Origin of the sequence: Mycobacterium sp. 94-17 (assembly GCF_035617725.1) — a bacterium.
GTDB lineage: Bacteria > Actinomycetota > Actinomycetes > Mycobacteriales > Mycobacteriaceae > Mycobacterium.
On sequence record NZ_JAPIYN010000001.1, the window covers coordinates 1 to 114,014 of the forward strand.

General features: G+C 68.4%; 104 protein-coding genes and 2 tRNA genes (1 of these 106 running past the window's edge). 62 read left to right on the forward strand and 44 right to left on the reverse strand.

The features are described 5' to 3' along the window. From OQ789_RS00005 to OQ789_RS00015, 3 genes are all read right to left on the reverse strand, one after another. Positions 1–4,517: non-ribosomal peptide synthetase (locus OQ789_RS00005; RefSeq protein ID WP_324682545.1), on the reverse strand; the 4,517-nt coding region annotated here is incomplete at its 3' end. Positions 4,518–4,535: 18 nt separating this feature from the next. Further along, positions 4,536–10,805: a sulfolipid-1 biosynthesis phthioceranic/hydroxyphthioceranic acid synthase gene (pks2, locus tag OQ789_RS00010; protein ID WP_324682546.1), complete on the reverse strand. Its 6,270-nt coding sequence runs from the start codon at positions 10,803–10,805 to the stop codon at positions 4,536–4,538. 1,269 nt (positions 10,806–12,074) lie between these two features. After that, positions 12,075–12,836, reverse strand: a complete 762-nt coding sequence (locus tag OQ789_RS00015; protein ID WP_324682547.1) for an Rv3717 family N-acetylmuramoyl-L-alanine amidase — start codon at positions 12,834–12,836, stop codon at positions 12,075–12,077. Positions 12,837–12,934: 98 nt separating this feature from the next. On the opposite strand from OQ789_RS00015, the gene OQ789_RS00020 reads away from it, so the two are divergent. Continuing rightward, entirely contained in the window at positions 12,935–13,300 is a 366-nt protein-coding gene (locus OQ789_RS00020) for a YbaB/EbfC family nucleoid-associated protein (protein ID WP_324682548.1), read from the forward strand. 14 nt (positions 13,301–13,314) lie between these two features. After that, positions 13,315–13,926, forward strand: coding sequence for a recombination mediator RecR (recR, locus tag OQ789_RS00025; protein ID WP_324682549.1), 612 nt, complete (start codon positions 13,315–13,317; stop codon positions 13,924–13,926). A 16-nt stretch (positions 13,927–13,942) separates the two neighbouring features. Here the strand turns inward: recR and OQ789_RS00030 are convergent, their stop codons facing one another. Together OQ789_RS00030 and OQ789_RS00035 are read right to left on the reverse strand one after the other, a co-directional pair. Next, the gene (locus tag OQ789_RS00030) at positions 13,943–14,647 is read right to left on the reverse strand and encodes a glutamine amidotransferase (RefSeq protein WP_324683314.1); all 705 of its coding nucleotides are present in this window, start codon (positions 14,645–14,647) and stop codon (positions 13,943–13,945) included. A 4-nt stretch (positions 14,648–14,651) separates the two neighbouring features. After that, positions 14,652–15,884 carry a Mur ligase family protein gene (locus OQ789_RS00035; protein ID WP_324682551.1) on the reverse strand — a complete coding sequence of 411 codons (1,233 nt, stop codon included), beginning with the start codon at positions 15,882–15,884 and terminating at the stop codon, positions 14,652–14,654. A gap of 75 nt (positions 15,885–15,959) precedes the next feature. Between OQ789_RS00035 and OQ789_RS00040 the strand changes: the two genes are divergently transcribed. Next, positions 15,960–16,952, forward strand: coding sequence for a DEDDh family exonuclease (locus tag OQ789_RS00040; RefSeq protein ID WP_324682553.1), 993 nt, complete (start codon positions 15,960–15,962; stop codon positions 16,950–16,952). Here the strand turns inward: OQ789_RS00040 and leuA are convergent, their stop codons facing one another. Continuing rightward, complete coding sequence (leuA, locus tag OQ789_RS00045; RefSeq protein WP_324683316.1) at positions 16,953–18,812, reverse strand: 2-isopropylmalate synthase; 1,860 nt, start codon at positions 18,810–18,812, stop codon at positions 16,953–16,955. Positions 18,813–19,090: 278 nt separating this feature from the next. Between leuA and OQ789_RS00050 the strand changes: the two genes are divergently transcribed. From OQ789_RS00050 to OQ789_RS00060, 3 genes are all read left to right on the forward strand, one after another. Continuing rightward, positions 19,091–20,356 (forward strand): aspartate kinase, encoded by a 1,266-nt coding sequence (locus tag OQ789_RS00050; protein ID WP_324682554.1) that lies wholly within the window; start codon positions 19,091–19,093, stop codon positions 20,354–20,356. Then, a complete protein-coding gene (locus OQ789_RS00055; RefSeq protein WP_324682556.1) occupies positions 20,357–21,403 on the forward strand; it encodes an aspartate-semialdehyde dehydrogenase in 1,047 nt (348 codons plus the stop codon). A 64-nt stretch (positions 21,404–21,467) separates the two neighbouring features. Further along, positions 21,468–22,568 (forward strand): DUF4185 domain-containing protein, encoded by a 1,101-nt coding sequence (locus OQ789_RS00060; RefSeq protein WP_324683318.1) that lies wholly within the window; start codon positions 21,468–21,470, stop codon positions 22,566–22,568. Positions 22,569–22,607: 39 nt separating this feature from the next. On the opposite strand, the gene OQ789_RS00065 is transcribed toward OQ789_RS00060, so the two are convergent. Further along, entirely contained in the window at positions 22,608–25,283 is a 2,676-nt protein-coding gene (locus OQ789_RS00065) for an ATP-binding protein (RefSeq protein ID WP_420716012.1), read from the reverse strand. Positions 25,284–25,509: 226 nt separating this feature from the next. Between OQ789_RS00065 and OQ789_RS00070 the strand changes: the two genes are divergently transcribed. From OQ789_RS00070 to egtE, 9 genes are all read left to right on the forward strand, one after another. Further along, positions 25,510–25,980, forward strand: coding sequence for a hypothetical protein (locus OQ789_RS00070; RefSeq protein WP_420716013.1), 471 nt, complete (start codon positions 25,510–25,512; stop codon positions 25,978–25,980). A 152-nt stretch (positions 25,981–26,132) separates the two neighbouring features. Beyond that, entirely contained in the window at positions 26,133–26,663 is a 531-nt protein-coding gene (locus tag OQ789_RS00075; protein ID WP_324682559.1) for a hypothetical protein, read from the forward strand. A 241-nt stretch (positions 26,664–26,904) separates the two neighbouring features. After that, complete coding sequence (locus OQ789_RS00080) at positions 26,905–28,353, forward strand: catalase (protein ID WP_324682561.1); 1,449 nt, start codon at positions 26,905–26,907, stop codon at positions 28,351–28,353. 38 nt (positions 28,354–28,391) lie between these two features. Beyond that, entirely contained in the window at positions 28,392–29,051 is a 660-nt protein-coding gene (locus tag OQ789_RS00085; RefSeq protein WP_420716023.1) for a sensor domain-containing protein, read from the forward strand. A gap of 180 nt (positions 29,052–29,231) precedes the next feature. Continuing rightward, the gene (gene egtA / locus OQ789_RS00090) at positions 29,232–30,554 is read left to right on the forward strand and encodes an ergothioneine biosynthesis glutamate--cysteine ligase EgtA (RefSeq protein WP_324682565.1); all 1,323 of its coding nucleotides are present in this window, start codon (positions 29,232–29,234) and stop codon (positions 30,552–30,554) included. After that, positions 30,551–31,861 carry an ergothioneine biosynthesis protein EgtB gene (egtB, locus tag OQ789_RS00095; RefSeq protein ID WP_324682566.1) on the forward strand — a complete coding sequence of 437 codons (1,311 nt, stop codon included), beginning with the start codon at positions 30,551–30,553 and terminating at the stop codon, positions 31,859–31,861. Before egtA ends, egtB begins: the two co-directional genes overlap by 4 nt. Continuing rightward, a complete protein-coding gene (gene egtC, locus OQ789_RS00100) occupies positions 31,861–32,562 on the forward strand; it encodes an ergothioneine biosynthesis protein EgtC (protein WP_324682568.1) in 702 nt (233 codons plus the stop codon). The genes egtB and egtC overlap by 1 nt, the downstream gene beginning before the upstream one ends. Further along, positions 32,562–33,527 carry an L-histidine N(alpha)-methyltransferase gene (gene egtD, locus OQ789_RS00105; protein ID WP_324682569.1) on the forward strand — a complete coding sequence of 322 codons (966 nt, stop codon included), beginning with the start codon at positions 32,562–32,564 and terminating at the stop codon, positions 33,525–33,527. The genes egtC and egtD overlap by 1 nt, the downstream gene beginning before the upstream one ends. Positions 33,528–33,571: 44 nt before the next feature. After that, a complete protein-coding gene (gene egtE / locus OQ789_RS00110; protein WP_324683320.1) occupies positions 33,572–34,672 on the forward strand; it encodes an ergothioneine biosynthesis PLP-dependent enzyme EgtE in 1,101 nt (366 codons plus the stop codon). Here egtE and OQ789_RS00115 read toward each other — a convergent pair. Together OQ789_RS00115 and OQ789_RS00120 are read right to left on the reverse strand one after the other, a co-directional pair. Beyond that, positions 34,669–35,349, reverse strand: a complete 681-nt coding sequence (locus tag OQ789_RS00115; RefSeq protein ID WP_324682571.1) for a class I SAM-dependent methyltransferase — start codon at positions 35,347–35,349, stop codon at positions 34,669–34,671. The genes egtE and OQ789_RS00115 overlap by 4 nt on opposite strands. 9 nt (positions 35,350–35,358) lie before the next feature. After that, the gene (locus OQ789_RS00120; RefSeq protein ID WP_324682573.1) at positions 35,359–36,831 is read right to left on the reverse strand and encodes a glutamate--cysteine ligase; all 1,473 of its coding nucleotides are present in this window, start codon (positions 36,829–36,831) and stop codon (positions 35,359–35,361) included. An 89-nt stretch (positions 36,832–36,920) separates the two neighbouring features. On the opposite strand from OQ789_RS00120, the gene glpK reads away from it, so the two are divergent. Further along, positions 36,921–38,456: a glycerol kinase GlpK gene (gene glpK, locus OQ789_RS00125; protein ID WP_324682574.1), complete on the forward strand. Its 1,536-nt coding sequence runs from the start codon at positions 36,921–36,923 to the stop codon at positions 38,454–38,456. Between the two features lie 21 nt (positions 38,457–38,477). Here glpK and OQ789_RS00130 read toward each other — a convergent pair whose 3' ends face one another. After that, complete coding sequence (locus OQ789_RS00130) at positions 38,478–39,209, reverse strand: PadR family transcriptional regulator (RefSeq protein WP_324682575.1); 732 nt, start codon at positions 39,207–39,209, stop codon at positions 38,478–38,480. Positions 39,210–39,407: 198 nt separating this feature from the next. On the opposite strand from OQ789_RS00130, the gene OQ789_RS00135 reads away from it, so the two are divergent. Further along, the gene (locus OQ789_RS00135; protein WP_324682577.1) at positions 39,408–39,797 is read left to right on the forward strand and encodes a hypothetical protein; all 390 of its coding nucleotides are present in this window, start codon (positions 39,408–39,410) and stop codon (positions 39,795–39,797) included. On the opposite strand, the gene OQ789_RS00140 is transcribed toward OQ789_RS00135, so the two are convergent. Then, positions 39,794–40,726, reverse strand: coding sequence for an RDD family protein (locus OQ789_RS00140; RefSeq protein WP_324682578.1), 933 nt, complete (start codon positions 40,724–40,726; stop codon positions 39,794–39,796). The two genes, OQ789_RS00135 and OQ789_RS00140, sit on opposite strands and share 4 nt — an antisense overlap. Before the next feature lie 78 nt (positions 40,727–40,804). Between OQ789_RS00140 and OQ789_RS00145 the strand changes: the two genes are divergently transcribed. After that, positions 40,805–41,797 carry a stage II sporulation protein M gene (locus OQ789_RS00145; RefSeq protein WP_324682580.1) on the forward strand — a complete coding sequence of 331 codons (993 nt, stop codon included), beginning with the start codon at positions 40,805–40,807 and terminating at the stop codon, positions 41,795–41,797. A gap of 133 nt (positions 41,798–41,930) precedes the next feature. Here OQ789_RS00145 and OQ789_RS00150 read toward each other — a convergent pair whose 3' ends face one another. Genes OQ789_RS00150 through OQ789_RS00170 form a run of 5 tightly spaced genes read right to left on the reverse strand, consistent with a single transcriptional unit; the run spans position 41,931 to position 47,429 of the window. Then, positions 41,931–43,253, reverse strand: coding sequence for a DUF58 domain-containing protein (locus OQ789_RS00150; protein WP_324682581.1), 1,323 nt, complete (start codon positions 43,251–43,253; stop codon positions 41,931–41,933). Continuing rightward, positions 43,253–44,248 carry a MoxR family ATPase gene (locus OQ789_RS00155; protein ID WP_324682582.1) on the reverse strand — a complete coding sequence of 332 codons (996 nt, stop codon included), beginning with the start codon at positions 44,246–44,248 and terminating at the stop codon, positions 43,253–43,255. Before OQ789_RS00155 ends, OQ789_RS00150 begins: the two co-directional genes overlap by 1 nt. After that, on the reverse strand, positions 44,245–45,384 hold the full coding sequence (locus OQ789_RS00160; RefSeq protein WP_324682584.1) for a DUF4350 domain-containing protein: 1,140 nt from the start codon (positions 45,382–45,384) through the stop codon (positions 44,245–44,247). Before OQ789_RS00160 ends, OQ789_RS00155 begins: the two co-directional genes overlap by 4 nt. Next, a complete protein-coding gene (locus tag OQ789_RS00165; protein ID WP_324682585.1) occupies positions 45,384–46,037 on the reverse strand; it encodes a DUF4129 domain-containing protein in 654 nt (217 codons plus the stop codon). Before OQ789_RS00165 ends, OQ789_RS00160 begins: the two co-directional genes overlap by 1 nt. A 24-nt stretch (positions 46,038–46,061) precedes the next feature. Next, positions 46,062–47,429: a hypothetical protein gene (locus OQ789_RS00170; RefSeq protein ID WP_324682586.1), complete on the reverse strand. Its 1,368-nt coding sequence runs from the start codon at positions 47,427–47,429 to the stop codon at positions 46,062–46,064. Here OQ789_RS00170 and OQ789_RS00175 point away from each other — a divergent pair. The 6 genes from OQ789_RS00175 to OQ789_RS00200 all read left to right on the forward strand — a co-directional run bounded on the left by OQ789_RS00175 (position 47,428) and on the right by OQ789_RS00200 (position 51,180). After that, positions 47,428–47,892 (forward strand): GatB/YqeY domain-containing protein, encoded by a 465-nt coding sequence (locus tag OQ789_RS00175; protein ID WP_324682587.1) that lies wholly within the window; start codon positions 47,428–47,430, stop codon positions 47,890–47,892. The two genes, OQ789_RS00170 and OQ789_RS00175, sit on opposite strands and share 2 nt — an antisense overlap. A gap of 204 nt (positions 47,893–48,096) precedes the next feature. Then, positions 48,097–49,083, forward strand: a complete 987-nt coding sequence (locus OQ789_RS00180) for an LLM class F420-dependent oxidoreductase (RefSeq protein ID WP_324682588.1) — start codon at positions 48,097–48,099, stop codon at positions 49,081–49,083. Between the two features lie 58 nt (positions 49,084–49,141). Then, the gene (locus OQ789_RS00185) at positions 49,142–49,525 is read left to right on the forward strand and encodes a malate dehydrogenase (protein WP_324682590.1); all 384 of its coding nucleotides are present in this window, start codon (positions 49,142–49,144) and stop codon (positions 49,523–49,525) included. Positions 49,526–49,587: 62 nt separating this feature from the next. Then, positions 49,588–50,142 (forward strand): type 1 glutamine amidotransferase domain-containing protein, encoded by a 555-nt coding sequence (locus tag OQ789_RS00190; protein ID WP_324682591.1) that lies wholly within the window; start codon positions 49,588–49,590, stop codon positions 50,140–50,142. A gap of 106 nt (positions 50,143–50,248) precedes the next feature. Beyond that, positions 50,249–50,938 (forward strand): HemK2/MTQ2 family protein methyltransferase, encoded by a 690-nt coding sequence (locus OQ789_RS00195; protein ID WP_324682592.1) that lies wholly within the window; start codon positions 50,249–50,251, stop codon positions 50,936–50,938. After that, complete coding sequence (locus OQ789_RS00200) at positions 50,935–51,180, forward strand: CDGSH iron-sulfur domain-containing protein (RefSeq protein WP_324682594.1); 246 nt, start codon at positions 50,935–50,937, stop codon at positions 51,178–51,180. Before OQ789_RS00195 ends, OQ789_RS00200 begins: the two co-directional genes overlap by 4 nt. Here OQ789_RS00200 and OQ789_RS00205 read toward each other — a convergent pair. The 6 genes from OQ789_RS00205 to OQ789_RS00230 form a co-directional block, all read right to left on the reverse strand. Next, entirely contained in the window at positions 51,116–52,147 is a 1,032-nt protein-coding gene (locus OQ789_RS00205; RefSeq protein ID WP_324682596.1) for an iron-containing redox enzyme family protein, read from the reverse strand. The genes OQ789_RS00200 and OQ789_RS00205 overlap by 65 nt on opposite strands. Positions 52,148–52,228: 81 nt before the next feature. Further along, complete coding sequence (locus tag OQ789_RS00210) at positions 52,229–54,445, reverse strand: SpoIIE family protein phosphatase (RefSeq protein WP_324682598.1); 2,217 nt, start codon at positions 54,443–54,445, stop codon at positions 52,229–52,231. Beyond that, complete coding sequence (locus OQ789_RS00215; RefSeq protein ID WP_324682600.1) at positions 54,442–55,068, reverse strand: SpoIIE family protein phosphatase; 627 nt, start codon at positions 55,066–55,068, stop codon at positions 54,442–54,444. The genes OQ789_RS00210 and OQ789_RS00215 overlap by 4 nt, the downstream gene beginning before the upstream one ends. Then, complete coding sequence (locus OQ789_RS00220) at positions 55,061–55,471, reverse strand: anti-sigma regulatory factor (RefSeq protein WP_324682601.1); 411 nt, start codon at positions 55,469–55,471, stop codon at positions 55,061–55,063. The genes OQ789_RS00215 and OQ789_RS00220 overlap by 8 nt, the downstream gene beginning before the upstream one ends. Then, positions 55,461–55,850 carry an STAS domain-containing protein gene (locus OQ789_RS00225; protein WP_324682603.1) on the reverse strand — a complete coding sequence of 130 codons (390 nt, stop codon included), beginning with the start codon at positions 55,848–55,850 and terminating at the stop codon, positions 55,461–55,463. The genes OQ789_RS00220 and OQ789_RS00225 overlap by 11 nt, the downstream gene beginning before the upstream one ends. A gap of 22 nt (positions 55,851–55,872) precedes the next feature. Continuing rightward, entirely contained in the window at positions 55,873–56,775 is a 903-nt protein-coding gene (locus OQ789_RS00230) for an STAS domain-containing protein (RefSeq protein WP_324682605.1), read from the reverse strand. Positions 56,776–56,935: 160 nt separating this feature from the next. On the opposite strand from OQ789_RS00230, the gene OQ789_RS00235 reads away from it, so the two are divergent. Together OQ789_RS00235 and OQ789_RS00240 are read left to right on the forward strand one after the other, a co-directional pair. Further along, positions 56,936–57,304, forward strand: a complete 369-nt coding sequence (locus OQ789_RS00235) for an STAS domain-containing protein (RefSeq protein WP_324682607.1) — start codon at positions 56,936–56,938, stop codon at positions 57,302–57,304. Positions 57,305–57,562: 258 nt separating this feature from the next. Then, a complete protein-coding gene (locus OQ789_RS00240; protein ID WP_324682608.1) occupies positions 57,563–58,063 on the forward strand; it encodes a DUF6328 family protein in 501 nt (166 codons plus the stop codon). A 6-nt stretch (positions 58,064–58,069) separates the two neighbouring features. On the opposite strand, the gene OQ789_RS00245 is transcribed toward OQ789_RS00240, so the two are convergent. Next, entirely contained in the window at positions 58,070–58,759 is a 690-nt protein-coding gene (locus OQ789_RS00245; protein ID WP_324682609.1) for an HAD family hydrolase, read from the reverse strand. Positions 58,760–58,993: 234 nt separating this feature from the next. On the opposite strand from OQ789_RS00245, the gene OQ789_RS00250 reads away from it, so the two are divergent. The 3 genes from OQ789_RS00250 (at position 58,994) to OQ789_RS00260 (ending at position 60,569) form a co-directional block, all read left to right on the forward strand. Beyond that, positions 58,994–59,308, forward strand: coding sequence for a hypothetical protein (locus tag OQ789_RS00250; protein WP_324682610.1), 315 nt, complete (start codon positions 58,994–58,996; stop codon positions 59,306–59,308). A 197-nt stretch (positions 59,309–59,505) separates the two neighbouring features. Continuing rightward, positions 59,506–59,811 (forward strand): DUF4193 domain-containing protein, encoded by a 306-nt coding sequence (locus OQ789_RS00255; RefSeq protein ID WP_324682612.1) that lies wholly within the window; start codon positions 59,506–59,508, stop codon positions 59,809–59,811. 110 nt (positions 59,812–59,921) lie between these two features. After that, positions 59,922–60,569: a restriction endonuclease gene (locus tag OQ789_RS00260; RefSeq protein WP_324683321.1), complete on the forward strand. Its 648-nt coding sequence runs from the start codon at positions 59,922–59,924 to the stop codon at positions 60,567–60,569. A gap of 325 nt (positions 60,570–60,894) precedes the next feature. Here OQ789_RS00260 and OQ789_RS00265 read toward each other — a convergent pair whose 3' ends face one another. The 5 genes from OQ789_RS00265 to ponA2 all read right to left on the reverse strand — a co-directional run bounded on the left by OQ789_RS00265 (position 60,895) and on the right by ponA2 (position 66,153). Further along, positions 60,895–61,128, reverse strand: a complete 234-nt coding sequence (locus OQ789_RS00265) for a hypothetical protein (protein WP_324682613.1) — start codon at positions 61,126–61,128, stop codon at positions 60,895–60,897. Between the two features lie 271 nt (positions 61,129–61,399). Further along, a tRNA-Pro gene (locus OQ789_RS00270) sits at positions 61,400–61,473 on the reverse strand. Positions 61,474–61,534: 61 nt separating this feature from the next. Then, a complete protein-coding gene (locus OQ789_RS00275; protein WP_324682614.1) occupies positions 61,535–62,650 on the reverse strand; it encodes a PLP-dependent cysteine synthase family protein in 1,116 nt (371 codons plus the stop codon). Continuing rightward, on the reverse strand, positions 62,647–63,666 hold the full coding sequence (locus OQ789_RS00280) for a metallophosphoesterase (protein ID WP_324682616.1): 1,020 nt from the start codon (positions 63,664–63,666) through the stop codon (positions 62,647–62,649). The genes OQ789_RS00275 and OQ789_RS00280 overlap by 4 nt, the downstream gene beginning before the upstream one ends. 54 nt (positions 63,667–63,720) lie before the next feature. Then, entirely contained in the window at positions 63,721–66,153 is a 2,433-nt protein-coding gene (ponA2, locus tag OQ789_RS00285) for a transglycosylase/D,D-transpeptidase PonA2 (protein ID WP_324682618.1), read from the reverse strand. A gap of 362 nt (positions 66,154–66,515) precedes the next feature. Between ponA2 and OQ789_RS00290 the strand changes: the two genes are divergently transcribed. After that, positions 66,516–66,866, forward strand: a complete 351-nt coding sequence (locus tag OQ789_RS00290) for a WhiB family transcriptional regulator (protein ID WP_007772220.1) — start codon at positions 66,516–66,518, stop codon at positions 66,864–66,866. Positions 66,867–67,021: 155 nt separating this feature from the next. Here the strand turns inward: OQ789_RS00290 and OQ789_RS00295 are convergent, their stop codons facing one another. Together OQ789_RS00295 and OQ789_RS00300 are read right to left on the reverse strand one after the other, a co-directional pair. Beyond that, positions 67,022–68,179, reverse strand: a complete 1,158-nt coding sequence (locus OQ789_RS00295; protein ID WP_324682623.1) for an ArsA family ATPase — start codon at positions 68,177–68,179, stop codon at positions 67,022–67,024. Further along, entirely contained in the window at positions 68,176–69,198 is a 1,023-nt protein-coding gene (locus OQ789_RS00300) for an ArsA family ATPase (RefSeq protein ID WP_324682625.1), read from the reverse strand. Before OQ789_RS00300 ends, OQ789_RS00295 begins: the two co-directional genes overlap by 4 nt. Positions 69,199–69,230: 32 nt before the next feature. Here OQ789_RS00300 and OQ789_RS00305 point away from each other — a divergent pair, with 32 nt between their 5' ends. Genes OQ789_RS00305 through OQ789_RS00315 form a run of 3 tightly spaced genes read left to right on the forward strand, consistent with a single transcriptional unit; the run spans position 69,231 to position 70,668 of the window. Next, positions 69,231–69,392, forward strand: a complete 162-nt coding sequence (locus tag OQ789_RS00305) for a DUF4177 domain-containing protein (protein ID WP_007772224.1) — start codon at positions 69,231–69,233, stop codon at positions 69,390–69,392. A 14-nt stretch (positions 69,393–69,406) separates the two neighbouring features. Beyond that, the gene (locus tag OQ789_RS00310) at positions 69,407–69,862 is read left to right on the forward strand and encodes a RidA family protein (RefSeq protein ID WP_324682628.1); all 456 of its coding nucleotides are present in this window, start codon (positions 69,407–69,409) and stop codon (positions 69,860–69,862) included. Positions 69,863–69,867: 5 nt separating this feature from the next. Beyond that, on the forward strand, positions 69,868–70,668 hold the full coding sequence (locus tag OQ789_RS00315) for an MBL fold metallo-hydrolase (protein ID WP_420716014.1): 801 nt from the start codon (positions 69,868–69,870) through the stop codon (positions 70,666–70,668). A gap of 231 nt (positions 70,669–70,899) precedes the next feature. Here the strand turns inward: OQ789_RS00315 and crp are convergent, their stop codons facing one another. Both crp and OQ789_RS00325 read right to left on the reverse strand, forming a co-directional pair. Continuing rightward, positions 70,900–71,574: a cAMP-activated global transcriptional regulator CRP gene (gene crp, locus OQ789_RS00320; protein WP_036465140.1), complete on the reverse strand. Its 675-nt coding sequence runs from the start codon at positions 71,572–71,574 to the stop codon at positions 70,900–70,902. A gap of 106 nt (positions 71,575–71,680) precedes the next feature. Then, a complete protein-coding gene (locus OQ789_RS00325; protein ID WP_324682630.1) occupies positions 71,681–72,061 on the reverse strand; it encodes a hypothetical protein in 381 nt (126 codons plus the stop codon). A gap of 189 nt (positions 72,062–72,250) precedes the next feature. Between OQ789_RS00325 and nth the strand changes: the two genes are divergently transcribed. From nth to marP, 4 genes are read left to right on the forward strand one after another with little or no spacing between them, the layout of a single operon-like run. Beyond that, complete coding sequence (nth, locus tag OQ789_RS00330) at positions 72,251–72,931, forward strand: endonuclease III (RefSeq protein WP_324683324.1); 681 nt, start codon at positions 72,251–72,253, stop codon at positions 72,929–72,931. Between the two features lie 32 nt (positions 72,932–72,963). Next, positions 72,964–73,614 (forward strand): TlpA disulfide reductase family protein, encoded by a 651-nt coding sequence (locus OQ789_RS00335; protein WP_324682632.1) that lies wholly within the window; start codon positions 72,964–72,966, stop codon positions 73,612–73,614. A gap of 28 nt (positions 73,615–73,642) precedes the next feature. Further along, complete coding sequence (locus tag OQ789_RS00340; protein ID WP_324682633.1) at positions 73,643–74,461, forward strand: CoA pyrophosphatase; 819 nt, start codon at positions 73,643–73,645, stop codon at positions 74,459–74,461. 11 nt (positions 74,462–74,472) lie between these two features. After that, the gene (gene marP, locus OQ789_RS00345) at positions 74,473–75,666 is read left to right on the forward strand and encodes an acid resistance serine protease MarP (RefSeq protein ID WP_324683325.1); all 1,194 of its coding nucleotides are present in this window, start codon (positions 74,473–74,475) and stop codon (positions 75,664–75,666) included. A gap of 10 nt (positions 75,667–75,676) precedes the next feature. On the opposite strand, the gene OQ789_RS00350 is transcribed toward marP, so the two are convergent. Together OQ789_RS00350 and OQ789_RS00355 are read right to left on the reverse strand one after the other, a co-directional pair. Then, positions 75,677–76,636, reverse strand: a complete 960-nt coding sequence (locus OQ789_RS00350) for an alpha/beta hydrolase (protein ID WP_324682635.1) — start codon at positions 76,634–76,636, stop codon at positions 75,677–75,679. Beyond that, a complete protein-coding gene (locus OQ789_RS00355; protein ID WP_324682636.1) occupies positions 76,637–77,176 on the reverse strand; it encodes a phage holin family protein in 540 nt (179 codons plus the stop codon). It abuts the gene before it with no gap. A gap of 187 nt (positions 77,177–77,363) precedes the next feature. On the opposite strand from OQ789_RS00355, the gene OQ789_RS00360 reads away from it, so the two are divergent. Continuing rightward, positions 77,364–78,062, forward strand: a complete 699-nt coding sequence (locus tag OQ789_RS00360) for a serine protease (protein WP_324682638.1) — start codon at positions 77,364–77,366, stop codon at positions 78,060–78,062. Positions 78,063–78,064: 2 nt separating this feature from the next. Here the strand turns inward: OQ789_RS00360 and acs are convergent, their stop codons facing one another. After that, the gene (gene acs / locus OQ789_RS00365) at positions 78,065–80,026 is read right to left on the reverse strand and encodes an acetate--CoA ligase (RefSeq protein WP_324682640.1); all 1,962 of its coding nucleotides are present in this window, start codon (positions 80,024–80,026) and stop codon (positions 78,065–78,067) included. A 170-nt stretch (positions 80,027–80,196) separates the two neighbouring features. Between acs and OQ789_RS00370 the strand changes: the two genes are divergently transcribed. From OQ789_RS00370 to OQ789_RS00390, 5 genes are read left to right on the forward strand one after another with little or no spacing between them, the layout of a single operon-like run. Then, a complete protein-coding gene (locus OQ789_RS00370) occupies positions 80,197–81,825 on the forward strand; it encodes an ABC transporter substrate-binding protein (RefSeq protein ID WP_324683326.1) in 1,629 nt (542 codons plus the stop codon). Positions 81,826–81,828: 3 nt separating this feature from the next. Further along, on the forward strand, positions 81,829–82,755 hold the full coding sequence (locus OQ789_RS00375; protein WP_324682642.1) for an ABC transporter permease: 927 nt from the start codon (positions 81,829–81,831) through the stop codon (positions 82,753–82,755). Then, positions 82,748–83,611: an ABC transporter permease gene (locus OQ789_RS00380; protein WP_324682644.1), complete on the forward strand. Its 864-nt coding sequence runs from the start codon at positions 82,748–82,750 to the stop codon at positions 83,609–83,611. Before OQ789_RS00375 ends, OQ789_RS00380 begins: the two co-directional genes overlap by 8 nt. Continuing rightward, a complete protein-coding gene (locus tag OQ789_RS00385; protein ID WP_324682646.1) occupies positions 83,608–85,197 on the forward strand; it encodes an ABC transporter ATP-binding protein in 1,590 nt (529 codons plus the stop codon). Before OQ789_RS00380 ends, OQ789_RS00385 begins: the two co-directional genes overlap by 4 nt. Before the next feature lie 26 nt (positions 85,198–85,223). Then, on the forward strand, positions 85,224–85,982 hold the full coding sequence (locus OQ789_RS00390; RefSeq protein WP_324682648.1) for an oxidoreductase: 759 nt from the start codon (positions 85,224–85,226) through the stop codon (positions 85,980–85,982). A gap of 483 nt (positions 85,983–86,465) precedes the next feature. On the opposite strand, the gene OQ789_RS00395 is transcribed toward OQ789_RS00390, so the two are convergent. Then, positions 86,466–87,323: an HAD-IB family hydrolase gene (locus OQ789_RS00395; protein ID WP_324682650.1), complete on the reverse strand. Its 858-nt coding sequence runs from the start codon at positions 87,321–87,323 to the stop codon at positions 86,466–86,468. Between the two features lie 437 nt (positions 87,324–87,760). Here OQ789_RS00395 and ssd point away from each other — a divergent pair, with 437 nt between their 5' ends. The 7 genes from ssd to OQ789_RS00430 all read left to right on the forward strand — a co-directional run bounded on the left by ssd (position 87,761) and on the right by OQ789_RS00430 (position 92,412). Beyond that, positions 87,761–88,876, forward strand: coding sequence for a septum site-determining protein Ssd (gene ssd, locus OQ789_RS00400; protein ID WP_324682652.1), 1,116 nt, complete (start codon positions 87,761–87,763; stop codon positions 88,874–88,876). Continuing rightward, positions 88,873–90,036, forward strand: coding sequence for a TadA family conjugal transfer-associated ATPase (locus OQ789_RS00405; protein ID WP_324682654.1), 1,164 nt, complete (start codon positions 88,873–88,875; stop codon positions 90,034–90,036). The genes ssd and OQ789_RS00405 overlap by 4 nt, the downstream gene beginning before the upstream one ends. Then, positions 90,033–90,830: a type II secretion system F family protein gene (locus OQ789_RS00410; protein WP_324682656.1), complete on the forward strand. Its 798-nt coding sequence runs from the start codon at positions 90,033–90,035 to the stop codon at positions 90,828–90,830. Before OQ789_RS00405 ends, OQ789_RS00410 begins: the two co-directional genes overlap by 4 nt. 100 nt (positions 90,831–90,930) lie before the next feature. Continuing rightward, on the forward strand, positions 90,931–91,533 hold the full coding sequence (locus OQ789_RS00415; RefSeq protein ID WP_324682658.1) for a type II secretion system F family protein: 603 nt from the start codon (positions 90,931–90,933) through the stop codon (positions 91,531–91,533). Positions 91,534–91,551: 18 nt separating this feature from the next. Continuing rightward, positions 91,552–91,752, forward strand: coding sequence for a DUF4244 domain-containing protein (locus OQ789_RS00420; RefSeq protein WP_324682660.1), 201 nt, complete (start codon positions 91,552–91,554; stop codon positions 91,750–91,752). Between the two features lie 23 nt (positions 91,753–91,775). Further along, positions 91,776–92,078: a TadE family type IV pilus minor pilin gene (locus OQ789_RS00425; RefSeq protein ID WP_324682662.1), complete on the forward strand. Its 303-nt coding sequence runs from the start codon at positions 91,776–91,778 to the stop codon at positions 92,076–92,078. A 16-nt stretch (positions 92,079–92,094) separates the two neighbouring features. Further along, positions 92,095–92,412: an Rv3654c family TadE-like protein gene (locus OQ789_RS00430; protein ID WP_324682664.1), complete on the forward strand. Its 318-nt coding sequence runs from the start codon at positions 92,095–92,097 to the stop codon at positions 92,410–92,412. Here OQ789_RS00430 and OQ789_RS00435 read toward each other — a convergent pair. Further along, positions 92,409–93,443, reverse strand: a complete 1,035-nt coding sequence (locus OQ789_RS00435) for a PAS domain-containing protein (RefSeq protein WP_324682666.1) — start codon at positions 93,441–93,443, stop codon at positions 92,409–92,411. The two genes, OQ789_RS00430 and OQ789_RS00435, sit on opposite strands and share 4 nt — an antisense overlap. A gap of 102 nt (positions 93,444–93,545) precedes the next feature. Then, positions 93,546–95,885 carry a DEAD/DEAH box helicase gene (locus OQ789_RS00440; protein ID WP_324682667.1) on the reverse strand — a complete coding sequence of 780 codons (2,340 nt, stop codon included), beginning with the start codon at positions 95,883–95,885 and terminating at the stop codon, positions 93,546–93,548. A gap of 283 nt (positions 95,886–96,168) precedes the next feature. Here OQ789_RS00440 and cspA point away from each other — a divergent pair, with 283 nt between their 5' ends. The 4 genes from cspA (at position 96,169) to topA (ending at position 100,187) form a co-directional block, all read left to right on the forward strand. Continuing rightward, a complete protein-coding gene (gene cspA, locus OQ789_RS00445) occupies positions 96,169–96,372 on the forward strand; it encodes a cold shock protein CspA (RefSeq protein WP_007772268.1) in 204 nt (67 codons plus the stop codon). Between the two features lie 179 nt (positions 96,373–96,551). Next, positions 96,552–97,151, forward strand: a complete 600-nt coding sequence (locus tag OQ789_RS00450; protein WP_324682670.1) for a hypothetical protein — start codon at positions 96,552–96,554, stop codon at positions 97,149–97,151. A gap of 7 nt (positions 97,152–97,158) precedes the next feature. Further along, entirely contained in the window at positions 97,159–97,383 is a 225-nt protein-coding gene (locus OQ789_RS00455) for a hypothetical protein (protein WP_324682671.1), read from the forward strand. Next, positions 97,365–100,187 (forward strand): type I DNA topoisomerase, encoded by a 2,823-nt coding sequence (gene topA / locus OQ789_RS00460; RefSeq protein ID WP_324682672.1) that lies wholly within the window; start codon positions 97,365–97,367, stop codon positions 100,185–100,187. The genes OQ789_RS00455 and topA overlap by 19 nt, the downstream gene beginning before the upstream one ends. Before the next feature lie 6 nt (positions 100,188–100,193). Here the strand turns inward: topA and OQ789_RS00465 are convergent, their stop codons facing one another. Beyond that, a complete protein-coding gene (locus tag OQ789_RS00465) occupies positions 100,194–101,879 on the reverse strand; it encodes an adenylate/guanylate cyclase domain-containing protein (protein ID WP_324683327.1) in 1,686 nt (561 codons plus the stop codon). A 97-nt stretch (positions 101,880–101,976) separates the two neighbouring features. Between OQ789_RS00465 and OQ789_RS00470 the strand changes: the two genes are divergently transcribed. The 3 genes from OQ789_RS00470 to OQ789_RS00480 all read left to right on the forward strand — a co-directional run bounded on the left by OQ789_RS00470 (position 101,977) and on the right by OQ789_RS00480 (position 104,226). Continuing rightward, positions 101,977–103,185 (forward strand): DNA polymerase III subunit delta', encoded by a 1,209-nt coding sequence (locus tag OQ789_RS00470; RefSeq protein WP_324682673.1) that lies wholly within the window; start codon positions 101,977–101,979, stop codon positions 103,183–103,185. A 59-nt stretch (positions 103,186–103,244) separates the two neighbouring features. After that, positions 103,245–103,320 (forward strand) — tRNA-Thr (locus tag OQ789_RS00475). A gap of 186 nt (positions 103,321–103,506) precedes the next feature. Continuing rightward, positions 103,507–104,226, forward strand: a complete 720-nt coding sequence (locus OQ789_RS00480) for an aspartyl/asparaginyl beta-hydroxylase domain-containing protein (protein ID WP_324682674.1) — start codon at positions 103,507–103,509, stop codon at positions 104,224–104,226. An 11-nt stretch (positions 104,227–104,237) separates the two neighbouring features. Here the strand turns inward: OQ789_RS00480 and OQ789_RS00485 are convergent, their stop codons facing one another. After that, positions 104,238–106,061, reverse strand: a complete 1,824-nt coding sequence (locus tag OQ789_RS00485; RefSeq protein WP_324682676.1) for a hypothetical protein — start codon at positions 106,059–106,061, stop codon at positions 104,238–104,240. Here OQ789_RS00485 and OQ789_RS00490 point away from each other — a divergent pair. Further along, positions 106,027–106,971: an NAD-dependent epimerase/dehydratase family protein gene (locus OQ789_RS00490; RefSeq protein ID WP_324682678.1), complete on the forward strand. Its 945-nt coding sequence runs from the start codon at positions 106,027–106,029 to the stop codon at positions 106,969–106,971. The genes OQ789_RS00485 and OQ789_RS00490 overlap by 35 nt on opposite strands. Here OQ789_RS00490 and OQ789_RS00495 read toward each other — a convergent pair. Genes OQ789_RS00495 through OQ789_RS00505 form a run of 3 tightly spaced genes read right to left on the reverse strand, consistent with a single transcriptional unit; the run spans position 106,968 to position 109,327 of the window. Continuing rightward, complete coding sequence (locus OQ789_RS00495; RefSeq protein ID WP_324682680.1) at positions 106,968–107,309, reverse strand: DUF2304 domain-containing protein; 342 nt, start codon at positions 107,307–107,309, stop codon at positions 106,968–106,970. The genes OQ789_RS00490 and OQ789_RS00495 overlap by 4 nt on opposite strands. A gap of 13 nt (positions 107,310–107,322) precedes the next feature. Further along, positions 107,323–108,024 (reverse strand): glycosyltransferase family 2 protein, encoded by a 702-nt coding sequence (locus OQ789_RS00500; RefSeq protein WP_324682681.1) that lies wholly within the window; start codon positions 108,022–108,024, stop codon positions 107,323–107,325. A 34-nt stretch (positions 108,025–108,058) separates the two neighbouring features. After that, positions 108,059–109,327 carry a hypothetical protein gene (locus OQ789_RS00505; RefSeq protein WP_324682682.1) on the reverse strand — a complete coding sequence of 423 codons (1,269 nt, stop codon included), beginning with the start codon at positions 109,325–109,327 and terminating at the stop codon, positions 108,059–108,061. A 128-nt stretch (positions 109,328–109,455) separates the two neighbouring features. On the opposite strand from OQ789_RS00505, the gene OQ789_RS00510 reads away from it, so the two are divergent. Continuing rightward, entirely contained in the window at positions 109,456–110,523 is a 1,068-nt protein-coding gene (locus OQ789_RS00510) for a DUF475 domain-containing protein (RefSeq protein WP_324682684.1), read from the forward strand. Between the two features lie 25 nt (positions 110,524–110,548). Here the strand turns inward: OQ789_RS00510 and OQ789_RS00515 are convergent, their stop codons facing one another. Then, complete coding sequence (locus OQ789_RS00515) at positions 110,549–111,037, reverse strand: inorganic diphosphatase (protein WP_324682686.1); 489 nt, start codon at positions 111,035–111,037, stop codon at positions 110,549–110,551. 139 nt (positions 111,038–111,176) lie between these two features. On the opposite strand from OQ789_RS00515, the gene dacB reads away from it, so the two are divergent. The 3 genes in view from dacB to tilS are tightly spaced (each overlapping or abutting the next) and all read left to right on the forward strand, a layout consistent with a single transcriptional unit that may run on beyond the window. Next, on the forward strand, positions 111,177–112,562 hold the full coding sequence (gene dacB, locus OQ789_RS00520) for a D-alanyl-D-alanine carboxypeptidase/D-alanyl-D-alanine-endopeptidase (RefSeq protein WP_324683328.1): 1,386 nt from the start codon (positions 111,177–111,179) through the stop codon (positions 112,560–112,562). Continuing rightward, positions 112,559–113,632, forward strand: a complete 1,074-nt coding sequence (locus tag OQ789_RS00525; protein ID WP_324682688.1) for a zinc-dependent metalloprotease — start codon at positions 112,559–112,561, stop codon at positions 113,630–113,632. Before dacB ends, OQ789_RS00525 begins: the two co-directional genes overlap by 4 nt. Continuing rightward, on the forward strand, positions 113,611–114,014 hold the 5' portion of the coding sequence (gene tilS, locus OQ789_RS00530; RefSeq protein WP_324682690.1) for a tRNA lysidine(34) synthetase TilS. It continues 571 nt past the right edge of the window; the window shows 404 of its 975 coding nt (coding positions 1–404); its start codon is at positions 113,611–113,613; its stop codon lies beyond the right edge, outside the window. Before OQ789_RS00525 ends, tilS begins: the two co-directional genes overlap by 22 nt.

The window sequence follows — 114,014 nt, forward strand, 5'->3', positions numbered from 1 at the left end:
ACCGCCCGGCTCAACACCGCCCGATTACCGAACTCATCCAACCGAGCGTGCTCGGCCTCTTGGAGCAGATCGATCGATGACACCCGTTGGGTGGGGTCGACGGCCATAGCCACCAACGCCTGCTGCCAGCGGCAGATCAGCGTGTGGATGGCTGCTGGATCAAAGACGTCGGTGCGAAACTCCGCCGTGCCGTGAATCCCGGCGGGCTCACCAGCGTCGGTCCAGCGCTCGGACAGCGAAAACGCCAAATCCATACGCGCGGTGCGTGTCTCTATCGGCAGTTGGGTGACTTCCAGATCACCCGATGCCAGTGCGGCGGCGGGATCAAAGTCCTGCCCGCCGAAGTTCTGCCACGCCAACACAACCTGAACCAGCGGGTGATGGGCCAGGGACCGGGCGGGGTTGAGCCGATCCACCAACACCTCGAACGGCACGTCTTGGTGTTCGTAGGCAGCCAGGCTGCGCTGGCGCACCTGCGCCAGCAGCTCGGCAACGGTCGGATCCCCGCTCAGATCAACACGCAGCACCAAGGTGTTGACGAAAAAACCGACCAGCTCATCGAGCGCCGGGTCACCACGCCCGGCGATCGGGAACCCCACCGCCACGTCGGAACTCGTGCTGAGCTTGGACAGCAACACCGCCAGGGCAGCCTGGACCACCATGAACCTCGTCGCATTGTGCTCAGCGGCGACCTGGCGCACCCGCGCCTGCAGCTGTGCGGACCACTCCACGGCCGCAGTGGCACCAAGCTGATCCGCCACCAATGGATAGGGGCGATCGGTGGGCAACTGCAGACGCTCGGGCATGTCGGCCAGGGTGTCTTCCCAATAGGCCAGTTGTGCGCCGATACGACTGCCCGGATCCTGCAGATCACCGAACTGTTCGCGCTGCCACAGCGTGTAGTCGACATATTGCGCCGCCAGCGGCGCCCAGGCGGGGGTCTGCCCGGTACGCCGGCTGGCGTACGCCGTCGCCAGGTCGCGGGTCAGCGGGGCCATCGACCAGCCATCCGTGGCGATATGGTGGATCGCGGCCACCAGCACGTGACCGTCCTCGGCAAGGCGGAAAAGCATTGCCCGCAATGGAATTTCCGTTGCCAGATCAAAGGTGTAACGCGCGGTTTCCTCAATGGCCTGATGCAGCCGGTCCGCGGGCCAGGCGGTGGCATCAATGACCTGCCAACCGAAATCAGCTTCGTCGGCTGGAGTGACCACCTGCTGCGGGAGGCCGTCAGGGGCGACAATCAGCGTGCGCAGGCTTTCGTGGCGGCCCACCACATCGGCTAGTGCCGCACCCAGCGCGTCGGCATTTAGTTGCCCGGTCAGGTGCAACGCCACCGCCATGTTGTAGACCGGGGACGGTCCCTGCAACTGGTCGACGAACCACAATCGGGATTGGGCGAACGACAGTGGAATCACGGCGGGCCGCTCCCCCACAACCAACGACTCCGGCCCACTCCCATCCCCGATTCGGGGAGCCAGCCGCGCGATCGTGGGCGCCTCGAACACGGTGCGCACCCCAAGGTGGGCGTCCAAACCGGTATTGATCGCGGCGATCAGGCGCATCGCCGAAATGCTGTCGCCGCCAAGGTCGAAGAAGGAGTCGTCGATGCCGACGCGGTCGATGCCGAGGACTTGGGCGTAGATGCCGGCCAGGATTTCTTCGAGGGCGGTGGCGGGGGCCCGATAATGGTCGGTGTCGCGATACTCGGGGGCGGGTAAGGCGCGCGTGTCGAGTTTGCCGTTGACCGTGAGTGGCAGTGTGTCGAGGACCACGATTGCCGCCGGAACCATGTAGGCGGGGAGACGCTCGGCCAGGGCGGTACGCAGCTGACCGGGGTCGGCGGCCCCGGTGATGTAGCCAACGAGGCGCTTGTCTCCGGGGCGGTCCTCGCGGGCGATAACGGCGGCTCGCTGCACGCCATCGAGCGCGGCGAGGGAGGTGCACACGTCGCCGAGTTCGATGCGGAAACCACGGATTTTGACTTGTTCATCGGCGCGCCCGAGATAGTGCAGCTGTCCGTCACGGCCCCACCGCACCAGATCGCCGGTGCGGTACATCCGCGTCCCGGCTGGCCCGAACGGACAGGCGACAAATCGCGACGCGCTCAATCCGGCCGACCGCCAATATCCAACGGCCACACCGCGGCCGGCGATGTACAACTCGCCGACTACCCCGACGGGCACCGGGCGCAACCACCCGTCGACGACGAACAACGCCGCACCCGACACGGGTGTGCCGATCGGCGGCGCACCCGATCCGGTTGTCAGCGGCGCGCTCCTGGACGCGCACACTGTGGTTTCGGTCGGGCCGTAGCCGTTGATCATGACCCGCCCCGGCGCCCACCGATCCACCATCTCGGCCGGGCAGGCCTCGCCGGCCACCAGTAGCGCCGCCGATCCCAAATCCTCGGGCGCCAGCGTCGCCAGCGCCGACGGCGTTTGGCTCAACACGCCGACCTGTTCTCCGACAAGCAAAGAATGGAAGTCCTCCGGTGATCCCGCCACCGACTCGGACACCACCACCAGCCGCCCCCCGAATAACAGCGCACTCCAGATCTCTTCAACGGAGGCGTCGAAGGCCAACGAATGCCACTGCGCCCAGACTTGTTCCGGCAGGCGCGAGTTCAGCGACTGCAGCAGCTGTGTCACGTTGTGATGAGTGACCGCGACACCCTTCGGGACACCGGTGGTGCCCGAGGTGTAGATGAGATAGGCGATGTCGTCGGGGGCCGGCACCTGTACTGGGGCGCTGGGCTGCGTGTCGATGCGGGGATCCTCGATATCGATGATCAGCCGATCACAACCGTCCAGCCGACCGGCCAGACCCGCGGTTGTGAGGACGGCGACCGGCGCCGCGTCGGCGACTATGAACTGGATCCGTGCCGGCGGCAGCGCCGGATCTAGCGGCACATAGGCCGCCCCCGTTTTGAGCACCGCCAGAATCGCGGCGATCGCCTCGGCAGAGCGCGACAACAGCACCAGCACGAGTTGTCCCGGTCCCACACCGTGGCCGTCCAACAGGTGTGCCAACCGATTAGCGGACTCATCAAGCTCCAGGTAGGTCGTGCACCGGCCGCCGCAGCAGATTGCCACCGCCTCCGGGGTGCGCGCCACCTGCGTGGCGAACAGCGCAGGAATCGACACCGGCGCGGGTGCGCGTCGGGCCAGGACAGCTCGGTTGCCCCAGTCGTCCAAGCGCGCGTGTTCATTGGCACCAAGGGCGTCGATCGACGAGAGTCGCCGCCCAGGATCGGCGGTCATCGCCACCAACACCCGCGTCAGTTGTCCCGCCAAATCGGCGACGTCAAAATTCCAAAATGGCTGGCCTGCGCCCTCTGTGCCGAACAGCATCTGGTCACCGAAACCGGAGAAGAACAACCCGAAGCCGACGAGGCCAGAATTCGTATATGACGCCGATGCCGTGATGCCACCGAAGTCCAGGGTGAACGCAGACGGAAGAAAGTTGACACTCATCCTTTGGGCGTGCTGCTGCGTGGAGCGGAAACGTGCATTCCGCTCCAGGGATTGAACCGGAAATCTCTGGTGTTGCAACGCTTCCCGTATCCGAGCATCGACATGCTGGCAGAAATCGGCGATTGTCGAGTCAGGTAGAACTTTCATCACCAGCGGAACGACGCCGGCGACCATCCCTGGAAATGTTTTGGACTGCAGACTGACTCGCCTGTTCACCGGGAAGTCGAGCACCACCTCGGCGCCCGCGCCAGACCAACCTCGCAGCAACAATGCGCACGCCGCAGTGATGACTGAGGACTGAGGCATGTTCCAGAGATCGGACAACTCTTGAACTCGACGAAGGACCGCAGGGTCCAGTCGAACCGGCGCAGCAGCTCGATCCGAACCACCCTGGCATGCAGCTTGGGGAACGCCGTGATCGGATCCGGATTCCGATGGCAGGTTCTCAGCCCAATAGGCGTGATCTTCTGAATAGTCGCTCGACGCTTCGTATTCCGACTCGCTGCGGATCAGGTTCTCGAGCGAGCCGAAGAAGGCGGGTGGCATGGGCGCGCCTGAGACGATCGCAGAGTAAATCGTTGCAATATGGTGGCCGACCAGGGCGATACCGGATGCGTCGATGACTATGTGGTGACAGCAGGTGAACCAGTAGAATTCATCGGGTCCCGTCTGAAATAACGCGAACTTGAACAGTGGACCAGTGAACGGCATGGGCATGCGTTGGATCGACGATGCTATGTCATGGGCTTCCTGCACCGCATTGACCGAGCCGGTCAGATCGTAGAACGCAAGCTTGACATCCGGATGATCGATCACCCGCTGGAAAACCCGGCCGTTTTGCTCAAAGAAAGCGGCCCTGACCGGTTCGGCCTCTAGCATGACTCGACGGATCGCCCACTCGAGAGGATTACGTTCTACCGGGCCTTCGATTCTCACAAAGAGGCCAAGCTGCCACTCCGTACCAACCCGACCCGTTTCCTGTGCAAGCCAAATGTCCAGCTGTCCTCGCGTCAGCGGAAGTGCCTGGACATCAAGCTCCATTCGAAACCGCCCTCGATGTCAAGCAGCTTCCGCGGGCGCCAGCTTTTCGCAAAGCAGCCCCGCCAAACCGCGGATGGTGATGGTGGTCATGTCGGTGGACGAGATGCGTATCCCCGTTTCAGTCTCGATGCGGGTGCGTAGTTCGAGGACGCCTAGTGAGTCGACGCCGTAACCGGAGAGCGGCCGGTCGGGGTCGACGCTGCGACGCAGGATCAAGCTGACCTGATCGGCTACCAGGCGACGCAGCCGGGTGGGCCACTCGTCTAGGGGCAGCTCTTCGAGCTCGGCGCGTAATTTGCTTGTACCCGTGGGAGATTGGGTGGTAGATCGGAACGCCTCAGCGAAGGGGCTGTGCTGGGCGAAGGCCGTCAGCCATGGCGCGCCCATGATCGGTGCATAGCCGGTATAGGCGCGGTCGTGGCGCAGCAGCGCGTCGAACGCGTAGGCGCCTTCGTCAGGACCGATCGAAAGGTCGGCGCCCGCTGCGAAGGCGGTGGCGCGCCCGACCTCGGCCCAGGCGCCCCATGCGATCGCGGTGGCGGGCAGGCCCTGCGCCCGGCGCCACCGGATGAAGGCATCCAGCCAGCTGTTGGCCGCGGCGTAGGCACCCTGGCCCGGCGACCCCACCAGCGCGGCCGCCGAGGAGAACAAGCAGAACCAGTCCAACGGCTGCTCGGCGGTGGCCATGTGCAAGTTCCACGCACCGTAAACCTTTGGTGCCCAGTCACGCTCGATGAGATCATCAGTGATATTGGTCAGGGTGGCGTCCTCGACTATTGCCGCGAGGTGCAGCGCGCCGCGCACTGCAAGCCCGGTGGAGGTAGCTGTGGCGACCAATCGCTGCGCCGTCGCAGCTTCGGCGATGTCACCACACTCCACCACGACGTCGGCACCGATCGTGCGGATTCTCTCGATGGTCTGCAGCGCCGCGGGAGTTGGCTGCGAGCGCGAGGACAGCACGATACGTCCGCAGCCGCCCGCTGCCATCTTCTCGGCCAAAAGCAGTCCTAGGCCACCCAGCCCGCCGGTGATGATGTATGCGCCGTCGCGGCGGAAGACCCGCGCCTGTGCGGGCGGGATTATCACGCGGCTGTGCCCTGTCCGCGGGATGTCGAGCACGAGTTTGCCGGTGTGCTGGGCGCCGCTCATCATTCGGATCGCGGTGGCCGCGTCGGCCAGCGGGTGGTGGGTGCATTCCGGCGGTGGCAGTACGCGGTCCGCGACGAGCAGGTACACCGTAGCCAGCAGGTGCCGAACGGTTTCCGGGTCGCTGACGGTCAGCAATGCCAAGTCCACGCTGTAGAACGCGAGGTTGCGCCGGAACGGGAAGAGTCGCAACCGGGTATCGCCGTAGATGTCGCGCTTGCCGATCTCGATGAATCGGCCTCCGACGGCCAGTAGCTCGACACCGGCGCGCTGGGCGGCGCCGGTAACCGAGTTGAGGACAATGTCAACGCCGTAGCCGTCGGTGTCGTGGCGGATCAGCTCGGCGAACTCGGTGCTGCGTGAGTCGTAAACGTGCTCGATGCCCATGTCACGCAGCAGTTCTCGACGCTGCTCGCTGCCGGCGGTGGCGAAGATCTCGGCGCCCGCGGCGCGTGCGATGGCGATTGCCGCCTGTCCCACACCCCCGGTCCCGGAATGGATCAATACCTTGTCGCCCGCCTTGATCCGGGCGAGATTCCGCAGGCCGTACCACGCGGTGATGTGCGGGGTGGGCATCGCTGCCGCCTGGGCGTCTGGCAATCCCGGTGGCAGTGCGACAGCCAGGTTGGCCGCACAGGTGACGTAGGTGGCCCAACAGCTCGTTGCAGATAGACCGCCGACACGGTCCCCGACTCGATGATCGGTGACGTCGCGACCCACCGCGGTCACCACGCCTGCGAAATCGGTGCCGGCCTGTTGCGGCCGCCCGTCGAAGCTGGGATAGCGACCGAACGCGACGAGCACATCGGCGAAGTTGATGGCAGATGCGGTTACTGCAACCTCGATTTGTCCCGGTCCGGGTGCAACTCGTTCGCGCGCAACCAATTCCATCGATTCCAGGTCGCCGGGCGTGCGGATGTTCAGGCTCATCCCGTCGCGCTCATGGTCCACTAGGGTGGTGCGTCGCTCCTCGGGGCGCAACGCGGTGGGGCACAGCCGCGCTGCGTACCACTGTCCATTTCGCCAGGCGGTCTCGTCCTCCTCCGAGCCGCCGAGCAATTGCCGCGCAAGCTGCTCGGTGTCGGTGTCGTCGCCCACGTCGATCTGGGTGGCCCGTAGGTGCGGTTGCTCGGTTCCGATGACCCGCATCAGACCCCGCAACCCCGCCTGCTCCAGATTCGGCCGGTCCCCGGCCAGCACCGTCTGGGCGTTGCGGGTCATGACATGGACACGGGGCGGCTCGCCGGGTAGTTCTGAGAATTCGCGGGCGATACGCACCAGGTGCCGCACATAGTCTCGGCCCGCCCGCGGGGACTGGTCCTCAGCGTCGCCGGATGGCGGTCCCGCGAGGATCACCACACCGCTGAGACCACCTGCGCGCAGCTGACCATCAAGCCGCTCGCCGATCGAGGGCTCCTCGACGTTGAGCGGCCAGTACATGCTGGTGCATTGCGCACCATGGCTTTTCAGCGCTTCGGTCAACGTGGCGGCCAGCACGTCGGCACCGCTGGTGGTGCTGATCAACAGCCAACGTCCGGCGTCGACGAGTCCAAGCTCGGGTAGTTCACGCTGCCGCCATTCGATGGTCAGCAGCCGCTCGCCCAATATCCGATCTTGGTGGGCGTTCGTCGAGACGCCGGCACCCAAGCGCAGGCCCTGAACGCTGAGCAGGACGGTCCCGTGCTCATCGAGCACCTCGAGGTCGGCCTCCACCCCGGACCGATCGGCTGTGATAACCCGCGTGTAGCAGTAGCGCGCGTTGCGGGCGGCGGCGTACGAGCGGAGTCGACGGATGCCCGACGGCAACCCCAGCGCATCGTCGTCGAGCGCCTGAACCTCCGGATGTGCCGCGACGGACTGAAAACAGGCGTCCAGCAGCGCCGGGTGCACGCCGTAAGCATCTTGCTGTGAGCGGATTTGGCGGGGGACCGCGACTTCGGCCAGCACGCTTGCCCGCTCACCGGTGTGCACCGCGACCAGACCGCTGAAAGCCGCGCCGTACTGAACACCCCGCCGGCCCATGAGCTCGCGGAATTCCGCGCCGTCCTGACCTCGTGGATGTGCGGCAAGTAGTGCGGACGTGTCGCGCGCTGGTGGCTGCGCATCGTTTGCGGCACGCAGGACCGCGCGGGCTTGGCGCACTTGCTCGCCGCCCTGACTGGTTTCCACGGTGAAGTCGACGACGCCCGGCGACGACAATGACGCCGAGGCGACGATCGCGGTCTGTTCATCGAGCAGCAGCGCCTGCTCGAAGCGGATGTCACGGACCTCACACGCCTCGCCCAACGCGGCACGCGCGGCCGCCAGCGCCATCTCGCAATATCCCGCGCCCGGAAGTACGGCCACGTTGCGGATCTGGTGATCGCCGAGCCAGGGCTGGGCGGCGGTGCCGATGTCGGCCTGCCACACGTGGCGTTCGGGTTCCTCCCGCAAGTGCACGTGCTGGCCCAGCAGTGGATGCACCGAAACGGTGCAACCACCATGTTGTGGGGAGTCGTGACCGTCGCGGTCCAACCACATGCGACGGTGGGTCCAGGTTGGCAGCGGTGCGTCCACCAGCCGCCCAGTCGGGCAGAGCGCCGAGAAATCGAGAGCGGCGCCCGCACTGTGCAGATCGGCCACGAAGCCCCGCAGCCCGTGCGGCAGTTCCTGTTCGCGGCGCATCGCGGCCAAAGCTGCCACCGGCATGTCGAGGTTGCCGGCGTTCTGCTCGACGGCGTGGGTGAGCAGCGGGTGTGGCGCCAGCTCGGCAAAGACCCGATAGCCGTCCTCCAGCGCGGCCCGCACCGCCGGAGCGAACCGCACCATGTTGCGCAGATTGTCCACCCAATACCCGGCATCGCATACCGGCTCCTCGTGGGGGTCGTACAGGGTCGCCGAATAGAAGGGGACGTCAGGCGTCATCGGATGCAGCTGTGAAAGAGCGTCGGTCAGCTCGTCGAGGATCGGATCGACTTGGGGCGAATGCGAGGCGACGTCAACGGCGATCTCGCGGGCCATCACATCACGCTGCTCCCAGGCCGCGACCAGCTCGCGAACCGTCCGGGTGGCGCCGCCGATCACCGTGGACTGCGGCGCGGCCACCACGGCCACCACGACATCGTTGACGCCGCGGGCCCTGAGCTCCGAAAGTACTTGCTGGGCAGTTAATTCCACTGATGCCATCGCACCGGCGCCGGCGATTTTCGACATCAGCCGCGAGCGTCGGCAGATGACACGCACCCCGTCGTCCAGCGACAGCGCCCCCGCGACGACAGCGGCCGCGATCTCGCCCAGGGAATGCCCGATCACCGCGCCCGGGCGCACCCCGTATGACTTCATCGTGGCGGCCAACGCGACCTGCATGGTGAACAGCGTCGGCTGGACCCGGTCGATCCCGGTCACTAGCTGCGGCGCGGTCATCGCCTCGGTCACCGAGAATCCAGACTCGCGGGCGATCAGCGGCTCAGCCGCCGCGACGGTGGACGCGAACACCGGTTCGGCCCCCAGCAGCTGCGCTCCCATCCGATCCCACTGCGAACCCTGCCCGGAGAATACCCATACCGGACCTCGGTCGTCTCGTCCGACGGCTGCCGCATACGGAGTATCGCCGTCAGCGACCTCGCCTAACGCCTCGGTGAGTTCAAGCCGGCTGCTCGCAACGACGGCGAGTCGAACCGGGCGATGCGCACGCCGGCGCGCCAGAGTGTAGGCCAGATCCGGCAACGCCACGTCGTCATGTGCTTGCACCCAGTCAGCCAGCCGGGCGGCGGTGTGGCGCAACTCGTCGGCAGAGGTGGACGACAGCGCAAACAGCAGTGGCGGCGGCGACGCTGAAGTGCTCCCGGGCGCGGAGAATTCCGTCTTCTCCTCCGGTGCTTCTTCGACGATGGCATGGACGTTGGTGCCCGACAGTCCATACGACGAAACCGCCGCCCGCCGGGGAGCGCGACCGTTGCTTGGCCACGGTGTCAGATGTTGTGGCACAAAGAGTTTGGTGTCGATACGGGCCATCTCATCGGGCAGGCGGGTGAAGTGCAGATTCTGCGGAACCATGCCGTGCTGGAGTGCCAGAATCGTCTTCATCAGCCCCAGTGCTCCCGATGCCGACTGGGCATGCCCGAAATTGGTCTTCAGCGTGGCTAGCGCGCAGGGTTCCTCGACGCCGTAAACCTTTGCGAGGCTCGCGTATTCGATCGGGTCGCCCACGGGAGTGCCGGGGCCGTGCGCCTCGACCATGCCGACGCTGCCGGCGTCGATCCCCGCGGCGTCTAACGCCGCTCGGTACACCGCGGTCTGCGCCGTCACCGAGGGCGTCGCGATGTTCACGGTATGGCCGTCTTGGTTGGCGGACGTGCCGCGAATCACGGCCAGAACCCGATCACCGTCGCGCAGCGCGGCGGGCAAACGTTTGAGTAACACCACGACGCAGCCTTCGGAGGACACGAACCCGTCCGCCGCGACGTCGAACGCGTGGCATCGCCCGGTGGCAGAGAGCATGCCCTCCGCCGACCCCGCGACAAACTTCCGCGGGTCGAGCATCACGGAGGCGCCACCCGCCAGGGCAAGGTCGCTTTCACCATCTATGAGGCTGCGACACGCCAAGTGCACTGCGGTCAGACCAGACGAACACGCGGTGTCCACCGTCACCGCGGGACCGTGGACGCCCAGGGTATACGCGATCCGCCCGGACGCCAGGCTGAAGCTGTTGCCGGTGAAGCCGTACGGCCCCTCGACGGCGTGCGCGTCGGCGGCAAGCAGTTGATAGTCGCCGTGCGTCAAGCCGACGAACACCCCGGTTAGCGAGTCGGTCATGGTCTCCCGGGTCAGACCCGCATGCTCCATGGCCTCCCACGAGGTTTCCAGCAGTAGCCGGTGCTGCGGGTCGATCGCGATGGCCTCACGCTCGTTGATGCCAAAGAATTCGGCATCGAAGCCTGTGACGTCATCGAGGAAGGCGCCCCATTTGGACACCGACCGCCCCGGTACCCCCGGCTGGGGGTCGTAGTACTCGTCGGCGTCCCACCGGTCGGGTGGAACCTCGGTGACCAGGTTGTCGCCGCGCACCAGGGTCTCCCACAAGCGCTCGGGAGAATCGATGCCACCGGGAAGTCGACAGGCCATGCCAATGACAGCAATGGAGGTGTGCCCGGCTTTTTCCACGGCTGCTCACCGCCTTCTCATCCGGTACTGGAGTACGGGTTTTTGAATTCGATTCGCTGGTTGGAACCGTCTGGCGGAGCAAACACCCCTGCGGGGAACGTCGCGAGAGCCGAAATTTCGGGTGTTGGATGTCGTGATGACGCCGAATCGAATTGGCCGATCGCGGAACGGATAGCGGCGATCCAACGACGGACGAACCCGTACATCTAATATGTCGCCGGTTGCGTGGCGGCGGTATAAGAACCGGCGGAATTCATCACGCCAGGTACGCGGAAGTGCGAATTTGAGCAGCGGGGGAGCGAATGGGATCGGCACGGTTTGGATCGATGATGCTGGTTCGGGCGCTTCCCGAACGGAATGCCGCCGGACCATCAGGCCGCATGAAGCCAGCTCGACGGTCCGGTAATCAATCGTCTTTCGGGAACGCTGTCCGTCCATCTCGAATCGATAAAGCGTGTGTGGTTCGGCCATGGGCAGAGATTTGCTGAATGCCGGACGAAGCAAACCAAGGTGGACTATTACCTCGGTTCTTGTGAATAGGCCATGCTGCCACTGCATACCGGTCAGACCTGTTTTCTGTGCAAACCTCATATCCGATTTTTGTTGTGCCAGGGGAAGCGCCCGATCGTCAGCTTTCGGCCGACTGTCTCCGCTTAAAAGGCTCGTGTGCCAGACGCCCAGACCGGCACCCACATATCAGCCCAATTTGGTCCGATTTAGTCAAAAAACGCGGTGTCAGCCGGTTCTCCGGGAAGCCGCGACCGGTGGGCCGCAACGTCGGAGGAGATGGGTCGCAGGCCATGTCGCCTATGGGTGTGGACCGGGACAACGAGCCTGCCGTTGCTCTTGTCGGCGAATGAATGCTCATCGGTTGCTCCATACGCACTGGTCGACATAAGTGCAACAAACCTTAGTTGACGCCAGCGGTGTCGCTCTGGGGTTTGGGCAAACTTCTTGATGTTAGCTATGGGTGAGCGCCAAATTTTCGTTTCGGCGGCACTCGCCCGCTCGGCAGCCCGGCCATCTCGCTGCGCTTGACGCTACGGGCGAATGGTGGAGCGGGAATCAGGTGTTTCCCTATGCTTTGGCGCGTACCGGGTACCGCCGGCGCTGAAGGCGCAGCACAACCTTGCGGAAGCGCGGGTCATACATCGCGCCGACGAACGACCTCAGCGTTTCCCGGCGCGGGGCAAACGTTGACATGGTGCACGTCCGATCTGGCCGCGCGCATGCGATCCGCTCGCAGGGGAGAGCGGAACAACTACCCGCTCAGCGCGCCTGACCCTGCGAGGCGAGGAAGCCCGCGACCCCGCGGACCAGTGCGTCGGCGTATTTCTGCCGGCCCTCGGCCGACTCCATCAGCGCGGAGTCCGCGGGGTTCTTCATGTTGCCGCATTCGACCAGGATCGACGGGTACTGGGCCAGGTTGAGGCCGGTCAGGTCCGAACGACCGTAAAGGCCGTTCTGGCCGATGTAGTTGGCCGGCGGGATCCCTGACGCCTGCATCTGGTCCCGCATGATCCGCGCGTACTGCACCGACGGACCCGCCTGCACCTGGTTGAGCGGCGGGGCCGAGTAGTTGACGTGGAATCCCCGGCCCGACGGCGGGCCGCCGTCGGCGTGGATGGACAGGACCGCGTTCGGGCGCAGCGCGTTTGCGGCGTTGGCGCGTTCGTCGACGCACGGCCCCAGGCCGGTGTCGTTGCCGCGGGACAGCGCGGTCCGCACCCCCAGGGCGCTGAGCTCGGCGCGCACGCGCAGCGCGGTGTCCCAGGTGAAGGTGTGTTCCATATAGCCGGTGTTGGTCGCTGTCCCGCTGGTCTGACAGTCCTTGGTGCCGCCACGGCCGGTGGTCACCTGGCGGTTGATGGAGGCGTCGTTGGAGCCGTTGTGGCCCGGATCGATGAAAACCACCATGCCGGCGATGTTGGAAGGGGCGGCCACGGCATTCGGGATGATGATGGCCGACGCAGCAACAATCATGCAGATGATCGTCCTGAAGCCGACACGCCTGCTCAGTCGTAGGTCCACGGCGCAAAGCTAACGCCGCGCGGTCTACGCTTGAGGTTTCGAATCGCCGGAGACTCACGAGCGAAACCAAGTCGAGACCAAGGTGCGAAGGGATCGTCATGCAACCCGGAGGCGACATGTCGGCGCTGCTGGCCCAGGCGCAGCAGATGCAGCAGAGGCTCATGGAAGCTCAGCAACAACTGGCGAACGCTGAGGTGCATGGTCGGGCCGGTGGCGGGTTGGTCGAGGTCGTCGTCAAGGGCAGCGGCGAGGTGGTCGCGGTGAAGATCGACCCGTCCGTCGTCGACCCTTCGGACGTCGAGACCCTGCAGGACCTGATCGTCGGCGCCATGGTCGACGCTTCCAAGCAGGTCACCCGCATGGCCCAGGAACGGCTGGGGTCGCTGGCCGGCGGCTTCGGCGCGCCGCCGGGGCAACCGCCCGCGCCGCCGGGGCAGCCGCCCGCGCCGGCTCCGGGGCTTTAGACTCCGCGACCGACATGTTCGAAGGACCCGTCCAGGATCTGATCGACGAGCTCGGCAAGCTGCCGGGCATCGGACCCAAGAGCGCCCAGCGCATCGCCTTCCACCTGCTGTCGGTGGAACCGCCGGATATCGACCGGCTGACAGCGGTGCTGGCGACGGTCCGCGACGGGGTGCGCTTCTGTGCGGTCTGCGGCAACGTGTCCGACAACGAGCGCTGCCGGATCTGCTCGGATCCCCGTCGCGACGGCTCGCAGGTGTGTGTGGTCGAGGAGCCCAAGGACATCCAGGCCGTCGAGCGCACCCGCGAATTCCGCGGTCGCTATCACGTGCTGGGCGGCGCGCTGGATCCGCTGTCCGGGATCGGTCCCGAGCAGCTGCGGATTCGTGAGCTGCTGAGCCGGATCGGGGAGCGAGTCGACGACGTCGACATCACCGAGGTGATCATCGCCACCGACCCGAACACCGAGGGCGAGGCGACGGCCACCTACCTGGTGCGGATGCTGCGCGACATCCCCGGCCTGACCGTGACCCGGATCGCGTCGGGGCTGCCGATGGGTGGCGACCTGGAGTTCGCCGACGAACTGACGCTCGGTCGCGCGCTGGCCGGCCGCCGGGCCATGGTCTGAGGCGCGGCGGCCTGCCCTAACGCGCCGCCAGCCGTTCGCGGCGCAGCAAGTCCACTTCCGGCATCGGCAGCGGCGCTAGCTCGCCGACCACCGCGCCCAGCAGCAGGTCGGCCAGTTGCGGGTTGCGGGCCAGGCACGGCCCGTGCATGTAGGTCGCGATCACGCTGCCCTGCACCGCGCCGTCGACGCCGTCTCCGGAGGGGTCGCGCCGGTTGCCCGCGCCCTTGACCACCGCGCCCAGCGGCGACGCCGCCGGCCCCAGCACGGTGCCGCCGCGGTGGTTCTCGAAACCGGTGAGCCGGTCGGTCAAGCCCGCCGGCAGGGGCTTGGTCACCAGCTCGCCGATGGTGCGCGCCTCCTGCGGCGACGTCGTCGCATCCAGCATGCCCACGCCGTCGACGCGTTCCCCGGCCGACGTCTCATACCAGTGCCCCAGCACCTGAACGGCCGCGCAGATCGCCAGCACCGGCGCGCCCCGCTCCGCGGCGCGCTGCAGGCCCGGGTGTTTGATCAGGTGCCGGGTGGCCAGGCGCTGCGCGTAGTCCTCGGCCCCGCCCAGCGTGTAGAGGTCCAACGACTCGGGCACCGGGTCGGCCAGCGTGATCTCGACGATCTCGGCGGGGATGCCGCGCAGCCGGAGTCGCTGCCGCAGCACCAGGGCATTGCCGCCGTCGCCGTAGGTTCCCATCACGTCGGGCAGCACCAACCCGATCCGCACCACCGAGTCAGCCATGGTGGCGCGCCAATCGCCGATTCAACTGCAGGAACGCGGTGTAGTTGGCGACGACCTCCACCCGCCCGGGCGGGCATGACTCGATCGCCGCGACGGTGTCGTGCACCAGGGTGTGCTCGACGCCCGCGTACCCGAGCCGCACCGCCAGGTCCGTGCCGCGTTCGCCGGCAGCGACCACCCGGGTCTGCTCGAAATGCTCGAACCGCACGTCCCACAGCCACGACAGGTCTTCCCCGTCGGGCACCTGCCCGTTGACGGAGATGACCACCCCGGCGGCCTGCTTGTCGACCATCGACAGCGCCTCCTGCCAGCCGGCCGGATTCTTGGCCAGCAGCATGCGCACCTCGTGCGCGCCGACGCGGACGGTCCGGTAGCGCCCCGCGACCTCGTCGACCGCCGAGACGGCCGCCACCGCCGCCGCCGGATCCGCACCCAACGCGACCGCGGCGGCGACGGCCTGGGCGGCGTTGCCGCGGTTGACCGCGCCGGGCAGCGCCAGCCGCATCGGCAGTGTCAGCCCGTCGGGCCCGTAGAGGGTGTCGTCGTCGAACCACCATTGCGGGCTGGGCCGTTTGAAGTCCGCACCCGTGGAATACCAGTGGCCGCGGTCGCGGACGATGACCTCGCCGCTGCGCGGGCAGCTGACCGAGTCGTTCGACCACGAACCGCCGGCGGCCACCCACACCACATTGAGGCTGTCGTAGGCCGCCGAGGTCATCAGCACGTCGTCGCAGTTGGCCACGACGACCGCGCCGGGGTGCCGGGCCAGGCCCGCGCGCAGGGTCCGCTCGATGACGTTGATCTCGCCGACCCGGTCCAGCTGGTCGCGCGACAGGTTCAGCAGCACGACGACGCTGGGCTCGACGGCGTCGGAAACGTGCGGGACGTGCATTTCGTCGACTTCGAGGGCCGACAGCGGCGCATCGCGCTTGCCGGCCAGCGCCGCGACCAGGCCGGCGTCCATGTTGGCGCCCTCGGCGTTGGTGGCCACCGCGCCCAGCGTCGCCAGCGCGGCCGCCGTCATCCTCGTGGTGGTGGACTTGCCGTTGGTGCCGGTGACGATGACGGTGCGCCGGCCGGCGCCGAGTTGCCGGAGAACCGAGGGGTCCAGCGTCATCGCGATCAGGCCGCCGATCATCGCCCCGGCCCCGCGTCCGGTCACCCGCGACGCCCAGCGCGCGCTCGCTCCCGCGGCGAGGGCCAGACGTGCACGGGTGGTAACCATCCGGGAAGTTTAAATGTGCGCCGACACGGCGCGCAGCGAGCGGGCGATGTCGGTCCGCCGTGCCATCCTCGGGTCATGAGCGGGGTGTGCTGGGGCCGGCCTGCCAGTGAGCCGGACGCGGGCTGGGCCGTCGTCGACGTCGAGACCTCGGGCTTCAGGCCGGGTCAGGCGCGGATCATCAGCGTTGCGGCGCTAGGTCTGGACGCCGGCGGCAACGTCGAACACTCGATGGTGAGCCTGCTCAACCCGGGTGTGGACCCGGGTCCCACCCACGTGCACGGCCTGACACCCGCGATGCTCGAAGACCAGCCCCAGTTCGCCGATATCGTCGGCGACGTGGCCGAGGTGCTGCGCGGCCGCACCTTGGTGGCCCACAACGTCGCGTTCGACTACGCGTTTCTTGCCGCGGAGGCCGAACTGGCCGAGACCGAACTACCCGTCGACAGCGTCATGTGCACCGTCGAGCTGGCCCGGCGGCTGGACCTCGGCATCGACAATCTGCGGTTGGAGACGCTCGCCGCGCACTGGGGGGTCACCCAGGAGCGGCCGCACGATGCCTTCGACGACGCGATGGTGCTGACCGGCGTGCTGGCTTCGGCGCTCGAGCTGGCCCGCGAACGCGACATCTGGTTGCCGATACATCCGGTGACGCGGCGCCGCTGGCCGAACGGCCGGATCACCCATGACGAACTGCGACCGCTGAAGGTGCTGGCGTCCCGGATGCCCTGCCCCTACCTCAACCCCGGCCCCTACGTGGGCGGCCGACCGCTCGTACAGGGCATGCGGGTGGCCCTGGCGGCCGAAGTCGGCCGCACCCACGAGGAACTCGTGGAGCGGATCTTGCACGCCGGCCTGGCCTACACCGACGTCGTCGACCGCGACACCTCGCTGGTGGTGTGCAACGATCCCGCGGCCGAGCAGGGCAAGGGCTATCACGCCCGGCAACTGGGGGTGCCGGTGATCTCCGACGCGCAGTTCATGGACTCCGTCGGCGCGGTCATCGGCGGAACCAGCATGGACGAATTCACCGACGCCGGCATGCTGGACCAGCAGCTGGCGCTGTTCTGATCAGCCGCGCGCGGCCCGGTTGATCGCCGAGACGACGGCGCGCAGCGACGCCGTGGTGATGGACGGCGCGATGCCCACACCCCACACCGTCTTTCCCGCTACCGGGTCTGATGGGTGCCGACCCGCTTCGCCCGGCTGCACCGCGCTCGCGATCGACACCGACGCCTCGACATACGCGGCGGCCTGTGCGTCCTCGCCGCCGCTCATCGCGTGCTCGGAGTAGTCCAGCACGGCCACGTCGAATCCGACTTTGCCCAGCGCGTCGACGAACGCGGCCAGCGGCCCGTTGCCCTCCCCGCTGATCTCGGTCTCCACCCCGTTGATCTTGACTGTGGCGGTGATGCGGGTAACGCCGTTGTCTTCTTCGGATGCGTCGACACGCTGCTTCACCCGCTCCAGCGGCAGCACGGGGGCCAGGTACTCGTCGGCGAAGGCGTCCCACATCTCCTTCGGGCTGACCTCGCCGCCCTCCCCCTCACTGATCTTCTGCACCGCCTGGGAGAACTCGATCTGCAGCCGCCGCGGCAGGGCCAGGCCGTGGTCGGCCTTCATGATGTAGGCCACCCCGCCCTTGCCGGACTGAGAGTTGACCCGGATCACCGCCTCGTACGTGCGGCCGACGTCCTTGGGGTCGATCGGCAGATACGGCACCTGCCAGAGCATGTCCTCGACGTCGGAGTCCGCGGCGTCCGCGTCGACCTTCATCTGGTCCAGGCCCTTGTTGATGGCGTCCTGGTGGCTGCCGGAGAACGCGGTGTACACCAGGTCGCCGCCGTAGGGATGGCGTTCGTGCACCGGCAGCTGGTTGCAGTACTCGACCGTGCGCCGGATCTCGTCGATGTTGGAGAAGTCGATCTGCGGGTCCACACCGCGGGAGAACAGGTTCAGCCCCAGCGTCACGAGGCAGACGTTGCCGGTGCGCTCGCCGTTGCCGAACAGGCAGCCCTCGATGCGGTCGGCGCCGGCCTGATAGCCCAATTCCGCTGCGGCGACGGCGGTTCCGCGGTCGTTGTGCGGATGCAGGCTCAAGATGACCGAGTCGCGACGGGCCAGGTTGCGGCTCATCCATTCGATCGAGTCGGCGTACACGTTGGGCGTGGCCATCTCCACGGTGGCCGGCAGGTTGAAGATGATCGGCGAGTCGGGCGATGGCTTGATCACATTGCCGACCGCGTCGCACACGTCACGCGCGTACTCCAGCTCGGTGCCGGTGTAGGACTCGGGGGAGTACTCGAACCGCCACCGGGTGCCCGGGTATTTGGCGGCCTCCTCGACGCACTTGCGCGCGCCGTCGGTGGCGATCGCCTGCACCGCGGCCCGGTCGGCCCGAAACACCACGCGGCGCTGCAGGATTGACGTCGAGTTGTAGAAGTGCACGATGGCCTGCGGTGCACCGTCGCACGCCTCGAAGGTGCGCTCGATCAGTTCGGGCCGGCACTGGGTCAGCACCTGGATGGTGACGTCGTCGGGAATCGCTCCCTCGGTGATGATCTCGCGGACGAAGTCGAAGTCGGTCTGGCTGGCCGACGGGAAGCCCACTTCGATTTCCTTGTAGCCCATGCGAACCAGCAGATCGAACATGCGGCGCTTACGCGCCGGGCTCATCGGGTCGATCAGTGCCTGGTTGCCGTCGCGCAGGTCCACCGCGCACCACAGCGGTGCCGTGTCGATGACGCGGTCGGGCCAACTGCGGTCGGACAGCCGGATGGGCTCGACCTCGTCGGCGAAGGGGCGGTAGCGGTTGACCGGCATCGACGAGCCCCGCTGCGGGTTCCATGCGGGCTGCCCGGGCGCCTTGGGGCCTGCCGGCTGGACGATGGTTCGGGTCGAGCTGAATGCGTCGGGATGAGAAGTCACGATATTGCTCCGGGGTTTCAGAAGGGAACTTCAGACCGGCGCATCGCGAACACCCGCGACGGGAAGCCGGTCTGGATCAGACCCCGTCGCGGCGTCCGAGGAGGAGCACCCGCTGCACGTCGGCAACTTTACCGCTTTTGGCGCCCCGGCAAAAACCGCGGCGAATGCGCAGGCCGGGGAGGGTGGTATCGCGACGTAAATCACCGTGCGGCGGCACGTATTCTGTTGTGGACTTAAACCCCAAATGCGAAATGCCCACAGGCCGGAGAGGCGGGAATAGCGTGGCGCTCGTCGTGCAGAAGTACGGCGGATCCTCAGTGGCGGACGCCGACCGGATCCGGCGGGTGGCCGAGCGCATCGTCGCTACCAAGAAGCAGGGCCACGACGTCGTGGTCGTCGTCTCCGCGATGGGTGACACCACCGACGACCTGATGGATCTGGCCCAGCAGGTGTGTCCGACGCCGCCGCCGCGCGAGCTCGACATGCTGCTGACCGCGGGTGAGCGCATCTCCAATGCCCTGGTCGCAATGGCGATCGAATCGCTGGGTGCGCAGGCGCGCTCGTTCACCGGGTCGCAGGCCGGGGTGATCACCACCGGCACGCACGGCAACGCCAAGATCATCGAGGTCACGCCCGGCCGGCTGCAGGCCGCCCTCGACGAGGGGCGGGTGGTGCTGGTGGCCGGATTCCAGGGTGTCAGCCAGGACACCCGTGATGTGACAACGCTGGGCCGAGGCGGCTCTGACACCACGGCGGTGGCCCTGGCCGCGGCGCTGAGCGCCGACGTCTGCGAGATCTACACCGATGTCGACGGCATCTTCAGCGCCGACCCCAGGATCGTGCACGACGCCCGCAAGCTGGACACGGTCACCTTCGAAGAGATGCTCGAGATGGCGGCTTGCGGCGCCAAGGTTCTGATGCTGCGCTGCGTGGAATATGCGCGCCGCTACAACATTCCGGTGCACGTCCGGTCCTCGTATTCGGAAAACCCGGGCACCGTCGTCGTCGGATCGATCAAGGACATAGCCATGGAAGACCCCATCCTGACCGGAGTCGCGCACGACCGCAGCGAGGCCAAGGTGACCGTCGTCGCCATCCCCGACATCCCCGGATACGCCGCCCGCGTCTTCCGGGCGCTGGCCGATGCCGACGTGAACATCGACATGGTGTTGCAGAACGTCTCCAAGATCGAGGACGGCAAGACCGACATCACCTTCACCTGCTCCCGCGACAGCGGGCCCACCGCGGTCGCCAAGCTGGACGCGCTCAAGGGCGAGATCGGGTTCAGCCAGCTGCTCTACGACGACCACGTCGGCAAGGTGTCGCTGGTCGGGGCGGGCATGCGCAGCCATCCGGGCGTCACCGCCACCTTCTGTGAGGCACTGGCCGAGGTGGGCGTGAACATCGAGCTGATCTCCACCTCCGAGATTCGCATCTCGGTGCTGTGCCGCGACACCGAGCTGGACAAGGCCGTCGTGGCGTTGCACGAGGCGTTCGGGCTCGGCGGCGAGGAGACGGCCACGGTGTATGCCGGGACGGGTAGATAGATGGTCGCCATTGGAGTGGTAGGCGCCACCGGCCAGGTCGGCCAGGTGATGCGCAGGTTGCTCGACGAGCGGGACTTCCCCGCTCGCGATGGTGGGGGGTCGGTGCGGTTCTTCGCGTCGGCGCGCTCACAGGGCCGCAAGCTGGAATTCCGCGGGCAGGAGATCGAGGTCGAAGACGCCGCGACGGCCGATCCGAGCGGCCTGGACATCGCGTTGTTCTCCGCCGGCAAGGCGATGTCGCTGGTGCAGGCGCCGCGGTTCGCGGCGGCCGGGGTTACGGTGATCGACAACTCGTCGGCCTGGCGCAAGGACCCGGAAGTTCCGCTGGTGGTGTCGGAGGTCAACTTCGCCCGGGACGCGGGCAACCGGCCGAAGGGCATCATCGCCAACCCGAACTGCACCACGATGGCCGCGATGCCGGTGCTCAAGGTGTTGCACGACGAAGCCCGGCTGGTCCGCCTGGTGGTGTCCAGCTATCAGGCGGTATCCGGCAGCGGGATCGCCGGCGTCGAGGAGCTGGCCACGCAGGCGCGCGCGGTCATCGACGACGCCGAGCAGCTGGTGCAGGACGGTGGCGCGGTGGGATTCCCGGCGCCCAAGACCTACGTGGCGCCGATCGCCTTCAACGTGGTGCCGCTGGCCGGGTCGCTGGTGGACGACGACTCGGGTGAGACCGACGAGGACCAGAAGCTGCGCCACGAGAGCCGCAAGATTCTCGGCATCCCGGACCTGGCCGTCAGCGGCACCTGCGTGCGCGTGCCGGTGTTCACCGGGCACTCGCTGTCGATCAACGCCGAATTCGCGGAACCGCTGTCACCCGGGCGGGCCCGCGAGCTGCTCGAGGCGGCGCCGGGCGTCAAGGTGGTCGACGTGCCCACGCCGCTGGCGGCTGCCGGCGTCGACGAGTCCCTGGTCGGCCGGATCCGGCACGACCCCGGGGTGGCTGACGGCCGCGGCCTGGCGTTGTTCGTCTCCGGTGACAACCTGCGCAAGGGGGCGGCGCTGAACACCATCCAGATCGCCGAGCTGCTGGCCGCCCAGCGGTGACATGCGGGTGAGCACCACCCGCATCCGCTTGGCCACGCGGTGCTCACTGTTCGCCGTGTCGGCGATGTGTTTGGTTGTGCCGCAATGGGTTTGGAGTTCCGCGCACGCCGACCCGGCAGCGCCGGCGCCCGAGCCGGTGCTGGGGCCGCTGGCGCCCGGTCAGGTGGTGCGCATCGGTCCCACCGCCGGAACCGGCACTGCGACCGGGGATTACGGCATCGGCGCGACGGACCTGTGTGAGTTCGTCGAGTTTCCCGCCGAACTGCTCCAGGTGTGCGGCGACAGCTTCGCCGGTCAGGGCGTCGGGTTCGGTGGGTGGTACGCACCCGTCGCGTTGCGTGTCGACACTTCGTCCGTCGACGACCCCGGCGGGGTGCGCTACCTCGGGGTGACCGGTATCAGCAATCCGCTGCTGGCCGACGCCGCCCCGCCGGGAGCCTCGCAGCTGCCCGCCGGGGTGGTGCAGATCAACCGCCGCAACTACCTGATGGTGACGACGACGAGAAACCTCGAGCCGCAAACCTCCCGGCTGGTGGCCGCCGAACCGGCGCGCGCGGGCTGGCAGACGATCCCGGGGTCCAAGCGGCCCGCGTCCTACCAGGGCGGCTCGCAGACGCAGATCAGCGGCTACTACGACCCGATTCCCACTCCGGATTCGCCCGGCGGCTGGGTCTACATCGTCGCCGACAGCTTCACCCGCAGGGATCCGGTGCTGCTGTATCGGGCCACGCCGCAGACGTTCACCGACCGGTCCCGCTGGCTGGGTTGGGCGGCGGGCCCGGGCGGGGGCTGGGGTAAGCCGCCGACGCCGCTGTGGCCGGACGCGGTGGGCGAGATGTGCATCCGGCAGATCGACGGCAAGGCGGTGCTGTCCTACTTCAACGCCGTCACCGGCAACATGGAGGTTCGGGTGGCCAACGACCCGACGTCGCTGGGCGACGCCCCGGTCACCACGGTGGTGCAGCACGACGAGTGGCCGGAGCCGGCCGAGAGCCTGCCGCCGCCGTACGACAACCGGCTGGCCCAACCGTATGGCGGTTACATCTCTCCCGGCTCGACGCTCGACGAACTGCGAATCTTCGTCAGCCAGTGGGACACCCGGGCCCGGGTGGCCGCGCCGTACCGGGTGATTCAGTTCGCCGTCAACCCATTGCGGCCCGAATAGCGAACCTAGTATTGGCTTTTCGAGACTTTCGTAAGTCGTCTAGTTCGAGGCAGTGCTCAGTTTTGCCTGGACCCGGTCGATTTGGTCATATGCATAGGCCACCATGTCGGCGGTGGTCATGGTCTCGCCCGTGCGGGCGAGCGACTCATAGGTTTGGGCGCCCAGGACATCGCGCAGGTGCGAGATCGTCGGGTTGAGCTGCGGGTAGCTTACGCGGGTAAATGAACTCGCGGCGAAACCGCTGATGATCGCGGCCGGTTCGTGGTGTGCGAGCCGGTCCAGTAGGAAGGCGAGTATCGCCAGCGGGTTCTTGATCAGCGCCGTGTTGCCGGTGTCGTAATAGCGGCCTATCAACGCCATCAGAGTCTCGAAACACTCGATGGGATCGCGCTGGTTAGCCGCAACGAGAGAAATCGTCGACCCTGACGCCGATTCCATCTGCCGGTTGCCGCTCTCCTGAGAGATCATCAGAGATCGGCGTAGGGCGTCATGAGCCGCCCTTGGGTCGGCATCGTAATAGGCGAGGCCGTACGCCAGCATCGCGAAGGACGCCACGAAAGGATTGCAGGCGGCGTCTGCAGCGGCCAGCACGCCCTGCGCTGCCGCCCTGGCTTCATCGCCTTGACCCAAGAAGTAGAACGCCATGACCAGAGATCCGCGGGTCACCGTTTGGGGACCCGCCCCGTGTTCAATCGCACTGCGGCACAACTGCGCCCATCGCTCGCTTAGACCGGCATGGCTGTACACAATTCCGGTCGAGATCTGCAATTCGTAGGGGACCTCGTCGAAATCGTCGCTGTTTGCCAACTGGCGACTGGCATCGAGATAAGCGACGGCGTCGTCCGACCGCCCCGTCGCATGGCACTGCGCGGCGACGACGTAGAGCTGCGCGAGCCGCCGATGCTTCAACCTTCGTGCAGATTCGATGATCTCCTCGGCCCACCCAGCGGGCTCGTACTGCTCGGTCAGCAAGCCGAGCACTGTCGCATAGAAGGCGACCGCCGTAGCGCTATCGAGATCGCCTTGGTCGGCAGCCCAGCGGAATGCCGTTCGCAGGTTGGCCAGTTCGATGGTGAACCAGTCGTAGGCCTCACGCTGTCGGGGACTGTCCCACAGCGCCATGATGTCGGCTTCGCGCCCGGCGAAGTATCGCGAGTGGGTGGCCCGAATCTCGGCTGCGTCGCCACGGGCGACGAGTTGTTCCTCGGCGAACTGCCGGATGGTCTCCAGCATCGAATACCGGGTGCGCCCCGCTGACCGATCGGCGTTCAGCAGCGATTTGCGCACCAACGCGTCGAGCAGGTCGAGGACGGCAAGGTCGTCTGCTTCGTCGAATCCTGCCACCGCGCAAGCGCTTTGCAGGTCGAATCCACCGGCGAACACCGAACAGTGTTCCAGCAGCGCCTTTTCCGCGTTGTCGAGAAGCTCGAATGACCAGGCGACGGCGTGGCGCAGGGTGTGGTGCCGTTCCAGCGCCCGTCGCGAACCCACGAGCAGACGGAACCGCTGGTCGAGGCGATCCCGTACCTCGCCGGCGGTCATCGACGCCATGCGGGAGGCCGCCAACTCGATGGCCAAGGGAATCCCGTCGAGACGGCGGCAGATCTCCACCACCGCGGCCGCCTCGTCGGGCGTGGCCGCGGAGAACTGCGAGGCCTCGCCTCGTGCGCGTTCGACGAACAGGGCCACCGCCGCAGAGTCGGCGCCTGCGCCGACGTCCAGCGAGGGCACCAGCCAGGCCTGCTCATCGGCGACCCTCAGTCCCTCGCGGCTGGTTGCCAAGATCCGCACGGTCGCCGATTGCGTCAAAATCGCCTCGACGAGATCGGCCGCGGCCTCGCGCACGTGTTCGCAGTTGTCGATCACCAACAACCGGATCGTGCCTTCCATCGCGGCAGCCACCGACTCGCTGATGCTCTTGCCGGGTTGCTGGGTAATGCCCAGCACCGCCGCGACCGCATCGGGAACCGCCGCCGGATCGGTGACCGCGGCCAACTCGAAAACCCATATCCCGTCCGGAAATTCGTCGACGAGGCGCCTCGCGGCCTCCAACGCCAGCCGGCTTTTGCCGACTCCTCCGACACCGGTCAATGTCACAACCCGGTGCGCTCTGACCGTCGCCTGCACCTCGTCAAGCTCGGACTCGCGTCCGATGAAGCTGCTGGTCGCCAACCGCAGATTCCCTGGACTGGAATCCAGCGTCCGCAGCGGCGGAAAGTCTGTCCGCAGGCCGGGTGCCTGCATCTGAAAGATCCCGACCGGCATCGGTACGTCCCGCAACCGTCGCGGACCCAGGTCGACGAGGTCGACTCCGCTGAGCAGGCCGGCCGTCGATTCGGCCACCAGGATCTGCCCGCCGTGCCCGGCCGCCATCACCCGCGCGGCACGGTTGAGCACTGCACCGAAGTAATCACTCGCCCGGCGCTCGGCTTCGCCCGTCGCCACACCCATTCGCACCGGAAGCGCCAGCGCCAGTTGCGCGGCCACCGCCGCATCCACCGCGGCCTTCGGCGAGCCGAATGCCGCGCACACACCGTCACCGGTGTGCTTGAAAAGGAATCCGCCGTGCGCCGCGATCGCTGTACGCAACACCTCGTCATGGGCAACCAGCGCGGCCCGCATCGCGTCCGCGTCGGCTTCCCACCGACGGGTCGACCCCTCGACGTCGGTGAACAGGAACGTCACGACCCCGGAAGGCGGTCCCTCTGCGGACACTCGCACAGAATGGCACACCGGACACGCGACCACCCAGCAAACCACGGCCGACTTTCGAGACTCTCGACGCTGCCACGGTGCGGGTAAAAGGCGTTCGGGCCGAGGGGCCGCGCGACCACGGCCCTCAGCGTGACCTTTTCACCCGCTGAGCGGGGCTTTTGGTTCACAGCTGCTACATAAGTGGCGCATAGCCGCCACTACTGTTAACGGCTTCATCATTTGTCTCATGAGTGAAACATCTGAAACCCCCACTGTGCGGCACTCCACCGCAACTGCACCGGCCGCCGCGCAAGCGGTAGCGGCCTACCGGGCCCCGCGGGTCTTCCAACTCGCCGCGTGGGTCGCCATCGTCGCCGGGATCGTGTTCATCATCGCGGTCATCTTCTTCACCGGCTTCATCCTCGGCCACCGCGGCGGCCATCACGGCCACCACCACAAGCACCACCACGCGATGGTTCACCACCACGGTCCCGGCGGTCCGGGCAACTTCGGCGGACCGGGCGGACCGGGCGGACCGGGCGGACCGGGTGGACCCGGTGGCCCGAACGGTCCGGGAGCCACCACAGCTCCGCCGGCGTCGGGCGTGCGGCCCAGCGGCATGGCCCCCGGCCAGCTTCCGCCGTCGGTCTTCCACTCCGCGGCCACCGCGCACGGCGCGCCTGGACAGGTCCCGAGCATCATCGTGCTGACCAACTGACACCGTCATCCACCAGTGGCCCGGCACTCCACCCGAGTGCCGGGCCACCTGTCGTTTGTGGTCACCGGCGCCTAACCACCGCATCTCGATTCACCAAACTTTTGTGGCCGGGGCCTGTTAGGGGCCCGCGATGCGGGGCAGTATGGCAAGGCATGAGCGAGACACCCGAACCACCAGTTGAGCCCACCCACGAGCCGGCACCGGCCACGGCAGTCGCCGCGCCGCCACCACCCCCGCACGAAGTGAGGCCGCCGCGGCTCTACACGGCGGCGGCCTGGGTGGTGATCGTCGCGGGCATCGTCTTCATCCTCTCGTCGGTGTTCTTCGTGGGTGCCTTCATCTGGAAGCAACAGCACCCCTGGCACCATCACCACGGCATGTTCCACCCCGGCGGCCCAGGACCGGGCAATGGACCGTGGGGAGGCCCGGGGGGTCCCGGGCCGGGTAACGGTCCTGGACAGTACGGCGGTCCCGGCGGCTACGGACCGTGGTATGGCGGCCCCGGCGGTCCGGGACCCGACAACGGACCGTGGGGATACGGGCCCGGCGGTCCGGGACTGATCGTGCCGATGCCCCCCGGCGGTCCGGGCGGTCCCGGTGGACCGGTCGCGGGCCCGGGCGTCAGCGGCCCCGGACAGCCGCCGGTCAGCCCGGCCCCCGGCCCACCCGCGCCGCGCCCCTGACGGGGATCGTTTGAGCTCTTAAGTCACGCCCGGAGTGGGTACTAACCCGTAGTGGGTAGCCGATCGTAGGCCGCCTGCACTTCTTGACGAGATCAAGACGAGGGGAATACTCGATTACAGGCCGCAAGATCCGGGGCGCGCACTGCGATACCGAGAACGCTTCATGCGCAAGCGGTTTCGCTATCGCGGTGTGCGCCATCGGCTACCGTGGCCCGCAGTCCGGTGACGAGGAGAGTGCCTGATGACGGATCGTTTCACCACGACAGACGCCGGTATCGCTGCGCCGAGCGACGATGAGTCGCTGACGATCGGTCCCGACGGCCCGATTCTGCTGCAGGACCACTACCTGATCGAGCAGATGGCGCAGTTCAACCGGGAACGCATCCCGGAGCGCCAGCCGCACGCCAAAGGCGGTGGCGCACATGGTCATTTCGAAGTGACCAACGATGTCAGCAAGTACACCAGGGCCGCGGTGTTCCAGCCCGGCACCAAAACGGAGATGCTGGCCAGGTTCTCCACCGTTGCGGGCGAACGCGGCAGCCCGGACACCTGGCGCGACCCGCGGGGCTTCGCGCTGAAGTTCTATACCGGCGAAGGCAATTTCGACCTCGTCGGCAACAACACCCCGGTCTTCTTCATGCGTGACCCGCTGAAGTTTCAGCATTTCATCCGGTCCCAGAAGCGCTTGCAGGCAAGCAACGTGCGCGACCACAACATGCAGTGGGATTTCTGGAGCCTGTCCCCGGAATCTGCGCACCAGGTGACCTGGTTGATGGGCGACCGGGGAATCCCGAAGTCCTGGCGGAACATGAACGGCTACAGCAGCCACACCTACAGCTGGATCAACGCCGGCGGCGAGATCTTCTGGGTGAAATACCACTTCATCACCGATCAGGGCATCGAGTTCTTGACCCAGGAGGACGGCGACCGGTTGGCCGGCGAGGACGGCGACTATCACCAGCGCGACCTGTTCGAGTCGATCGAAGGCGGGGATTACCCGAGCTGGACGCTGAAGATGCAGATCATGCCGTACCAGGAGGCCAAGAATTACCGGTTCAACCCGTTCGATCTGACCAAGGTGTGGCCGCACAGCGACTACCCGTTGATCGACGTCGGCACGATGACGCTGAACCGCAACGTCACCGATTACCACACCGAGATCGAGCAGGCGGCCTTCGAGCCGAACAACACCGTGCCCGGAACCGGGTTGAGCCCGGACAAGATGCTGCAGGCGCGCGGCTTCTCCTACTCCGACGCGCATCGCGCCCGGCTGGGGGCCAACTACCGGCAGATCCCGGTCAACACCCCGCGGGTCGAGGTGAACAGCTACTCCAAAGACGGCGCCATGCGGATGACGAACGTTTCGGACCCCGTGTACGCGCCCAACTCCTACGGCGGGCCGCACGCCGACCCGGCGCGCGCCGCCGAGATTCGTTGGCACGCCGACGGCGACATGGTCCGTTCGGCGTACACGCTGCACGCGGAGGACGACGACTGGGGGCAGGCCGGCACCATGGTCCGCGAAGTCCTCGATGATGAAGCCAGGGAACGCTTGGCGCACAACATCATTGGCCATGTATCCCAGGGCGTCAAGGAGCCGGTGCTGTCGCGGGTGTTCGAGTATTGGCGCAACGTCGATCCCGATCTCGGCAAGAAGGTCGAGGAAGGCGTCCGGGGCAACGGGGGCTGACCGCGCGCCGGTGCGCCTGGCATGATCGCTGCATGACCATGCGGGGTGCCCAACTGCGGGGGGCCGTGCTGGCCATCGGCCTGACTCTGGCGGGGGCGGCGGCCATATGTCCGGTCGCGACCGCGCACCCGTCGGAGCCGGGCGTGGTGAACTACGCCGTCCTGGGCAAGGGGTCGGTCGGCAACATCGTCGGCGGGCCCATGGGGTTTGAGTCGGTGTTCACCCAGCCCGGGCAGGGTGACTGGGTGGACATCCCGGAGTGCAACAACTGGGCCGACATCGGTTTGCCCGAGGTGTACAACGATCCCGACCTGGCGTCGTTCAACGGCGCCCTGACCCAGACGTCGGCTACCGACCAGACGCATCTGGTCAAACAGGCCGTCGGGGTGTTCGCCACCAACGACGCCGCGGGCCGGGCCTTCCATCGGGTGGTGGATCGAACGGTGGGGTGTTCGGGACAGAGCACCGCGATCCATTTGGACAACGGCAGCACGCAGGTGTGGTCGTTCGACGGCGGCCCGGCCGGTCCGGCCGACGAGAACTGGACCAAGCAGGAGGCGGGCACCGATCGCCGGTGCTTCAATCAGACCAGGCTGCGCGAAAACGTGTTGCTGCAGGCGAAAGTGTGCCAGTCCGGCAACGCCGGGCCCGCGGTGAACGTGCTGGCAGGGGCGATGCAGAACGCCCTGGGTCAATAGTCGGGCGATTGGGTATCCGTCTCCCCCGGGTGTCCGGGACCGCTCAGAAGGGAATATGTCGGGGGCGTCTGATAGATGAAGCACTAGACGAAGAAGTGCCGGTTACCGTCCGATTGGCTGCGCAAAGAAGCGGTCCGCAGGTGCATTCTCAGGCTTGTCCGGGCCCGAAGGGATCGTGATATGACGTTCGCGCCGATCACCGCCGCGGCTTCGCAGCCGGGCACGCCGGTGGCCGGTGTCGATCCCGCTGCCGAACTGAACATCACGGAGCTGGCAGACTCCGTTGCCGTCGCGCACTACGTCGCCGAGGGATGTCTGGTGGACGGGCCGCTGGGCCGCGTCGGCCTCGAGTTGGAGGCCCACTGCCACGACCCGGCCAATCCGCACCGCCGCCCGAGCTGGGGTGAGATCGGCGCCGTCCTCGGCGCGCTGCCCGCGCTGCCGGGTGGCAGCCGGATCACCGTGGAACCGGGTGGCGCCGTCGAACTGTCCGGGCCGCCCGCCGACGGCGTCGTGGCCGCGATCGACGCCATGCGCCTCGATCAGGCTGTGCTCCAGCCGGCGTTTGCCGAGGCCGGGCTGGGCCTGGTCTTTCTCGGTGCCGACCCGCTGCGCCCGCCCCAGCGCATCAACCCCGGCGCCCGGTACCGCGCCATGGAACGGTTCTTCGCGACCAGCCAGTCCGGGGAAGCGGGAGCGGCGATGATGACGTCCACCGCGTCGATTCAGGTCAACCTGGATGCCGGGCCGCGGGACGGCTGGGCGGCGCGGGTGCGTCTGGCACATGCCTTGGGGCCCACCATGATTGCGATCACCGCCAACTCGCCCATGCTGGACGGCGACTTCACCGGGTGGGTGTCGAGCCGGCAGCGGGTGTGGGGCCGGATGGACTCGGCGCGCTGCGGACCCATCCTGGGGGCCAGCGGCGACGACCCGGGCACCGACTGGGCGCGCTACGCGCTGAAGGCCCCGGTGATGCTGGTGCACAACCCCGACGCCGAGGCCGTCACACGGTGGGTGCCGTTTGCCGACTGGGTCGACGGCCGGGTGCTGCTCGGCGATCGCCGCCCGAGCGTCGCCGACCTGGAGTACCACCTGACCACGCTGTTCCCCCCGGTGCGGCCCCGGCAGTGGCTGGAGATCCGCTATCTGGACAGCGTGCCGGAGGCGTTGTGGCCCGCCGTGGCGTTCACCCTGGCCGTCCTGCTTGATGACCAGGCAGCGGCCGACGTCGCGGCCGCGGCGGTCGCGCCGGTGGCGACCGCGTGGGACACGGCGGCCCGGGTGGGGCTGCGGGACCGGCGGTTGTACGCGGCGGCCAACGAGTGTGTGGCCGTCGCGGCCGAGAACGCACCTGCCGAGCTCGGCGATTCGATGGCCCGGTTGGTCCGCATGGTCGAGCAGGGCCGCTGTCCCGGCGACGATTTCGCCGATCAGGTGATCGAGCACGGCCTGCTGGCCGCGGTCTCGGAGGCGGCGCGGTGCTCCCAGGGCCCGTCGTGACGTCGCGGCAGGGCATCGCCGACGATCTGGCGCGGACGCGCGCACGGACCCTGCGGCTGGTCGAGTTCGACGACGCCGAGCTCTATCGGCAGTACGACCCGTTGATGAGCCCGTTGGTGTGGGACCTGGCGCACATCGGCCAGCAGGAGGAGTTCTGGCTGCTGCGGGGTGGTGATCCCGCGCGCCCGGGCATGCTGGCGCCCGCCGTCGAGGGGCTCTACGACGCCTTCGTGCATTCCCGCGCCAGCCGGGTCGACCTGCCGCTGCTGTCGCCGGACCACGCGCGGGCCTATTGCCGGACCGTGCGCTCCGCGGTGCTCGATGCCCTCGACGCGCTGCCCAACGATCCCGCCGGTGACCAGGCGGCCTTCGCGTACGCGATGGTGGTCAGCCACGAAAACCAGCACGACGAAACCATGCTGCAGGCATTGAATCTGCGCAGCGGCGCACCGCTGCTGCGGGACGCGTCGCCGCTGCCGGCCGGCCGAGACGGGCTGGCCGGCACGTCGGTGCTGGTGCCCGGCGGGGAGTTCGTCCTCGGCGTGGACGCCGCCGGTGAACCGCACTCGTTGGACAACGAACGTCCCGCGCACGTCGTCGACCTGCCCGCGTTCCGGATCGGGCGGGTCCCCGTCACCAACGGCGAATGGCGCCGATTCGTCGAGGACGGCGGCTACGATCAGCCGCGCTGGTGGTCGGAACGCGGCTGGCAGCACCGCCAGGTCGCGGGGCTGACCGCGCCGCAGTTCTGGAGTTCCGACGCCACGACCCGCACCCGGTTCGGCCACGTCGAGGACATCCCGGCCCTCGAGCCCGTGCAACACATCAGCTATTTCGAGGCCGAGGCGTACGCGGCCTGGGCCGGTGCCCGGCTGCCCACCGAGATGGAGTGGGAGAAGGCCTGCAGCTGGGATCCGTCGACCAGCACCCGGCGCCGTTACCCCTGGGGAGGGGACAACCCGAGCGCGGCGCTGGCCAATCTGGGCGGCACGGCGTTGCGCCCCGCGCCGGTCGGGGCCTATCCGGCCGGCGCGTCGGCCTGCGGCGCCGAGCAGATGCTCGGCGAGGTCTGGGAGTGGACCGCCTCGCCGCTGCGGCCCTGGCCGGGCTTCACCCCGATGCTCTACGAGCGGTATTCGCAGCCCTTCTTCGAGGGCGATTACCGGGTGCTGCGCGGCGGCTCGTGGGCCGTGGAGCCGGGCATCATCCGGCCGAGCTTCCGCAACTGGGATCATCCCTACCGTCGCCAGATCTTCTCCGGCGTCCGGTTGGCCTGGGACGTCGGCGACGTCGGGGGTCCCGCCTGATGTGCCGGCACCTGGGGTGGCTGGGGACCGGCGTCACGGTTTCCTCGCTGGTGCTCGATCCGCCGTTCGGCCTGCGCGTGCAGTCCTACGCGCCGCGCCGCCAGAAGCACTGTCTACTCAACGCCGACGGTTGGGGCGTCGGGTTTTTCGACGCCGACGGTGTGCCGCGTCGCTGGCGAAGCCCGGCGCCGCTGTGGGGCGACGTGTCGTTCGAGTCCGTCGCCCCCGCGCTGCGCGGCCACTGTGTGGTGGCCGCGGTGCGCTCGGCGACGGTCGGCATGCCGATCGAGACCAGCGCGACCGCGCCGTTCACCGATGGGCGGTGGCTGGTGTCGCACAACGGAATCGTCGACCGGGCGGTGTTGCCGGCGACATCGCGGGCCGAATCGGTCTGTGACAGCGCGATACTCGCGGCCACCCTTTTCGAGCGGGGCCTGGACTCGCTGGGAGACACCATCACCGAGATCGGCGCTTTGGACCCACGCGCGCGACTGAATATATTGGCCGCCGACGGATCCCGCATGCTGGCGACGGCCTGGGGCGACACGCTGTCCATCCTGCGCCGCCCGGACGGTGTGGTCCTGGCCAGCGAGCCCTATGACAACGACTCCGACTGGGAGGACGTGCCGGACCGCCATCTTGTCGAAGTCACTGGCAACGGCGTCACGCTGACGCCGCTGGATCGGTCGAGAGGATCTTGATGACGCTGTCGCTGTCGAACCACCTGGCCGCCGACTCGGCGTACCACGCGCTGTGCCGCGATGTGCTGGACGGCCTGCGGAAGACGCCGAAGACATTGCCGCCCAAGTGGTTTTACGATTCCGTGGGCAGTGATCTGTTCGACCAGATCACCCGGTTGCCGGAGTACTACCCGACGCGTGCCGAAGCCGAGATCTTGCGCGCCCGCGCGGCCGAAGTCGCATCGGCCAGCGCGGCCGACACCCTGGTGGAGTTGGGCAGCGGGACCTCGGAGAAGACCCGGCTGTTGCTCGACGCCCTGCGCGACCGGGGTTCGCTGCGCAGGTTCGTCCCGTTCGACGTCGACGCCGGCATCCTGTCGACGGCCGCGACGGCCATTCAGCGGGAGTACGCGGGAATCGAGATCAAGGCCGTCTGCGGCGATTTCGAGGAGCACCTGACGGAGATCCCGGAGGGCGGCCGACGGCTGTTCGTGTTCTTGGGCTCGACGATCGGCAACCTCACGCCCGGTCCCCGCGCGGCATTCCTGGCCGCGCTGTCGGCGCAGATGCGGCCGGGCGACAGCCTGCTGCTGGGCACGGACCTGGTCAAGGACACCGAGCGGCTGGTGCGTGCCTATGACGACGCCGCCGGGGTGACGGCGGCGTTCAACCGCAATGTGCTCGCGGTGGTGAACCGGGAGCTCGAGGCCGATTTCGACGTCGATGCCTACCGGCACGTGGCGCGCTGGAATGCGGCGGAAGAGCGCATCGAGATGTGGCTGCGGTCCGAACGTCGCCAGCGGGTGTGGGTCGGCGCGCTCGAACTGACCGTCGATTTCGACGCCGGCGAGGAGATGCTGACCGAGGTGTCGTGTAAGTTCCACGCCGACAAGGTGACTGGCGAATTACTCGCCGCGGGATTGCGTCGCACCCGGTGGTGGGCCGACGCGGCGGGTGACTTCGGGTTGTCGTTGGCCGTGAAGTGACCGGCGACGCGCTGGCCGGCCGATGGCGCGCGGCGCGCCCGCCGATGGCCGGGCTGCACCTGGACAACGCGGCGTGTTCGCGGCAGAGCCTCGCGGTGATCGAGGCGACCGCGCAGCACGCCCGCAATGAGTCCGAGGTTGGCGGCTACGTGGCGGCGGAGGCGGCCACGGCGCTGCTCGACGCCGGCCGGATCGCGTTCGCCGCGCTGACCGGAATGACCGACGCGCGAGTGGTTTTCACCACCGGTTCGCTGCACGCCCTGGACCTGCTGCTGGGCAGCTGGCCGGCGCAGCGCAGAAAGCTGGCCTGCCTGCCCGGCGAGTACGGGCCCAACCTGGCCGTGATGGCCGCGCATGGGTTCGAGCGGCAGCTGCTGCCCACCCTGGACGACGGCCGCCTCGCCATCGACGACGCGGCGCTGGCTTTGCAGACCGATCCACCGGATCTGGTGCACCTGACCGCGGTGGCCAGCCATTGCGGTGTGGTGCAACCAGTTCCGATGATCGCCCAGCTCTGCCGGGAGTTGGGGCTGCCGCTTGTCGTCGACGCGGCCCAGGCGCTGGGCCAGGTGGACTGCGCGGTGGGCGCCGATGTGACCTATTCCTCGTCGCGCAAGTGGATCGCCGGGCCGCGCGGTGTCGGGATCCTGGGCGTGCGCCGGGAGCTGATGGAAACCCTGCGCCCGCGGCTGGCCGCGCCGGACTGGGCCAGGAAGGATGGCGGTCCGACGGTGGCCGAGCAGCTGGAATTCGGTGAAGCCAACGTCGCTGCACGCGTGGGGTTTTCGCTAGCGCTGGGCGAGCACCTGGCCTACGGGCCGCAGACCGTGTACGCGCGTCTGGCCGAACTGGGCGCCGCGAGTCGTGCGGTGCTGGCCGACGTGGCCGGCTGGGCGGTGGTCGAGGAGGCCGAAGAGCCCAGTGCCATCACCACTTTGGCGCCGACCGAGGGCGCCGACCCGCAGGCGGTGCGGGCCTGGCTGCTGTCCGAGCGGCGGATCCTGACCACGTTCGCCGGTGTGCAGCGGGCGCCTCTGGAACTGACGGCACCGGTGCTGCGGATCTCGCCGCACCTGGACACCACGGCGGACGACCTGGAGACCTTCGCCGAGGCGCTCATCGCCGCGGGCGCGGCGACAGGCTAACCGGCTTTGCGCGCCGTCAACAGGTAGGCCGGCATCTTCATCCGGCCCTTTTCGTCGCGCTCGTGTTGGGGGAATTCGAATGGCGCATCGGGGATTCCGACGGCATTCGAGAGGATGAAGGAGGGGCGGATCTCGTCGACCTCCCAGTACTTGCTCACCGCGTCGCGCAGCTCGTCCTCGTCGACCTCGTTCGGCTTCGGCTGCATCTCGGCCGGGAAGGCGCCCTTGGCGAACACCAGGATGAATAGTCCGGCGCCCGGCGCGGCCGCGCGGTGTATCGAGCTCAGGTAGCCTTCGCGGCCCTCGACGGGAAGCGAGTGGAACAGCGTGCTGTCGACGACGGTGGAGAACCGTCCGTCGTAACCGGTGAACGACGTGATGTCGGCCTGCACGAAAGTGGCGGTGGTCAGGCCGCGCTCGGCCGCCGCTTCGGTGGCCGCGGCGACCGCGGTGGGCGTGAGGTCGACACCGACCACGGTGTAACCCTGGTCGGCCAGGGCCAGCGACAGCTCGGCGAACCCGCAGCCGGCGTCCAGCACGTCGCTGCGGAACCGGCCGGCCTCGAGCAGCGCCGCCAGTTCGGGTTGCGGCTCACCGATGTTCCACGGTGGCGGCCCCTCGAAGTGCGCCTGCTCGCGGTAGGCGCTGTCCCAGTCCATCACGTGATCGGACGACATGGGTCCAAGCTACTCCCAGGTGTGCACCGGCTCGTTGGCGTGCATGTGCAGGCAGTACCGGCGCAGCATCTCGGCCAGCGCGGCGGGCCTGCTCATGCCGCCGTCCTGCAGTGCCCGCACGGTGGACACCTGCCAGCTGGCGCCGTTGCGGCCGGCCCGGGCCCGGGCCTCGATGACCCCGAGGAACCGGTCGCGCACCTCGGCATCGACGCCCCAGCACCGCAAGCCGTCGTGGGCGATCGGTAGCAGCGTGTCCAGCACCAGCTCGCGGGCGCCCACCTCGCCCACCCCGGGCCAGTGCTGCCGGGCGTCGATGCCGTAGCGGGCCGCGGCCAAGAAGTTCACTTCTGCCACAGCGAAATCCATGCTGTTCGACAAGGGGTGGTCGGCTTCGGACAGGCCGCGCAGCACGCCGTAGAAGAAGGCCGAATTCGCCAGCATGTCGATGACGGTCGGCCCGGCGGGCAGTACCCGGTTCTCCAGCCGCAGATGGGGCGTGCCGTCGACCACGTCGTACACCGGGCGGTTCCACCGGTACACGGTGCCGTTGTGCAGGCGCAGCTCGTGGAGCTGCGGGATGCGTCCGGCGGCGAGTTCGGCGACCGGGTCCTCGTCGGACACCTCGGGCAGCAGGGAGCCGAAGTAGCGGATGTTCTCCTGGTAGAGGTCGAGGACGGAGTTGATCCACTGCTCACCGAACCACACCCGCGGGCGCACCCCCTGAGTCTTCAGCTCCTCGGGTCTGGTGTCGGTGGACTGGGTGAACAATTCGATCCGGGTCTCGGCCCACAGCAGGTGCCCGAAGAAGAACGGCGAGTTGGCCCCCAGCGCCAGCTGCGGGCCGGCCAACAGCTGCGCCGCGTTCCAGTTGGCGGCGAACGCCTCCGGCGCCAACTGCAGATGCAATTGCATGCTGGTGCATGCGGATTCGGGTGCGATCGTGGCGGTGTGCCAACTCAGCGGCTCGGGGCCGGAGATGTCGATCGGGATATCTTCGCCGCGGGCGGTGAAGATCGAGTCGTTGAGGGCGGCGTAGCGCGTCGACTCACTCATCCAGCCGTGGTCGAGGTGCTCAGGCATCAGCGTGGGCAGGATGCCGATCATGACGATGTGGGCGCCGCCCGCGGCGCCGGCCTTGTTCTCGGCGTCGTTCAGGCTGGCCCGCACCTCGGCCTCGAGATCCAACCCGGTGTGTCCGGGCAGGGCGTGCGGCGGAACGTTGAATTCGATGTTGTAGGCGCCCAATTCGGTCTGATACGCCGGATCGCCGATGGCGTCGAGCACGTGGCGATTGGACATGGCCGGCTGGTAGTCGGCGTCGACGAGGTTACACTCGATCTCCATGCCGGTCAGCGGCTGCCCGGCATCGAAGCATGACTGGGCCAGCATCGTCTCGAAGGCGTCCAGGCACAGCTGTACCTTGCGCCGGTATTCCCGTCTATGAGCGCTGTCGTACGTGGTGCGCTTGACCTCTTCGCCCACAACGCAGATGCAACAGGGTTACCGTCCGTAACGCAAGCTCCCGGCGGGTAGACCATGATGGACTTTTGACGTAAACGTGGTTCGAGCGCATGGGTGGAGGAGATCAGTTGGCCGAGTTCGTCGCCGCCATCGACCAGGGGACCACCAGCACCCGCTGCATGATCTTCGATCACGACGGCGCCGAAGTGGCCCGTCATCAACTCGAGCACGAACAGATCCTGCCGCGCGCCGGTTGGGTAGAGCACGACCCGGTCGAGATCTGGGAGCGCACCTCCTCGGTGCTGACGTCGGTGTTGAACCGCGCCAACCTGACCACGAAAAACATTGCTGCGCTGGGCATTACCAACCAGCGCGAAACGACGATGGTGTGGAACCGCAGGACTGGGCGGCCCTATTGCAACGCGATCGTCTGGCAGGACACCCGCACCGACCGGATCGCGTCGGCGCTGGAACGCGACGGTCGCGGTGACCTGATCCGCCGCAAGTCCGGGCTGCCGCCGGCCACCTACTTTTCCGGCGCCAAGCTGCAATGGATCCTCGAGAACGTCGACGGGGTGCGCGCGGCCGCCGAGAGCGGTGACGCGCTGTTCGGCACCTGTGACACCTGGGTGTTGTGGAACCTGACCGGGGGCCCGCGGGGTGGCGTCCACGTCACCGACGTGACCAACGCCAGCCGGACCATGCTGATGAACCTCGAGACCCTGGACTGGGACGACGAGCTGTTGTCGTTGTTCTGCATTCCCCGTGCGATGTTGCCGTCGATCGGCCCGTCGTCGTCACCCCGGCCCTACGGCGTGACGACGGAGACGGGCCCGGCCGGGGGCGAGATACGGGTCACCGCGATGCTCGGTGATCAGCATGCGGCGATGGTGGGTCAGGTCTGTCTGTCCGAGGGGGAGGCCAAAAACACCTACGGCACCGGCAATTTCCTGTTGCTCAACACCGGCGAGACGATCGTGCGGTCCGACAACGGGTTACTGACCACCGTCTGCTATCAGTTCGGCGACGCCAATCCCGTGTACGCGCTGGAGGGCTCGATCGCGGTGACCGGTGCGGCTGTGCAGTGGCTGCGCGACCAACTGGGCATCATCAGCGGTGCCTCGCAAAGCGAATCGCTGGCACGCCAGGTCGACGACAACGGCGGAGTCTATTTCGTTCCCGCGTTTTCCGGGTTGTTCGCGCCCTACTGGCGATCCGATGCGCGCGGCGCGATCGTGGGGCTGTCGCGCTTCAATACGAACGCGCACCTGGCACGCGCAACGCTGGAGGCCATCTGCTATCAGAGCCGCGACGTGGTGGATGCCATGGCGGCGGATTCCGGTGTGCGCCTTGATCGTTTGAAGGTCGACGGGGGTATCACCGGTAACGAGCTGTGCATGCAGATCCAGGCCGATGTGCTGGGTGTGGACGTGGTGCGGCCGGTGGTCGCCGAGACGACCGCGCTCGGCGCCGCTTACGCGGCGGGTCTGGCGGTGGGATTCTGGTCCGATCCGGCCGACCTGCGCGCCAACTGGCAAGAGGACAAGCGGTGGACGCCGGGATGGGACGACGAGCAGCGCGCCGCGGGGTACGCGGGCTGGCGAAAGGCGGTGCAGCGGACCCTGGATTGGGTCTCGATAACCTGATCCAGGGTCCGCCGCAGGCGCTCAGTCCTCGCCGAGGATGCCGTAGATTTCACGCCGCGCATTGTTGAGGATGTCGACGATGCGCTGCTGCTGGTCGGCGGAAGCGGTGTGCGCGGACTGCGCGACCGCGCCGAACAATTGGCCTACGGCAGCACGCAGGCTCATCTGACCCGGGTCGGCGCCTTCGGTGATCTCGTCCCATGGCGGGGTCTCGACCTTTTCGGCCGCGGCACGGCCCTGCTCGGTCAGCTCGAAAAGCTTCTTGCTGCCTTCGGTTTCGCTCGCGGTGATCAGGCCTTCGTCATCGAGCAGCTGCAGCGTCGGGTAAACGGAACCGGGGCTGGGCTTCCAGAGCCCGTTGCTGCGTTCGGCGATCTGCTGGATCATCTCGTAGCCGTGCATCGGCCGCTCGGCGAGCAGCGTCAGGATGGCCGCCCGCACGTCACCGCGCTTGCCGCGACCGGACCCGCCACGGCGTCCGCCGCGCCGGCCGCCGAAGCCGAATCCGGGACCGAAGCCCGGTCCGAAGCCCGGTCCGAAGCCGGGACCGAAGCCGGGCCCGAAGCCGGGACCGAAGCCGAGCGGGCCGTCGTGGCCGCCGGCGTGATCACGCAGATGTTCGCGGAAGTCGCGTCGGGCCTGGCGCCGTGCCTCGTGCAGCGCGCGCCGGTCAACGGGGCCGGAACCGAAGCCAAAGCCGAAGCCGGGCCGACCGGCGAATGGTCCCTGGGGGGGAGTGAATGGGTTGGTCATGTTTGTTGTCCTTCGTTCTGTTTGTGGGTTGCGCACTGGTCGTGCGCTTCGTTGCATCACGATATATCGAAAAATAACGCGATGCAACGCGATATTCGCATTTACTCGCGCGGAAGCCTCTGAGCTGGGGAAACCGGCTGACGGTGCCCGGGCGGCGGCGCGGTTTGCATTCCCGGCCGACGGGTAGGCACTACCGAGATGGACGCTGACAACAACCTGAGGGTCGGCGGTGCAGGCGCAGGTGCGGCCGCATCCGGGCGGCCCGCCGGGGGCCTGCGCCGCGACTCCCGGCCGTGGATCAACTGGGGACTGGCGCTGTCGACGGTGCCCGGCGCGGCCCTCGTGATGCTCTTCGCGCTCGGCGCTGTCATGAGTACCGACGGCTGCAGCGACCGTTCCTGCCCTAACCTGGGCCACGGCGGCATCGATTTCGGCGTCGCTTTCTACGGTGCGCCCGCGGTCGCGCTCGTCGTCATCGTCGTCTCGTTCTTCACCGCCAAACGCCGGCGCGGTATCGCGGTTCCGCTATGCGGATGGGCCCTGCTGATTGCCGATGTGGCGCTCATGGCCGCGAGCGTGGCCGGCTAACGCGGCAGTGAGAAACCCCCGGGCGCACCGGCGTCTGCCGACCCCGACAGGCCGGGTCGTTCGGGCCATTCGACGGCTTGAGGTGGCGGCTGCGGTGCCGCACCCCACGGCGGTCCGGCCCAGCCCCCGGGGCCCTGGTATGCGCCGCCGGACGGCGTCCCCGTCGGCGGTTGTCCGGGCGGGGGCATCGCCGGCCGCATCCGGGCCAGCTCCCGACGATGCCGCTCGGCCAGGACGGCGGCGAGTACCAGTTCCGGGGGTGCGCCCGGCGGTGGTGGCGGCGCGATGTGGGCCACCACGTCACCGGCGATCCGGTATGCCATCTGCAGGCGCAGCTGACGGTCGAGTTGCGTTGCCCTGGAAAGGAATTGACGCGCAACCTCGGCCTGGCCGGCGGACAGGCCGGACAGCTGGAGCGACGCCGCCCACCACGCCAATGACGGCGGCATCATCGGCGGGGGCCCTGGTCGGGGTCCGCGTTCGTTGATCACCACCGTGCCGGCGAAGACATCGCCGATCCGTTTGGCCTTGGGTGACAAGATGCTGCAGATAACGGCCGGGCTCCCGAACAGCATCCAGATCTCCACCAACGCCGCCAGCGAGCGAAACAACGCCTGACGGAAGCGTTCTGGGCCACCGTCGTCGGAAACGACGCGCAGGCCCATCGCGATCTTGCCCACTGATCGTCCCCGCGTTGCCGTTTCGAGTATCAACGGATAGCCGACGATCACCAGCACGGTGAAGATCAGCAGGACCGCGTTCGACAGCGCGGTGTCGAACTGGGACAGGGTGGCGGCCCACAGCATCAGGCCGAGCACGTAGCCGATCACCATGACCGTGATGTCGATCAGCGCGCCCAACGTCCGCACCGGCAACTGGGCGATCTGCACATCGAGCACCACGGCGTCCCCGGTCACCACCTCCGACATAACTTCGAACGGTACCCGCTGGGGTGCGGATGGCCGGGCGCACGCTGACCGGCCGGCGGTGCGATTAGGCTGCCGGGGGTGGATGTCGACGCATTCGTGCTGGCCCATAGCCCTACCTGGGACCGCCTCGACCGATTGATCGGCCGGCGCCGGTCGCTGTCCGGTGCGGAGATCGACGAACTCGTCGAGCTCTATCAACGGGTCTCCACTCACCTGTCGATGCTGCGCTCGGCGTCGTCGGACACGGTGTTGATCGGCCGGCTCTCGAGCCTGGTCGCGCGCGCGCGGTCGGCGGTGACCGGTGCCCATGCGCCGCTGAGCGGCGCCTTCACCAGATTCTGGACGGTGTCTTTCCCGGTGGTCGCCTACCGCACCTGGCGGTGGTGGCTTGCCACGGCCGCGGCGTTCTTCGCGGTAGTGGTCATCGTCGCACTGTGGGTCGCCGGCAGCCCGGACGTGCAGTCTGCCATCGGAACACCCAGTGAAATCCAGGAATTGGTCAATCACGACGTCGAGGGCTACTACAGCGAACATCCCGCCGCCGCGTTCGCGTTGCAGATCTGGGTGAACAACTCCTGGGTCTCCGCGCAATGCATCGCGCTGTCGGTGCTGCTGGGGCTGCCAATCCCGTTGGTGCTGCTGCAGAATGCCGCCAACCTGGGCGTCATCGCCGGCCTGATGTTCCCGGCGGGTAAGGGCGCGCTGCTGCTCGGTCTGTTAGTCCCGCACGGGCTGCTGGAGCTCACTGCCGTATTCCTCTCGGGCGCAACGGGAATGCGGCTGGGGTGGTCGGTGATCTCACCCGGGGACCGGCCGCGGGGTCAGGTGCTGGCCGAACAGGGCCGGGCCGTCGTCTCGGTGGCGGTGGGCCTGGTTGGGGTGCTGCTGGTTTCCGGGTTGATCGAAGCGTTGGTGACGCCGTCCGGACTGCCCACGTTCGTGCGCGCCGGCATCGGCGTCGTCGTCGAGGTGGCCTTCTTGTCCTACATCGTCTACTTCGGCCGCCGCGCTGTGAAGGCCGGGGAAAGCGGCGACATGGACGAGGCGCCGGACTTCGTTCCGACTCGCTGAGCGGCGAGAGCGCCGGGCTCGAGGTGATGGCCCGACTCCTCCTCACGCCGCTGCGCGGCGTGCATCGTCGCCGCGCTAAACCCGATGGCCCGACTCCTCCTCACGCCGCTGCGCGGCGTGCATCGTCGCCGCGCTAAAGCCGTCCGGTCGCCTTCATCGCCAGGTAGTGGTCGGCGAGGGCGGGCGCCAATTCGGCCGGCGGGGCGTCGACCACATCCACCCCGCTGCCCCGCAGCCGGGTCGCGATCGCCGCACGGTCGTGGCGGGACCGTTCGGCGGCCGCCGCGTCGTACACCGCGGCGGCATCCGATCGCCCCGCGGCCATCTGGTCGACCCGGGGGTCGGTGACCGCGGCCACCAGCAAGTGATGTCTGGCCGACAGTTGGGGCAACACGGGCAGCAGTCCCTCGTCGAGGGCGGCCGCGTTGAGGTCGGTCAGCAGCACCACCAGGGACCGCCGTCGGGTGCGCAATGCGACCGCGGAAACCATTGCCCGCCAGTCGGATTCGACAAGAGTCGGCTGGAGTGGAGCCATCGCGTCGACCAGCTGGGCGAGCAGTTCGGTGCGCGAGGCACCGAACACGCCGGCACGGGTGACCTGGTCGTGAGCGAGGAAGTCGATGTGGTCCCCGGCTCGCGACGCCAGCGCCGCCAGCAGCAGTGCTGCGTCCATCGACCAGTCCAGCCGCGGCCAGCCCGCCGGATCGGACGCGGTCGGGTCGACGCCGACCCGGCCCGCGGCCGTGCGGCTCGTGTCGAGCACGATCACCACCCGCCGGTCGCGCTCGGGCCGCCAGGTGCGCACCACAACGTCGTTGCGTCGCGCGGTGGCGCGCCAGTCGATCGAGCGGACGTCGTCGCCGACGACATACTCACGCAACGAGTCGAATTCGGTCCCCTGACCTCGTACCAGCGTGGGCAGCAGCCCGTCGATCTCGCGCAGCTTGGCGAGCCTTGAGGGCAGGTGCTTGCGGGCCAGAAACGGGGGCAGCACCCGCAGCTGCCCGGGCACCGGCCGCGACCCCTGCCGGCCCGCCAGCCCCAGCGGGCCGATCGACCGGGCGGTCACCACCGTCGCCCGCTGGTCGCCGCGGCGAACCGGCTCTAGCCGGGTCTGGACCTGCTGGTGCTGACCGGCGGGGATGTCGACGGGATGGGTTCGTGGCTGCGCCCGGGCACTGGGCGGCCAGGCGTCGCGGATCTGGCCGCGGAACCGGCGCGGGCCGTCGTTGTGGATCGAGAGCCCGCACTCCACCTGCTCCCCGAGCCGGGCGGAGCGATCCGGGCTGCGCACGTAGCGCAGTTTGCCGGTGCCGGCCGCCAGTGCGACGTCGAGCGCCACCACGACGGCCAGCGCTATCAGCAGGACCACGAAAGTCTGTGCCGGCCAATCGGACAGCGCGATGGGCAGGACGCAGAGCAATGCGACCAGTCCAGTGCGTCCGGTCAGGACCACTAGCGGGGCACCGGGACCGAGGCCAGGATGCCGTCGAGCACACCGTCGGGTGTGGCACCTTCGAGTTCGGCCTCGGGCCGCAACATCACCCGGTGCCGCAGCGTCGGGCGGGCCATGGCCTTCACGTCATCGGGAGTGACGTAGTTGCGTCCGGACAGCCAGGACCAGGAGCGCGCCGTGGCAAGCAGGGCGGTGGCCCCGCGGGGTGACACGCCCAGTTGCAGCGCGGGGGAGGAGCGGGTGGCCCCGGCGATGTCGACGATGTAGCCCAGCACCTCGTCGGCAACCAGCACGTTGCGCACGGCGTCGCGACCGGCCGCAAGGTCGGCCGCCCCGGCCACCGGCCTGATAGCGGACAGATCGCGCGGGTCGAAGCCGTGCGCGTGCCGCTGCAGGATGGCGATTTCGGCGTCGCGGGGCGGCAGGGTCACGTTCAGTTTCAGCAGGAAGCGGTCCAGCTGGGCCTCGGGCAACTGGTAGGTGCCCTCGTATTCGACCGGGTTCTGGGTCGCGGCGACGATGAACGGGTCGGGCAGCGGCTGGGGTGTCCCTTCGACGCTGACCTGACGCTCTTCCATCGCCTCGAGCAGCGCGGCCTGGGTCTTGGGCGGGGTGCGGTTGATCTCGTCGGCGAGCAGCAGGTTGGTGAACACCGGGCCGGGCCGGAACACGAACGCCGCGGTCCGCGCGTCGTACACCAGCGAACCCGTCACGTCGCCGGGCATCAGGTCGGGGGTGAACTGCACCCGCTTGAACTCCAGCTGCAGCGCCGCGGACAGCGCCCGAACCAGCAGCGTCTTGGCCACTCCCGGAACGCCTTCCAGCAGCACGTGGCCGCGGCACAGCAGCGCGATCACCAGGCCGCTGACCACGCCCTCCTGTCCGACGACGGCCTTGGCCAGCTCGCCGCGCAGCGCCAGCAGCGCCTCGCGCGCCGATTCGGCGGTGGGAGATTGGGCTGCTGCCGGTGGCGACGATGGGGTGGGTTGTGTCACGGGTGTGCGACCTGCCTTTCGATGTCGTCGAGCGCACGGGCGAGTTGTAACAGGTCGTCGTCGGTCGACGGGGGCGGACCGAACAGATGGTAGGAGACGAACGCCGGGTCGGATCCGGTGCGCTGGGCCGCGGTGGTCACCACCGCCCCTGGCGAGGCGCCCGCGCCCAGACCGAGGCGCGGCAGCAGCCGCGCCACGGTCGCGGCGCGCAGGGCGGCGGCGGCGCGATCGCGGGCCCGTCGGGACCGATACAGCCGGCCGCGCCCCTCCACGGTTTCCGACGCGCGCACCACCACCGGCAGCTCTTCGGCCACCAGCGGCCCGGGCCGGCGGCCCCGCCACACGGCGACCAGCAGCACCACCAGCGCCAGCTGTGCCACGATCCAGATCACATTGGGCGGCATCAGCTGCAAAAGCGTTGTCTTGGAATCCGATTCATCCTCGGCGCGGTGGGGCGCGTACCAGATGAGCCGGGGCCGGTCCCCCGCGAGGTTCATCGCCAGGGCGGCGTTGCCCGCTTCCAGCAGGCCGGCGTTGGTCATGAAGTCGGTGTTGCCGACGGCCGTCACGGTGCGTCCGCCGTCGCGGAATCGGATCAACGCGCCGTCATAGCAGCGGGACATCGTGCGGCCGTCGTCGGATTCGAAGGTGCTGCTGGGTCCGAACCGGACCGACCCGGAACGAACCGCTTCGCGCAGTGTGCAATTGGGGTCGAGGTCGAAACCGTTGGCACTGGAGGCCCGCACGCCGGGCAGCAGTTGCTCGCGGGCCCGGGTGGTGGGATCCACCAGCAGCAGGTCCGAATGGACGTTGCCCAGCCGCTCCAGCAGCGTGTCGTCGAGGTACTGGCTCTGCGCCACCAGGAGTAGCGCGTCCGGGCGTGCCGCATGTTCGACGTCGGCGATGTTGTCTGCCACGATGACGTCGACTCCCGAGCCGCGCAGCAGCTCTACCAGCGCGTGCGCGCCGTCGGAACTGGTCGACGCCGCGTCCATGCGGTCGCCGGGCCGGGGTGCGGTCAAATACGCGTCGACGCCGGCGACGACGGCCAGCACCAGCAGCGTGACGAGCACCCACCCCCAGGAGCGTCGGCGCCGTGGCGTGGTTGCGGGACCGGCGCCTGTGACCGTCACCATCACCGCACCTCGACCCACGAGTCGGGTGCTTTCGCCCGGCCAGGCTCTGGCGCAGGGCCCTGCCAGCGCAACCGCAGGTGGTCGTCCAGCTCGGCGATCATCTGATAGGAGTCCCGGGTTCCGGGTTGCTCGCCGTAGGTGACATCATTGAAAGCTGTTGCTGCTCTAGATAATTCGTTGTCCAGGTGGGGTAGTGCTGCGCCGGCGTCGCGGGTCAGCTCGTTGGCCGTCCGGCCGGGAACCGGTGTCAGCACCCCGGTTTCCTCGAGCTGGCGGGCCACGGCGCGCAGCCGATGGCGAATCGCCGCGGCCCAGTCGCCGGAGGCCGCACAGTCTTCTGCGGTCGCGCGATGCTGGGCGGCCGTCAGCGGTGCAGCTTCGAACAACGAGTAGTCACCGCCCCGGCGGGTGCGCACGGTGCGCCGGAGAATATAGATGCCGACGACCACCGCGACGGCGAGCAGGATGAAAAGCACTGTCGCGGTGAGCCATCCACCCGGCAGCACGGAGATGCCCTGCAGCAGCCGGTAGATCCGATCGGAGACCCAGTTGACGATGTTTTCCCGCGCGCTGCCCTTGGCGTAGATCGGTTTGTTGAGCTCGTCCTGAGCGGCGCGATGCGCGGCATCGCGGTCGATGTCGATGGAAGGCATGCGCAGTTGGTCCTCGCCCGGCCCTTACAGGGGCCGCGTCAGCCAGAGGTTGTCGGTGGACGCGGCCGCGTAGGGCCCCTGGGCGGCTCCGCTCTGCAGCACCAGGTCGAATGCCTCCGCGCGCATCCGGCGGTCGGTGTAGAGCAGCACGATGACGCCCGCGTTGAACGGCGCGGTGATGATCTCGCCGAGCGCCGCCCCCACCGACAGCACCGCCGTGCTGACCAGGAACGCCGTCGTTGACGACGCGCTCTGAACGACCTGGCCGACGATGCTGAACGGCACCGCGATGGCGTTGGCGACGACGGAGGTCACCAGAAACGCGAGCAACCGGATGCCCAGCACCCGCCAGAAGCCGTTGCGCACCAGCCTGAACGATCGGGTGATCGCCTCCATGACCGGCAGCCGCTCCAGAACGATCAGCACCGGGGCGAACAGCACCGCCGTGTACAAGAAGACCAGCGCCGCGAGGACGACCAGCACCAGCGGGATGCCCAGCACCACGGCCGCCGCGGCGCTGCCGATCGCCCCCAACACCCCGAAGGCCACCGCGACCAACCCGGCCATGGCCGCCACCGTGACGGCTTCCAGCAGGGCCAGGCCGAGCAGGGCCGGCAGCCGCCCGCGGATCTTGGCCCAGGTCTCGCCGATAGTGATGGGTGATCCGAACGCCGCACGCCCGACGATCACGGTGAGCATCCCGGACAGCAGCATGCCGCCCAGCCAGCTGACCAAGAGGCCGCCGCCCACCGACACCAACCAGGCGCCGAGCACCCCCGAGCTCAGCTCGCCGGGCCGATCTCCGGCGAACCTGTCGGCCGCGGCCAGCGGTCCGAAGAACGCGACCTTCGTCACGATCTGGACGACCACCACGACGATGGCGGTCAGGCCCAGCGTCGCTTTCGGATTCGCCCGGACGTAGCCCACCGCGCCGTTGAAGATGTCGCCCAGGGTCAGTGGGCGCAGCGGGATGATTCCCGGTTTGATGGCCCCGTAGCGCGGTGTGCCGAAGTACGGCTGCGGCCCGTAGCCCGAGGCAGGTCCGTATCCGGACGGCCCATATGCCGGCGGCGGTCCATACGCAGGTGGCGGCCCATATGCCGGTGACGGTCCATACGAGGGCGGTGGGCCGTATCCCGGCGGCGGCCCATACGGCGGCTGTGGGCCGTATCCCGGCGGCGGTCCATACCCCGCGGGCGGGCCGAATTCAGGTGGTGGGCCGTATGCCGGTGGCGGGCCGGCCGGGTAACCAGGCGGCGGCGCGCTCACCGAGTGCAGCGGCCCGTCAAACCAGCCCCGCTGCCGGGCACGTCGTTCGTCATGGGCTCCATCCTGTCGGCGGCCGGGGCATTTCACAATCTCGACCCGCGCGGCGCGTAGCGTTTCACACATGGCGGAACTCACAGCGCGGATCCGGACGGATTTGACCGCGGCGATGAAGGCCCAGGACAAGCTGCGAACGGCCACCCTGCGCATGCTGTTGGCTGCGATCCAAACCGAGCAAGTCGCCGGTAAGGAGGCCAGAGATCTCACTGACGAGGAAGTCATCAAGGTGCTGGCCAGGGAATCGCGCAAGCGTGGCGAATCCGCGGAGATCTACACCCAGAACGGGCGCGGGGAGCTCGCTGCCAACGAGCACGCCGAGGCGCGGATCATCGACGAGTACCTGCCCACCCCGCTCACCGAGGCCGAGGTGGCCGACGTCGCCGACACCGCGATCGCGCAGGTCGCCGAGGAAATCGGCGAGCGGCCGGGGATGAAACAGATGGGCATGGTGATGAAGGCCGCCACCGCGATCGCCGCGGGCAAGGCCGACGGGGCCCGGCTCTCCGCCGCCGTCAAGGAGCGGTTGTAGCCCACCGGCGAGGTCCGAAAAGCGTTGCGCCACACTCGAGATCACCCCACATGGCGTTGACGGGCCAAGAATAGCTCTCTGCCGCAGAGCCTTTGGGTGTGCCACCCCTGAAGGGGCGCCTGCGCAACAGGCGGGCAAGCGCCAGGCGCTCCGCCAACACCGGGGCGTCGTTTGCGTGCGGAGCAGCCGGGTATCCCGTCAAGTATGACGAATTTTGGCTACACTTTGATGACCGAGCAGAGTGGACCCAAAGAGCTTGTCCAGTATGCGGTTTCGGCCGAGGAGCGCGGCTTCGACTTCCACGTGTGCAGCGACCACTTCTCGCCGTGGCTCACCTCGCAAGGCCACGCGCCGAACGCCTGGGCGGTGCTGGGCGCGGTGGCGCAGGCCACCGAACGGGTCGATCTCTACACCTATGTGACGTGCCCGACGATGCGGTATCACCCCGCGGTCGTCGCCCAGCAGGCGGCCACCGTGCAGATCCTGTCCGACGGCCGGTTCACCCTGGGCCTGGGCAGCGGTGAAAACCTGAACGAGCATGTCGTCGGCAAGGGCTGGCCGGCGGTCACGCGGCGGCAAGACATGCTGCGCGAGGCGATCAAGATAATCCGCGAACTGTTCGGCGGCCAGTTGGTCGACTTCACCGGCGACTATTTCCAGGTCGATTCGGCGCGGCTGTGGGATGTGCCCGACATTCCGGTGGGAATCGGGGTGGCAGTCGGGGGCACCAGGGCGGTCGACAAATTTGCCAAGCTCGCCGACCACCTGATCGCGACCGAACCCATGAAGGAAGTCGTCGATGCCTGGCACGGCGCCCGTCAGGCGGCCAATCTCACCGGCGGTGGCCGGGTGGTCGGCCAGATCCCGGTGTCCTGGGATCCCGACCGTGATACCGCGGTCAAACGGGCGCACGGCCAGTTCCGCTGGTTTGCCGGCGGCTGGAAGGTCAACGCGGATCTACCGACGCCGGCCGGCTTCGCCGGCGCCACGCAGTTCGTGCGGCCCCAAGACGTCGCCGAGACCATCCCCTGTGGGCCTGAACTGGACGCCATCGTCGAGGCCGTCCGGCCCTACTGGGAAGCGGGGTTCACCGATGTCGCACTCGTGCAGATCGGCGGGGAAACCCAGGAACGGTTCCTCTCCGAAGCCGCCGAGCCGTTGCTGGCGGCTCTGCGCGACGCGGCCAAGTGAGCACGGGTTTGACCGCTGCGGGCCCGGGTATCCGGCCCGCAACCCGGGGGAGTAAACGATGAGCGATCGCAACGATGACACCACCGCCACACTCGTAAAGGCGCTCAGCGGTGCCAGTTTCGGCCTGGGTGTGAGCGAAGTGGTGGCCCCCGGCAAGGTCGCCGCCGTCGCGGGCGTGGACGACACCCGACGATCGCGGCGGGTGATCCGCGCGCTCGGGGTGCGCGAGTGCGGCCACGGGGCCGCGCTGCTGGGCGGTCCCGCCAGCTTGGTGTGGACCCGCGTGGCCGGCGACGTCCTGGACATGGCGCTGTTGGTCGCGGGCGTCGTCGCCCGGGGCCCGGGCCGGCGGCGCCGGGGCATCGTCAGCGCCGCGCTGCTGTCCGGAATCGCCGGGCTCGACCTCTATACGGCGTTGCGGACCACCGGCGACGGGTCCTGACGGGGCGCCAGGCCTTCGGTACGGCGAGATCACGCTCGCACAGCCAGGGAAGGAAAGCGGCAATGTCAAATGAATTGCGGGGCAAGAGGATAGCGATCCTCGCGGCCGACGGGGTGGAGAAGGTGGAGCTTGAACAGCCACGTGCGGCCCTGCAGGAAGCCGGCGCCCAGGTGCAGCTGCTGTCGCTGAAGGACGGCGTAATCCAGGCGCGCAACCACGACCTCGAACCGGCCGGAACCGTCGCTGTCGACCGGAAGGTATCCGAGGCCTCGGTGGACGACTATGACGGCCTGGTGTTGCCGGGCGGCACCGTGAACCCGGATAAGCTGCGCCTGGACAGCGACGCGGTGTCCTTCGTCCGCGACTTCGTCGGGTCGGGCAAGCCGGTGGCGGCCATCTGTCATGGGCCCTGGACCCTGGTCGAAGCCGGTGTGGCGGTGGGCCGGACCCTGACGTCGTATCCCAGCATCCGCACCGATCTGCGCAACGCGGGCGCGCACGTCGTCGACGAGGAGGTTGTCGTCGACGGCAACCTGATCTCCAGCCGTTCGCCGTCGGACCTACCGGCGTTCTGCGCAGTCATTCTCCAGCAGTTCGCGCACGCGACGGCGGGTTAGTGGCGAAGAACTTCCCGCTGTTCGTTTGAATACACGAGTTTGCGGGCATTATCCGGCCAGACCGCGATCCGCGGCAGGTACTCGTAGGGTTTTCGAAAGGCCAACAGTGACAACCACATATCCCGAGCCCGCTGTCTCGCCTGTTCCCAGTGTGTATCAGCCGCAACAGGACTCCCGATTGCTGGTGGACGTGATGCATGACACGGGCCTGATCCCGGGACGGCGGGTGCTCGACCTGTGCACCGGCAGTGGTTTCGTCGCGATCGCGGCCGCCGCGATGGGATGCGCCAGTGCGATGGCTTTCGACATCTGCCCGCAGGCGGTGCGTTGCGCGCGGCGCAACGCGGCCATGGCCGGCGCCGAGGTGGACGTCCGCGAGGGATCGTGGGTTGCGGCGGTGGATTGCGCGCCGTTCGACGTTGTTGTGTCCAACCCGCCGTATGTGCCGACGCCGCCCGGGGCCGAGTTGGACGAGATCTGCCCGGAAGCCGGACCGTCATGGGCGTGGAACGCCGGCGTCGACGGCCGGGTGGTCCTCGACCCGCTCTGTGAGTCGGCGCCGAAGCTGTTGCGCGACGGTGGGTCCCTGCTGCTGGTGCATTCCGCGCTCGCAGGTGTGCAGAATTCCCTGGATTCGCTCAAGTGGGCCGGCATGGACGCGAAAGTGATTGCCTCCAAGTGGATACCGTTCGGCCCGGTGATGATGTCGCGGGCGACGTGGCTGGAGAAGGTCGGGCTGATACCGCGCGGACGCCGCGAAGAGGAGCTGATCGTGATCCGCGCCGAAAAGCGATGACCGCGACCCGGGTGCAGGTGGTGCCCAACGGGCCCGTGCTGGTCTCGGGCCCGGTGCGCATCGAGATGCCCGACGGCGAGGTCGTCGAGTCCGACCGGTTCATGGTGGCGATCTGCACCTGTCGCCGCAGCGGCCGCTACCCGCTGTGCGACACGAGCCACCGCCGGTGCCGTCGCCTCAAGGGGTCGGCACTTCCAGCGGCAGGCGCAACGACGTCTGATTCCGCTCCCACGACGTCATAATCCGTTGCGCCAGGCGGTCTTCGACCGCGGCATGGGCACGGATGCCGAAGATGACGTCGTGTTCGAGTCGCGGATCCCGGGCGACCAGATCGCCCACCACCTCGTTGCGGACGATGTGTTCGTGCACCGCGTCGGCCTCGACGTGCTCGCTGTAGAACTCGATGCAGGCCGCCGGCGCCTGCAGGCGCCGCAACGCCTGCACCATGCGTTGCGATCCCGGCGGCGAGGTGATCTCCGTCGAGGCGAACTGTCCGATCGCCGCGCCGCGCAACCAGCGGTGCAACCCGAACATCGACATGAGGTTGACCACCGCCAGGGCCTCGGCGGGCACCGCGTTGACGTAGCCCCAATACGTCGCATCCAGGCCGGCCGCCGCGAGCAGGTCGGCGAACAGCTGCTGGTGCAAGCGTGCGCCCCGTCCGGCGCCGTACTCGTCGAACTCGATTGCCACGAAGGCCGCTTTGGCCACGCCCGTCAGGCGCGGAATGGCGAACGCATGCGGATCGCCCTCCTTGAGGTGGTAGAGGGAGCGGTGCACGAAGTACTCGCAAACCTGCTGCCACGTCCCGGTGTCGCGCAGGTAGTACGACGGGCCGGTGCCGTCGAGCGGTTCGACCGTGAGAGCTTCCATCTCGGCCGCCGCGGTCTGATCGGGATCGATGTGACCGACGTCGCGGCGCACGCCGGCCAGGAACACCCGTTCCAGTTCGCCGCGCAGCCCCAACAGCGCGGGATTCCACTCCCACGCGGGGTCCACGCCCGCCAGCCCGCGGTAGTGCAGCTCGTAGCACATGGACAGCGCCAGCTGCAGATCCAGGCCATAGGGGTCGGAGTCACGCACGGAGGAGCTGATCCGCGCCAGGTGGTCGACCGAGGGCGGACCCGCCAGCGCGCACCGCACCGCCGTCGACAGTGGCCCGTGCGCCGCAGGCAGGACGGGTTCGGTCAGGGTCGATGCGTGGGTCACGCCGATGTCTACCCGCTGTGCGGGGCACACAAACGGTCGGCGTGCGGGGCACACAAACGGTCGGCGCGGCGCGAACCCGCCTCAGCCGGCCCCCGCGACAACGTGGAACGTGATGTCCGCGGTGGTGCCGACGGCGGTGGAGTCGAGCTCCATCGAGTCGCTGAGCACCTGCATCAGCGGCAGGCCGCGTCCACCGCTGTCCGGGATGATCGCCGGCGTCTTCCACGATCCGTAATCGGTGATCCGGGTGCGCACTTCGCCGTCGTCGAGGCTGACTTCGAGCAGCATGGTCCCGGCGGCGAATCCACGGTAGGCGTGTTCGACACAGTTGGTGCACGCCTCGTTGACCACCAGCACGATGTCGGCCGCCTGTTCCTCCGTCACGCCGCCGGCCCGCAGCCAGTTCGCCACCCGGCGCCGGATGTGGATCAATTGGTCTGCGCTGGCGCCGGTTTCGATGCGCAGCGGTGCGTGCCGGTGCCGGTAGACCACCAGCGCCACATCGTCGTCATACCCCGCGGCCGGCGCAAGTTCGTCAAGCACCCGATCGGCGACGGTGTCCACGGGCGACGTCATGTCCTGCGCCAGAACATTTGCCGCGCGGTCGATTCCGTCATCAATCGACTCATGCTTGCGCTCGACGAGACCGTCGGTGAACAGCATCAGCGTCGAGCCGGGCGGCAGCACCTGGGTGGCCTGCGGGCGCGGCTCGTGCCTGCGCACCGCCAGCGGCACCGACGCGGCATCGGTCAGCAGCGTCGTCGTGCCGGGCCGCGGGCCCGCCAGCACGGCCGGCATGTGGCCCGCGTTGCTGTACTGCAGTACCCCGGTGTCGGTGTCCAGGATCGCCAGGAAGACGGTCGTGCAGTACGCGTTCGGGATGAGCGACGCCGCCGAGTCGAGCTGGTCGAGCAGCACCGCGGGCTCGGCCCCGTTGATCAGCAGCGCCCGCGCGGAACTCCGCAGCTGCCCCATGATCGCGGCGGCCGGCAGGCCGCGGCCCACACAGTCGCCGACGACGATGCCGATGTGGTGCTCACCGATCGGCAGCACGTCATACCAGTCGCCGCCAATCTCCAAGGGCGGCACCGCGGGTTCGTACCGAACGGCGAAGCCCGGCGGCGGCTGAACGGGCGGCAGCATGGCACGCTGCAACGTCAGCGACGTCTCACGCGCGCTCTCGAACTGGCGCACGTGCTGCATGGCCAGGCTCAAGTGCCCGATCAGCACGGTGACCAGTAGCCGATCCTCCCCGCTGACCCAGCGACGCGTGCGCAGCTCCAGCCAGAGCGCCAGGTCTCCGGTGCCGGAGAGAACCGCCACCAGCCCCCGGACCTTGCCGGGATTATCAGGCGCCTCAATCGTTTTCGCCGTCAGCGGCAGCTGATGACGCGCATCTTGAAAGGTGCGCTGCAGCCACGGATCCAGCTCGCGCCACGACGACGCCGTAGGCTCGCCGGCCACCTGGACCGTCGGGTCGCCGTCGCCGCTGGGCCACGAGACCGCGATCACCCGCTGCGCATCGATCGCCGCGCTGCACTCGTCGAGCGTGATGGCCAGCAACTCGTCCACACTCTTGGCCACCGCCACGGCGGTGGCCAACCGCAGCACCGCAGTTTCCCGTGCCGCGAAGGCACGTTCGGCGGTGATGTCGCGGATGGTTCCGACGTAGGCGTCTTTGTCGCTGCCGAATTCCCTGACCGCGTTGATGCTCACCTTGACCCACGCCAGGTGCCCGTCCGCGTGGCGGATGGGCGTTTCGTAGTCGGTACGCCCGTGCGCAATGACTTCTGTTGTCTTTTCGGCCGCCGTCTTCGTGTCGACCAGCCAGGGGTGCGGCCATCTGTATGGCAATCCCTCGCTGGGGTATCCGAGGATGTCGATGAAGGCGTTGTTCATCTCGACCACGGAGCCCTCGTGGTCGGCGACGAAAAAGCCTTCCTGCAGTGAATTGACCACTGCGGTACGGAATTTGTCGCGGTCGGCCAGACCCTCGGCGCGCGCGCGTTGTTCGGCATAGCGCCTGTTGCCGTCGATGAAGCCGCGCGTTGCGACGTCGAGCGGAACCAGCACGTGCAAGAGGAACTCCAGCGCGATCGGCGCGTCCAGGCGCACGTCCTGCGAAATCTCGAAGATCAGCCGGACGTGCTTTTCGACGAGGCCGAGCAGGCTGACTTGTTCCTGCAGGGCCCTGCGCCCGAGCTCATTGCCGATCGACAGGCTGGCCTCGTCGCGTGAGTTCAGGTAGGCGCGGAGCGCGGCCTCGTACTGGTCGTAAAAGTCGTTTTCGCCGCTCACATCGATACTCCCCTGTGACGTGCCGCCAGCACCATCGCGTCGTCGGTGTCCTTCGCGTCCTTGTCGAGCAGTCCGTCGGCGATGGCGACGGCGGTGGCCGAGAAGTCGACGTGGTCCAGATAGTCCTCGGCGATTCCGTCGGTGCTCATCACGAGCAGGTCGCCTGGTCGGATGGAAACCACTTGCGCCGGTGCGATTTCCGGTATGCGGTAGCCGACGATACCTCCGCTGAGCCGTGCGCTGGACCGAACCTGGGCGCCGGTGGGCGCCTTGGCCACCAGGTCGGCGGTGACATTACCGACGCCGGTCCAGGTGATGGTGTTGGCGCCGAAATCCACCCGCGCTAACGTCATTGCGACTCCCCGGGTGCCGACCAGCACGCGGTGGCAGAGCTGAATCAAGACCTCGATCCGCTCGGAACTATTGCGCCTCAACACATCGACCGCCCGCAGCGCGGCCTCCGCGGCGGCCGGCCCGTGGCCGAGGCCGTCTATCATCCCGAACAGCGCCGCCTCGCCGTCGAGATCGACTGCCACACCCCGGTCACCGGACGTGTGCTCGCTGGGCACGGGCCGTCCGGCCCGCGCCCACTCGATAGGCCCCAGCCGACCGTTCTCACGCACGGGGCGGGACCCATTTCCACATCTCGATGACGGTTCCCCGGCCGGGCGTGGACTCGACGACCAACCGGTCCATCAGACGGCGGGCACCCGGCAGGCCCATCCCCAGCCCACGCCCCGTGGTGTAGCCGTCTTCCATCGCGCGGTCGATGTCGGCGATGCCGGGACCTTCGTCCTCGGCGCGCACCACCAGGGCCCGGCGCCCCTCCCGGTCGGCGATCGCGACCCGGACGGCGCCGCGGCCGGCGTAGCTGGTGATGTTGCGGGCGATCTCCGAGATCGCCGTGGCGATCATCGTGACGTCGGTGAGGGAGAATCCGAGATCGAGTGCGAGTTGGTGGCCGGCTTTGCGGGCTTCGACGATGTCGTCCGAGTTGTCGATGGCGACGACGATATCAGCCGCCACCGTCGAGCCCGATCGTTGACTTCCCCACTCCGCCTTGGCGATTCAGCAGCGCGAGGCCCTCTTCAAGATCCAGCGCGGTGTTCATGTCGTCGAACGCCAGGCCGAGCTGGACCATCGCGAAGGCCACCTCCGGCTGCAGTCCGACGATCACGGTGTCCGCGCCGCGCAGCCGGGTCATGTGCGCGATCGTGCGCAGCGAGCGGGCGGCGAAGGAATCCATCACATCGATGGCGGTGACATCGACGATGATGCCCTGAGCGCGAAACTTGCTGACCCGTTCCATCAGGTCGTAGCGCAGGCGTTCGGCGTCGGAGTCGGTGAGGGCGGCCTGCACCGACGCGATGAGAATCGAGCCCTGTTTCAGGATCGGTACTGGCATGCGGCGCTCGTGTCGATGGTGGTTATCCGGTCTGCTCGCCCGTGCGGGTGACCTCGTACCCCAGCAGGCGTTCGGCCTCCTCGATGCCGCCCTGCAGGTCGCCGACGGCGTTCATCTTCGACAGGTCGAGCCCGATGGTCACCAGTGTCAGGGCGATCTCGGAGGACAGGCCGGTGATGATGACGCTGGCGCCCATCAGTCCCGAGGCGTCGACCGTCTGCACCAGGTGGTTGGCCACCGTCGAGTCGATGGTGGGCACACCGGTGATGTCGATGACCACCACTTTGGCGCGGTTCGCGCGGATGGCCCGCAACAGCTGCTCGGTGACCTGGCGGGCGCGCTGACTGTCCAGCACGCCGATGATCGGCAGGATCAGCAGCTGCTCGCGCACCTGCAGCACCGGCGTTGATAATTCGCGGATCGCCTCCTGCTGCTGGCGGATGATGCGCTCGCGCTCCTGCACGAAGCTGACGGCCACGGTGTTGGCGATGCGGTTTGCCGCAGGCTCGTAGGCGTCGAGAACGCGATTGAGCATCTCGAAGTCGGTCTGGTACTTCTCGAACAGGGAGCGCGCGAGCACGTCACGCAGCAACAGCACGATGCCGACGACCTCGTCCGTCTCGACGCCCCGCGGGATGATGCGTTCGGACAGGTCACGGGCGTAATCCTGCAGCGCCTCGACGCTCCCGGTCTCGAGCACCTCCACGTAGCTGTCGTACACGGTGGTCGCCTCGGAGAAGATTTCCTCCGGGGTCATCGCCGTGAGCAACTCGGCCTCGGTGATTCTGCGGGCCCATTCCTCACGCAGAACGGTCCGATTCTGCCGAAGATGCTGAACCAGTTGCGGCAGCAGCCCCTCGCTCGAGATTCCCACGGGCTGCGCTGCGGTGGCGATACTGTTGAAATCCGACGGCGAATCTGACATCTGGCCTCCCGAATAGCCACGTCGCGCCCTGCGGTCTGCAGTTCTTTTTGCGAGACTAGCCTGGGTTGCCGCAGGGCACGTGTAGAGGGCATATTCTTCCCGCAGTCCACAACGCAGGCTAGGGTTGAGCCACGCCACGGCCCACGACGAAGGATTGCCATTGTCAGCTCCTGATTCGATTACCACGTTGGTAGAGGACCATGACGGGGTGGCCGTGGTCAGTGTCAGCGGCGAAATCGATCTGGTCACGGCTCCCGCGCTGGAACAGGCCATCGGCGCCGTCATCGCGGACACCCCGACCGCACTGATCATCGACCTCTCCGCGGTGGAGTTTCTCGGCTCGGTCGGGTTGAAGATCCTGGCGGCGACCTACGAGCGGCTGGACAAGCAGACCGGGTTCGGCGTGGTTGCACGCGGCCCGGCCACCCGCAGGCCGATTCATTTGACCGGTCTCGACAGAACCTTCCCGCTGTACCAAACGCTCGAAGAGGCGTTGAGCGGGGTGCGGGACGGCAAGCTCAGCGGCTAGCGATTCACCGTTCCGGTACGCCGGACGACTGGCACGCCCGCGCCGCCCATCCTTTATTTGCGTTCGGACACAACACGTTTGGCGCACCTGCGCCGAGTCGGGTTCGGCTCGGCGTTTTTTGCGGGGGGCAGTTGGCTATCCGGAGGACCTGGCCTGCCGCCGCAGTTCGCTCGTACATTCCCGCGGCAAAAATCATGAGCGAGGTCGCGCCCGTTCAACGCGGCGTCCAGATCTGGCCCAGGTGCGATGATCTGGGCTATGGATGTCGACGATCCACAGTCCGATCAGCGGTGGGATCGCCGTGAGCGGGGCGAAACCGAAGTTCAACGGTTGGACCGCAATTGGAACAGCCTGCTGCAGGAGTTGCGGGTGGTCCAGACCGGGGTGCAGTTGCTGACCGGGTTCCTGCTGACCCTGCCCTTTCAACAGCGCTTCGACGTGCTCGGACCGGCAATGCGCGTGGTGTATCTGGCGACCGTGGTGAGTGCGGTGTGCGCGACCGTCCTGCTGATCGCGCCGGTCGCCATGCATCGGGCGCTCTTCAGGCGTCATCGGCTTCAGGTCCTGGTATCGGCCGCGCATCGGTGTGCCTTCGCCGGGCTGGTCCTCCTCGGCCTGGCCGTGGTCGGCCTGACCACGATCATTTTCGCCGCGGTGGCCGGATACCGGGTCGGTCTCGTGGCCGGAGCGTGTGCGCTGCCGCTGTTCACCTTCTTCTGGTGGGTGCTGCCGCTCGCGCTGCGCCGGCACCGGGACTGAGCGAGGTCATCGGTCGCGAACCGGCGCAAGCTGCGCGATCCGGGTGGATTCCAGGTGCTCGAGCAGGTCGCGCGTATCGGCGAAGACAGGATCGGCGCCCGCCTCCCGCAGTTCCGCGCGGGAGATGCCGCCGCTCAGCAGGCCGATGCACGGCAATCCCGCGCCGGCGGCGGCGTGTGCGTCCCACACGGCATCCCCGACGAACACCGCATGCTCGGCGTCCACGCCGGCGCGGTCCAGCGCCACCTGCACGATGCCGGGTTCGGGCTTGGCGGTGTCGACGTCGCGTGACAGCGTCGTCTCGGAGATGACGGCGTCGCAGTCGAGCACCTTGCGCAGGACCTTCAGTTCGTCCTCGGGCGCAGAGCTGGCCAACACCACCTGCAAGCCCAGGTCGGCGACACGATGCAACAGGTTGCGGGCACCGGGCAACGGTTGCAGCAGTGGCGTGATCTCGCGATAGAACTCGCTGTGCTTGTCGCTGAGGCGCTCCCGGACGCTGTTCGGGGCGTCATTGGAGAGCGTCTGGACCAGCCGCGATCCGTCCATCCCGATGCAGCGATGGATCTGCCACGACGCCACCGCCATGCCTTCGGCGTCGAACGCGCGCTGCCAGGCAAAGACGTGCAGATAGTTGGAATCCACCAGGGTCCCGTCGACGTCGAACAGGACGGCGGGTGGGCAGCCGCCGGCCATCAGGGCAAGCTCCGTGCGTAGCTCGTGCCCGCGTGCGGTCGTGAAATCATGAGCGCGGCATACCCGCGCTGGACGCCGCTGACACAGTCCGCCAGTGGCGTTTGTCCGTCGAGGCAACGGGTACGCGTACCAGGTGTTGTCTGACAGCTGGGTGGTCCGCCGCCTGATAGCGGAGTGGCCAGGCAACTCCATACCGCCCGAATAGTGTTGATATACAACAGTTCTCTGCGAGGAATGACGTTGGATTATCACAAGAACGCAGTCGATCACGCCCGCACCACGCGTCAGCACGCCGGTGAGTCCCTCAAGAACGGCGCCAACATCCCCGGCCTCGTCGGTGTGGGCGTCGCGGTGATAGCGCTGACTGTGGGCTTGTTCGCGGTCGCCGTCGGACATCTGGTGGCCGGCGCCATCGCCCTGAGCGTGGCGGTGGTGCTGGGCGCGCTCAGCGCGGCGTGGCTGCTGCGTGCCCACCGCAGAGTCCGCGATGACGAACTGCGCTGGCACGCCGCGCATTCCGATCAGCCCGCGCCGCCACCCACCAGCTGAGCAGCGGGGCGTTTATCGCTTCGCGGCCCCGCTGCCGGTCCATTTCTACGTCGTCACAACTTTTTTCCGGTTTTCCTCGGCCGCAAGGGTCTTTTTCCGGCCGCATTGGTGTAGTGCGGCCCCGAACGGGGTACAGCCTGCGCCACGGGTGAGTACAGGAGAGTGCGTCAACCCGTTCCATAGCAGGGAGGAACCCGATGGCGACCACCACCGATTACGACGCACGCCGTGTATCCGACGCCGACGCCCAGGACAAGTCCCCGCTGCGCGAACTGGGGCCGGCCCTGCAAGGGCCTGTCACCACGGTTGTCGACGACCAAGACCCCAACGATGTGCATTTCTTCGAACTACCGGGTGCCGACCTGTCCGGGGAAGAGCTGTCGGTGACGGTGATTCCTCAGCGGGCCGACGAGTTCACCTGCTCGAGCTGCTTTTTGGTGCAGCACCGCAGCCGGATGCGTGGGTCCAGCTCGGGCCTTCCGGTGTGCGCCGACTGCGCCTGACATCGGCTCGGGCCCCGCCGGCGCGGCGATGAGCCTGCGGCGAATTGTCGGAGGCGTGCACTACGTTCATGTCGGCGTTCATGTCGGCGCGAACGGCACGTTGGGGAGTCATGGACAAGGTACTCGGGTCGCTCCTCCTGCTGGGTTTGGCGCTGCCTTGGTATTTCACGCAGCAGGCCAACGGCAGCCTGCCGGCGGGATGTATGGCCGGACTCGGTGGGCTAATCGCCGCGGTGGCCATCCTGTGGTGGCTTTCGCTGCAGCGGGACCGGTACCGGGCCGACGCACACCGCCGACGCGACCTCAAATGCGCGAAAGCGGGATTGCGCGCCATCGACCGGATGTCCGGTGTTGAATTCGAGGAATTCGTTGCGGCACAGCTTCGCATCGCGGGCTACAGCGTGACACCCACGGCCAGCACCGGCGACTACGGGGTGGATTTGATCGCCAAGAAGGACGGCGCCCGCATGGCAGTCCAATGCAAGAGGCTGACGAAGGCCGTCGGTGTCGCCGCCGTCCAACAGGTCGTGGCGGGGGCGCGCCACCACGGCTGCCGCCGGACAGTCGTCGTGACAAATCAGACTTTCACCAAGGCGGCCCGCCAATTGGCGAGCACCCACCATTGCCGCCTGGTGGGGCGCACCCAGTTGCACAGCTGGACGCGCATACAGCGCGTTGCTGTGCGGGGTCCGCGGCGCACCCGCGGGGTCTCGCCGCACGTCACGGCTCAGCGACTGGAACCGGAGTTGGATGCATAGCGAAATACCTTGGACCGCAATGGTTTCGGATCGTAGCGCGGCGCCCGTCCGCCGCCCCGTCACCGTCGGTGGCATCCTCGATCGGGCGATGCCCCCGCAGCGGGGTGTTCATGCTCTGCGACGGCATGACCAAAGTGTTGAAGGCGGTCTGCTCATCGAGGTCGTTGATGACGACGACCTTCCGGGTCCATGCGGCGTGGACGCAGGGTCCTTCGAGGTAGATATCGGCCCGGTTTCGGGGATCTGCGTGCGACACCGATGCGGAGAATGTCTTTCCGGCGGCACCGGTCGCGTACTCCGATTCAATCGGCCGTCAAAGCAATGTCTACCTACAGAACTGGACGAATCCGAACGGGCCGCTGACGCAGCCGGTACCACCCGAGAGCAACTTGCCGGGGTACCAGCCCTGGTTGTTGCCGTTGTCCCAGCCGCCGGCGCCGTTGCCCCAATAGCCGCCGCAGTCGCAACCGGGGCCACCCCAACCGGGATCGGCCGAAGCGATCGGCGCGCTCAGCAGCGCCGCGCTCAACATCGCCACAACAGCCAGAAGTCTCTTCATTCACGTGCCTCGGTAATTCGCCTTTTCCAAGGTTACTTCTCTCAGCGGTCGTCGGCATAGATCTCGCTCAGCCTTTGCACGCGAGGCCGTCGTTGTCCCGGTCCGGCTTAGGCAGGTAGTCGTCTCAGGCAGTGGGGCGTTGCCCCGGGCAGGAAGCGTCAGCCCTTAGCCGGGGGCGCTCCCTAAGGGTCGAGGTCTGCTCGAGCGAGTCGATCACGGAGCAGGCCAGCGCGCCTACGCGGTCAATGCTGGTCAACTTTGGTCACAAGAGTCGGGGTGGCGGGATTCGAACCCACGGCCTCTTCGTCCCGAACGAAGCGCGCTACCAAGCTGCGCCACACCCCGCTTGAAGCTTCGACAGCCTATCGCACCGGGCCGTCGGCTTGCCAAACCGCCGTGCGGCAGGTCACTTCCAGGAGCAGGTTCGCTCGAAGTCGACCAGCGCCTCGGCAGCGTCCGTCGGATCCAGTCCCTGCGCCGCCACCCACTCGTCGCTGAAATAGGTGTCGCGGTAGCGGTCCCCGCTGTCCGCGAGGAGCGTGACCACCGAACCGCCGCGACCCTGGGCGACCATCTCGGCGAGCAGGCCGAACGCGCCCCATAGGTTGGTGCCCGTCGACGGCCCCACCCGGCGCCCCAACACCGCGCTCACGTGCCGCGCGGCCGCGATCGAGGCCGCGTCCGGGACGGCCACCATGCGGTCGACCACGCCGGGCAGGAACGACGGCTCCACCCGGGGCCGGCCTATGCCCTCGATGCGCGACGACGAGGGCATCACCACGTTGTCGCGGCCCTCGGCGTAGGCGGGAAAGAACGCGGAGTTCTCCGGGTCGACGACGCACAGCCGAGTGGCGTGTCGTCGGTAGCGGATGTAGCGGCCGATCGTCGCGCTGGTTCCGCCGGTGCCCGCGCCGACGACGATCCAGTCCGGGATGGGGTGCCTCTCGTCGCGCATCTGCGCGTAGATCGACTCGGCGATGTTGTTGTTCCCGCGCCAGTCGGTGGCGCGCTCGGCGTTGGTGAACTGGTCGAGATAGTGTCCGCCGCTTTCGTGCGCCACGCGCTCAGCCTCGGCGTACACCTGACTTGAGTTCTGCACGAAATGGCAATGGCCGCCATGTGATTCGATGAGCGCGACCTTGGCGGGACTGGTCGTCGCCGGCATCACGGCGACGAACGGCAGACCCAGCAGCGCCGCGAAATAGGCCTCCGACACCGCCGTCGAACCCGACGACGCCTCCACCACCGTGGTGCCCTCGTCGATCCAGCCGTTACACAGCGCGTAGAGGAATAACGAGCGGGCCAACCGGTGCTTGAGGCTGCCGGTGATGTGCGTCGTCTCGTCCTTGAGGTACAGCGCGACCTGAGCGCCGGGGCCGCTCGTGCTCCACGCGGAGGGCAGCGGGTAACGCAGCAGATGGGTGTCGGCGCTGCGACGGGCGTCGGCCTGGATCAGCCGGATCGCGTTGTCTGCCCAACCGCGTGAGCGGCCGCGGGCCGCGATCCGGGTCTGGTCGGTCAACGCACCGATGCTGTGGGCTGCGAACGGCTCAGGTCGCTGGCAGCGCTGCGGTCGCCCATCGGGGTGGCGATCAGCGTAAGCAGGGTGGCCTCCGGCCGGCAGCAGAACCGCACCGGCGCGAACGGCGACGTCCCCATCCCGGCGGACACGTGCAGTTGCATGTTGGCGCCCCAGCGGGACGGTCCTTTCGCGCGCGAGCGGTCCAGACCGCAGTTGGTGACCAGTGCGCCGTAGAACGGCAGGCACACCTGACCGCCGTGGGTGTGCCCGGCCATCACCAGCTGATAGCCGTCGGCGGCGAAGCGGTCCAGCACCCGCGGCTCGGGCGAATGGGTCAGTCCCAACCGCAGATTCGAGGCCGGACTGGCCGGGCCGGCGACGGTCTCGTAGCGGTCGCGGTCGATGTGCGGGTCGTCGACGCCCGCGGCGGCGATGTGCAGACCCGCCACCTCGAACTCGCGCCGGGTGTGGGTGAGGTCGAGCCAGCCGCGCTCGGTGAACGCCGCCCGCAGGTCCTGCCACGGCAGGGGCTCCCCGCGAACCCGGTGCGACGGGTTGGTCACGTAGTTCAGCGGGTTCTTCAACCGGGGGCCGAAGTAGTCGTTGCTGCCGAACACGAAGACGCCGGGTCGCGACAGCAGGTCGCCTAGCGCCTGGATGACCGACGGCACCGCCTTGGGGTGGGCCAGATTGTCGCCGGTGTTGACCACCAGATCCGGTTCCCAGGCCGCCAGCTCCCGCAGCCACGCCTGCTTGCGGCGCTGGCCGGGCGTCATGTGGAGGTCGCTGATGTGCAGCACCCGCAGCGGAGTCGAGCCCGGGGTCAGCACGGGCATGGTGATCTCGCGCAGGACGAACGCATTGCGCTCGATCACCGCGGCATACCCGAGGCCGGCGACGCCGGAAGCGAGCGCGGCGGCGCCGGCACGTATCAGGACGGGTACCGCTCGGTGACGATGCGGGCCGCGAGGCGGCCCGGGGAGGAGCCGGGCAATCGGGACGTGAGCATCAGCCATGCTGGCATGTTACTGCCGGTCCGGGACTGGCAGCGTATCTCGACGTCACGAGGTCTATGGCGGTGGCTGACCGGGTGGCGGAGGCGGAGGCGCCAGCAGCGGAATGGTGATCGGCGGCAGCCCCGGAATCTCGACGACCTGTGAGCCCACCGGCGGTGGCGGCGCACCTTCCGGCGGTGGCGGCGGGGCGGGCGGAACGCCGTTGCTGACTTGGATGGTGATGATCGAGCCGGGAATCGTTGCGCCGTTCGGCGTTGTTCCCACCACCTCGCCCTGCTTTGCGCTGCTGTTGACGAAGTTGTTCTGGTCGGCGACCTGGAAGCCCGCCTCCTTGATGCGCTGGCGTGCCGCGTCGATATCGAGGCCGGCGACGCTGGGCACCCGCGAACCGGGTGCGCCGTCGACGTAGCGGGGATCGGTGGGCGGCAGCTGCACCGGGCCGAAGTTGGTGGCGATCGGCTTCATCGCGGTAAACCACGTGCGCGCCGGTTCATTACCGCCGTACAGGTCGCCCTCGCCACAGTGGCGCAGCGGGGACGAACACAGGTCGGTGGGGTTGGGGGAGTCGTCGTAGATGTAGTTGGCCGCCGCGTAGTGGTTGGTGAACCCCACGAAGCCCGACGAGCGGTGCGCCTCGGTGGTGCCCGTCTTCCCGGACACCGGCAGGTCCCAGCCCGCCGCACTGGCCGAACCGGCCGCGGTGCCGCCGCCCAGGGCGTCCTTGCTCATCGCGTTGGCCAGGGTGTTCGCCAGGCCTTCGGGCACGACCTGATCGCAGGTCTCGGTGGTCACCGCGACTTCGTTGCCCTTGCGGTCGACCAGCTTGTCGATCGGACTGGGCGGGCACCAGGTGCCGCCCGAGGCGAGGGTGGCCGCGACGTTGGACAGCTCCAGCGCGTTCACCTCGATCGGGCCCAGCGTGAACGAGCCGATATTCTGCCGTTTGACGAAGTCGGCCAGGCTCTCGTTGCTGTCCGGGTTGTAGTCGCGGGCCGTGCCCGGGTCGGCGTAGGAGCGCAGCCCGAGCTTGATCGCCATGTCCACCGTGCGCGACACCCCGACCTGTTGGATCAGCTTGGCGAACGCGGTGTTGGGCGAGGTGGCCAGCGCGTCGGTGACGTTCATCGACCCGCGGTAGTTACCGGCGTTGACCACGCACCAGTTGTCCTTCGGGCAGCCCTTGGCCCCACCGCTGCCCATGCCCTTCGCCTGGAAACGGCCGGGCACCTCCAGGGTGGCGCTAGTGCCCATCCCCATGTCCAGGGCCGCGGCCGTGGTGAAGATCTTGAAGACGGATCCGGCGCCGTCGCCGACCAGCGAGAAAGGCTGCGGGCGCATCGTTTGGCCGGCGTCGACGTCCAGCCCGTAGGTGCGGTTGCTGGCCATGGCCATCACCTTGTGGGACGTCTTGCCCGGCTGGATCACGCTCATCACGCTCGAGATCCCCGGAAGCGTCGGGCTGGCGAACTTGTCGATGGCCGTTTTGACCGGGATCTGCACGTCCGGGTCCAGCGTGGTTTTGATCAGGTAGCCGCCGCGGGCCACCTGTTCCTTGCTGATGCCGGCGCGCGACAGGTACTCCTGCACGTAGTCGCAGAAGAACGCGCGATCGCCGGCTGCGATGCAGCCGCGGGGCAACTCGTTGGGCTGCGGCAGGATTCCCAACGGCGCGGCCTTGGCGGCACGCAGTGCGTCTTCCTCTTGCGGAATGTTTTCGATCATGGTGTCCAGCACCAGGTTTCGCCGCGCCAAGGCACCCTCGGGGTTGATGTAGGGATTCAGCGCGCTGGTCGACTGCACCATGCCCGCCAGCAGCGCCGCCTGCTGCCAGTTCAGGTCGGCGGCGTTGATGCCGAAGTAGGTCTGGGCGGCGTCCTGGACGCCGAACGAGCCGTTCCCGAAGGAGACCAGGTTCAGGTACCTGGTCAGGATCTCGGGTTTGGTGAAGGTCTTGTCCAGCGTCAGCGCCATGCGGATCTCGCGCAGCTTGCGGGCCGGGGTGGTCTCCACCGCCGCGCGCTTCTCGGCGTCGGTTTTCGCGGTCACCAGAAGTTGGTAGTTCTTGATGTACTGCTGCTCGATGGTCGAACCACCGCGCGTGTCGACGTCGCCGCGGGCATAGCCGGCCAGGCCGGTCAGGGTGCCTTTCCAGTCCACTCCGTTGTGTTCGGCGAACCGCTTGTCCTCGATCGACACGATCGCCAACTTCATCGTGTTGGCGATTTTGTCGCTGGGCACCTCGAATCGGCGCTGCGAATACAGCCACGCGATGGTGTTTCCTTTGGCGTCGACCATCGTCGACACCGCCGGCACCTCGCCTTCGAGAAGCTGAGCCGACCCGTTGGCAACCACTTCCGAGGCGCGGTTGGACATGAGTCCCATTCCGCCGGCGACGGGGAACAGCAGCGCCGTGGCGACGACACTGGCCAACACGCACAGCCCCGCGAGCTTGAGGATCGTGAGCGCGGCCGGGGGACGGTCTGACATGGCTACTACATTAGCGGCCCCTTTTCACGCCGCCACGCTGCGAGTTCGCTGTCAAAATGCGTCGACGCGGGCGGCGGGCGGGAACTTGCGGTGGCGTCAAAAAAAATTTGCAGTTCCGTCACGTGAGGCGCAGCATGGTGTGCAAGATCACTTTCCCGTCCGCCCTTCGGTGCGAGACGGCACGCCCGTCCCAAAAAAAGCGTTATCGGACTGTTGCGCAATTGCCACCTGACCACCTAACTTAGACACACGGTGAGATTCAGGTAACACCGAAGTACATGGTGTGGCGTAGATCGCAGGTCGGGATCTGCACCCGGAGGAGGGCGGCCGTGTCGGGCGGCCGGTAGGGAAGGGAACAGTTCGTGTCACCAATACGGCCGGCGGCGCGTAGGACAAACATCGCAGCCGCACAAGGGGTACTTCGCAGTGTCGATGCCGAAGAGCGGATCGCCTGGGTCTCGAAAGCGCTATGTCGGACCACCGATCCCGACGAGCTGTTTGTCCGCGGAGCGGCCCAGCGCAAGGCGGCAGTGATCTGCCGGCACTGCCCCGTGATGCAGGAATGCGGGGCGGACGCTCTGGACAACAAGGTCGAGTTCGGGGTCTGGGGCGGCATGACCGAGCGGCAACGCCGCGCCCTGCTCAAGCAGCACCCCGAGGTCGTTTCCTGGGCGGACTTCTTCGACAAGAGGCGCACCCGCAGCGTCGGCTGAACCTCTCGCGCGACCCCGGCGGCTCACTCGGTCCATCGGCTGAGCGAGCCGACCGGCCTGCTGTTCGTGATTACGTTTCTGTTACAGCGCCGGTTCCTCAGCGGGCCGCTGCCCGCCCCGCATCGTCACCGACGTCGTCTGGATGGGCCGGTTCCTCAGCGGGCCGCTGCCCGCCCCGCATCGTCACCGACCGACGTGATCTGGTCGGCGAGCGCGCGCAGCGCCTCCAGATCCGAGACATCGAACGGCAGCGACGGAACGCCGATGACCGGCACGTGCGGGTTGGCTCCGGTGAACCGGGAGAGCAACCTGATCTCCCGCTTGGCGGTCTGCGCACGGTCGGCGTGAATCCTCAGCACCGCCGAGGTCAGCGATGCGGATTCGGAGTCGGCACTCTGGTCCAGCATCTCGCTGCCGTCGATCGCCCGTTCGGCAGGCAGGGAACACAACGGCGGATGGGTGCGGTTCAAGACCAGCCCGGCGAGCGGCATCCCTTCCTGAGACAGCCGGTCGACGAAGAAGGCTGCCTCCCGCAGCGCGTCGGGTTCGGCCGCCGACACCACAACGAACTGCGTCCCACGCCTTTTCAGCAGCGCGTAGGTGCGGTCGGCCTTCTCGCGGAAGCCGCCGAAGGTGGCGTCCAGCGATTGCACGAAAGCGGCTGCGTCACCCAGCATCTGGGAACCCAGGATCGTCGACATCGCTTTCATCGCCAAACCCATTGCGCCGGTTACCAACCGCCCGATGCCCCGCCCCGGCGCCAGCAGCAACCGCCACAGCCGGCTGTCCATGAAACTGCCCAGCCGTTTCGGCGCGTCCAGGAAGTCCAACGCGTTGCGCGATGGCGGGGTATCGACCACCACCAGATCCCAGCGATCCTCGGCCAGCAGCTGGCCTAGCTTCTCCATCGCCATGTACTCCTGCGTGCCGGCGAGGGAACTGGCGACGGTCTGATAGAACTGGTTATCCAGAATCGCTTGCGCGCGACCGGGTCCGGAGTACTGGACCACCATCTCGTCGAAGGTGCGACGCATGTCGAGCATCATCGCGTGCAGCTCACCGGGAACCTCCGGCGCCAGGGGAACTCGTTGTGGAGTGTTGCCCAGGTCGCTGACTCCGAGCGCCTGGGCCAGTCGCTTGGCCGGATCGATCGTCAAAACGCAGACATTGCGGCCGTATTCGGCGGCGCGCAGCGCGATCGCGGCCGCGGTGGTGGTCTTGCCCACCCCACCCGCGCCGCAGCACACCACGACGCGGTTGGCGGTGTCGGCCAGGATCGCCGCCATATTAAGCCGTTCGGGCGCGGTGCTCATCGAACCCCCTGCTGTGCAAGTGATTCCGACAGCTCGTAAAGGCTACCGAGGTCGACCCCGTCGGAAATCGCTGGTAATTCCAGTCGCGCAACTTTCAATGCATCGAGCTGTTGTGCGATCTCGGCGCGCGTGGCGATCACCGTCGCGTGTTCGATGGTCTCCGTCAGCAAACCGGCAAAATCCTTGTCTTTCAAGTTGATTCCGGACCTCTCCAACCCGGCCCGCACCGAATCCGCGTCGACGTCTCCCTCCGCGGCCTTCGCCAGATCGGCGGGCTGCAGGTAGGAGGGGATGTTGCGGTTCACGATCACGCTGCCGATCGGCAGCTGCATCTCGGCGAGTTCCTCGATGGCTTCCAGCGTCTCCTGGACCGGCAGCGCCTCCAGCAGGGTCACTAGGTGAATGGCCGTCTGCTCGGAGTGCAATAGCTTCACCACGCCCTCGGCCTGAGAATGCACCGGGCCGCCCTTGGCCAGATCGGACACCGCTTTGGTGACGTCCAGGAAGCGCGCGATCCGTCCGGTCGGCGGGGCGTCGACGACGATCGCGTCATAAGTCGGCAGCCGATTCTTGTCGACGCGGATCACCGTTTCCTTGATCTTGCCGGTGAGCAGCACGTCGCGCAGGCCCGGCGCGATCGTCGTCGCGAACTCGATCGCGCCGATGCGGCGCATCGCGCGACCGGCAATGCCCAGGTTGTAGAACATCTCGAGGTATTCCAAAAAGGCGGCCTCGATGTCGATCGCCAGGGCGTTGACCTGACCGCCGCGTTCGGCGCTGGCGATCTTCACCTCCTGATAGGGCAGCGGCGGGACGTCGAAGAGTTGCGCAATGCCTTGGCGGCCCTCGACTTCCACGAGCAGGACCTTGCGGCCCCCGGCGGCCAGGGTCAGCGCCAGCGCGGCCGCGATGGTTGACTTACCCGTTCCGCCTTTGCCGGTCACGAAATGTAAACGGGCCTTCGTCAAGCGCGCCGGCCAGCCGACCGCACTTGCGCCGCTCGATGTGTTTGCCACCATCGCATGCTAGCCCGACCCGATAAGCTCGCGGCATGAGCCAACCGACCGCATGGGAGTACGTCACGGTTCCGCTGCTGACGCATGCCACCAAACAGATCCTCGACCAGTGGGGTGCCGACGGCTGGGAGCTGGTGTCGGTGCTGCAGGGCCCGACCGGCGAGCAGCACGTCGCGTATCTGAAGCGCCCCAAGTAAAGGGGGGCGCTCCGATGAGTGCTTCGGCCCGGCTCGGGCAGCTCAGCCTCGCGCTCCCGAAGGTCGTTGCGCCGCTGGCCTCCTATGTACCGGCGGTGCGCACCGGCAACCTGATCTACACCGCGGGCCAACTCCCGATGCAGGACGGGACGCTGTTGGGCACCGGCAAGGTGGGCGCGGACGTCAGCCCCGAGGAGGGCAAGGCGATGGCGCGGATCTGTGCGCTCAACGCGCTGGCGGCCGTCAGCTCGCTGGTGGACATCGACGACGTGACCCGGGTGGTGAAGGTCGTCGGGTTCGTTGCCTCGGCCCCAGGATTCAACGGCCAGCCGGGCGTCGTCAACGGGGCCTCCGAGCTGCTCGCCGAGGTTTTCGGGGAGCAAGGCGCCCATGCGCGCTCGGCGGTCGGCGTCTCCGAGCTGCCACTGGATGCGCCGGTGGAAGTGGAGCTGATCGTCGAGGTCGGCTGACGTCCGTGTCCCAGGCCGCGTTGTCCCATCCCGCCTATGCCACGCTGCGGGCGGTCACCGAGAATGCGTCGGTTCTGTTGGCCGAGAACCCGGGGCTGCTGACTCTCGAGGGCACCAACACCTGGGTGCTGCGCGGGCCCCGCAGTGACGAGTTGGTTGTCGTGGACCCCGGACCCGACGACGACGGGCACATCGCGCGGGTCGCCGCGCTGGGCCGCATCGCCCTGGTCCTGATCAGCCACCGGCACAGCGATCACACCGACGGCATCGACAAGCTGGTCGAGCTGACCGGCGCGACCGTGCGTTCGGCGGGCAGTGGATTTCTGCGTGGCCTCGGCGGGGAGCTGACCGACGGCGAGGTGATCGATGCCGCGGGCCTCAAGATCAAGGTCATGGCAACCCCAGGCCATACCGCCGATTCGCTGTCGTTCCTGCTCGACGATGCCGTGTTGACCGCCGACACCATCCTTGGTCGCGGCACGGCCGTCCTCGACAAGGAGGACGGAAGCCTGACTGACTACCTGGAATCGCTGCGGCGGTTGCGCGGCCTGGGCCGCCGGGCGGTGCTGCCCGGGCACGGCCCGGACCTGGCCGATCTGGAAAGCGTGGCGCAAGGCTACCTCGCGCACCGCGGCGAGCGTCTGGACCAGGTGCGTTCGGCGTTGCGGGAGTTGGGCGAGGACGCCAGCGCCCGCCAGATCGTCGAACACGTCTATGTCGATGTCGACGAGAAGCTCTGGGATGCCGCCGAGTGGTCGGTGCAGGTGCAGTTGGACCACCTGCGCTCGGGGGAGCCGACGGCGTAACTCCCGTCGCGCGGGTCACTGCTGTCTCAGCAGTCCCGGCTCTGGGAGTGCATGGTCCTCTCGAAATGCGATAGCGCCGGTGCTAGCGCGTTTGCGAGTCACCTCATGGTGCGACAGCGGTGCTCATGTGGCTGGTGTGGCAGCGATCGGCGAGCACGCCCGGGCTGCGCCCGCGCTTACCTCGCTCGGGGGCTTGATTCTCGTTCGGTTGTGCCCGGGCTCCGCCCGCGCTTACCTCGCTCGGCGGGCCAGCCGCTCCGAGTCCGAGATCAGCACGCTCTTGCCTTCCAACCGGATCCAGCCGCGGTGGGCGAAGTCGGCCAGCGCCTTGTTCACCGTCTCCCGGGAAGCCCCGACCAGCTGCGCGATCTCTTCCTGCGTCAGGTCGTGGGTGACCCGCATCGCGCCGCCCTCTTGGGTGCCGAACCGCTGCGCGAGCTGCAGCAGCTGCTTGGCCACCCGGCCGGGCACATCGGTGAAGATCAGGTCGGCCAGGTTGTTATTGGTGCGGCGCAGGCGTCGGGCCAACACCCGCAACAACTGCTCGGCAATCTCGGGACGGTCGGCGATCCACGCGCGCAGCGCGTCGCGGTCCATCGACACCGCCCGCACCTCCGTGATGGTGGTGGCGCTGGACGTCCGCGGGCCCGGGTCGAAGATCGACAATTCGCCGAACATGTCCGAAGGGCCCATGATCGTCAGCAGGTTCTCGCGTCCGTCGGGCGAACGGCGGCCGATCTTCACCTTTCCCGAAACGATGATGTACAGCCGATCGCCGGGTTCCCCCTCGGCGAAGACCGTGTGTCCGCGGGGGAAGTCGACGGGTTGCAGCTGCTTGGTCAGCGCTGTGACTGCGCCGGGTTCGACCCCTTGGAAGATTCCTGCCCTTGCCAGGATCTCGTCCACGTTGCCTCTTCAACTTTCGCAGAAAAATTATTGTGATACGGGCAGGCTAACCCCTTGCTCGCGTGACGAGTCTAGAGGAACGCCCAATGTGTCCAACGTGCCAACGCTACACAGGATTGGCGCCTCGAGGGACTTTAAATTTCGGATCGACGTGCGATTGACCGTGGATTCGGGTCGGCAGCGTCATCTCGTCGCGGTCGACGAAGCTGACCGCAAACGACGGCGCGGCGTGACGCGGACCGCCGCCGCGCCCGCCCGCCGTGCCCTCGGGTAGTTGCGCAAGCTCGCGCCGGTGCAGGTATTCCAGCGCTTCGGGCATGCCCTCGGACGCCAGCGTGTGCATATCCACACCGCCGGCACGCTCGAGGAACTCGTCGACGTCGGCCACCACGCAGGCGCCGGGGATGAGCTCGGATTCGAGCCGCCCGAGGCCCAGCGCCGCCAGCATCAGCAGCACCGGAACGCCGGCGACCAGCAACCACGACACACCGAAGAGTAAACATCGCCTTGCATCAACACGGGGTCTCGGCGAGATCACGAAATCAGTACTCTGTCGTAGGTGACAGCGGCAAAGTCGTCCGGGCGTTCGAAATCGAGTCCGGCCACACCCGGCGGCGTCGACGCCCGACGCTGGTCGCAGGAGTCCCGAGTCGGCTTGGTGCGGCGGGCGCGACGAATGAATCGTGCTCTGGCACAAGCATTTCCGGATGCGCACTGCGAATTGGACTTCCGGACGCCGCTGGAACTGACGGTCGCCACAATCCTTTCGGCGCAGAGCACCGATAAACGGGTCAATTTGACGACGCCCGCATTGTTCAAGCGGTACCCGTCGGCGCTGGATTACGCGCAAGCGGATCGCGCCGAGCTGGAAAACCTGATCCGCCCGACCGGTTTCTTCCGCAACAAGGCGTCCTCGTTGATCGGCCTGGGGCAGGCCCTGGTGGAACGGTTCGACGGCGAAGTCCCCTCGACCATGAGCGAATTGGTCACCCTGCCCGGGGTCGGGCGCAAGACAGCCAACGTCATCCTGGGCAACGCTTTCGGGGTCCCCGGCATCACGGTCGACACCCATTTCACGCGGCTGGTGCACCGGTGGCGCTGGACCGCGGACAAGGACCCGGTCAAGATCGAGCACTCCGTCGGTGAGCTCATCGAACGGGCCGAGTGGACCATGCTGAGCCACCGGGTGATCTTCCACGGCCGCCGGGTGTGCCATGCCCGCAAACCGGCGTGTGGCGTCTGCCTGCTCGCCAAAGACTGCCCCTCGTTTGGCCTCGGTCCCACCGAAGCGGCCCTGGCCGCGCCGCTGGTGAAGGGCCCGGAAACCGAGCATCTGCTCGCCCTGGCCGGGCTCTGAGCCGGGCCGCGAACCTCGCGCACGGTGATCACATGCCGACGCTGACCCGGAAAGTTCGCTGGCACATCGCAATTCTTGCGGTGGTGGCGGCGCTGATCGCCGCGCTGTTCGCCCAGTTGCGCGACGACTCGGTCCCGACGTCGGCGCCCACCGGCAGCCCGCCGGACCGGGAACGCCGCGACGCCGATACGCCCGCCGCGCTGGCGGGGCCGCGGCAACGCGCCGACCTCCCGCCGTGCCCGGGCGCCGGAACCGGAGACGGCCCGGAGTCGTTGCGCGGCGTGACGGCCGAGTGCGCTGCCGACGGATCCCGCGTCGACGTCGCCCGCGCGTTGGCCGGGCGCCGGGTGGTCCTCAACCTGTGGGCTTATTGGTGCGCGCCGTGCGCGGCCGAACTGCCCGCGATGGCCGAGTATCAACGTCGGGCCGGTTCGGACGTGATGGTGGTGACGGTGCATCAAGACGAGAACGAGACGGCCGCGCTCCTCAGGCTGGCCCAGCTTGGTGTGCGCCTGCCGACACTGCAGGACGGTCGTCGCCTGGTCGCGGCCGCGCTGCGGGTGGCAAATGTGATGCCCGCGACCGTGGTGCTGCGGCCGGACGGTAGCGTTGCCCAAACGCTGCCACGAGCTTTCAACACTGCCGATGAGATCGCGGCCGCGATCGGCAACGACCGGGGATAAGCGGAAGATTGAACCGACTGGAGGGGCCGTGAGTGCTGGGGGTTCACCCCTGCGGAATGGGGACCCCGCTCCCGGGCGCGGGACCGTTCCGCTGAGGCCCGACGCCTGCCCGTCCTGGCTGCGTCCGCTGCTCGACAACGTCGACGACATTCCCGATGCGGCCCGGCGCCGCCTGCCGGCCGACGTGCTGGCGATGATCACCGACACGGCCATGTCGGCGGTGACCGCCCTGCGCGGCGGTAGCCGCGAGGCCGCTGTCCTGGTGTTGTTCTCCGGTCCGGAATCCGGCGCTCCCGACGGCGGCCTTCCCGATGGTGCCGATCTGCTGGTGACCGTGCGGGCGTCGACCCTGCGCCACCACGCCGGCCAGGCGGCGTTCCCCGGCGGCGCCTCCGACCCCGGCGACAAGGGTCCGGTGGACACGGCCCTGCGCGAGGCCCGCGAGGAAACCGGCATCGACGTCAGCAGGCTGCATCCCCTGGCCACGCTGGAAAAGATGTTCATCGCGCCGTCGCAGTTCCATGTCGTCCCGGTGCTGGCCTATTCGCCGGATCCCGGCCCCGTGGCCGTCGTCGACGAGTCCGAAACGGCGATCGTGGCGCGAGTTCCCGTGCGCGCGTTCGTCAATCCGGACAACCGGCTGATGGTGTACCGCGGCGACCTCGGCCGCCGGTGGGCGGGCCCGGCATTTCTGCTCAACGAGATGCTGGTCTGGGGATTCACCGGCCAGGTGATCTCGGCGCTGCTCGACGTCGCCGGTTGGGCGCAGCCGTGGGACACCACCGACGAGCGCGAGTTGGACGCGGCGATGGCGTTGGTCGGCGGCGGGGGTGGAACCCTGCGATGAACCTGAATTCCATGACCCCGTCGCAGTGGCTGGATGTCGCGGTCCTGGCGGTCGCGTTCATCGCGGCGGTCTCGGGCTGGCGGTCGGGCGCGTTGGGCTCTTTGTTGTCCTTCGTTGGCGTTTTGCTCGGCGCGATCGCGGGTGTGCTGCTGGCGCCCCACCTGGTCAGCCACATCTCCGCGCCGCGAGCGAAATTGTTTGCCGCACTGTTCTTGATCCTCGCGCTCGTCGTCATCGGCGAGGTCGCCGGTGTGGTGCTCGGACGCGCCGTGCGCGGTGCGATCCGCAGCCGTTCCATCCGCACGGTCGACTCGGTGATCGGGGTGGCGGTTCAGCTGGTTGTAGTGCTGACGGCGGCGTGGTTGCTGGCGACGCCGCTGACCCAGTCCAAGGACCAGCCGGAACTGGCCGCCGCGGTGCGGGGTTCACGAGTGCTGGCCAAGGTCAACGACGTCGCGCCGCCCTGGCTCAAGACGGTGCCCAAGCGACTGTCCGCGCTGCTCAACACCTCCGGCTTGCCCGCGGTGCTCGAGCCGTTCAGCCGCACCCCGGTGATACCCGTCGCCTCTCCCGATCCCGAGCTGGCCAACAACCCGGTGGTACGGGCCACCGCGCCGAGTGTGGTGAAGGTCCGCAGCCTGGCCCCGAGTTGCCAGAAAGTGTTGGAGGGCAGCGGTTTCGTGATCGCACCCGACCGGGTGATGACCAATGCGCACGTGGTGGCCGGATCGAACAGCGTCCAGATTTACGCCAGCGGCAATCCCCTCGACGCCACCGTGGTGTCCTACGATCCGGCCGTGGACATCGCGATCCTGGCCGTCCCGAACCTGCCCCCGCCCCCTCTGAAATTCGCCCAGACCGACGCGAAAACCGGTGCCAGCGTTGTGGTCCTGGGCTATCCCGGCGGGGGAAACTTCACCGCGACCCCGGCCAGGATCCGCGAGCTGATCAAGTTGAGCGGACCCGACATCTATCGGGATCCGGCGCCGGTCAACCGTGACGTCTACACGATCAGAGCCAGTGTGGAGCAAGGTAATTCGGGTGGGCCATTGATCGACCTCGACGGTAACGTGCTCGGCGTGGTCTTCGGTGCGGCGGTCGATGACCCGGACACCGGGTTCGTGTTGACCGCCGACGAGGTGGCCAGTCAGCTTTCCAGAATCGGCGATACTCAGCAGACAGGCACCGGGTCCTGCGTCGGCTGAGCGGTGGCGCCTACCGCGTCCCGCTCAGGTGCACCTGCTCCAGAAACTTCGTCAGGTGCCGGTTGATGTCCTCGGGTGCTTCCTCATGGCTGAAATGCCCTGCGTCCGCGACGGATACGTAGCGTCCCTGAGGGGCGTAGCGCCGAGTACGGTCGACCGGGTCGGCCAGCACGTACGGATCCGCCTCGCCGCGCAGGTGCAACAGCGGCACGCTGAGCCGCGGGCTCATCGACCTCATGAAGCGCCGGCCTTCGTCGCGCAACTGGCTGCGCACGGCCCAGCGCTGGTATTCCAGCGCGCTGTGCGCGGCCGCCGGAATCTGGATCGCCGTCCGCAGATGGCCGACGGTCTCGGAAAAGTCCTCGGAGGCAAGCCATTTGCCGCAGCTGCGGCTGCGGACCAGGCGTTCGATTTCGGCGGCGTTGTCCCGGGTCAACACGCGCTCGGGCCACAGCGGTAGCTGGTATTGCAGCAGCGTCGGCAACAGCGCACAAGCCTGGTCGCGCCGCGTCAGCGTGGATCGCCGCAACGCCGCGGGATGCGGGGAACTGATCAGCGCGATCGCCGACACCAGCCGCGGATGCAACAGTGCGGTGGCCCAGCAGGCCAGCCCGCCGTCGGCGTGGCCCACCAGGGTCGCCGAGGAGTGCCCGAGTGCCCGAACGAGTCCGGCGGTGTCGCCGGCCATCGTCCAGCCGTCGTAGCCGCGCGGTGGCTTATCGCTGCCGCCGTAGCCGCGCAGGTCGACGGCGACCACGCGCGCCCCGCGCAGCCCGCGCAGCTGATGACGCCAGGACCACCAGAACGACCCGAAACCGTGCAGCAGCATCACCAGCGGGCGCGCCGCCACCGGCGTGCCGTCGGCGTCGCTGAGCGCCTCGACGACGTGGAAGCGGATGCCGTTGGCATGCACATCGAGATGGCGCCACGGCCCCTCGATGCGCGTTACCGACGGATCCGGCGGTGCCATCTACCAACCCGATGGATCGCCGGCAGCGCCGGCCGCGGGCTTCGCGACCCCGTCGCGGGATTCTGGGAGCTGCTTGACGACGGGGGCCTTGTCGTGGCCCGGCGCCAGGGCGCTGCGCGTCTCCTTGACCGATTCGATGGTCTGACGCGGCCCGCGGATCCGGCGCACTTTGAGGAAGCCCAGCAGGGCCAGGACCGCGCCGACCACCACCATGATCCCGAAGACGATCAGGAACGCCGCCCAGCGCCACAGCCAGGAGTCGAGCAGCTCGGCGAGGAAGAAGAAGAAAAAGAAGGTGGAGTAGAACAGCACCACCAGCGCGGCGATGAAGAAGACGCTGCCGGTGAGACCCTTCTTGACGTCACGCGTGATCTCGGCGCGAGCCAGTTCGACTTCGGCACGCACCAGCGTGGAGACCTGGGCGCTCGCGTCCTTGATCAGGTCACCGATCGACGGCTCGGCAGCTCTGGCATGCGGGTCGGTCAACGGAATGGTGGTCAGGGTGCTGGGCACACCGTTCTTGTCATCGGCTTTGCTCACAGACCGTCCTCTTTCGTCGTCGCCCGGCTCGCTGCGGTCGCGGTTCATGTTGCCACGTGGCGCCCGGACACATGAAGCCAGACGAGCACTGCGCCGCAGGTTCGAGCGTCGGGCCAACATCACACGGCGGCCGATTACACTCGGCCAAGCCGGTCGTGATTTCCGGCCTACCGATAGGAGTGAGGCTGTGCGGAGCGCGCACCGATGCTTCTTCGTGGCGATGGTCCTCGTGCTGGTGGCCGTCACGGGCTCGTTTGCCCGGGCCGCCGCCGCCGACGTCCGCATCCCGATGGGCGGTGGTGCCGGCATCGTCATCAACGGCGACACCATGTGCACCCTGACCACCATCGGTGGCGACACCGCCGGTGACCTGATCGGCTTCACCTCCGCGCACTGCGGCGGCCCGGGAGCCCAGGTGACCGCCGAGGGCGCGGAGAACGCGGGCGTGCTGGGCACCATGGTGGCGGGCAACGACAACCTCGACTACGCCGTGATCAAGTTCGACCCGGCCAAGGTGACGCCGGTGGCCAACTTCAACGGCTTCTTGATCAATGGCATCGGTCCGGACCCCGCCTTCGGCGCGATCGCGTGCAAACAGGGCCGCACGACCGGCAATTCGTGCGGTGTCACCTGGGGCATGGGCCAGACGCCGGGCACCATCGTCATGCAGGTCTGCGGTCAACCGGGTGACTCCGGCGCACCGGTTACCGTCAACAATCAATTGGTCGGCATGATCCACGGAGCGTTCAGCGACAACTTGCCGACCTGCATCACGAAATACATTCCGTTGCATACGCCGGCGGTGGTGGTGTCGTTCAATACGGTCCTCGGTGACATCAACGCCAAACATCGGGCCGGTACGGGGTTCAGCCCGCTGCCCGACTGAACCTACTTCGCCGCCCTGATGGCGTCGAAGACGCCGGGATCCAGCAGCGTCGAGGTGTCACCTAGATCGCGGTTCTCGGCGATGTCGCGCAACAGCCTGCGCATGATCTTGCCGCTGCGGGTCTTGGGCAGCTCGGGCACCACGTGGATTTCCCGCGGCTTGGCGATGGGTGAGATCTCGCGGGCCACTTCGGCGCGCAGCTCTTCGACGATCCCGTCGTGCACCTCGTACTCGGCGCACACGACGACGAACGCGCAGATGGCCTGGCCGGTGGTCTCGTCGGCTCTCGCGACCACCGCGGCCTCGGCCACTCCGGAGTGACCGACGAGCGCCGACTCCAGTTCGGCGCTCGAGAGCCGATGGCCCGACACGTTCATCACGTCGTCGATGCGGCCCACCACCCAGATGGCGCCGTCGCGGTCGTAATAGGCGCTGTCGCCGGCGAAATACCAGCCCTGCTCGGCGAATCGCGACCAGTAGGTCTCGGCGTATCGCTCCGGATCGCCCCAGATGCCGCGCAGCATGGACGGCCACGGCTGATCCAGGACCAGGTAGCCGGTGACGTGCTCGCCCTGGTGGATGCCCGGCACCAGCTCCTCGCCGTGATCGTCGACGATCTTGGCCGAGATACCCGGCAGCGGCCTCATCGCCGAACCCGGTTTGGCCGCAGCGACTCCGGGCAGCGGGGAGATCGTCGCCGCACCCGTTTCCGTCTGCCACCAGGTGTCCACGATCGGAAGGCGTTCGGCGCCGATGACCTTGCGGTACCAGCGCCACGCCTCGGGGTTGATCGGCTCGCCCACCGTGCCCAGCAGCCGCAGGCTGGACAGGTCGTGCGCGTCGGGGATCTCGCGCCCCCACTTCATGAACGTGCGGATGAGCGTGGGCGCTGTGTAATAGATTGTCACGCGGTACTTTTCGATGATCTCGAAATGCCGGTGCTGGTTGGGCGAGTCGGGTGTGCCCTCATAGAGGACCTCGGTGACCCCGTTGGCCAGCGGACCGTACACGCCATAGGTGTGCCCGGTGACCCAGCCGATGTCGGCGGTGCACCAGAAGACGTCGGTCTCGGCCTTGATGTCGAACACGTAGTAGTGGGAGTAGGCGGCCTGGGTCAGATAGCCGCCGCTGGTATGCACGATGCCTTTGGGCTTGCCGGTGGTTCCCGAGGTGTACAGCAGGAACAGCGGCTGCTCGGCATCGAAGGGTTCCGCCGTGTGTTCGGGAGAGGCGGCGTCGACGGCGTCGTGCCACCACAGGTCACGGTCGTCGTTCCAGGACACGTCAATTCCGGTGCGCCGCACCACAAGTACGTGCTCGACAGGGCTGTCGCCGTCCGGGCCGGGCTGGACGGCCTCGTCGGCGGCGTCCTTCAACGGTGCCGGCTTGCCGCGGCGGAACTGGCCGTCGCTGGTGATCAGTAGCTTGGCCCGCGCGTCGGCGATCCGGGCCCGCAGCGCCTTGGCGGTGAAGCCGGCGAACACCACGCTGTGCATGATGCCCAGCCGGGCGCATGCCAGCATCGCGATCACCGCTTCGGGAATCAGCGGCAGGTAGATCGCGACCCGGTCGCCGGCGGACAGGCCGAGGTCGGTCAGCACGTTGGCGGCCTTGCACACCTCGGCCTGCAGCTCGGAGTAGGTCAGGCTGCGGTGGTGGTCGACCGGCTCGCCCTCCCAGTGGATGGCGACCCGATCGCCGTGCCCCGCCTCCACGTGCCGGTCGACGCAGTTGTAGGCGACGTTGAGTTTGCCGTCGCCGAACCACGTGGCGAACGGCGCCTCCGACCAGTCCAGCACCTCGCTGAAGGGCGTCGCCCAGGACAGCCGACCGGCCTGCTCGGCCCAGAACGCCAGCCGGTCGCGCTCGGCTTCGCGGTACAGCTCTTCGCTCGCGTTGGCCTGCTCGGCGAATTGCCGCGCCGGCGGATACGTCGACGACCCTGCGGTATCGGTGGCGGTCACTGGCTGTTCTCCTGCGTCGAGAGTGCGCCGTTCGGTGGCCCTGCGCCCTTGGCCGACTGCGAGCCTAGCCGGGTGAGGCGTAGCTGTGCGAGTGATAGCGCGGGCACGGTCGCCGCGGTCTTCAGGTGGCCGGGGCGACTCAGGCCCTAGGGTCGGATGTCATGCGTCGGATGCGGACCGCGGTGGGCTTGCTGGCCCCGGTTGCCGCCGCGATGCTGGTGATCGCCCCGCTCGCCGGATGCGGCGGCGGCGTCCTGAGCCCGGATCTGGTGGTGGTCAACGGCGGGGAACCGCCGAACCCGCTGATCCCCACCGGCACCAACGACAGCCAGGGTGGGCGGATCCTCGATCGGCTCTTCGCCGGACTGATGTCCTACGACGCCGCCGGCAACCCCTCCCCGGAGGTCGCCCAGTCGGTCGACACCACCGACAACGTCAACTACCGGATCGTCCTCAAACCCGGATGGACCTTCACCGACGGCTCACCGGTGACCGCGCATTCCTTCGTCGACGCCTGGAACTACGGGGCGCTGAGCACCAATGCCCAACTGCAGCAGAACTTTTTCGGTCCCATCGACGGCTACGACGCCGTCGCCGGGCTGACCGCCGACGGCAGGCCAACCGCAACCACCATGTCCGGCCTGAACGTGATCAACGACCGGGAGTTCACCGTCCGGCTGAAGGCGCCCACCATCGACTTCACGCTGCGACTGGGGCACAGCGCGTTCTACCCCTTGCCGCAGAAAGCCTTTCGGGACATGACCGCTTTCGGGCAGCACCCGATCGGCGACGGACCGTACCAACTCGCCGACGGGCCCGACGGTCCCGCGTGGGAGCACAACGTCCGAATCGACCTGCGGCCCAACCCCGGTTACCACGGCAACCGCAAGCCACGCAACAAGGGGCTGAGGTTCGAGTTCTACTCCAACCTGGACACCGCCTACGCCGACCTGCTCTCGGGCAATCTCGATGTGCTGGACACGATTCCGTCCAGCGCGTTGACGATCTACCAGCGCGACCTGGGCGGCAACGCCGCCAGCGGACCCGTCGCCGTCAGCCAGTCCCTGGACACCCCGCTGCGGCTGGCGCACTTCGGCGGGGAAGAAGGCCGTCTGCGCCGGCTGGCATTGTCGGCGGCCATCAACCGCCCGCAGATCTGTCGACAGATCTTCAACAACACCCGCAGCCCCGCCCGCGACTTCACCGCCAGCTCGCTGCCGGGATTCGATCCGCATATCCCCGGCAGCGACGCGTTGGACTTCAACCCCGAACGGGCGCGCCAACTCTGGGCGCGTGCCGACGCCATCTCGCCGTGGAGCGGGCGCTACGCGATCGCCTACAACGCCGACAGCGGCCACCAGGAGTGGGTGGACGCGGTGGCCAACAGCATCAAGAACGTGCTGGGCATCGATGCCGTCGGTGCGCCGCAGCCCACCTTCGCCGGCTTTCGCACCCAGATCACCAACCGCACCATCGACACCGCGTTCCGGGCCGGCTGGATCGGCGACTACCCGTCGATGATCGAGTTCGTCGCCCCGTTGTACTCCACCGGCGCGGGATCCAATGACGTCGGCTACTCGAGCCCCGAGTTCGACGCCGGCCTGGCCGCGGCCGAGGCGGCTCCCGACCTACGGCAGGCCGACGCGCTGGTGAACGTCGCTCAACGAATCCTGTTGCACGACATGCCCGCCGTCCCGCTGTGGTACTACATCGCCGTGGTCGGGTGGTCGCCGCAGGTCAGCGCCGTCAAGGTCACCTGGAACGGGCTGCCCGACTACGAGAACCTGGTCAAGGGCTGAGACATGGGCTTCTACATCGCACGCAGGATCGCCGTCATGGTGCCCATCTTCCTGGGCGCCACCCTGCTGATCTACGGCATGGTCTTTCTGCTGCCCGGTGATCCGCTGGCCGCCATCGCCGGGGACCGGCCGCTGACCCCGGCCGTGGCGGCCGGGCTTCGGGCGCGCTACCACCTCGACGATCCGTTCCTGTTGCAGTACCTGCGCTACCTGGGCGGCGTCCTGCACGGCGACCTGGGCCGCGCCTATTCCGGCTTGCCGGTCAGCGCCGTTTTGGCGCACGCGTTTCCGGTCACCATCCGGCTCGCGTTGATCGCTCTGGTGGTGGAAGCGGTGCTGGGCATCGGCTTCGGCGTGATCTCCGGGCTGCGCCAGGGCGGTCTGTTCGATGCCACGGTGCTCATCTCCGGGCTGATCGTCATCGCGATCCCGATCTTCGTGCTGGGCTTCCTGGCCCAGTTCCTGTTCGGGGTCAAGCTGGGCATCGCGCCGGTCACCGTGGGTGAACGGGCCACGTTCGCACGACTGCTGCTGCCCGGAATCGTCTTGGGCTCAGTCTCATTCGCCTACATCGTGCGGCTGACCCGATCCGCCGTGGCCGCCAACGCGCACGCCGACCACGTCCGCACCGCCACCGCCAAGGGGTTGTCGCGGCCGCGGGTGGTGACCGTGCACATCCTGCGCAACTCGCTGATTCCGGTCGTGACCTTCCTGGGCGCCGACCTGGGCGCGTTGATGGGCGGGGCCATCGTGACCGAAGGCATCTTCAACATTCATGGTGTGGGCGGGGTGCTCTACCAAGCCGTGACCCGGCAGGAAGCGCCCACCGTGGTGGCGATCGTGACGGTGCTGGTGCTGATCTATCTGGTCACCAACCTGGTGGTGGATCTGCTCTACGCGGTTCTGGACCCGAGGATCCGCTATGGCTGAACACTCCGGGTTCTGGGGCGAGACCTGGCGCAAGCTGCACCGCCGCCCGAAGTTCGTCGTCGCCGCGGTGCTGATCCTGCTCATCGTTGCGGTCGCGCTGTTTCCCGCGTTGTTCACCCACGCCGATCCCGGCTATGCCGACCCCGGCCAAAGCCTGCGCAGCCCTTCGGCGGCGCACTGGTTCGGCACCGACCTGCAGGGCCACGACATCTACACGCGCACCATCTACGGGGCGCGGGCGTCGGTGACGGTCGGGTTGGGTGCCACGCTGTTGGTCTTCGTCGTCGGCGGGGCACTGGGCGCGTTGGCCGGCTTCTACGGGGGCTGGCTGGACGCCGTCGTCTCTCGCATCAGCGACATCTTCTTCGGACTGCCGCTGCTGCTGGCCGCGATCGTCCTCATGCAGGTTCTGCACCACCGCACGGTGTGGACGGTAATCGCCATCCTGGCCCTGTTCGGTTGGCCGCAGATAGCCAGGATCGCCCGCGGCGCGGTGCTGGAAGTCCGTGGCAGTGATTATATGCTCGCCGTACAAGCGTTGGGGTTGAGCAGGTTTCAAACGCTGCTGCGACACGCGTTACCCAACGCGGTGGGCCCGGTGATCGCGATGTCCACGATCGCGCTGGGTGCCTTCATCGTCACCGAGGCCACGCTGTCCTACCTCGGTGTCGGGCTGCCGGCGTCGGTGGTGTCCTGGGGTGGAGACATCAACATCGCCCAGACTCGCCTTCGGGCCGGGTCGCCGATCCTGTTCTATCCCGCAGGTGCACTGGCGATCACGGTGCTGGCGTTCATGATGATGGGCGACGCCCTGCGCGACGCCCTGGATCCGGCGTCGCGGGCGAGGCGGGCATGACCGGCCCGCTGTTGGAGGTCGAGGGCCTGCAAGTGCGGTTCGGCGACCAGACCCCCGTCGTGGCCGGAGTGGATCTGCGCGTCCTGCGCGGCCAGACCGTTGCCGTGGTGGGCGAGTCGGGATCCGGCAAGTCCACCACGGCCGCAGCGATCCTCGGCCTGCTGCCGCCAGGAGGCCGAATCACGGCCGGCCGCATCACTTTTGATGGCATCGACATCACCTCGGCGGATCGGAAGCTGCTGCGGTCGATTCGGGGGCGTCGCATCGGTTATGTACCTCAGGACCCGATGACCAACCTCAACCCCGTCTGGAAGGTCGGCTTTCAGATCTCAGAAGCGTTGCGGGCCAACACCGATGGCCACCAGTCCCGGCGACGGGCGGTCGAACTGCTCGCCGAGGCCGGCATGCCGGATCCGGCGAAGCAGGCGGGCAAGTATCCGCACCAGTTGTCCGGCGGCATGTGCCAGCGCGCGTTGATCGCGATCGGGCTGGCGGGCCGTCCGCAGCTGCTGATCGCCGACGAACCGACCTCGGCCCTGGACGTCACGGTGCAACGGCAGGTCCTCGAACATCTGCAGCGGCTGACCACCCAACTCGGGACCGCGCTGCTGCTGATCACCCACGATCTGGCGCTTGCTGCCGAACGCGCCGAGTCCGTGGTCGTAATCCATCGCGGTATGGTGGTGGAATCCGGTGCGGCGCAATCGATTCTGCGAGACCCGCGACACGAGTACACTCAGCGGCTGGTGGCGGCGGCTCCATCGCTGACGCGTCGCGCCCGGCCCGCGTCGCCCCCGACCGAGGACGTCCTCGTCGCCTCGGATCTCACCAAGGTCTACCGGGATTCGCGCGGCGCACCGTGGCGGCGGGCCGAGTTCCGCGCCGTCGACGCGGTGTCGTTCAGGCTGCAGCGGGCCCGCACCCTGGCGATCGTCGGCGAATCCGGCTCCGGCAAGTCGACGGTGGCCCGCATGGCGCTGGGCCTACTCCAACCAACGTGGGGCACAGTGGATTTCGGGGGCACACGGATCTCCGACGCGCTGAGCCGGGAGGCGATGCTGGCGTTTCGCCGGCGCGTGCAACCGGTATTCCAGAACCCGTACAGCAGCCTCGACCCCATGTACTCGGTGTTTCGCGCCATCGAGGAACCGTTGCGGATCCACCGCGTCGGCGACCGCAGACAACGCGCACGGGCGGTACGCGAGCTCGTCGACCAGGTAGCGCTGCCGTCGTCGGCGCTGGACCGGTTGCCGCGCGAGCTCTCGGGCGGGCAGCGGCAACGGGTGGCGATCGCGCGGGCGCTGGCGTTGCGGCCCGAGGTGCTGGTCTGTGACGAGGCGGTGTCGGCGCTCGACGTTCTGGTCCAGGCGCAGATACTCGACCTGCTGGCTTGGCTGCAGGCCGAACTGGGCTTGGCCTATCTGTTCATCAGCCATGACCTGGCGGTGGTCCGGCAGATCGCCGACGACGTGCTGGTGATGCGCGCGGGCCGCGTGGTGGAACTCGCGCCCACCGACAAGCTGTTCGCCGAACCCGGGCACGAGTACACCCGTCAGTTGCTCGACGCCATCCCCCACGCGCGGTGAATCCGGTGGGGATAGGTTGTGACACTGTGACGGCTGATCCGCTGGCCCCGCTGATGGAACTGCCCGGCGTCGCCGAGGCCAGTGACCGCGCCCGCGAGGCACTGGGCCGCGCTCACCGGCACCGCGCCAATCTGCGGGGCTGGCCTGTGACCGCCGCCGAGGCGGCGCTGCGGGCGGCGCGCGCGTCGTCGGTGCTCGACGGTGGCCCCGTCCGGCTGGAGGATCTCGCCGACGCCGGGCAGATCAGTGATCCCGTGTTTGCCGGGGCGCTTCGGGTGGCCCAGGCGCTGGAGGGCGGCGAAGGCCCCGTCGTCGCGATCTGGCGGCGCGCGCCGCTGCAGGCCCTGGCCCGTCTGCACGTGCTCGCCGCGGCGGAGCAGGCCGACGACGAGCGGCTGGGCCGCCCGCGCGCCGGCGCCGGCGTGGGGCCGCGACTGGAGTTGTTGGCGGACTTGGTGAATGGGCGCACGCGGGTGCCTGCGCCCGTGCTGGCCGCCGTCGCGCACGGCGAATTGTTGACGCTGAAACCCTTCGGCAGCTCTGACGGTGTGGTGGCTCGCGCGGTCTCTCGATTGGTGACCATCGCCAGCGGGCTGGACCCGCACGGGCTCGGGGTGCCCGAGGTCAGTTGGATGCGCCAGCCCGCGGAGTACCGTGACGCCGCGCAGGGATTCGCCGAGGGCACGCCGCAGGGGGTGGGGGCGTGGCTGGTGCTGTGCTGCCGCGCGATGAAAGTTGGTGCGCAGGAGGCTGTGTCGATCGCGGACTCGATGCCGAACCGGTAGCTGAGGCCCCGGATCCACCGGCCGGAAGGCCGGGATCGTGGCACGGAAAAGGCACGGCAAAACGGTCGCAGAAATGTAGAGCGGGCGGCGTTCCGAATGTTCGGTCCGCCGCCCGCTAGCACGGGACTCGGTTACCAAGCGTGCATCTCGGGGCTGCGTGGGTTGACCTCGGCGATCTCACGACGCTTGCGGTGGCGGCCCCACCCAAAGGACCGACGACACCTTTCGCATTTTCGCAATCTCGCAGGCCCGCAACACTTCTGCCATTTTCGCGGCTGTGACTCCGCGTGGGTGCCGGGTACCGTGCTGGGCGCCCGGGTCGGGAGAACGATCCTTCTCTTCCGGATCGACCTTGGCCTCACCGGGCTTCCGTGTTTCCTTTGTACTACTAGACCCCTGGCTCAGCAAGGCCAATTCGCGAAATGGCGCCGAATCCGTTTTGGATTGCGTGTTTAACGAGTTTGCTCTTTCACCGCCGCCGGCTCAGAACGCGTACCGGCGCAACAGCGAATAGGTGACCGCTCCGGCGGCCAGCGCACTGATGCCGACCGCGGCCGTCGTGGCGATCGCGGCACCGGACGGCGCCGGGATGCGGTCGCGCAGCGACACCGGACGAGAGAACGACATGACCGGCCAGCCGCGTTCGACGGCCTCCCTGCGCAGCCCGCGGTCGGGGTTGACGACGCTGGGGTGGCCGACGGACTCGAGCATCGGCAGATCGGTGATCGAATCGGAGTAGGCGTAGCAGTGTTCCAGCGGGTAGCCCTCGCGCGCGGCCAGTTCGCGGATCGCTTGCACCTTGCCCTCGCCGTAGCAGTAGAACGCGATCTCGCCGGTGTATCGACCATCCTCGACGACCATCCGGGTCGCCATCGCGTGGGTCGCTCCCAGGGCCCGCGCGATCGGCGCGACGATCTCCTCCCCGGAGGCCGACACCACCACGACGTCACGCCCGCACAATTTGTGGGCCGCGATCAGGTCGGCAGCTTCGGCGAACACCAGCGGAGTCACGATGTCGTGCAGCGTCTCGTTGACGATCGACTTGACCTGTTCGACGTCCCAGCCGGTGCACATATTGGTCATGTGGGCGCGCATCCGATCCATCTGGTCATGATCGGCGCCGGACAGCAGGTAGATGAACTGGGCGTAGCTGGACTTGAGCACGGCGCGACGGTTCAGTAGACCCTGGTTGAAAAACGGTTTGCTGAACGCCAGGGTGCTGGACTTGGCGATGATGGTCTTGTCCAGATCGAAGAAGGCCGCCGTGCGGGCGTTGGGGTCGGTGCTTGCCGCTGATTGCGCCGGGGCTGACTGCTCCGCGGTGGGGTCGAAGACGGTCACCGACCCAGCATAGGTCGGCGATCCCGGGAGGCCGCGACACCGTACCGAAAATACATGCTCAAGAGGGTCCGGGGCCGAAAGGGCAGTGTTTACGCGGCTCAAGCTGTCTTTTCCGCAAGTGTGGTCTTGCGTTACCGAGGCTTGTCATGTGTATAGTAAGCATTACTCGGCCTGTGCCGAGGGTGTATCAGCCCGACCCCCCGGGGCTGATGCACGACGACCCTCGCCTCCTCCCCCCCTGGCGGGGGTCGTCCCATTTCTGCGGTCAGCTGTTCTCACTTCACGGCGCATAGTTCGGCTCTCGATGCGTTGCGGGAAAATGCGTTCGTCGCCCCGGCCGCCATCCTTCATGACGACTTTGTGCACACTCGCGTCTCTATCCACAAATCCGCAATTGGCACTGTCGTCCCAAGGTCACGATCGCGCAAAGTGGGCGGATGGCTGGCGGATCCGGAGTTGATGCGACGGGGTCGGCGGGTGTGCTGGCGGTGCTGGCGGATCCGGACATGCGCGCCGAGGTCGACCGCGTGGCGGCCGCCGCGGGTGTTCGCGTGGTGCATGCCGGCGACGCGTCTCCGGTCAGCCGCAAGAGTTGGGCCGCGGCCGCGGCCGTCGTTTTGGACGCGCGGGCGGCGGCCCGCTGCGGGCGATGGTCGCTGCCGCGGCGCGATCACGTGACCGTGATGACGGCGCTCGAACCGGACGCGACGACGTGGGCCGCCGCCGTCGCGGTCGGGGCCGGGCAGGTGTTGTGTCTGCCCCGGCAGGAAGCCGAGTTGGTCGGCGCGCTCGCCGAAGCCGCCGAATCCTCCCGCGACGACGGGTCGCGCGGCCACGCGGTCGCCGTCATCGGGGGCAGTGGCGGGGCGGGCGCCTCGCTGCTGGCGGTCGCCTTGGCTCAGGCTGCCACGGAAGCGTTGTTGGTCGACCTCGATCCCTGGGGCGGCGGCCTCGATTTGTTGCTCGGCGGCGAAAGTACGCCGGGGCTGCGCTGGCCGGATCTGGCGTTGCAGGGTGGGCGGCTCAACTGGGCGGCCGTCCGCGATGCGTTGCCACGGCATCGCGGAGTCAGCGTGCTGTCCGGCACCCGGCGCGGCTACGAGTTGGACGGTGCACCGGTGCACGCGGTCATCGATGCGGGCCGGCGTGGCGCGGTCAGCGTCGTCTGCGACCTTCCCCGTCGTCTCACCGACGCGACGCAGGCCGCGCTGAACGCGGCCGACCTGGTCGTCGTGGTGAGTCGCTGTGACCTGCGGGCGTGCGCGGCGACCGGCGCGCTGGCTCCGGTCGTGGCGGCGATCAATCCGAATGTCGGCCTGGTGGTGCGGGGTCCGTCGCCCGCGGGATTGCGGCCGGCCGAGATCGCCGAGATCACCGGACTGCCGCTGCTGGCCGCGATCCGGGCACAGCCGCAACTCGCCGAGCAGGTCGACCGCGGCGGACTGCGGCTCGGACACCGCTCGGCCCTCGCGGTGGCGGCGCGCCAGGTCCTTGGCGTGTTGCCGCCCGCAGGGGCGCACCGGAAAGCGGGAAGGAACGGCAAGGCGGCATGAGCGGTTCGCTGATCGAGAGGGTCCGCGAGCGACTGGCCGGCGAGGCCGGTCCGCTGGGGCCTGCCGTGGTGGCCGCCGCGATCCGGGCCGAGTCCGGGGGCATGCTCGGCGACACCGAGGTGCTGGCCAACCTCCGGGTACTGCAGACCGAGCTCACCGGTGCGGGCATCCTCGATCCGCTGCTCTGCGCGGACGGGACGACCGATGTCTTGGTCACCGCACCGGACGCGGTATGGGTCGACGACGGAACCGGTCTGCGGCGCACCGAGATTCGTTTCCCCGACGAGGCGGCGGTGCGACGGTTGGCCCAGCGGCTTGCGCTCGCCGCGGGCCGGCGCCTGGACGACGCACAGCCCTGGGTGGACGGCGAGCTTGCCGGCATCGGTGCGGGCGGGCTGGCGGTGCGACTGCATGCGGTGTTGCCGCCGGTGGCGGCAGCGGGCACCTGCCTGTCGCTGCGGGTGCTGCGGCCCGCCAGCCAGGATCTCGCGGCCCTGGCCGCGGCCGGCACGATCGGACCCGCGGCCGCCGCACTGGTCACCGACATCATCGATGCCCGGTTGGCCTTCCTGGTCAGCGGAGGCACCGGGGCGGGCAAGACAACGCTTTTGGCCGCGATGCTGGGAGCCGTGCCGCCGGGCGAACGGATCATCTGCGTCGAAGATGCCTCCGAGCTGGCACCGCGGCATCCACATCTGGTGAAGCTGGTCGCCCGCTGCGCCAACATCGAAGGTGTCGGCGAGGTTCCGGTGCGCCAGCTGGTCCGCCAGGCGCTGCGAATGCGGCCCGACCGCATTGTGGTCGGCGAGGTAAGGGGCGCCGAAGTGGTGGACCTGCTGGCCGCGCTCAATACCGGCCACGATGGCGGTGCCGGCACCGTGCATGCCAACAGCCCCGGGGAAGTTCCCGCCCGGCTGGAGGCATTGGGTGCGCTCGGCGGCCTCGATCGCGGCGCACTGCACAGCCAACTCGCCGCCGCTGTCCAGGTGCTGGTGCACGTCGAGCGCGACCGCGCCGGTCGCAGGCGGCTCAGCGAAATTGCTGCGCTGCAACATGATCGACGCCAGGTACGCGCGGTCACCGTCTGGCATGCGGACCGGGGCATGACGGATGCCGCCCCGCAACTGCAACGCCTGCTGCGCGGCCGGATGTCGGCGTGAACGGCCCGCCGGCCGGCGCGCTGTTGTTGGCGCTCGCGGTCATCGCCAGTCAGTCCGCACCGCGGCGACGGCTGCCGGGGCCACGCCAGCGGCGAGTTCCCGCGGTCGGGCTGCGTGGGGTGGGCTTGCTTGCCGCGGCTATCGGCTGCACCGCCGCCATCGTGCTGCCGTTGACAACCGTCCTCTGCATCGCGGTGGTGGGCACGACCGCGGGACTGCGGTACCGGCGCCGCGTGCGAATCCGGCGCGCCACCGCCGAGGGCCACGCGCTGCAGTCCGCGCTCGAGGTGCTGGTCGGTGAATTGCGGGCAGGCGCTCATCCGGTGCGCGCGTTCCGCGTCGCCGCCGACGACACCGCGGGCGCGGTTGCGGTGTCGCTGCGTTCGGTGGCGGCGCGGGCCCGGCTGGGCGCCGACGTCGCGGCCGGGCTGGCCGCCGCGGGCCGCCGCTCGGAGCTGTCCGCGCATTGGGAGCGGCTGGCGTTGTGCTGGCGGCTGGCCAACGACAACGGGCTGGGAATTTCCACTCTGATGCGTACCGCGCAGCGCGATATCGCTGAGCGGCAACGGTTCTCGGCCCGCGTGACTTCCAGCATGGCCGGCGCACGGGCGACCGCGGCGATACTGGCCGCGCTGCCCGTGCTCGGCGTGTTGCTGGGGCAACTGATCGGTGCCCGTCCGCTGGACTTCTTGCTTGGCGGGCGCGCGGGCGGGTGGTTGATGCTCGTCGGGTCGGCGCTGACCTGCGTCGGTCTGCTGTGGTCGGATCGCATAGCCGATCGAGTGGCGTCATGAATCACGCCGGCGACGATGCAGAGCGAAGCGATGAGGAGGAGTGGCGTCATGAATCACGCCGGCGACGATGCAGAGCGAAGCGATGAGGAGGAGTGGCGTCATGAATCACGCCGGGGAAGCGGCGGTGCTACTGGCCGCCGCACTGTGGATCGGTCCCAGCGGTTCACCGGTGCGCTGCCGCGCCGGGATGTCGGCGGGCGGCGGTCGGGCGCCGCGGGGCCGCACGCCGGCGCGCGGCCCGGATCCGCTGGCCGTCGCGTCGTGTCTGGACGTGCTTGCCGTGTGCCTGGGGGCGGGCATGGCCGTGTCGACGGCCGCGGCGGCCGCGGCCCCGTCCGCCCCGCCGAATCTGGCGAAGGTGCTGCGCCGCGCCGCCGACCTGCTCGCGCTCGGCGCCGATCCCGCTGTCGCATGGTCGGTTCCGTCCAGACCGCGCAAGGATGCTGACCCGCAGATCGACGCGCTGCTGCGGCTGGCCCGGCGTTCGGCATCCTCGGGCGCGGCACTGGTCGGTGGGGTCACCGAGTTGGCGGAGGAGTCTCGTCACGATGCCGCGCACGCGGCGGCCGCCGCGGCCGAACGGGCGGGCGTGCTGATAGCCGGACCGCTGGGCCTGTGCTTCCTGCCGGCGTTCGTCTGCCTGGGCATCGTCCCGGTGGTGGCCGGCCTGGCCGGTGACGTCCTGCAGTCGGGCCTGCTGTGAAACGAAAGAAAGGCAGTGATGATCAACAAGATTCGCGAGTTCTTTGCGCACCTCACCGTGCTGGTGGCCGACGAGTCGGGCATGTCGACGGTCGAGTACGCCATCGGCACGATTGCGGCGGCCGCGTTCGGCGCGGTGCTGTACACCGTCGTCACCGGCGACTCCATCGTGTCGGCGCTGACCAACCTCATCGGTCGTGCGCTCAACACCAAGGTGTAGCCGCCAGTGCGGGCGCCAGCACCGTGGAGGCGGCACTGGGCACCGCGGCGCTCGTGGTGGTGCTGGTGTTGTGCCTGGCCGGTGTCGCCGCGGTATCGATGGAGGTGCGCTGCGTCGACGCCGCCCGCGAAGCCGCCAGGCTGGCGGCGCGCGGCGACGACCGCTCGGCCGTGGCGGCCGCGCGCCGCCTCGCGCCCGGTGGCGCGCGAGTCGAGCTGCGCCGCGACGGCGACTTCGTGGTGGCCACCGTCGTCGCGCATTCAAAGCTCTTGCCCGCCATCGATATTGCGGCCAAAGCGGTCTCGGCCGCGGAGCCGCGGCGGTGATCGGGGCTCGGCCACCGTGGTCGCGGCCTGGATGATCGTGGTGCTGCTGACGGCGACCGGCGCCGGCGCGTACCTGGGCTCGGCGGTGGTGGCACGGCACCGCGCGCAGGCGGTGGCAGACCTGGCGGCCTTGGCGGCCGCGGCGCGGTTGGGCTCGGGAGCGGACGCCGCCTGCGCCGGCGCTGCGGCTGTGGCACGCCGCATGAAGACCGACGACATCCGCTGTGCGCCAGACGGTCTCGATATCGTCGTCACGGCGCGGGTACCGGTCGCCTTCGGCGGTGCGGCGAGCGCCGCCGCGCGGGCGGGCCCGGCGCTTGGGGACTTCGACTAGGGCGCGTCGGGGCCCGGCGACAATCCCGCGGTGGCCAACTCGTCGTCGGTGGGCAGGCGCAGGGACACCAGCCCGGCGTACACATCCGGTTCCAGTTCAACCCGGTTGACGGTGACGTGCACCGGGACCCAATCCCCGTCGTGCCCCGGCATCCGCAACACCCGGCTGGTGCCGCCCTCGCTGAATTCCCTTGTCATGGCAGACATCACGTCGTGATCTTCGGGGTGCACCCTGGGCTTGCCGGTCGCACTGCTGCGCCAGTCGTAGAAGGGGCAGGGCTCGTCGAGCCATTTCAGCAGGCACCAGGTGTTGAGGTCGATCAGCGCGCGGTGCACTCCGGCCTGGGCCAGGCCGCTGAGGATACGTTGCGCGAGGTCGTTGGTGGTGACCTGCGGACCGCTCTTTTCGGACTGCCAGTTGATGGCCCGGGCCACCAGATGCTCCCGGCTGTCGGGCCCCGGCTCCAGGATGGTGCGTGCCACGAAACCTATCCGGATGGACTCACCTCGCCAGTCGGTGATATCCCAAGTGCTGCAGATCGTTTGGTCGGGCTTGGCCTTGACCGCCATGGCCATCACCTTGGTCTCGTTCGGGTTCAGCTCGCGCGAGGGAAGGTCCTCGGCGAAGGCCCTGCCGAAGGTGACCTCGATGTCGGGATTCTTCCCGCTGTTGATCAGCGATTCGCGCGTGTCGGTGGCCACGCCGAGGGTCAGGTCCCACTTCAGCGGCCCCGGGATCGGCCGCTCGGGCGGGTCGACGTCGGCCGGGCCGGTCCAAACGTGCACGCCGTGGATGAAACCGTCGGACATCACCACCGGCTCGGTGCGAATGATGCGGTCCCGCTTGGGGGTGATGCTGGTCAGCGCCTGACCGGTCTCCACCGACTCGGCGATCGCCGTCCGAACGGCGGCAAGATACGGGCTGCGGCGCATGAATGTGGTGATGGGGACGAGGTTTTTGAGTTGGCAACCCTGCGCCACAACGGTGGGTTCACCCCCGAGTGTCTCCACGAGCAACCAGTCGTGGGCCATGCGGCTGATTTTACGGTGGGGGGACGGGACCCGGGGAACGCGGGCGGTCCGGGCGTCGGTGTCCCGGGACAAACCCCAGGTCGGCCCGCGAGGTGTCCGTCGTCACCCCTGGGAACTGCTCGCCCGTGACCCCTGCGCCAACTCGGCGAGGACCAGCTTCAGCACCAGCACCGCGCCCGCTTTGTCGAGCGGGTCGTTGCCGTTGCCGCACTTGGGGGATTGCACGCACGACGGGCACCCCCGGGGGCACTCGCATGCTTCGATGGCGTCCGCTGTCGCACCCAGCCAGGTGCCGGCCTGGCGAAAGCCCCGTTCGGCGAACCCCGCGCCGCCCGGATAGCCGTCGTAGACGAAGACGCTGGGCAGGCCGAGGGGATCGGGCCCGACGGCGGTGGACAGGCCGCCGATGTCCCCGCGGTCACAGCTGGCCACCAATGGCAGCAGTCCGATCGCCGCGTGTTCGGCGGCGTGCAACGCGCCTGGAATACGTGTGCCGTCAATACCCTTGCGCTGCAACGCATCTTCGGTGATGGTGTACATCACAGCCGTGGTGGCCAAGGTATGTTCGGGCATGTCCAATTCGATGAAGTCGATCACCTCCCCGGACAGCCGGCGGCGCAGATACCCGACCACTCGATGCGTCACCCTGACCGGCACCAGACCCAGCGTGACCGGCCCGAACGCGAGGCGCTCGCCGGTGCCGGTGACGGCGATGTCGGTGATCTCGCGCGCGAACGTCGCATAGCCGGGGTCCTCGGCGTGCACGAATGCGATGCCCTCCCCGGTGTCCAGCGAGTCCACCACGTAGCTGTCGCCTTGATGCAGATACACCGCGCCGGGATGGACGGTGGCCGGCGCCTGCCCGGCGCCGGCGCTGCCGAGCAGCCTTCCGGTATCGGCCTCGACGATGACGATCTGGCCGCCCGCCGAGCCCCGGATGTCGACGGCCGCATGCGGTTGCAGGCCGGGCACCGGAAAGTATTTGCCGTTGCGCCGCCGCAACAGCCCGTCGTCGACCAGGCCGTCGGCCACTTCGGTGGCATCGAGGGTGCGCACCTCCGCCTCGTCAAGCGGTAGTTCGGTTGCCGCGCACAACAGTTGCGGACCCAGGATGTAGGGGTTGGCGGGGTCGATCACCACCCGCTCGACCGGCTTGCCCAGCAGTGCGGCGGGGTTGTGCACCAGGTAGGTGTCCAGCGGGTCATCCCGGGCGACCAGCACCACCAGGGCGCCCTGCCCGCGCCGTCCGGACCGGCCGGCCTGCTGCCAGAAGGAGGCGACCGTGCCCGGGAAACCCGCGAGCACCACCGCGTCCAGCCCGGCGATGTCCACGCCCAGCTCCAGCGCGTTGGTGGTGGCCAGGCCGCGCAACCGGCCCTCGGCCAGCGCGCGCTGCAGCGCGGTGCGGTCCTCGGCGAGGTAGCCGGCGCGGTACGACGCCACCGTGCTGGACAGCTCCGGGGCGGTGTCGGCCAACCGCGCCCGGGCGGCGAGCGCGGTCAATTCCGCGGCGCGGCGCGACCGTACGAAGGTCAGTGTCTGAGCTCCCTCGGTGATCAGGTCGGCCATCACCCGCGCCGCCTCGGTGCCGGCTGAACGGCGCACAGGCGCACCGTTCTCTCCGGTCAGCTCGGCGCGCAGCGCGGGCTCCCACAACGCCACCGTCCGGGCGCCCTGCGGCGACCCGTCCTCGGTGACCTCCTCGACCGGATGCCCGATCAGCTCGGCGGCCGTCGCCCCCGGGGAATCCGTTGTCGCGCTGGCGAAGATAAACGTCGGGCCGGCCGAATACCGGGCGCACAACCGCAGCAGGCGCCGCAGCACCATCGCCACGTTGGAGCCGAAAACCCCACGGTAGTAATGACATTCGTCGACAACCACGAATCGCAAACTCCGCAGCAGGGCGGCCCAGCGGGCGTGGTTACGCAAGATCGACAAGTGGATCATGTCGGGGTTGGAGAACAACCACCGCGAACGTTCCCGCGCGAAGCGGCGGACCTCGGCGGGGCTGTCCCCGTCGTAGGCGGTGGGGGCGACGTCACGCAGCCGCGGAATCGCCGCGGTGAGCGTGTGCGCGGCGCGCAATTGGTCGTGGCCCAGCGCTTTGGTCGGCGACAGGTAGAGCACCCGGGCCCGCGGATCGGTCGCCAGGGCGTTGAGCACCGGGAGCTGATAGGCCAGTGACTTGCCCGACGCGGTGCCGGTGCTGAGCACCACGTGACGGCCCGCGTGCGCCAGGTCCGCGGCCTCGAACTGATGCGACCACGGCGAGGTGATCCCACGCCCGGCGAACGCGCTGACCACGTCGGGTTCGGCCCAGTCCGGCCAGTCGCGCGGCCGGCCGCCGCGCGGCGGCAGTTCGGCGACGTGGCGCAGCGGATGCTCGTCCGGCGCGGTCCCGGCGAGCGCGGCGGCGAGCAGCTCCCTGCCGAAACTCGCCATCTCACTCCCTGGGTGCATCCGTCGTGAAATCGGCATCGCTGCGGCCTTCGAATCGGCGAAAGACACAACTCTGTCGCCAAAGCGATGAACATGGTTGACTATTTGCGGTCGCAGCTTCTGTGTTCGTGTCAAACTTTCGCAGGATCGACGTTGCGGCCGCGGTTCCTGCGAGGTTAATCGGTCGGGTGAAGTTCCGGCGACTCAGCGAGGTATGGCGGTCGTACCAGGCCCGGGGCATCGAAAGGCGATGCCCCGCACCCAGAAGAAAAGGAAAGATCGAGAGATGCCACAGGGAACTGTGAAGTGGTTCAACGCGGAGAAGGGCTTCGGGTTCATTGCCCCCGAAGACGGTTCCGCTGACGTGTTTGTCCACTACACGGAAATCCAGGGTTCGGGCTTCCGCACCCTCGAGGAGAACCAGAAGGTCGAGTTTGAGATCGGCCACAGCCCTAAGGGCCCCCAGGCCACCGGAGTCCGCTCCCTGTAGAGGCGAGCAGACCTGAACGGATACCCCCCGTGCAGACCCGCCCAGCGGGTCGGGCCGGGGGGTATCCCCTTTTGCCGCCGCGACCCGGGGGCGCATCCCGGGGACGCATCATTGCCGGACCGCACGCCGCGCCGGTCGCCTCGAGACGCGGATGGGCACCCTGGCCTACTGTCGGTGGCGTGAGCCAGCTTTCCTTCTTTACAGCGGAGGCGGTGCCGCCCGCGGTCGCCGATCTTTCCGGTGTGCTGGCGGCGTCCGGGCAGATCGTCACCGTGGCTGCCACCGGTGAAAACCCCGTCGCGGGTGCCCGGTTGTCGGTGGTCGTGGACGAGACCTGGCGGGCCTCGGCGCTGGCCGAGATGATCCGGGAGGCCGGCCTGGTCGCCGAGATCAGCCGGACTGACGAGGACACCCCGCTGGTGCGGACCGCGGTAGACCCCTCATTGCGCACGCTGGCCGCCGAATGGACGCGCGGCGCGGTCAAGACCGTCCCCCCGCGCTGGCTGCCCGGCCCGCGCGAGCTGCGGGCGTGGACGCTGGCGGCCGGACACCCGGAGGGCGAGCACTACCTGCTGGCATTGGATCCGCACGCGCCGGACACCCATTCGCCGCTGGCGTCGGCGTTGATGCGCGTCGGGATCGCGCCCACCCTCATCGGCACCCGCGGCGGCCGGCCGGCGCTGCGGATCAGCGGGCGCCGCAGGCTATCGCGCCTGGTAGAGAATGTGGGAGAGTCGCCCGATGGCGCCGAGGCGTTATCGCGGTGGCCACGAGTCTAGCCTGGAGATGACGCCCGAGATCGTGTCGCCTTTCCGTCGTTTTCGCCACGGTCAGTTTGCGCAGGCCCGCCCGAGGGTGCGAAATTGTCAGGTGCCGCAGGGCAAGGGAACGGTCGCGTACCTGAATTTCACCGGAATTTTCGATGCCGACCTGTCATCCTTCCTGCAGGTGGTCTCGCGGGGGGACCAATCAGGGATGGAGCGTAAGGGCAGTTGGCTGACGCGAAACTGAAGGAAAGCGGCGGCGGCAATGGCAGCCGGCGGCGACTCGTGATTGTCGAGTCGCCCACCAAGGCGCGCAAACTGGCCGGCTACCTGGGGTCCCGGTACATCGTCGAATCGTCGCGCGGTCACATCCGCGACCTCCCCCGGGCCGCCGCCGACGTCCCGGCGAAGTTCAAGTCGGAGCCGTGGGCCCGCCTCGGGGTCAACGTGGATGCGGACTTCGAACCGCTGTACATCATCAGCCCCGAGAAGAAGAGCACCGTCACCGAGCTCAAGGGCCTGCTCAAGGAGGTCGACGAGCTCTACCTGGCCACGGATGGTGACCGCGAGGGCGAGGCCATCGCCTGGCACCTGCTGGAAACCCTCAAGCCGAACATCCCGGTCAAGCGGATGGTGTTCCACGAGATCACCGAGCCGGCCATCCTCGAGGCCGCCGAAAACCCCCGCGACCTGGACATCGACCTGGTCGACGCGCAGGAAACCCGGCGCATCATGGACCGCCTGTACGGCTACGAGGTCAGCCCCGTGCTGTGGAAGAAGGTCGCGCCCAAGCTGTCGGCGGGCCGGGTGCAGTCGGTGGCCACCCGGATCATCGTGCAGCGCGAACGCGACCGGATGGCGTTCCGCAGCGCGTCCTACTGGGACATCGTGGCGACGCTGGACGCCAGCGTGTCCGACCCGCAGGCCGCACCGCCCACCTTCACCGCCCGCCTGACCAGCGTGGACGGGCTGCGCGTGGCGACCGGGCGCGACTTCGACTCGCTGGGCAAGCTGCGCAAGGCCGACGAGGTGACCGTGCTCGACGAGGCGAGCGCCACGCAGCTGGCCGCGGGCCTGCGCGACGCCCAGCTCTCCGTCGCGTCGGTGGAGGAGAAGCCGTACACGCGTCGCCCCTACGCGCCGTTCATGACCTCGACTCTGCAGCAGGAAGCCGGCCGCAAGTTGCGGTTCTCCTCCGAGCGCACGATGAGCATCGCGCAGCGGCTCTACGAGAACGGCTACATCACCTATATGCGTACCGACTCCACGACGCTGTCGGAGTCGGCGATCAACGCCGCGCGCACCCAGGCCCGCCAGCTCTACGGTGCCGAGTACGTGTCCCCGTCGCCGCGGCAGTACACCCGCAAGGTCAAGAACGCCCAGGAGGCTCACGAGGCGATCCGCCCCGCCGGCGAGACGTTCGCGACCCCGGATGCCGTCCGCCGCGAGCTGGACGGCGACGAATTCCGCATCTACGAGCTGATCTGGCAGCGCACGGTGGCTTCCCAGATGGCCGACGCGCGCGGCACCACGCTGAGCCTGCGGATCAACGGCACGGCGGGCGGTCCCGCCGGGGACAGGCAAGTGGTGTTCTCGGCCAGCGGTCGCACCATCACCTTCGCGGGCTTCTTGAAGGCATACGTGGAGACGGTGGACGAACTGGCCGGGGGCGAGGCCGACGACGCCGAGAGCCGGCTGCCGCAGCTGACCCAGGGCCAGCGGCTGGACGCCGCCGAGCTCACCCCGGATGGCCACGCCACCAACCCACCGCCGCGCTACACGGAGGCGTCGCTGGTCAAGGCTCTCGAAGAGCTGGGCATCGGCCGCCCGTCGACGTATTCGTCGATCATCAAGACCATCCAGGACCGTGGCTACGTGCACAAGAAGGGCAGCGCGCTGGTGCCCTCGTGGGTGGCGTTCGCCGTAACCGGTTTGCTGGAACAGCATTTCGGCCGTTTGGTCGACTACGACTTCACCGCCGCGATGGAGGACGAGCTCGACGCGATCGCCTCGGGACAGGAACGACGCACCGACTGGCTCAACAACTTCTACTTCGGCGGCGAGCACGGGGTGGCCGACTCGGTGGCCCGCTCCGGTGGCCTGAAGAAGCTCGTCGGCGTCAACCTGGAAGGCATCGACGCCCGAGAGGTCAACTCCATCAAGCTCTTTGACGACGAGCAGGGCCGCCCGGTGTACGTCCGGGTGGGCAAGAACGGGCCGTATCTGGAACGGATGGTGGCCGGTGAGGACGGCGAGCCCAAGCCGCAGCGGGCCAACCTCAACGACTCGCTGACCCCCGACGAGCTGACGCTCGAGGTGGCCGAGCAGCTGTTCGCCACCCCGCAAGAGGGTCGCGTGCTGGGAGTGGACCCGGCGACCGGCCACGAGATCGTCGCCAAGGACGGCCGGTACGGGCCGTACGTTTCCGAGGTGCTGCCCGAGCCGCCGCCCGGTGACGACGACGGCAGCGCCGCACCGGCTAAGAAGGGCAAAAAACCCACCGGCCCCAAGCCGCGAACCGGTTCGCTGCTGCGCACCATGGACCTGCAGACCGTCACGCTCGAGGACGCGTTGCGGCTCCTGTCGCTGCCGCGGGTGGTCGGCGTCGACCCCGCCACCGGCGAGGAGATCACCGCGCAGAACGGCCGCTACGGTCCATACCTGAAGCGCGGCAACGATTCTCGCTCGCTGGCCACCGAAGAGCAGATGTTCGACATCACCCTCGAGGAAGCGCTGAGGATTTACGCCGAACCCAAACGGCGCGGCAGGCAGGGCGCCGCCACACCGCCGCTGCGCGAGCTGGGCGCCGATCCGGCGACGGGCAAGCCGATGGTGATCAAGGACGGCCGGTTCGGTCCGTACGTCACCGACGGTGAGACGAACGCCAGCCTGCGCAAGGGCGATGACGTGCTGTCGATCACCGACGAGCGCGCCGCCGAACTGCTGGCCGATCGCCGGGCCCGTGGTCCCGCGAAGCGTCCCGCCAAGAAGGCCACCCGCAAGGCGCCGGCCAAGAAGGCTGCGGCCAAAAAGGCCACCAAGCGGAGTTGATCCGGCTCAGTAGCCGGGGCCGATCGTTTCACCGGACATTTGTTCTGCCCGAGCCGAAGCGGGCGCGGAGTCGGCCGTTCCGGCCAAGTGCACGGGCCGCGCCAGTTGGGTGGGCGCCCGGCGGCCGCGCAGCTCGACGACCTCGCCGACGTCCCAGCAGAGGGCCTCGGCGTCCAGCGCCCCGCTGACCGCGATCGCCGACGCGAGCACGTGCCCGGGCTCCAGCTTGGCCAGCTCGGTGAGCCGGGCGGCCTCGTTGACCGGGTCGCCGATCACCGTGTACTCGAAACGGGCCTGCGCGCCGATGTGGCCGGCGATGGCCCGCCCGGAGGACACCCCGATGCCGAACTCCGCCGAACCGATCACCGGCAGCAGCGCGTCGTGCAATTCGCGGGCCGCGGCCAGCGCGCCACCGGGTGAGTCGGGGTGTTCGATCGGCGCGCCGAAGATCGCCAGCGCGGCGTCCCCCTGGAACTTGTTGACGAAACCGCCGTGTTTGCCGACGGTTTCCACGACGACCCGGAAGAACTCGTTGAGCAGGTGGACGACCTCGGCGGGCGGACGGGTCGAGGCCAGCTGGGTGGAGCCGACCAGGTCCACGAACAGCACCGCGACGTCGCGCTCCTGGCCGCCCAGCTCGGTGCCGCGCTCCAGCGCCCGGCGGGCCACGTCCTCGCCGACGTAGCGGCCGAACAGGTCGCGCAGTCGCTGCCGCTCGGACAGGTCGCGCACCATGTCGTTGAAGCCCGCCTGCAGCAGGCCCAGCTCGCTGGCGTCGTAGATCTGCATGTGTGCGTTGTAGTTTCCGCGCTGCACCTCCGAGAGCGCCCAGCGCAGCTGGCGCAGCGGGTCGGCGATCGACATGGCGACCAGCAGCGTGCTGATCAGCCCGATGACCAGCGCCGCCATCGCCAGCAACAGGATCGGGGTGAACAGTTTCTCCGGCGTGGCGTGCAGCAGCGAGATCTTGTCGGCCACCACCGCCAGCACGATCGCCAGCACCGGCACGGCGGTGGACAGCATCCAGGTCAGGATCTGGCGCAGGATGACGCCGGGCGCCTTGACGTTCTCGGGCACCCCGCCGCGCAGGGCGGCCACCGCCACCGGCCGCAACACCCTCTCGGACTGCAGGTAGCCGATGATCGAGGTGGCGGCGGCGCCCAGACCGGTCGCGACGGCCACCACCGGCGCGGCGAACCGGGCCACTGACCAGCTGGCGACGATGAACACCACGCCCCCGATGCACCAGGCGACGATGGTGATCAGGGTGCGGTAGAACGGCATTCGCAGCGCCCGACTGCGGGCCAGTTCGGTGGTGGCGGGGTCGGATTCGGCGAGCAGGCTATCGCGGCGCTGCCACCGGAAAACCGGCATCAGCAGCTTCAGGTTGATCGCCCAGGTGGCGAGGAACAGAGTGACCAAGGTCGCCGCGAAAATCGCCACGTTGAGCACCGGCAGATCCTGCAGCTGGATGCGGTCCTCCGGCGGCAGGGCGTAACGCAGGAAGCCGAGCACGAAGAGGGCGCCGATGATCTCGGACTGCAGCATGCTGAGCGAGAACAGCGGCCACGGCGTGCGCACCACCCAACGGACGAATCCGCTGATCCGCCCGGGTAGTTCCGCCGCCGCTGTCACTAACCCACCGTATCGGGCGGTACTGACCTCTCGGAAACTTAATAACGATCTCGGCAGGTCGCCCGGGGTGCCGCGACGACGCCGAAGATAACGGAATGGTCGCGGTACGGTGGCCGTTCGGTATCTGTCGGCGGCGCCGTTAGTGTTACCGATGATGTCCGGGGTGTTTACGCGGCTGGTAGGCCAGCACGCGGTGACGGCCGAGCTGCTGGCCGCCGCCGAGGCCGCCCGTGGTGATTCGGCCCACACTGGCACGGCCGCCGGGACTATGACACATGCGTGGCTGATCACCGGTCCGCCGGGCTCCGGGCGCTCGGTGGCCGCGTTGTGCTTCGCGGCCGCGCTGCAGTGCACGTCCGCCGGGGCGCCCGGGTGCGGGAGCTGCCACGCGTGCACGACGACCATGGCCGGCACCCACGCCGACGTGCGGCGGGTGATTCCCGAGGGCCTGTCCATCGGTGTCGACGAGATGCGTTCGATCGTGCAGATCGCGTCGCGGCGCCCGGCCACCGGGCACTGGCAGATCGTGGTGATCGAGGATGCCGACCGGCTGACCGAAGGCGCGGCGAATGCCCTGCTCAAGGTGGTCGAGGAACCGCCGCCGTCGACGGTGTTCCTGCTGTGCGCGCCGTCGGTGGATCCGGAGGACATCGCCATCACGCTGCGTTCCCGGTGCCGGCATGTGGCGCTGGTGACGCCGTCCGCCGAGGCGATCGCGCAGGTGCTGGCCGACAGCGACGGCCTGAGCCCCGACACGGCGAGCTGGGCGGCGTCGGTCAGCGGCGGCCATGTCGGCCGGGCGCGGCGGCTGGCCACCGACCCCGAGGCCCGGGAGCGCCGGGAACGGTCGCTGACGCTGGTGCGCGACGCCGTAAAGCCGGCGCGGGCCTACACAGCCGCCGAGGAGCTGGTGGCGGCGGCCGAAGCCGAGGCCGTCGTGCTGACCGCCGACCGCGCGGAGGCCGAGACCGAGGAGTTGCGCACGGCCCTGGGCGCCGGCGGCACCGGTAAGGGCACCGCGGGCGCGATGCGCGGCGCGGCCGGGGCGATGAAAGACCTTGAGCGACGGCAGAAGTCGCGTCAGACCCGGGCGTCGCGCGACTCGCTGGACCGCGCGCTGATCGACCTGGCGACCTATTTCCGGGACGCGTTGATGGTCTCCGCCGGAGCGGGGGCCACACGGGCCAACCACCCGGACATGGCCGAGCGGGTCGCGGCGCTGGCCGCCCACGCCCCGCCCGCGCGGTTGCTGCGCTGCATCGAGGCGGTGCTCCAATGCCGCGAAGCGCTGGCGATCAACGTCAAACCCAAGTTCGCCGTCGACGCCATGGTCGCCACCATCGGCCAGGAACTGGGCGAGTAAGCCAACTTGGGCGGGCCCGCCCGCCTGCCGTAGACTCGTGCCGCCCGGCGTGCGGGTGTGCCGCCTTAGCTCAGTCGGTAGAGCGATTCACTCGTAATGAATAGGTCGGGGGTTCGATTCCCCCAGGCGGCTCCATTGTGATCAGTCGACACGTGCAAGGGCGGGCGTGACTTTGTCGATTCCCGCCTGCACCCGCGGCTGCCCGACGTAGGCTCTGACCGCTCGTTCCAGGTACGTCAGGGCAACGTCACACAGGGGGTTGTAGTGAACCCGACGCAAAAGATCCTCCAGGTCCCACTGAACGCGCTCGCGAAGCTCATCTTGGCGCTGCACAACCTGTTTGGGCGCGCATCGACGTTCGGCGACCACGAGTTCTTCGACACCAAGGAGTTTCCGTGGGTGGCCGACATCGAGGCGGACTGGCGCAAGGTCCGCGCCGAACTCGATACGCTCCTGCCCTACGCGGCGTATATGCCGAACTTCCATGACCTCGCGGAGTGGCAGCGGGAAGTCTCCGGCGACGACGGCTGGAAAACCTTCTTCCTCTACGCCTACGGCCTCAAGGCGGTGGGGAACTGCCGTCGCTGTCCGGAAACCACGAAAGTCCTCAAGAAGATGCCGGGCATGAAGACCGCGTTCTTCTCGATCCTCGCGCCCGACAAGCACCTCCCGCCGCATCGCGGCCCCTACAAGGGCGTCCTTCGCCTGCATCTGCCGCTGCTCATTCCCGAGCCGGCCGACATGTGTGGCATCCGCGTCGGATCCCAGACCCGTCGCTGGGAGGAGGGCCGGGTGATGATCTTCGACGACACCTTCGAGCACGAGGCGTGGAACAAGACGGACGGGGTGCGAGTGGTCCTGTTCGTCGACATCGTGCGACCGATGCGCTTCCCGGCGAATCTCTTGAACGCGGCGATGCTCTGGATGATCGCGCTGTCGCCCTTCGTGCTCGGCCAGGGCGGCAACTATCTGCGGTGGGAAAAGCGCTTCGAGGATGTGGTCAATCGGGGTGCCGCCGGCGAGGACAAGGTCACGAGGTAGTTCGCCGGCGCCTACGGACTGGCCGGCGCGACGAACCCCACCGGGCCCGACGCGATGCACAACGCCAGCGCGGTGGTGTTGGCGCGCACGGTGATGGCGTCCCCGGCGCCAGGCAGGCGGGCGAACACCCGGTTGAGTCCAGGATGCACCGGCACCTTGACCGCGGGGCCGTGCGTCATCGACAGCAACATCGAGCCGTCGCTGTTGGCCAGGTAGTTCAGTTCGACGGTCCAGTCGGCGGGCAGCAGCGGGCCGTCCAGGACCAGGCGGGCCGGTTTGTCCGGTTGGGCGAAGTAGCCGCACCGCGGCATTGGCCCGGGCGCGATGGTGCGGACCCAGGTGACCCGCGCCTTGATCAGCCGGCCCGAATTGTCAATCATGCGCAATTGGGTTGTTGCAGAAGCGAATCCGGGTCTATCGCGCAGCAGGGCGAACAGGTGGCCGGCCAGATTCTCCGGCGCCGCGACCCGCTGCAGCACGAACGGGTCGACCTCCTGGTCCAGCAGCGGCGCGTCCGAGGACGCGTGCGCGGCGGCCAGCGCTGCCCGGGCGTTCTGCAGATACGCCTTGGTGGGGTTGTCGCGCCAGCTGGTCAGAAACGTCGTCGTCGAGTACAGGCTGCTGGCCACGAACAGCGCCGCCACACCCGCGGCCACCGCGGTGCGCATGGGCGACGCGTCGAGCCGGCGCGTACCGGCCCGCCGGCCGGGGGCGCTCAATGCCACCGCGGCCAGCAACGCCAGCACCACGACCAGATCCGGCAGGTAGCGCAGCGTCTGCGCGAGTTCCAGCGCGGTCTGCCTCGACGAGCGCATCAGGTAGATCGGCACCTGGCAGGCCACCGCATAGCCGGCGGCGACCAGCCACACCGGCCCGATGCGTTGCTTGCGCACCAGCGACACCGCTACGGCCAGCGCCAGCACCAGCCAGCCCAGCGCCATCACCGACGGCGGGGGCGTCGCCCAGGGCGAGGCCGGCGCCCACCGGTCCCAATGCCACGGGCCGCCGGCCAGCCCCGGCACGATGCCGTGCGTGATCGAGCGCACCAGCAGTTGCCACGTCATCGCCAGGTCGGAACTCCACCGCCGCTGATCGACCACGGCCAGGTACAGCGCGACCCAGGCCGCGGTGAGGGCCAGGGCGGCGATCCACAAGCGCAGGCCGGCCCGCCATACCGTCGCCGCCGCCGAACCCCGGCTCCGATCGCCGGTCACATGGCACAGCAGCGCGGCGACCGCGAACGCGACGAAGGGGATCACCGCGGCCTTCTCGAAAAACAGCAGCCCGCCGAAGTAGACCAGCACCGCGGTCACGGCGTAGCGCTGGTTGCCGGTGCGCACCAGCAGGACGGCGTCGGCGCACACCCAGGCCAGCGCGGCCAGCATAGGCAGCGAGTTCAGCGCCGCCGCCCACCACGCGAACCCGGGCACGGCCAACGGGGTGAACAACGCGAACGTCAACGGGATCAACAGCGCCGGCCGCCAGCCCAGGATGACGTACAGCGCGCGCAGCAGCGCCAGCGACGCCAGCAGCTGCAGCACCACCAGGCTGACCGCCGGCCAGGTCCAGTTCAGCGGCGCAAGCCGAATGATGGTGCCCGCGACCAGAAACGCGCCGGGCATGACGTGCCCGTCGTGGTCGTCGAACAGATACGAGGGCGCGAGCAGGTTGTGGGTGCCGGCCTTGCCGATGAGGATCAGGTCGTCCCAATAGAAGTAGCCGCCGAACGCCAGCACCGCACGCACCGCCAGCTGCACCGCGATGAGCGCGGCGGCCGAGGCCGCTATGTATGGTGGGCCGGTGCGTGCACTGGTCACCGGAGCAGCCGGATTCATCGGCTCGACGCTAGTCGACCGTCTGTTGGCCGACGGTCACGCGGTGCTGGGGCTGGACAACTTCGCTTCCGGGCGCGCGACCAACCTCGAGCAGCTGGCCGACAATGCGGCCTTCGCCTTCGTCGAGGCGGACATCGTGACCGCCGACCTGGAGTCCATCCTCGCCGAGTACCGGCCGGAGGTGGTGTTCCATCTGGCCGCCCAGATCGACGTGCGGCACTCGGTGGCCGACCCGCAGTTCGACGCCTCGGTCAACGTGATCGGCACGGTGCGCCTGGCCGAGGCGGCCCGCCGGGCGCAGGTCCGCAAGATCGTGCACACCTCTTCGGGCGGATCCATCTACGGCACCCCGTCGCGCTACCCCACTCCCGAGACCGTGCCGACCGACCCCGCGTCGCCGTATGCCGCGGGCAAGGTGGCGGGCGAGATCTATCTGAACACCTTCCGCCACCTGTACGGGCTGGACTGCTCACACATCGCCCCGGCGAATGTCTATGGCCCGCGCCAGGATCCGCACGGCGAGGCCGGCGTGGTGGCGATCTTCGCCCAGGCGCTGCTCTCGGGCAAGCGCACCAGGGTGTTCGGCGACGGGTCCAACACCCGTGACTACGTCTTCGTCGACGACGTCGTGGACGCGTTCGTCAAGGCGGGTGGGGACGCCGGTGGCGGGCAGCGCTTCAACGTAGGCACCGGCATCGAAACCTCGGACCGTCAACTGCATTCGGCGGTGGTGGCCGCTGTCGGAGGACCCGACGATCCGGAGTTCGCGCCGCCGCGGCTCGGCGACCTCAAGCGGTCTTGCCTCGATATCGGTTCGGCCGCAGCGGTATTGGGCTGGAAACCCAAGGTCGGGCTGACCGAAGGGATTGCCCGCACGGTGGAGTTCTTCCGGCAGGCGCACAGCGGCTAACCCGCTTCGGGCGGCAGCGCGGACTCCATCGCCACCGCCCGGGCGAGCCGCGCGTAGCGCAGTTCCAGATCCTTGAACCGCATATAGGTGCTGAGCGTGGTGAAGCAGAAGGCCATGATCAGCGCGTAGAGCATCAGGTCGGTGCCGCGGCGCACACCGAACCATTGCGCCACCACCGTGGTGTCGTCGGGCCGCAGCACGGCGTAGATGCCGGCCAGCACGAACACCACGTAGCCCACCTTGACCCAGGCCCGGGACCGCGCGTTGCGGCGTGAGCGCAGCAGATAGACGAGCAGTGCGACGATCGATCCGATCAGCAGCACCTGAATCCAGTTCATGTTGCGACCCTTTTCATCTCGGAAGCCTGCCGCGCAGGAACCCGTCGAAAATGATGTTGACGCCGTTGAGTAGCGGCTGGCCCTTCGACTTGGAGTATGCGGTGTAGAGCACCTCGATCGGCTCTTCGGTGACGCGCCAACGGTTTTCGTCGACCAGCATGATGAATTCGTTGGCGTGGCTCATGCCGCTCATCGTGATGTCCAGGGCGTCGGCCACCTTCTTGTTGAACACCCGGAGCCCATTGTTGGTGTCGGTCAGGCCGAGTCGGCGGCCGCGGCGGCTCAACCGCGCGGCGGTCTGCAGCACGATCTGTTTGACCAACGGCGGCCGGACGCCCTGCTGCGTGCCGAACCGGGTGCCGATCACGACGTCGACGTCGTGATCGCGCAGCCGGTCGACCATCTTCGCCAGGTCTTTGACGCGGTGCTGCCCATCGGCGTCGAACGTGGCGAAAATCTGCGCCCGCGGCTGCCTGCGCGCGTACTCCACACCGGTCTGGATGGCGGCTCCCTGGCCGAGGTTGATCGGGTGGCGCACCAGGTGAGCGCCGGCCTGCCGGGCGATCTCACCGGTGCCGTCGGAGCTGCCGTCGTCCACGCAGACGACGTGGTCGAAGACCGAACGGACGTCGGCCACCACCTCGCCGATGACTGGTGCTTCATTGAAGGCGGGAATGACGACCCAGACGGCCGAATAGTGCGTTTCAGTACCCATCTAAGCCCACAAGGTACACGCCGCGGCCGCCATATCAGCCGGTAGAGCGCGCGGCGCGCGACAGCGCCACCAGATGGACGCCGATCCCCACGACCGGGCCGCACAGCAACCCGACCACGGTTCGGGTCTGCAGGGAGAGCGGCAGCAGCAACAGCAATCCCGACGCGACCGTGGCGCTCACCCAGCCCAGCGCGTAGGCCCGGTGCAGCGCGGCGGCCACCGCCGCCGCTCCGGTCAGAGTCAGCATGGCGATCGCCACCGCCGCCGCGGTCAACCACGCCAGCAGCGCGCTGCCGGCGTGGTACTGCTGCCCGAAGCCCACCCGCAACAGCCACGGACCCACCACACCGGCGGCCAGCACCCCGACCGCGCCGATCGCCCCGACGATGGCCGCCGGACCGAGCAGGGCCCGGACCCGGTTGCCTCGCTCGTCGACGAAATGGGCGATCAGGTTGCCCTGCATGGCGGTCAGCGGCACCAGCAGGGGAGCGCGGGTCAGCGTGACGGCCAGGATGATCACCCCGCCCTGTGCGCCGAGCTGCGCGCTGGTCAGCTTCAGCAGCACCGGAAACCCCATCACCAGGACGGCGCTGGCGCCGGCCGCGGTGATCGAATGCGCTGCGCCCCGCAGGAAGGTCGCGGTGCCACCGGCGGTCAGCAGCCGGGCGGTGGCCCTGGTCGCCGGCGAGGCGATCAGCAGGATCAGCCAGGCGACGGCGCCCGCCACTGTTGCCCACAAAAACCCGGCCAGGCGCCACCCGAGCGCCACCGTCGCCGCGGCCACCAGCACGCGGATGACGGCGTCGGTGACCATCAGCGCCCCGTAGCGGGTCCACTGGTTGGTGCCGGCCAGCATGCCCAGCAAGGTGGCGTGCACGCAAAACCCGGCCAGCCCGAGACTGAGCAATACCACCGACAGCGGCCGCGCCTCGACGAACACCCGCGCGCCCCACAACGGCGAGCTGCCTGCGATCATCACGGCCGCGGCCGCTCCGACCAGCATGGCGACGCGCATCGGGTGGGTGCGGGGTTGCCCGACGGCCGGGTCGCCGGTGTTCGGCCCGCCCACGGGGCTCGTCCGGACTTCGCGGGTGGTTTCCTGCAGCAGGCCGTTGGCCGCACCCGTCACCAGCCCGAAGGCCCCCCAGAACACCCCGAAGATCGAAAACCCGCTCGGCGCCAGATCCCGGGCGGCCAGGTAGATCACCGCGTACCCGCACAGCGCCGTGACGGCGGTGGCCGTGCCGACCCGGGCCATGCTGCCGCGCGCCACCGGCCCCTGTGAGGCGCTGATCTCGGTCATCGGGGTCCCGGCGCCCTCAGCCGACTGCCCCGACGTTTCGCCACAATTTGAAAATTCTATGCGGACCCCGCCCAACACCCCTCGCGGCGACGCGGTTCGCTAGTGTGGCGGCCGTCGGGAGGGAACCAGTGTCCGCTGTGCGCACCTTCGGGATCTCGCTGGCGGTCACCGCGGCGGCGCTGGGCGCCGGATATGCCTATGGCGGCTTCAAGGGCCTGTATCTGCTGGTGGTGCTGGCAGTCCTCGAGGTGTCGTTGTCGTTCGACAACGCCATCATCAACGCCTCGATCCTGAAACGGATGAGCCGCTTCTGGCAGCGGATGTTCTTGACGATCGGGATCCTCGTGGCCGTGTTCGGCATGCGACTGCTCTTCCCGCTGCTCATTGTGTGGGTGACCGCGGGCCTGAACCCGCTGCGCGCGATGCGGTTGGCGCTGCATCCGCCGCCGCACGGCGCGCTGGAGTTTCCCGACGGCTCGCCCAGCTACGAGAAGCTGGTCATCGCGGCACACCCCCAGATCGCCGCGTTCGGCGGAATCTTCCTGTTGATGCTGTTCCTGGATTTCCTCTTCTATGACCGAGATATCAAGTGGCTCAAGTGGATCGAGGCCCCCTTCGCGCGCCTCGGCCGGTTCGGGCAGGTGTCGATGGTGTTCACCGGCCTGGTGCTGGTCATGGTGAGAACGCAGTTGACGCACTCGGCCGGCGAGGCGGCGACGGTGCTGACCGCCGGGCTGCTGGGAATGGTGACCTATCTGGTGGTCAACGGCGTGAGCCGGGCGTTTCGGCCGTCCGACGCCGAAGCCGGCACGGGACAGGCCGTGACCGGATGGGCCGGCCTGTCCCTGTTCCTGTACCTCGAAGTGCTCGACGCCGCCTTCTCGTTCGACGGCGTCACCGGCGCGTTCGCCATCACCTCGGACCCCGTCATCATCGCGCTGGGGCTGGGACTGGTGGGCTCGATGTTCGTCCGGTCCATCACCATCTATCTGGTGGGGCAGGAGACGTTGGGCCGGTACGTGTACCTGGAGCACGGCGCGCACTGGGCCATCGGCGCGCTGGCCATCATCATGCTGGCCTCGATCGAGCCCAGGTTCGAAATCCCGGAGCCGGTTACGGCGTCGGTCGGCGTCGTTTTCATCGCGGCGGCGCTGGGCTGGAGCATTCTGCACAATCGCCGCGCCGCCGCGCCGTGACGGGACGGGGGCCCACCGGGGTGGTTCAGTGCCCCTCGGCCTTGAACCGTTCGATCGAGCGCTGGATCTCCGCCTCGGCCTCTTCGCGGCCGACCCAGTCCGCGGCCTTGACGAACTTGCCCGGTTCCAGGTCCTTGTAGTGGACGAAGAAGTGCTTGATCACCTCCAGCTCGAACTCCGGCACGTCCCCGATGTCCTGGATGTGGTCCCAGCGCTTGTCACCGGCCGGCACGCACAGCACCTTGTCGTCGCCGCCCTTTTCGTCGGTCATCCGGAACATGCCCACCGGGCGGGCCTCGACGATCACGCCGGGAAACACCGGCTGGGGCAACAGCACCATCGCGTCCAGCGGGTCGCCGTCCTCGCCGAGGGTGTCCTCGATGAAGCCGTAGTCGGTCGGGTAGGCCATCGCCGTGTACAGGTAGCGGTCCAGACGCAGCCGCCCGGTCTCGTGGTCAACCTCGTACTTGTTCCGCTGGCCCTTTTGAATCTCGATGGTCACGTCGAATTCCACCGCGTGGGCTCCTTGTCTGTCGGTGATGGCGTCGCTCGGGGACGGCGTCTGATTGGGCAGGCCGATTTGGCTCTGCTACACCCTAGTCGAGCGCATCGGCGCCGATTCGGCAGAATGGGTCCAGACAGTCAGGAGAGTGATGGCCCGTACTCGCTGGCAAAAATCCACCCCAGTGCTCATCGGGTTGGGCGTGCTGGTGTTCGTCGCCGCCGTGGTGGCGGCGGCGATATTTTTCACCACGGCCGGACACGGCGCCAGCGGCGCGCATGCCCCGATACCGCCCCCGCACGCGCCGACGGTGAAGCCGGGCGTGACCCCGGTGAGCGACACCGCCGAGCTACCCAGTGCACCCGGCGTCAGCGCGATGCTGGCGCCGGTGGCGGGCGACCCCAACCTGGGCCGGCTGGGCGGCCGCATCAGCGACGCCATCACCGGAAAAGAGCTGTGGCAGGTGGCTGCCGATATGCCGTTGGTGCCGGCGTCGACAAACAAGGTGCTCACGGCCGCCGCGGCCTTGCTGACGCTGGACCGCCAGGCCCGGATCAGCACCCGCGTGGTGGCCGGCAGCCAGAACGCCCAGGGACCCGTCGTGCTGGTCGGTGCGGGCGACCCGGCGCTCTCGGCGGCGCCGCCCGGCGTGGACACCTGGTACAAGGGGTCGGCCCGGATCAGCGACCTGGTCGAACAGATCCGCCGCAGCGGCGTGACGCCGACCGCGGTGCAGGTGGACACCTCGGCGTTCAGCGGGCCGACGATGGCGCAGGGCTGGGACCTGGCCGACGTCGACAACGGCGACATCGCGCCGATCGAGTCGGTGATGATCGACGCCGGCCGCATCCAGCCTTCGACGGTCAACTCGCGGCGGTCCCGCACCCCGGCGCTGGACGCGGGCCGGGAACTGGCCAAGGCGCTGGGCCTGGACCCGAACGCGGTGACGATCGCGACAGCGCCGTCGGGAGCGCGGCAACTGGCGGTCGTGCAATCGGCGCCGCTGGTCGTGCGCCTCGGCGAGATGATGGACCACTCCGACAACGTGCTGGCCGAGTGCATCGCCCGCGAGGTGGCGGCCGCGATCAACCGGCCGCGCAGTTTCGCCGGTGCCGCCGACGCGGTGACCAACCGCCTCGGCACCGCGCGCGTCGACACCGCGGGTGCGGTGCTGCTGGACTCCAGTGGGCTCTCGGTCGATGACCGGCTGACGGCCAAGACGCTCGACGGCGTGCTGCAGGCCGCGGCGGGGCCCGACCAGCCCTCGCTGCGCGCGCTGCTGGATCTGCTGCCGATCGCCGCGGGCAGCGGGACGCTGGCCGACCGCTTCACCGACGCCTCCACGACCCAGGGCCCCGCGGGCTGGTTGCGGGCCAAGACCGGGTCGCTGACCGCAATCAACGCGCTGGCCGGAGTGCTCACCGACCGCAGCGGCCGGGTGCTGACCTTCGCTTTCATCTCCAACGACGCCGGCCCGACCGGCCGCAGCGTGATGGACGCGCTGGCGACCCGGCTCTGGTCCTGCGGGTGCTCATGACGTCGGCGCCGGACCTGACTCTGGGCGCGACCGTGGACTGGCAGTTCGCCGCCACGGTCGGTCGGCGGCTGGCCCGGCCGGGCCCGCCGTCCACCGACTACACCCGTCGCCAGGTGATCGACGAACTCGCCAGGGCGTCCACCAAAGCCGAACCGCTGGTGCGCGACGTCACCGGCCTGAACACCGACGGCTCTGACAAGGGCCAGGTGCCGGCAGCCCGCATCGTCGACCGCCCGGACTGGATCGCCGCGGCCACAGAGTCGATGCGGGTGATGATGAACGGCGCCGAGAAGCCCCGCCGGTTTCTCACCGGCCGCGTCACCGGCGCGCAGACCGGCGCCGTGCTGGCGTATGTGTCCTCCGGGATCCTCGGCCAGTACGACCCGTTCGCCACCGAGAACGGGACGAGATCGGGCTGTCTGCTGCTGGTGTATCCCAACGTTGTCGCCGTCGAGCGGCAGCTTCGGATCGAGCCGTCCGATTTCCGGCTGTGGGTGTGCCTGCACGAGGTCACCCATCGGGTGCAGTTCACCGCCAACCCGTGGCTGCCCGACTACATGTCGCAAGCGCTGGGCCTGTTGACCCGCGACGCCGGTGAGGACATGGGCCAGGTGATCGGCCGGCTCGCCGACTACGCCCGCAACCGCGGCAACCCGGCGGCGGAGTCCGATGCCAACTCGTCGGGGATTCTCGGGCTGATGCGCGCGGTGCAGTCCGGGCCGCAGCGTCAGGCGCTGGATCAGCTGCTGTCGCTGGGCACGCTGCTGGAGGGCCACGCCGATCACGTCATGGACGCGGTCGGGCCGATGGCGGTGCCGTCGGTGGCCACCATCCGCCGCCGGTTCGACGAGCGCCGCCACCGCAAGCAGCCGCCGCTGCAGCGGTTGCTGCGGGCGCTGCTGGGGCTCGACGCGAAGCTCAGCCAGTACACCCGCGGCAAGGCGTTCGTCGACCACGTGGTCGGCCAGGTGGGGATGGCGCGGTTCAACGCCATCTGGACGGGCCCCGAAACGCTGCCGCTGCCCGACGAGATCGAAGAGCCCCGGCGATGGATCGAACGGGTGCTGTAGACCGGCTGCGCGCGGCCGTCGAGGCGTTCGTCAAGACCCACCTGCCCGACGTGGAGCAGTGGTGTGTGGCGCTATCCGGCGGCCCGGACTCGTTGGCGCTCACCGCCGTCGCGGCCCGGCTGCGGCCCACCGCGGCGGTGGTGGTCGACCACGGCCTGCAACCCGACTCGGCCGCCGTCGCTGAGAACGCGCGCGCGCAGGCGATCTCATTGGGATGCGTTGCGGCCCAAGTTATCCCGGTGCGGGTGGGCGACCGGGGCGGTCCCGAGGCGGCGGCGCGCGCGGCCCGCTATACCGCGTTGAGCGCCTACCACACCGGCCCGGTGCTGCTGGGCCACACGCTCGACGACCAGGCCGAGACGGTGCTGCTGGGACTGGGCCG

Bases quoted from the DNA above. Each gene is read 5' to 3' on its own strand.
- OQ789_RS00415 (WP_324682658.1), top strand. From the start codon at position 90,931: ATGAATCACGCCGGGGAAGCGGCGGTGCTACTGGCCGCCGCACTGTGG.
- OQ789_RS00505 (WP_324682682.1), bottom strand. From the start codon at position 109,327: ATGACCGAGATCAGCGCCTCACAGGGGCCGGTGGCGCGCGGCAGCATG.
- OQ789_RS00455 (WP_324682671.1), top strand. From the start codon at position 97,159: ATGACGCCCGAGATCGTGTCGCCTTTCCGTCGTTTTCGCCACGGTCAG.
- OQ789_RS00060 (WP_324683318.1), top strand. From the start codon at position 21,468: ATGTGTTTGGTTGTGCCGCAATGGGTTTGGAGTTCCGCGCACGCCGAC.
- OQ789_RS00305 (WP_007772224.1), top strand. From the start codon at position 69,231: ATGAGCCAACCGACCGCATGGGAGTACGTCACGGTTCCGCTGCTGACG.
- OQ789_RS00130 (WP_324682575.1), bottom strand. From the start codon at position 39,209: ATGACCAACCCATTCACTCCCCCCCAGGGACCATTCGCCGGTCGGCCC.
- OQ789_RS00240 (WP_324682608.1), top strand. From the start codon at position 57,563: ATGGATGTCGACGATCCACAGTCCGATCAGCGGTGGGATCGCCGTGAG.
- egtE (WP_324683320.1), top strand. From the start codon at position 33,572: ATGGCCGGGCTGCACCTGGACAACGCGGCGTGTTCGCGGCAGAGCCTC.
- OQ789_RS00470 (WP_324682673.1), top strand. From the start codon at position 101,977: ATGTCCGGGGTGTTTACGCGGCTGGTAGGCCAGCACGCGGTGACGGCC.
- OQ789_RS00200 (WP_324682594.1), top strand. From the start codon at position 50,935: ATGACCGCGACCCGGGTGCAGGTGGTGCCCAACGGGCCCGTGCTGGTC.
- OQ789_RS00070 (WP_420716013.1), top strand. From the start codon at position 25,510: ATGAGTGAAACATCTGAAACCCCCACTGTGCGGCACTCCACCGCAACT.
- OQ789_RS00260 (WP_324683321.1), top strand. From the start codon at position 59,922: ATGGACAAGGTACTCGGGTCGCTCCTCCTGCTGGGTTTGGCGCTGCCT.
- OQ789_RS00170 (WP_324682586.1), bottom strand. From the start codon at position 47,429: ATGTGTGAAACGCTACGCGCCGCGCGGGTCGAGATTGTGAAATGCCCC.
- OQ789_RS00435 (WP_324682666.1), bottom strand. From the start codon at position 93,443: ATGGCCCACGACTGGTTGCTCGTGGAGACACTCGGGGGTGAACCCACC.
- egtD (WP_324682569.1), top strand. From the start codon at position 32,562: ATGACGCTGTCGCTGTCGAACCACCTGGCCGCCGACTCGGCGTACCAC.
- OQ789_RS00075 (WP_324682559.1), top strand. From the start codon at position 26,133: ATGAGCGAGACACCCGAACCACCAGTTGAGCCCACCCACGAGCCGGCA.
- OQ789_RS00140 (WP_324682578.1), bottom strand. From the start codon at position 40,726: ATGTCGGAGGTGGTGACCGGGGACGCCGTGGTGCTCGATGTGCAGATC.
- OQ789_RS00115 (WP_324682571.1), bottom strand. From the start codon at position 35,349: ATGTCGTCCGATCACGTGATGGACTGGGACAGCGCCTACCGCGAGCAG.
- ssd (WP_324682652.1), top strand. From the start codon at position 87,761: ATGGCTGGCGGATCCGGAGTTGATGCGACGGGGTCGGCGGGTGTGCTG.
- OQ789_RS00035 (WP_324682551.1), bottom strand. From the start codon at position 15,884: ATGGTTACCACCCGTGCACGTCTGGCCCTCGCCGCGGGAGCGAGCGCG.
- OQ789_RS00295 (WP_324682623.1), bottom strand. From the start codon at position 68,179: ATGAGCACCGCGCCCGAACGGCTTAATATGGCGGCGATCCTGGCCGAC.
- OQ789_RS00420 (WP_324682660.1), top strand. From the start codon at position 91,552: ATGATCAACAAGATTCGCGAGTTCTTTGCGCACCTCACCGTGCTGGTG.
- OQ789_RS00250 (WP_324682610.1), top strand. From the start codon at position 58,994: ATGACGTTGGATTATCACAAGAACGCAGTCGATCACGCCCGCACCACG.
- OQ789_RS00405 (WP_324682654.1), top strand. From the start codon at position 88,873: ATGAGCGGTTCGCTGATCGAGAGGGTCCGCGAGCGACTGGCCGGCGAG.
- OQ789_RS00055 (WP_324682556.1), top strand. From the start codon at position 20,357: ATGGTCGCCATTGGAGTGGTAGGCGCCACCGGCCAGGTCGGCCAGGTG.
- OQ789_RS00265 (WP_324682613.1), bottom strand. From the start codon at position 61,128: ATGAAGAGACTTCTGGCTGTTGTGGCGATGTTGAGCGCGGCGCTGCTG.
- recR (WP_324682549.1), top strand. From the start codon at position 13,315: ATGTTCGAAGGACCCGTCCAGGATCTGATCGACGAGCTCGGCAAGCTG.
- marP (WP_324683325.1), top strand. From the start codon at position 74,473: ATGACCCCGTCGCAGTGGCTGGATGTCGCGGTCCTGGCGGTCGCGTTC.
- egtA (WP_324682565.1), top strand. From the start codon at position 29,232: ATGACGTTCGCGCCGATCACCGCCGCGGCTTCGCAGCCGGGCACGCCG.
- OQ789_RS00175 (WP_324682587.1), top strand. From the start codon at position 47,428: ATGGCGGAACTCACAGCGCGGATCCGGACGGATTTGACCGCGGCGATG.
- OQ789_RS00485 (WP_324682676.1), bottom strand. From the start codon at position 106,061: ATGAATCCGGCTGCTCCGGTGACCAGTGCACGCACCGGCCCACCATAC.
- egtC (WP_324682568.1), top strand. From the start codon at position 31,861: ATGTGCCGGCACCTGGGGTGGCTGGGGACCGGCGTCACGGTTTCCTCG.
- OQ789_RS00255 (WP_324682612.1), top strand. From the start codon at position 59,506: ATGGCGACCACCACCGATTACGACGCACGCCGTGTATCCGACGCCGAC.
- OQ789_RS00190 (WP_324682591.1), top strand. From the start codon at position 49,588: ATGTCAAATGAATTGCGGGGCAAGAGGATAGCGATCCTCGCGGCCGAC.
- OQ789_RS00380 (WP_324682644.1), top strand. From the start codon at position 82,748: ATGGCTGAACACTCCGGGTTCTGGGGCGAGACCTGGCGCAAGCTGCAC.
- OQ789_RS00280 (WP_324682616.1), bottom strand. From the start codon at position 63,666: ATGGCTGATGCTCACGTCCCGATTGCCCGGCTCCTCCCCGGGCCGCCT.
- OQ789_RS00245 (WP_324682609.1), bottom strand. From the start codon at position 58,759: ATGGCCGGCGGCTGCCCACCCGCCGTCCTGTTCGACGTCGACGGGACC.
- OQ789_RS00180 (WP_324682588.1), top strand. From the start codon at position 48,097: ATGACGAATTTTGGCTACACTTTGATGACCGAGCAGAGTGGACCCAAA.
- cspA (WP_007772268.1), top strand. From the start codon at position 96,169: ATGCCACAGGGAACTGTGAAGTGGTTCAACGCGGAGAAGGGCTTCGGG.
- dacB (WP_324683328.1), top strand. From the start codon at position 111,177: ATGGCCCGTACTCGCTGGCAAAAATCCACCCCAGTGCTCATCGGGTTG.
- OQ789_RS00525 (WP_324682688.1), top strand. From the start codon at position 112,559: ATGACGTCGGCGCCGGACCTGACTCTGGGCGCGACCGTGGACTGGCAG.
- glpK (WP_324682574.1), top strand. From the start codon at position 36,921: ATGGGTGGAGGAGATCAGTTGGCCGAGTTCGTCGCCGCCATCGACCAG.
- OQ789_RS00135 (WP_324682577.1), top strand. From the start codon at position 39,408: ATGGACGCTGACAACAACCTGAGGGTCGGCGGTGCAGGCGCAGGTGCG.
- OQ789_RS00225 (WP_324682603.1), bottom strand. From the start codon at position 55,850: ATGCCAGTACCGATCCTGAAACAGGGCTCGATTCTCATCGCGTCGGTG.
- OQ789_RS00500 (WP_324682681.1), bottom strand. From the start codon at position 108,024: ATGGGTACTGAAACGCACTATTCGGCCGTCTGGGTCGTCATTCCCGCC.
- OQ789_RS00300 (WP_324682625.1), bottom strand. From the start codon at position 69,198: ATGGTGGCAAACACATCGAGCGGCGCAAGTGCGGTCGGCTGGCCGGCG.
- OQ789_RS00230 (WP_324682605.1), bottom strand. From the start codon at position 56,775: ATGTCAGATTCGCCGTCGGATTTCAACAGTATCGCCACCGCAGCGCAG.
- OQ789_RS00020 (WP_324682548.1), top strand. From the start codon at position 12,935: ATGCAACCCGGAGGCGACATGTCGGCGCTGCTGGCCCAGGCGCAGCAG.
- OQ789_RS00335 (WP_324682632.1), top strand. From the start codon at position 72,964: ATGCCGACGCTGACCCGGAAAGTTCGCTGGCACATCGCAATTCTTGCG.
- OQ789_RS00040 (WP_324682553.1), top strand. From the start codon at position 15,960: ATGAGCGGGGTGTGCTGGGGCCGGCCTGCCAGTGAGCCGGACGCGGGC.
- ponA2 (WP_324682618.1), bottom strand. From the start codon at position 66,153: ATGTCAGACCGTCCCCCGGCCGCGCTCACGATCCTCAAGCTCGCGGGG.
- OQ789_RS00350 (WP_324682635.1), bottom strand. From the start codon at position 76,636: ATGGCACCGCCGGATCCGTCGGTAACGCGCATCGAGGGGCCGTGGCGC.
- OQ789_RS00370 (WP_324683326.1), top strand. From the start codon at position 80,197: ATGCGGACCGCGGTGGGCTTGCTGGCCCCGGTTGCCGCCGCGATGCTG.
- OQ789_RS00495 (WP_324682680.1), bottom strand. From the start codon at position 107,309: ATGAACTGGATTCAGGTGCTGCTGATCGGATCGATCGTCGCACTGCTC.
- OQ789_RS00385 (WP_324682646.1), top strand. From the start codon at position 83,608: ATGACCGGCCCGCTGTTGGAGGTCGAGGGCCTGCAAGTGCGGTTCGGC.
- OQ789_RS00440 (WP_324682667.1), bottom strand. From the start codon at position 95,885: ATGGCGAGTTTCGGCAGGGAGCTGCTCGCCGCCGCGCTCGCCGGGACC.
- OQ789_RS00185 (WP_324682590.1), top strand. From the start codon at position 49,142: ATGAGCGATCGCAACGATGACACCACCGCCACACTCGTAAAGGCGCTC.
- OQ789_RS00310 (WP_324682628.1), top strand. From the start codon at position 69,407: ATGAGTGCTTCGGCCCGGCTCGGGCAGCTCAGCCTCGCGCTCCCGAAG.
- OQ789_RS00375 (WP_324682642.1), top strand. From the start codon at position 81,829: ATGGGCTTCTACATCGCACGCAGGATCGCCGTCATGGTGCCCATCTTC.
- OQ789_RS00080 (WP_324682561.1), top strand. From the start codon at position 26,905: ATGACGGATCGTTTCACCACGACAGACGCCGGTATCGCTGCGCCGAGC.
- nth (WP_324683324.1), top strand. From the start codon at position 72,251: ATGAATCGTGCTCTGGCACAAGCATTTCCGGATGCGCACTGCGAATTG.
- OQ789_RS00160 (WP_324682584.1), bottom strand. From the start codon at position 45,384: ATGGTGACGGTCACAGGCGCCGGTCCCGCAACCACGCCACGGCGCCGA.
- OQ789_RS00165 (WP_324682585.1), bottom strand. From the start codon at position 46,037: ATGCCTTCCATCGACATCGACCGCGATGCCGCGCATCGCGCCGCTCAG.
- OQ789_RS00085 (WP_420716023.1), top strand. From the start codon at position 28,392: ATGCGGGGTGCCCAACTGCGGGGGGCCGTGCTGGCCATCGGCCTGACT.